This is a genomic window from uncultured Microbacterium sp. (genome assembly GCF_963528945.1).
Lineage (GTDB): Bacteria > Actinomycetota > Actinomycetes > Actinomycetales > Microbacteriaceae > Microbacterium.
The window spans coordinates 345,861-456,523 of the sequence record NZ_CAURWX010000001.1 but is presented as its reverse complement, the minus strand read 5'-3'; the positions used below and the strand labels follow the sequence as shown (position 1 = coordinate 456,523).

Annotated in this window: 108 protein-coding genes, 1 tRNA gene and 1 pseudogene (2 of these 110 cut by a window edge); 59 read left to right on the top strand and 51 right to left on the bottom strand. The window is 70.9% G+C overall.

What is annotated here, in order from left to right; genetic code table 11:
• Positions 1 to 621, top strand: the 3' portion of a protein-coding gene (locus tag RWS82_RS02035) for an SDR family oxidoreductase (protein ID WP_314646344.1). Its footprint begins 153 nt before the window's first position; 621 of the gene's 774 nt are visible here — the last part of the coding sequence; its start codon lies off the left edge, out of view; the stop codon is at positions 619 to 621.
• Between the two features lie 12 nt (positions 622 to 633).
• Here the strand turns inward: RWS82_RS02035 and RWS82_RS02030 are convergent, their stop codons facing one another.
• Entirely contained in the window at positions 634 to 2,676 is a 2,043-nt protein-coding gene (locus RWS82_RS02030) for an ABC transporter ATP-binding protein (RefSeq protein ID WP_400190066.1), read from the bottom strand.
• Positions 2,677 to 2,846: 170 nt separating this feature from the next.
• Between RWS82_RS02030 and RWS82_RS02025 the strand changes: the two genes are divergently transcribed.
• Complete coding sequence (locus RWS82_RS02025; RefSeq protein ID WP_314646340.1) at positions 2,847 to 4,322, top strand: MDR family MFS transporter; 1,476 nt, start codon at positions 2,847 to 2,849, stop codon at positions 4,320 to 4,322.
• A 32-nt stretch (positions 4,323 to 4,354) separates the two neighbouring features.
• Here RWS82_RS02025 and RWS82_RS02020 read toward each other — a convergent pair whose 3' ends face one another.
• A complete protein-coding gene (locus RWS82_RS02020) occupies positions 4,355 to 4,513 on the bottom strand; it encodes a hypothetical protein (RefSeq protein WP_314646339.1) in 159 nt (52 codons plus the stop codon).
• A gap of 161 nt (positions 4,514 to 4,674) precedes the next feature.
• Here RWS82_RS02020 and RWS82_RS02015 point away from each other — a divergent pair, with 161 nt between their 5' ends.
• A complete protein-coding gene (locus RWS82_RS02015; RefSeq protein WP_314646338.1) occupies positions 4,675 to 5,295 on the top strand; it encodes a carboxymuconolactone decarboxylase family protein in 621 nt (206 codons plus the stop codon).
• Between the two features lie 40 nt (positions 5,296 to 5,335).
• Entirely contained in the window at positions 5,336 to 5,938 is a 603-nt protein-coding gene (locus tag RWS82_RS02010; protein ID WP_314646335.1) for a 1-acyl-sn-glycerol-3-phosphate acyltransferase, read from the top strand.
• Here RWS82_RS02010 and RWS82_RS02005 read toward each other — a convergent pair.
• Entirely contained in the window at positions 5,917 to 6,117 is a 201-nt protein-coding gene (locus tag RWS82_RS02005; RefSeq protein WP_314646333.1) for a hypothetical protein, read from the bottom strand. The genes RWS82_RS02010 and RWS82_RS02005 overlap by 22 nt on opposite strands.
• A 67-nt stretch (positions 6,118 to 6,184) precedes the next feature.
• On the opposite strand from RWS82_RS02005, the gene RWS82_RS02000 reads away from it, so the two are divergent.
• On the top strand, positions 6,185 to 6,706 hold the full coding sequence (locus RWS82_RS02000; RefSeq protein WP_314646331.1) for a DUF6328 family protein: 522 nt from the start codon (positions 6,185 to 6,187) through the stop codon (positions 6,704 to 6,706).
• 57 nt (positions 6,707 to 6,763) lie between these two features.
• Here the strand turns inward: RWS82_RS02000 and RWS82_RS01995 are convergent, their stop codons facing one another.
• A complete protein-coding gene (locus RWS82_RS01995; protein WP_314646329.1) occupies positions 6,764 to 7,318 on the bottom strand; it encodes a DNA starvation/stationary phase protection protein in 555 nt (184 codons plus the stop codon).
• A 104-nt stretch (positions 7,319 to 7,422) separates the two neighbouring features.
• Between RWS82_RS01995 and RWS82_RS01990 the strand changes: the two genes are divergently transcribed.
• Both RWS82_RS01990 and RWS82_RS01985 read left to right on the top strand, forming a co-directional pair.
• Positions 7,423 to 7,911, top strand: a complete 489-nt coding sequence (locus tag RWS82_RS01990; protein ID WP_314646327.1) for a GNAT family N-acetyltransferase — start codon at positions 7,423 to 7,425, stop codon at positions 7,909 to 7,911.
• Positions 7,912 to 8,018: 107 nt separating this feature from the next.
• Positions 8,019 to 8,318, top strand: a complete 300-nt coding sequence (locus tag RWS82_RS01985) for a Fe-S cluster assembly protein HesB (RefSeq protein WP_314646325.1) — start codon at positions 8,019 to 8,021, stop codon at positions 8,316 to 8,318.
• A gap of 60 nt (positions 8,319 to 8,378) precedes the next feature.
• Here the strand turns inward: RWS82_RS01985 and RWS82_RS01980 are convergent, their stop codons facing one another.
• Positions 8,379 to 9,032, bottom strand: a complete 654-nt coding sequence (locus RWS82_RS01980; RefSeq protein ID WP_314646322.1) for an alpha/beta hydrolase — start codon at positions 9,030 to 9,032, stop codon at positions 8,379 to 8,381.
• Between the two features lie 153 nt (positions 9,033 to 9,185).
• On the opposite strand from RWS82_RS01980, the gene RWS82_RS01975 reads away from it, so the two are divergent.
• Both RWS82_RS01975 and RWS82_RS01970 read left to right on the top strand, forming a co-directional pair.
• Entirely contained in the window at positions 9,186 to 9,668 is a 483-nt protein-coding gene (locus RWS82_RS01975) for a hypothetical protein (RefSeq protein ID WP_314646319.1), read from the top strand.
• Positions 9,665 to 10,642, top strand: coding sequence for a cation transporter (locus RWS82_RS01970; protein ID WP_314646318.1), 978 nt, complete (start codon positions 9,665 to 9,667; stop codon positions 10,640 to 10,642). The genes RWS82_RS01975 and RWS82_RS01970 overlap by 4 nt, the downstream gene beginning before the upstream one ends.
• Before the next feature lie 66 nt (positions 10,643 to 10,708).
• Here RWS82_RS01970 and RWS82_RS01965 read toward each other — a convergent pair whose 3' ends face one another.
• The 3 genes from RWS82_RS01965 to RWS82_RS01955 form a co-directional block, all read right to left on the bottom strand.
• A complete protein-coding gene (locus tag RWS82_RS01965) occupies positions 10,709 to 11,278 on the bottom strand; it encodes a hypothetical protein (protein WP_314646316.1) in 570 nt (189 codons plus the stop codon).
• A gap of 197 nt (positions 11,279 to 11,475) precedes the next feature.
• The gene (locus RWS82_RS01960; RefSeq protein WP_314646314.1) at positions 11,476 to 11,817 is read right to left on the bottom strand and encodes a hypothetical protein; all 342 of its coding nucleotides are present in this window, start codon (positions 11,815 to 11,817) and stop codon (positions 11,476 to 11,478) included.
• A gap of 108 nt (positions 11,818 to 11,925) precedes the next feature.
• Positions 11,926 to 13,350, bottom strand: coding sequence for a hypothetical protein (locus RWS82_RS01955; protein ID WP_314646313.1), 1,425 nt, complete (start codon positions 13,348 to 13,350; stop codon positions 11,926 to 11,928).
• Between the two features lie 954 nt (positions 13,351 to 14,304).
• Here RWS82_RS01955 and RWS82_RS01950 point away from each other — a divergent pair.
• Entirely contained in the window at positions 14,305 to 14,814 is a 510-nt protein-coding gene (locus RWS82_RS01950) for a hypothetical protein (protein WP_314646310.1), read from the top strand.
• A gap of 55 nt (positions 14,815 to 14,869) precedes the next feature.
• Here the strand turns inward: RWS82_RS01950 and ychF are convergent, their stop codons facing one another.
• Positions 14,870 to 15,943: a redox-regulated ATPase YchF gene (gene ychF / locus RWS82_RS01945; protein WP_314646309.1), complete on the bottom strand. Its 1,074-nt coding sequence runs from the start codon at positions 15,941 to 15,943 to the stop codon at positions 14,870 to 14,872.
• A gap of 153 nt (positions 15,944 to 16,096) precedes the next feature.
• On the opposite strand from ychF, the gene RWS82_RS01940 reads away from it, so the two are divergent.
• The gene (locus RWS82_RS01940; protein WP_314646307.1) at positions 16,097 to 16,711 is read left to right on the top strand and encodes a 3'-5' exonuclease; all 615 of its coding nucleotides are present in this window, start codon (positions 16,097 to 16,099) and stop codon (positions 16,709 to 16,711) included.
• Positions 16,712 to 16,763: 52 nt separating this feature from the next.
• Positions 16,764 to 18,080: a DNA recombination protein RmuC gene (locus RWS82_RS01935; protein ID WP_314646306.1), complete on the top strand. Its 1,317-nt coding sequence runs from the start codon at positions 16,764 to 16,766 to the stop codon at positions 18,078 to 18,080.
• A 105-nt stretch (positions 18,081 to 18,185) separates the two neighbouring features.
• Here the strand turns inward: RWS82_RS01935 and RWS82_RS01930 are convergent, their stop codons facing one another.
• On the bottom strand, positions 18,186 to 18,479 hold the full coding sequence (locus RWS82_RS01930) for a hypothetical protein (RefSeq protein ID WP_314646304.1): 294 nt from the start codon (positions 18,477 to 18,479) through the stop codon (positions 18,186 to 18,188).
• A gap of 173 nt (positions 18,480 to 18,652) precedes the next feature.
• Entirely contained in the window at positions 18,653 to 19,639 is a 987-nt protein-coding gene (glpX, locus tag RWS82_RS01925; protein WP_314646301.1) for a class II fructose-bisphosphatase, read from the bottom strand.
• A gap of 187 nt (positions 19,640 to 19,826) precedes the next feature.
• Here glpX and fbaA point away from each other — a divergent pair, with 187 nt between their 5' ends.
• Positions 19,827 to 20,855, top strand: coding sequence for a class II fructose-bisphosphate aldolase (fbaA, locus tag RWS82_RS01920; protein ID WP_314646300.1), 1,029 nt, complete (start codon positions 19,827 to 19,829; stop codon positions 20,853 to 20,855).
• 72 nt (positions 20,856 to 20,927) lie between these two features.
• On the opposite strand, the gene RWS82_RS01915 is transcribed toward fbaA, so the two are convergent.
• The 3 genes and pseudogenes from RWS82_RS01915 to RWS82_RS01905 form a co-directional block, all read right to left on the bottom strand.
• Positions 20,928 to 21,017, bottom strand: coding sequence for a hypothetical protein (locus tag RWS82_RS01915; RefSeq protein ID WP_314648153.1), 90 nt, complete (start codon positions 21,015 to 21,017; stop codon positions 20,928 to 20,930).
• Between the two features lie 94 nt (positions 21,018 to 21,111).
• A pseudogene (locus RWS82_RS01910) lies at positions 21,112 to 21,495 on the bottom strand (DUF6264 family protein); the annotation flags it as partial.
• An 85-nt stretch (positions 21,496 to 21,580) separates the two neighbouring features.
• Positions 21,581 to 22,573, bottom strand: coding sequence for a 4-hydroxy-3-methylbut-2-enyl diphosphate reductase (locus tag RWS82_RS01905; RefSeq protein ID WP_314646299.1), 993 nt, complete (start codon positions 22,571 to 22,573; stop codon positions 21,581 to 21,583).
• A 156-nt stretch (positions 22,574 to 22,729) separates the two neighbouring features.
• Between RWS82_RS01905 and xseA the strand changes: the two genes are divergently transcribed.
• From xseA to RWS82_RS01880, 5 genes are all read left to right on the top strand, one after another.
• A complete protein-coding gene (xseA, locus tag RWS82_RS01900; protein ID WP_314646297.1) occupies positions 22,730 to 24,007 on the top strand; it encodes an exodeoxyribonuclease VII large subunit in 1,278 nt (425 codons plus the stop codon).
• 61 nt (positions 24,008 to 24,068) lie between these two features.
• Positions 24,069 to 24,299: an exodeoxyribonuclease VII small subunit gene (locus RWS82_RS01895; RefSeq protein ID WP_314646294.1), complete on the top strand. Its 231-nt coding sequence runs from the start codon at positions 24,069 to 24,071 to the stop codon at positions 24,297 to 24,299.
• A complete protein-coding gene (locus tag RWS82_RS01890) occupies positions 24,296 to 24,949 on the top strand; it encodes a DUF4245 family protein (RefSeq protein ID WP_314646292.1) in 654 nt (217 codons plus the stop codon). The genes RWS82_RS01895 and RWS82_RS01890 overlap by 4 nt, the downstream gene beginning before the upstream one ends.
• The gene (locus RWS82_RS01885) at positions 24,946 to 25,605 is read left to right on the top strand and encodes a carbonic anhydrase (RefSeq protein ID WP_314646289.1); all 660 of its coding nucleotides are present in this window, start codon (positions 24,946 to 24,948) and stop codon (positions 25,603 to 25,605) included. The genes RWS82_RS01890 and RWS82_RS01885 overlap by 4 nt, the downstream gene beginning before the upstream one ends.
• A complete protein-coding gene (locus RWS82_RS01880) occupies positions 25,602 to 26,996 on the top strand; it encodes a class II fumarate hydratase (RefSeq protein ID WP_314646286.1) in 1,395 nt (464 codons plus the stop codon). The genes RWS82_RS01885 and RWS82_RS01880 overlap by 4 nt, the downstream gene beginning before the upstream one ends.
• An 84-nt stretch (positions 26,997 to 27,080) precedes the next feature.
• On the opposite strand, the gene RWS82_RS01875 is transcribed toward RWS82_RS01880, so the two are convergent.
• Together RWS82_RS01875 and RWS82_RS01870 are read right to left on the bottom strand one after the other, a co-directional pair.
• Positions 27,081 to 28,445, bottom strand: coding sequence for a PhoH family protein (locus RWS82_RS01875; protein ID WP_400190051.1), 1,365 nt, complete (start codon positions 28,443 to 28,445; stop codon positions 27,081 to 27,083).
• Positions 28,446 to 28,638: 193 nt separating this feature from the next.
• Positions 28,639 to 29,418: an isoprenyl transferase gene (locus RWS82_RS01870; RefSeq protein ID WP_314646284.1), complete on the bottom strand. Its 780-nt coding sequence runs from the start codon at positions 29,416 to 29,418 to the stop codon at positions 28,639 to 28,641.
• A gap of 96 nt (positions 29,419 to 29,514) precedes the next feature.
• Here RWS82_RS01870 and RWS82_RS01865 point away from each other — a divergent pair, with 96 nt between their 5' ends.
• Entirely contained in the window at positions 29,515 to 30,249 is a 735-nt protein-coding gene (locus RWS82_RS01865; RefSeq protein WP_400190050.1) for a hemolysin III family protein, read from the top strand.
• 35 nt (positions 30,250 to 30,284) lie between these two features.
• Here the strand turns inward: RWS82_RS01865 and RWS82_RS01860 are convergent, their stop codons facing one another.
• Positions 30,285 to 30,569, bottom strand: coding sequence for a hypothetical protein (locus RWS82_RS01860; RefSeq protein ID WP_314646281.1), 285 nt, complete (start codon positions 30,567 to 30,569; stop codon positions 30,285 to 30,287).
• Between the two features lie 68 nt (positions 30,570 to 30,637).
• Between RWS82_RS01860 and RWS82_RS01855 the strand changes: the two genes are divergently transcribed.
• Together RWS82_RS01855 and greA are read left to right on the top strand one after the other, a co-directional pair.
• Complete coding sequence (locus RWS82_RS01855) at positions 30,638 to 31,024, top strand: DUF4307 domain-containing protein (RefSeq protein ID WP_314646278.1); 387 nt, start codon at positions 30,638 to 30,640, stop codon at positions 31,022 to 31,024.
• Positions 31,025 to 31,117: 93 nt separating this feature from the next.
• Positions 31,118 to 31,606 (top strand): transcription elongation factor GreA, encoded by a 489-nt coding sequence (greA, locus tag RWS82_RS01850; RefSeq protein ID WP_314646275.1) that lies wholly within the window; start codon positions 31,118 to 31,120, stop codon positions 31,604 to 31,606.
• Between the two features lie 63 nt (positions 31,607 to 31,669).
• Here the strand turns inward: greA and ilvA are convergent, their stop codons facing one another.
• Positions 31,670 to 32,899, bottom strand: coding sequence for a threonine ammonia-lyase (gene ilvA / locus RWS82_RS01845; protein WP_314646274.1), 1,230 nt, complete (start codon positions 32,897 to 32,899; stop codon positions 31,670 to 31,672).
• Positions 32,896 to 34,092 (bottom strand): AI-2E family transporter, encoded by a 1,197-nt coding sequence (locus RWS82_RS01840; protein WP_314646272.1) that lies wholly within the window; start codon positions 34,090 to 34,092, stop codon positions 32,896 to 32,898. The genes ilvA and RWS82_RS01840 overlap by 4 nt, the downstream gene beginning before the upstream one ends.
• 86 nt (positions 34,093 to 34,178) lie before the next feature.
• Between RWS82_RS01840 and RWS82_RS01835 the strand changes: the two genes are divergently transcribed.
• A complete protein-coding gene (locus RWS82_RS01835; protein ID WP_314646271.1) occupies positions 34,179 to 35,435 on the top strand; it encodes a DNA glycosylase AlkZ-like family protein in 1,257 nt (418 codons plus the stop codon).
• Between the two features lie 31 nt (positions 35,436 to 35,466).
• On the opposite strand, the gene RWS82_RS01830 is transcribed toward RWS82_RS01835, so the two are convergent.
• The 3 genes from RWS82_RS01830 to RWS82_RS01820 all read right to left on the bottom strand — a co-directional run bounded on the left by RWS82_RS01830 (position 35,467) and on the right by RWS82_RS01820 (position 38,676).
• Positions 35,467 to 36,033 carry a LemA family protein gene (locus RWS82_RS01830; RefSeq protein WP_314646269.1) on the bottom strand — a complete coding sequence of 189 codons (567 nt, stop codon included), beginning with the start codon at positions 36,031 to 36,033 and terminating at the stop codon, positions 35,467 to 35,469.
• 91 nt (positions 36,034 to 36,124) lie between these two features.
• Positions 36,125 to 37,438, bottom strand: coding sequence for a D-arabinono-1,4-lactone oxidase (locus tag RWS82_RS01825; RefSeq protein ID WP_314646266.1), 1,314 nt, complete (start codon positions 37,436 to 37,438; stop codon positions 36,125 to 36,127).
• Positions 37,435 to 38,676 carry an alanine racemase gene (locus RWS82_RS01820; protein ID WP_314646265.1) on the bottom strand — a complete coding sequence of 414 codons (1,242 nt, stop codon included), beginning with the start codon at positions 38,674 to 38,676 and terminating at the stop codon, positions 37,435 to 37,437. The genes RWS82_RS01825 and RWS82_RS01820 overlap by 4 nt, the downstream gene beginning before the upstream one ends.
• Positions 38,677 to 38,762: 86 nt before the next feature.
• Between RWS82_RS01820 and RWS82_RS01815 the strand changes: the two genes are divergently transcribed.
• A tRNA-Leu gene (locus RWS82_RS01815) sits at positions 38,763 to 38,835 on the top strand.
• A 42-nt stretch (positions 38,836 to 38,877) separates the two neighbouring features.
• On the opposite strand, the gene RWS82_RS01810 is transcribed toward RWS82_RS01815, so the two are convergent.
• The 9 genes from RWS82_RS01810 to RWS82_RS01770 form a co-directional block, all read right to left on the bottom strand.
• A complete protein-coding gene (locus tag RWS82_RS01810) occupies positions 38,878 to 39,684 on the bottom strand; it encodes a cation-transporting ATPase (RefSeq protein WP_314646263.1) in 807 nt (268 codons plus the stop codon).
• Between the two features lie 292 nt (positions 39,685 to 39,976).
• Positions 39,977 to 41,425 carry an FAD-dependent oxidoreductase gene (locus RWS82_RS01805; protein WP_314646260.1) on the bottom strand — a complete coding sequence of 483 codons (1,449 nt, stop codon included), beginning with the start codon at positions 41,423 to 41,425 and terminating at the stop codon, positions 39,977 to 39,979.
• A gap of 38 nt (positions 41,426 to 41,463) precedes the next feature.
• Complete coding sequence (locus RWS82_RS01800) at positions 41,464 to 42,714, bottom strand: S8 family serine peptidase (RefSeq protein WP_400190065.1); 1,251 nt, start codon at positions 42,712 to 42,714, stop codon at positions 41,464 to 41,466.
• A gap of 62 nt (positions 42,715 to 42,776) precedes the next feature.
• Positions 42,777 to 43,316 (bottom strand): DUF501 domain-containing protein, encoded by a 540-nt coding sequence (locus RWS82_RS01795; RefSeq protein WP_314646255.1) that lies wholly within the window; start codon positions 43,314 to 43,316, stop codon positions 42,777 to 42,779.
• Positions 43,317 to 43,364: 48 nt separating this feature from the next.
• On the bottom strand, positions 43,365 to 43,787 hold the full coding sequence (locus RWS82_RS01790) for a septum formation initiator family protein (protein WP_314646253.1): 423 nt from the start codon (positions 43,785 to 43,787) through the stop codon (positions 43,365 to 43,367).
• A 151-nt stretch (positions 43,788 to 43,938) separates the two neighbouring features.
• Complete coding sequence (gene eno, locus RWS82_RS01785; protein ID WP_314646252.1) at positions 43,939 to 45,219, bottom strand: phosphopyruvate hydratase; 1,281 nt, start codon at positions 45,217 to 45,219, stop codon at positions 43,939 to 43,941.
• Positions 45,220 to 45,340: 121 nt separating this feature from the next.
• Positions 45,341 to 46,000, bottom strand: coding sequence for an O-methyltransferase (locus RWS82_RS01780; RefSeq protein WP_314646250.1), 660 nt, complete (start codon positions 45,998 to 46,000; stop codon positions 45,341 to 45,343).
• 32 nt (positions 46,001 to 46,032) lie between these two features.
• Positions 46,033 to 47,088: a DUF1648 domain-containing protein gene (locus RWS82_RS01775; RefSeq protein ID WP_314646248.1), complete on the bottom strand. Its 1,056-nt coding sequence runs from the start codon at positions 47,086 to 47,088 to the stop codon at positions 46,033 to 46,035.
• Entirely contained in the window at positions 47,085 to 47,435 is a 351-nt protein-coding gene (locus RWS82_RS01770) for a GntR family transcriptional regulator (RefSeq protein ID WP_314646246.1), read from the bottom strand. The genes RWS82_RS01775 and RWS82_RS01770 overlap by 4 nt, the downstream gene beginning before the upstream one ends.
• A 110-nt stretch (positions 47,436 to 47,545) precedes the next feature.
• On the opposite strand from RWS82_RS01770, the gene RWS82_RS01765 reads away from it, so the two are divergent.
• Positions 47,546 to 48,793, top strand: a complete 1,248-nt coding sequence (locus tag RWS82_RS01765) for an APC family permease (protein WP_314646245.1) — start codon at positions 47,546 to 47,548, stop codon at positions 48,791 to 48,793.
• Here the strand turns inward: RWS82_RS01765 and RWS82_RS01760 are convergent.
• The 4 genes from RWS82_RS01760 to nhaA all read right to left on the bottom strand — a co-directional run bounded on the left by RWS82_RS01760 (position 48,739) and on the right by nhaA (position 52,901).
• Complete coding sequence (locus RWS82_RS01760) at positions 48,739 to 49,590, bottom strand: SGNH/GDSL hydrolase family protein (protein ID WP_314646243.1); 852 nt, start codon at positions 49,588 to 49,590, stop codon at positions 48,739 to 48,741. The two genes, RWS82_RS01765 and RWS82_RS01760, sit on opposite strands and share 55 nt — an antisense overlap.
• An 89-nt stretch (positions 49,591 to 49,679) precedes the next feature.
• Entirely contained in the window at positions 49,680 to 50,930 is a 1,251-nt protein-coding gene (locus tag RWS82_RS01755; protein WP_314648148.1) for an ATP phosphoribosyltransferase regulatory subunit, read from the bottom strand.
• Between the two features lie 67 nt (positions 50,931 to 50,997).
• Positions 50,998 to 51,588 carry a MazG family protein gene (locus RWS82_RS01750; protein ID WP_314648146.1) on the bottom strand — a complete coding sequence of 197 codons (591 nt, stop codon included), beginning with the start codon at positions 51,586 to 51,588 and terminating at the stop codon, positions 50,998 to 51,000.
• A gap of 98 nt (positions 51,589 to 51,686) precedes the next feature.
• Positions 51,687 to 52,901, bottom strand: coding sequence for a Na+/H+ antiporter NhaA (gene nhaA, locus RWS82_RS01745; protein ID WP_314646242.1), 1,215 nt, complete (start codon positions 52,899 to 52,901; stop codon positions 51,687 to 51,689).
• 88 nt (positions 52,902 to 52,989) lie between these two features.
• Between nhaA and RWS82_RS01740 the strand changes: the two genes are divergently transcribed.
• Positions 52,990 to 55,680: a phosphoenolpyruvate carboxylase gene (locus RWS82_RS01740; protein ID WP_314646241.1), complete on the top strand. Its 2,691-nt coding sequence runs from the start codon at positions 52,990 to 52,992 to the stop codon at positions 55,678 to 55,680.
• A 146-nt stretch (positions 55,681 to 55,826) separates the two neighbouring features.
• On the top strand, positions 55,827 to 57,197 hold the full coding sequence (gene gdhA, locus RWS82_RS01735; RefSeq protein ID WP_314646240.1) for an NADP-specific glutamate dehydrogenase: 1,371 nt from the start codon (positions 55,827 to 55,829) through the stop codon (positions 57,195 to 57,197).
• A gap of 96 nt (positions 57,198 to 57,293) precedes the next feature.
• On the opposite strand, the gene RWS82_RS01730 is transcribed toward gdhA, so the two are convergent.
• Both RWS82_RS01730 and mfd read right to left on the bottom strand, forming a co-directional pair.
• Positions 57,294 to 57,455 carry a hypothetical protein gene (locus tag RWS82_RS01730; protein ID WP_314646237.1) on the bottom strand — a complete coding sequence of 54 codons (162 nt, stop codon included), beginning with the start codon at positions 57,453 to 57,455 and terminating at the stop codon, positions 57,294 to 57,296.
• Positions 57,456 to 57,541: 86 nt separating this feature from the next.
• Positions 57,542 to 61,123: a transcription-repair coupling factor gene (mfd, locus tag RWS82_RS01725; protein ID WP_314646233.1), complete on the bottom strand. Its 3,582-nt coding sequence runs from the start codon at positions 61,121 to 61,123 to the stop codon at positions 57,542 to 57,544.
• Between the two features lie 137 nt (positions 61,124 to 61,260).
• Between mfd and RWS82_RS01720 the strand changes: the two genes are divergently transcribed.
• A complete protein-coding gene (locus RWS82_RS01720; RefSeq protein WP_314646230.1) occupies positions 61,261 to 61,824 on the top strand; it encodes a GNAT family N-acetyltransferase in 564 nt (187 codons plus the stop codon).
• 78 nt (positions 61,825 to 61,902) lie between these two features.
• Entirely contained in the window at positions 61,903 to 62,766 is an 864-nt protein-coding gene (locus tag RWS82_RS01715; protein ID WP_314646229.1) for a DNA-formamidopyrimidine glycosylase family protein, read from the top strand.
• Positions 62,767 to 62,770: 4 nt separating this feature from the next.
• Here RWS82_RS01715 and RWS82_RS01710 read toward each other — a convergent pair whose 3' ends face one another.
• The 3 genes from RWS82_RS01710 to RWS82_RS01700 are packed head-to-tail and all read right to left on the bottom strand — an operon-like array spanning position 62,771 to position 65,795.
• On the bottom strand, positions 62,771 to 63,859 hold the full coding sequence (locus RWS82_RS01710) for a LacI family DNA-binding transcriptional regulator (protein ID WP_314646228.1): 1,089 nt from the start codon (positions 63,857 to 63,859) through the stop codon (positions 62,771 to 62,773).
• 28 nt (positions 63,860 to 63,887) lie between these two features.
• On the bottom strand, positions 63,888 to 64,775 hold the full coding sequence (locus RWS82_RS01705) for a PfkB family carbohydrate kinase (protein WP_314646226.1): 888 nt from the start codon (positions 64,773 to 64,775) through the stop codon (positions 63,888 to 63,890).
• 18 nt (positions 64,776 to 64,793) lie between these two features.
• Complete coding sequence (locus tag RWS82_RS01700; RefSeq protein ID WP_314646225.1) at positions 64,794 to 65,795, bottom strand: SIS domain-containing protein; 1,002 nt, start codon at positions 65,793 to 65,795, stop codon at positions 64,794 to 64,796.
• Positions 65,796 to 66,058: 263 nt separating this feature from the next.
• On the opposite strand from RWS82_RS01700, the gene RWS82_RS01695 reads away from it, so the two are divergent.
• The 10 genes from RWS82_RS01695 to RWS82_RS01650 all read left to right on the top strand — a co-directional run bounded on the left by RWS82_RS01695 (position 66,059) and on the right by RWS82_RS01650 (position 75,660).
• Positions 66,059 to 67,381, top strand: coding sequence for an extracellular solute-binding protein (locus RWS82_RS01695; protein ID WP_314646224.1), 1,323 nt, complete (start codon positions 66,059 to 66,061; stop codon positions 67,379 to 67,381).
• On the top strand, positions 67,350 to 68,360 hold the full coding sequence (locus tag RWS82_RS01690; RefSeq protein WP_314646222.1) for a sugar ABC transporter permease: 1,011 nt from the start codon (positions 67,350 to 67,352) through the stop codon (positions 68,358 to 68,360). Before RWS82_RS01695 ends, RWS82_RS01690 begins: the two co-directional genes overlap by 32 nt.
• A complete protein-coding gene (locus RWS82_RS01685; protein WP_314646220.1) occupies positions 68,360 to 69,193 on the top strand; it encodes a carbohydrate ABC transporter permease in 834 nt (277 codons plus the stop codon). Before RWS82_RS01690 ends, RWS82_RS01685 begins: the two co-directional genes overlap by 1 nt.
• Positions 69,190 to 70,044 carry a TIM barrel protein gene (locus RWS82_RS01680; RefSeq protein WP_314646217.1) on the top strand — a complete coding sequence of 285 codons (855 nt, stop codon included), beginning with the start codon at positions 69,190 to 69,192 and terminating at the stop codon, positions 70,042 to 70,044. The genes RWS82_RS01685 and RWS82_RS01680 overlap by 4 nt, the downstream gene beginning before the upstream one ends.
• 233 nt (positions 70,045 to 70,277) lie before the next feature.
• Entirely contained in the window at positions 70,278 to 71,309 is a 1,032-nt protein-coding gene (gene ribD / locus RWS82_RS01675) for a bifunctional diaminohydroxyphosphoribosylaminopyrimidine deaminase/5-amino-6-(5-phosphoribosylamino)uracil reductase RibD (RefSeq protein ID WP_314646215.1), read from the top strand.
• On the top strand, positions 71,309 to 71,938 hold the full coding sequence (locus RWS82_RS01670) for a riboflavin synthase (protein WP_314646214.1): 630 nt from the start codon (positions 71,309 to 71,311) through the stop codon (positions 71,936 to 71,938). The genes ribD and RWS82_RS01670 overlap by 1 nt, the downstream gene beginning before the upstream one ends.
• The gene (gene ribA / locus RWS82_RS01665; RefSeq protein ID WP_314646211.1) at positions 71,935 to 73,200 is read left to right on the top strand and encodes a GTP cyclohydrolase II; all 1,266 of its coding nucleotides are present in this window, start codon (positions 71,935 to 71,937) and stop codon (positions 73,198 to 73,200) included. The genes RWS82_RS01670 and ribA overlap by 4 nt, the downstream gene beginning before the upstream one ends.
• The gene (ribH, locus tag RWS82_RS01660) at positions 73,197 to 73,670 is read left to right on the top strand and encodes a 6,7-dimethyl-8-ribityllumazine synthase (RefSeq protein WP_314646210.1); all 474 of its coding nucleotides are present in this window, start codon (positions 73,197 to 73,199) and stop codon (positions 73,668 to 73,670) included. The genes ribA and ribH overlap by 4 nt, the downstream gene beginning before the upstream one ends.
• A 54-nt stretch (positions 73,671 to 73,724) precedes the next feature.
• Positions 73,725 to 74,078: a Fe-S protein gene (locus RWS82_RS01655; protein WP_314646208.1), complete on the top strand. Its 354-nt coding sequence runs from the start codon at positions 73,725 to 73,727 to the stop codon at positions 74,076 to 74,078.
• A 121-nt stretch (positions 74,079 to 74,199) separates the two neighbouring features.
• Positions 74,200 to 75,660, top strand: coding sequence for an MFS transporter (locus RWS82_RS01650; RefSeq protein WP_314646205.1), 1,461 nt, complete (start codon positions 74,200 to 74,202; stop codon positions 75,658 to 75,660).
• A 111-nt stretch (positions 75,661 to 75,771) separates the two neighbouring features.
• On the opposite strand, the gene RWS82_RS01645 is transcribed toward RWS82_RS01650, so the two are convergent.
• Entirely contained in the window at positions 75,772 to 76,803 is a 1,032-nt protein-coding gene (locus RWS82_RS01645; RefSeq protein ID WP_314646202.1) for an LD-carboxypeptidase, read from the bottom strand.
• 91 nt (positions 76,804 to 76,894) lie between these two features.
• Between RWS82_RS01645 and RWS82_RS01640 the strand changes: the two genes are divergently transcribed.
• On the top strand, positions 76,895 to 77,101 hold the full coding sequence (locus tag RWS82_RS01640) for an AsnC family protein (RefSeq protein ID WP_314646200.1): 207 nt from the start codon (positions 76,895 to 76,897) through the stop codon (positions 77,099 to 77,101).
• Between the two features lie 67 nt (positions 77,102 to 77,168).
• The gene (locus RWS82_RS01635) at positions 77,169 to 79,070 is read left to right on the top strand and encodes an ABC transporter ATP-binding protein (RefSeq protein WP_314646199.1); all 1,902 of its coding nucleotides are present in this window, start codon (positions 77,169 to 77,171) and stop codon (positions 79,068 to 79,070) included.
• A gap of 171 nt (positions 79,071 to 79,241) precedes the next feature.
• Here the strand turns inward: RWS82_RS01635 and RWS82_RS01630 are convergent, their stop codons facing one another.
• Entirely contained in the window at positions 79,242 to 81,104 is a 1,863-nt protein-coding gene (locus RWS82_RS01630; protein WP_400190049.1) for a phosphoenolpyruvate carboxykinase (GTP), read from the bottom strand.
• A gap of 108 nt (positions 81,105 to 81,212) precedes the next feature.
• On the opposite strand from RWS82_RS01630, the gene RWS82_RS01625 reads away from it, so the two are divergent.
• Positions 81,213 to 82,655 (top strand): helix-turn-helix domain-containing protein, encoded by a 1,443-nt coding sequence (locus RWS82_RS01625; protein WP_314646197.1) that lies wholly within the window; start codon positions 81,213 to 81,215, stop codon positions 82,653 to 82,655.
• A gap of 37 nt (positions 82,656 to 82,692) precedes the next feature.
• Here the strand turns inward: RWS82_RS01625 and murQ are convergent, their stop codons facing one another.
• Positions 82,693 to 83,628, bottom strand: coding sequence for an N-acetylmuramic acid 6-phosphate etherase (gene murQ / locus RWS82_RS01620; RefSeq protein ID WP_314646196.1), 936 nt, complete (start codon positions 83,626 to 83,628; stop codon positions 82,693 to 82,695).
• Positions 83,618 to 84,532, bottom strand: coding sequence for a BadF/BadG/BcrA/BcrD ATPase family protein (locus RWS82_RS01615; protein WP_314646193.1), 915 nt, complete (start codon positions 84,530 to 84,532; stop codon positions 83,618 to 83,620). Before RWS82_RS01615 ends, murQ begins: the two co-directional genes overlap by 11 nt.
• A gap of 64 nt (positions 84,533 to 84,596) precedes the next feature.
• Here RWS82_RS01615 and RWS82_RS01610 point away from each other — a divergent pair, with 64 nt between their 5' ends.
• Positions 84,597 to 85,457: a MurR/RpiR family transcriptional regulator gene (locus tag RWS82_RS01610; RefSeq protein ID WP_314646191.1), complete on the top strand. Its 861-nt coding sequence runs from the start codon at positions 84,597 to 84,599 to the stop codon at positions 85,455 to 85,457.
• 32 nt (positions 85,458 to 85,489) lie between these two features.
• Entirely contained in the window at positions 85,490 to 86,140 is a 651-nt protein-coding gene (locus RWS82_RS01605) for an HAD-IA family hydrolase (RefSeq protein WP_314646189.1), read from the top strand.
• Between the two features lie 11 nt (positions 86,141 to 86,151).
• Here the strand turns inward: RWS82_RS01605 and RWS82_RS01600 are convergent, their stop codons facing one another.
• Together RWS82_RS01600 and RWS82_RS01595 are read right to left on the bottom strand one after the other, a co-directional pair.
• Entirely contained in the window at positions 86,152 to 86,766 is a 615-nt protein-coding gene (locus RWS82_RS01600) for a TetR/AcrR family transcriptional regulator (protein WP_314646187.1), read from the bottom strand.
• Positions 86,767 to 86,796: 30 nt separating this feature from the next.
• Positions 86,797 to 87,231: an Lrp/AsnC family transcriptional regulator gene (locus tag RWS82_RS01595; protein WP_314646185.1), complete on the bottom strand. Its 435-nt coding sequence runs from the start codon at positions 87,229 to 87,231 to the stop codon at positions 86,797 to 86,799.
• Positions 87,232 to 87,382: 151 nt separating this feature from the next.
• Between RWS82_RS01595 and RWS82_RS01590 the strand changes: the two genes are divergently transcribed.
• Genes RWS82_RS01590 through paaZ form a run of 7 tightly spaced genes read left to right on the top strand, consistent with a single transcriptional unit; the run spans position 87,383 to position 95,751 of the window.
• Complete coding sequence (locus RWS82_RS01590) at positions 87,383 to 88,498, top strand: thiamine pyrophosphate-dependent enzyme (RefSeq protein WP_314646183.1); 1,116 nt, start codon at positions 87,383 to 87,385, stop codon at positions 88,496 to 88,498.
• Positions 88,495 to 89,523 carry an alpha-ketoacid dehydrogenase subunit beta gene (locus RWS82_RS01585; RefSeq protein WP_314646182.1) on the top strand — a complete coding sequence of 343 codons (1,029 nt, stop codon included), beginning with the start codon at positions 88,495 to 88,497 and terminating at the stop codon, positions 89,521 to 89,523. The genes RWS82_RS01590 and RWS82_RS01585 overlap by 4 nt, the downstream gene beginning before the upstream one ends.
• Positions 89,520 to 90,893, top strand: a complete 1,374-nt coding sequence (locus RWS82_RS01580) for a dihydrolipoamide acetyltransferase family protein (protein ID WP_314646180.1) — start codon at positions 89,520 to 89,522, stop codon at positions 90,891 to 90,893. The genes RWS82_RS01585 and RWS82_RS01580 overlap by 4 nt, the downstream gene beginning before the upstream one ends.
• Before the next feature lies 1 nt (position 90,894).
• Positions 90,895 to 92,082 (top strand): acetyl-CoA C-acyltransferase, encoded by a 1,188-nt coding sequence (locus tag RWS82_RS01575; RefSeq protein ID WP_314646178.1) that lies wholly within the window; start codon positions 90,895 to 90,897, stop codon positions 92,080 to 92,082.
• Positions 92,079 to 92,819: an enoyl-CoA hydratase/isomerase family protein gene (locus RWS82_RS01570; protein ID WP_314646175.1), complete on the top strand. Its 741-nt coding sequence runs from the start codon at positions 92,079 to 92,081 to the stop codon at positions 92,817 to 92,819. Before RWS82_RS01575 ends, RWS82_RS01570 begins: the two co-directional genes overlap by 4 nt.
• On the top strand, positions 92,816 to 93,673 hold the full coding sequence (locus RWS82_RS01565) for a 3-hydroxyacyl-CoA dehydrogenase family protein (RefSeq protein WP_314646173.1): 858 nt from the start codon (positions 92,816 to 92,818) through the stop codon (positions 93,671 to 93,673). Before RWS82_RS01570 ends, RWS82_RS01565 begins: the two co-directional genes overlap by 4 nt.
• Entirely contained in the window at positions 93,670 to 95,751 is a 2,082-nt protein-coding gene (gene paaZ, locus RWS82_RS01560) for a phenylacetic acid degradation bifunctional protein PaaZ (protein WP_314646170.1), read from the top strand. Before RWS82_RS01565 ends, paaZ begins: the two co-directional genes overlap by 4 nt.
• A gap of 31 nt (positions 95,752 to 95,782) precedes the next feature.
• Here the strand turns inward: paaZ and RWS82_RS01555 are convergent, their stop codons facing one another.
• The 4 genes from RWS82_RS01555 to dhaK form a co-directional block, all read right to left on the bottom strand.
• Positions 95,783 to 97,063 carry a hypothetical protein gene (locus tag RWS82_RS01555; RefSeq protein WP_314646169.1) on the bottom strand — a complete coding sequence of 427 codons (1,281 nt, stop codon included), beginning with the start codon at positions 97,061 to 97,063 and terminating at the stop codon, positions 95,783 to 95,785.
• 136 nt (positions 97,064 to 97,199) lie between these two features.
• On the bottom strand, positions 97,200 to 99,830 hold the full coding sequence (ptsP, locus tag RWS82_RS01550) for a phosphoenolpyruvate--protein phosphotransferase (protein WP_314646168.1): 2,631 nt from the start codon (positions 99,828 to 99,830) through the stop codon (positions 97,200 to 97,202).
• Positions 99,830 to 100,474, bottom strand: a complete 645-nt coding sequence (gene dhaL / locus RWS82_RS01545) for a dihydroxyacetone kinase subunit DhaL (RefSeq protein WP_314646167.1) — start codon at positions 100,472 to 100,474, stop codon at positions 99,830 to 99,832. Before dhaL ends, ptsP begins: the two co-directional genes overlap by 1 nt.
• On the bottom strand, positions 100,474 to 101,466 hold the full coding sequence (gene dhaK / locus RWS82_RS01540) for a dihydroxyacetone kinase subunit DhaK (protein ID WP_314646165.1): 993 nt from the start codon (positions 101,464 to 101,466) through the stop codon (positions 100,474 to 100,476). Before dhaK ends, dhaL begins: the two co-directional genes overlap by 1 nt.
• 204 nt (positions 101,467 to 101,670) lie before the next feature.
• Here dhaK and paaA point away from each other — a divergent pair, with 204 nt between their 5' ends.
• The 7 genes from paaA (at position 101,671) to RWS82_RS01505 (ending at position 107,806) form a co-directional block, all read left to right on the top strand.
• Positions 101,671 to 102,642 carry a 1,2-phenylacetyl-CoA epoxidase subunit PaaA gene (gene paaA, locus RWS82_RS01535; protein ID WP_314646164.1) on the top strand — a complete coding sequence of 324 codons (972 nt, stop codon included), beginning with the start codon at positions 101,671 to 101,673 and terminating at the stop codon, positions 102,640 to 102,642.
• Complete coding sequence (paaB, locus tag RWS82_RS01530) at positions 102,642 to 102,947, top strand: 1,2-phenylacetyl-CoA epoxidase subunit PaaB (protein WP_314646162.1); 306 nt, start codon at positions 102,642 to 102,644, stop codon at positions 102,945 to 102,947. The genes paaA and paaB overlap by 1 nt, the downstream gene beginning before the upstream one ends.
• A complete protein-coding gene (paaC, locus tag RWS82_RS01525) occupies positions 102,947 to 103,777 on the top strand; it encodes a 1,2-phenylacetyl-CoA epoxidase subunit PaaC (protein WP_314646161.1) in 831 nt (276 codons plus the stop codon). Before paaB ends, paaC begins: the two co-directional genes overlap by 1 nt.
• The gene (gene paaD / locus RWS82_RS01520; RefSeq protein ID WP_314646159.1) at positions 103,771 to 104,265 is read left to right on the top strand and encodes a 1,2-phenylacetyl-CoA epoxidase subunit PaaD; all 495 of its coding nucleotides are present in this window, start codon (positions 103,771 to 103,773) and stop codon (positions 104,263 to 104,265) included. Before paaC ends, paaD begins: the two co-directional genes overlap by 7 nt.
• Positions 104,265 to 105,422 (top strand): 1,2-phenylacetyl-CoA epoxidase subunit PaaE, encoded by a 1,158-nt coding sequence (gene paaE / locus RWS82_RS01515; RefSeq protein ID WP_314646156.1) that lies wholly within the window; start codon positions 104,265 to 104,267, stop codon positions 105,420 to 105,422. The genes paaD and paaE overlap by 1 nt, the downstream gene beginning before the upstream one ends.
• 23 nt (positions 105,423 to 105,445) lie before the next feature.
• A complete protein-coding gene (locus RWS82_RS01510) occupies positions 105,446 to 106,216 on the top strand; it encodes an enoyl-CoA hydratase/isomerase family protein (RefSeq protein ID WP_314646154.1) in 771 nt (256 codons plus the stop codon).
• 66 nt (positions 106,217 to 106,282) lie between these two features.
• Complete coding sequence (locus RWS82_RS01505) at positions 106,283 to 107,806, top strand: ATP-dependent DNA ligase (RefSeq protein WP_314646153.1); 1,524 nt, start codon at positions 106,283 to 106,285, stop codon at positions 107,804 to 107,806.
• A gap of 58 nt (positions 107,807 to 107,864) precedes the next feature.
• Here the strand turns inward: RWS82_RS01505 and RWS82_RS01500 are convergent, their stop codons facing one another.
• Positions 107,865 to 108,374, bottom strand: coding sequence for a phosphoribosyltransferase (locus RWS82_RS01500; RefSeq protein ID WP_314646151.1), 510 nt, complete (start codon positions 108,372 to 108,374; stop codon positions 107,865 to 107,867).
• A gap of 154 nt (positions 108,375 to 108,528) precedes the next feature.
• Here RWS82_RS01500 and RWS82_RS01495 point away from each other — a divergent pair, with 154 nt between their 5' ends.
• On the top strand, positions 108,529 to 110,184 hold the full coding sequence (locus RWS82_RS01495; RefSeq protein WP_314646150.1) for a thiamine pyrophosphate-binding protein: 1,656 nt from the start codon (positions 108,529 to 108,531) through the stop codon (positions 110,182 to 110,184).
• Between the two features lie 26 nt (positions 110,185 to 110,210).
• A protein-coding gene (locus RWS82_RS01490; protein ID WP_314646147.1) for a PhzF family phenazine biosynthesis protein crosses the window boundary here: on the top strand, positions 110,211 to 110,663 show its 5' portion. 402 nt of this gene lie beyond the right edge of the window; 453 of the gene's 855 nt are visible here — the first part of the coding sequence; it begins with the start codon at positions 110,211 to 110,213; its stop codon lies off the right edge, out of view.

The window sequence follows — 110,663 nt, the reverse complement described above, 5'->3', positions numbered from 1 at the left end:
GCGACGGTCGATGAGATCCGATCCGCCGGCGGCAGCGCCGCCGGGGTCGTCGGCGACCTCGGCAGTCGCTCCGGCATCCACGCGGCGGCCGAGGCCGCTGCGGCACCGTTCGGCGAGCCCGACATCGTCGTGCACTCGGCCGGCATCAACATCCGCCCGCCGATGGCCGACATCAGCGAGGAGGACTGGGACGCCACCATGACCGTGAACGCCCTGGCGCCGTTCCTGCTCGGGCGCCGCTTCGCACCGGGCATGGCGGAGCGCGGCTACGGCCGGTTGATCCATATCAGCTCGCAGCAGGCGCACCGCGCCTTCGCCTCCAGCGGGGTCTACGGCGCGTCGAAGGGAGCCGTCGAGTCGCTCATGCGGTCCGAGGCGGAGGCGTGGGGAGGTACCGGCGTCACCAGCAACACGCTGGTGCCCGGCTTCGTGCTCACGCCCCTCAACGCCCGGCTGCAGAAGGACCCGGCGGTCGTCGCGGGGCTCGCGGCACGCACCATGATCGGCCGTAACGGCCTGCCGGAGGACTTCGCCGGCGCTGCCGTGTTCTTGGCGGGGCCCGGGTCGGCGTACGTCACGGGTCACTCGCTCTTCGTCGACGGAGGGCTCTCGGCGCACTGAGCGCGCGAACGGTCACCGAACGGGAAGCCCTCCCCCGTCCTCGGCGCGCGGGCTGGGGACCACACCGAGGGACGCCGTCAGCACCTCGACCGCATCCGTCGAGACGGCGTCGTCGGGTGAGCGGTCGGCGCGACGCTCGGGAAGCGCGGCGCCCACTCCGCCGGTGACGCGCTGCTCGACCACGGCCTCGGTCACGAGCACGCGAGACGCGGCGACCTGCTGCGCCGCGAGCTCGGCGTAGAGGCCTCCGCGATCGAGCAGCTCGGCGTGGGTGCCGGACTCGACGATCCGCCCCGCCTCGAGCACGTGGATGACATCGGCACCCATGACGGTCGAGAGCCGGTGCGCGATCGAGATGGTGGTGCGCCCCTTCGCCGCCTCGTCGAGCGCCTCCTGCACGACGCGCTCCGAGACGGTGTCGAGCGCCGAGGTCGCCTCATCGAGCAGCAGAACCGGCGGATCCTTGAGCAGCACGCGGGCGATCGCGATGCGCTGCTTCTCACCGCCCGAGAGGCGGTAACCGCGCTCGCCCACGACGGTGTCGTACCCCTTCTCGAACCCCGCGATGATGTGATGGATGTTCGCCGCGGTGCACGCCTGCACGAGCTCGGCCTCGGTGGCATCCGGCTTGGCGTAGAGCAGGTTCTCGCGGATCGTCGCGTGGAACAGGTATGTCTCCTGCGAGACGATGCCCACATCGTCGATGATCGACTCCTGCGTGAGCGTGCGCACGTCGGCGCCCGCGAAGAGCACGGCGCCGCCCGCGGCCTCGTAGAGGCGGGGAGCCAGGTAGAGCACCGTGGTCTTGCCCGCACCCGACGGCCCGACGAACGCCACGTGCGCGCCGGGTTCCGCGACGAACGACACTCCGTCGAGGGTGGGCCGGGCGTCGTCCGCGGCATCCGGATACCGGAAGACGACGTCGCGGAACTCCACCCGCCCGCGCGGCCCCGGTGCGGCGGCGACCCGGATGGCGTCGGGCGCGTCCTGGATCTCGGGCACCAGATCGAGGTACTCGAAGATGCGGGCGAAGAGCGCCGACGAGGTCTGCAGGTCGAGCGACACGCGCATCAGGCCCATGAGCGGCTGCAGCAACCGCGCCTGCACGGTCGTGAACGCGACGACCGTGCCCGCGGTGATCGCCCCGCTGCCTCCGGCGATGAGGTAGCCCGAGACGAGGTAGATCACCGCGGGGACGCTCGCCATGATCACCTGCACGACGGCGAAGAAGCCCTGTCCGCTCATCGCCCGGCGCACCTGCAGCACGACCTGGTTGCGGTTCTCGGCCTGGTAGCGCTGCGATTCGGTGCGCTGCCGGTTGAAGGCCTTCGAGAGCAGCATGCCCGAGACGCTCAACGTCTCCTGTGTGATCGAGGTCAGCTCCGAGAGCGACTCCTGCGTCTCGCCGGCGATACGTGCGCGCACCTGCCCGACCTTGCGCTGCACCACCACCAGGAAGGGCATGAGCACGACCGCGATGAGGGTGAGGCGCCAGTCGATGAGGATCATCGCGACGAGCGAGGCGACGACGGTGACGGTGTTGCCGAGGATGCTCGTCACCGTGTTGGTGAGCACGCCGGACACCCCGCCGACGTCGTTCTGCAGGCGCGATTGGATGACACCGGTCTTGGTGCGGGTGAAGAAACCCAGCTCCATCGCCTGCAGGTGTTCGAACAGGCGCACGCGCAGATCTCCGGTCACGCTGTTGCCGACGGTGGAGGTGAGCCACGTCTGCACCACGCCGAGCGCGGCCGAACCGAGGAAGAGCGCGATCATCGCCCCCACGAGCCACGCGAGCAGTCGAAGGTCGGGACCGCCGCCGTCGGTGGGAAACAGCGCGTCGTCGAACACCCGCTGCACGATCAGGGGAGGGATTACCGCGACGCCGGCGCCGACCACCACGAGGATGCCGGTGAGGAGGATGCGCCACCGGTAGGGCCGGAACAGCGCGATCACACGCCGCCCCAGGCCGTCGATGCGCGGCGCCTCGGCGTTCATGCGCTTCTGCGCCTCTTCATCGACCCCGCGGAAACCGCCGGGGTGCCGTCCGCCCATACTCATCCCGTCAGCGTATCCAGGCCCGGGGACACCGAGGGTCGGGAGCATCCGTCGGACCGATATCCCGCGACTCGGGAATGGAATGTCGGATGCTGTGGTTACGCTGAGTGGCCTGACTGGTCCTCGCGCACTCGCGCACTCTCCTCTTCTCGTGCCCTGGAGGCCGTATGTCCGCCGTCGACACCGGGTCGATCCCGACCCGCACCACCGCCGACGGAGCGATCGCCCGCTCCGACATGCGCGTCATCTGGCTGCTGCTGGTCGCCGCGTTCGTGGCGATCCTCAACGAGACCACCATGGGCATCGCCATCCCGCACCTCAACGAAGACCTGGGCATCCCGCCGGAGCTCGGGCAGTGGCTGACGAGCGCGTTCATGCTGACGATGGCGGTCGTCATCCCCACCACCGGGTTCATCCTGCAGCGCTTCACCACGCGTCAGGTGTTCATCGCGGCGATGATCTCGTTCTCGCTCGGTACCCTCGTCTCGCTCGTGGCCCCCGGTTTCGCGGTGCTGCTGGTCGGCCGCGTCATCCAGGCGGTCGGTACGGGCATCATGATGCCCCTGCTCATGACGACGATCATGAACGTCGTGCCCCCGCAGTCCCGCGGGCGCATGATGGGTCGCGTCGGCATGGTCATCTCGCTCGCCCCTGCGACCGGTCCCGTGCTGGCCGGCGCGGTGCTCGAGGTCGCCAACTGGCGCGCCCTCTTCGCGATCATCCTCCCGATCGCCCTCGTGGCCCTCGGCATGGGCGCGCGATGGATGACGAACCTCGGCGAGACCCGCCGCCTGCCCCTCGACGTGCTCTCCATCCCGCTCGCGGCGCTCGGCTTCGGCGGCGTCGTGTTCGGCATCAGCCAGCTGGGCGGCGAGGGTGCGGGCTCCGGTCCCGCCGCGGGCGCGACGGCTCTGGCCGTCGGCGTCGTCTCGCTCGCGCTCTTCGTCTGGCGTCAGCTGGTGCTGCAGCGCGCCGATGATGCACTCCTCGACCTGCGCGTCTTCCGTTCCACCAACTTCACCCTCTCGGTGATCATCATGTCGATCCTCGCGCTGTCGATGTTCGGCACCCTCACCCTCCTCCCCCAGTACCTGCAGAACGTCGTCGGCCTCGAGTCGTTCAGCGCAGGTCTGATCCTGCTCCCCGGCTCGATCATGATGGGTCTGCTCGGTCCGCTCATGGGGCGCATCTACGACGCGCGCGGTACTCGTCCGCTCCTCATCCCGGGCACGATCCTCGTGTCGGCGGCCCTGTTCTTCTACTCCACGGTGGGCGAGCAGACGCAGTGGTGGGTGCTCGTGATCGTGCAGGCCGTGATGTCGGTCGGCCTCGCGATGTCGTTCACGCCGCTGTTCTCCGCCTCGCTCGGCTCCCTGGAGCGACCTCTGTACTCGCACGGCTCGGCGGTGCTCAACACCATGCAGCAGGTGGCCGGCGCCGCGGGTGTCGCTGTGCTGCTCGTCACCTACTCCGCGATCCTGCACTCGGGCGAGGCCGAGGGGTTGTCGACCGCGGTCGCCGGTGCGCCGGGTGCGCGCATGGCGTTCCTCATCGCAGCGATCATCTCGCTCGCGGCCGTGGCACTGAGCGCGTTCGTGCGGAAGCCCGCCGAAGACGCAGCCGGTTTCCACGGGGGTCACTGACCCCGATCACCGGGCGAGCGGCGTCTGACGACCTACGGCTTCTTCGCGGCCGGCAGGCGGCAGACGCCGCCGCTGCAATACCCGGCGGTCTCGTCGTCGGCGTCTCCGCGAAGGAGGTCGAGGGTACCGGGCAACGGTCGGAGCCCGCGGGGCGCCTCCGGCTCACTGGCGTGTGCCTGCTGATCGGTCATCCCTCGATCGTACGCCTGTCCGACAGCACGGGCGTCGCTCCCGCAGAGCCATCCGCGCGGCACGGAAAGGGGTGTCGGCGCCCCTCCGGCGGGCGTAGCGTTCGCAGTGACGCCGGGCCACCTCCCTCGTCGCGCCCGACGCGTCGACCAAGGAGCGCACCATGATCATCACTCCCCCGGATGCGGCATCCGTCTCGGGTCGCGCCGCCGAGATGTACGCCGCCGACATCGCAGACGACGGCTTCGTCTTCGCGCACACGCAGGCGATGGCTGTGAACCCCGAGGCGTACGCCGCGTTCGAAGAGCTCGTGCACGCCGTGGTTCCCTCGATCGGCGTGCGGGTCTACGAGGCGGCGACCCTCGGAGCGGCGCGGGCGATCGGTTCGACGCACTGCCTGCTCGCGCACGCGCGACGCGCACTCCGCGCCGGAGTGGTCGACGAGGCGGGGATCGCCGCGTTCGCGGCGCACGACGACCGCGGATTCGGGGCGGCCGAGCAGGCGGTGATCCGGTTCGCCGAACGGCTGTCGACATCGCCGCGCTCGATGACGGATGCGGATTCGGAGGCCCTGCGAGCGCACGGCTTCTCCGACCGCCAGATCGTCGACATCGCCCTCGCGGCGGCGGCCCGCAACCTGTTCAGCCGCACGCTGCAGTCCCTCGCGGTTCCCGTCGACGCGACGCCGGGGCTGCCCCCGGGGATCGCCGCAGCGCTGATCCGCCTCGCGGGCGAGGCCGACGGCACGGACTCGGAGCACACCGAGCCCGGAGACGCCGTCTGACCGACAGCGGATCGACAGCCGCGCCCCCTACGGTGGAGGAATGCTGAAGAGATCGATCGCCCGGGTGTTCTGGGCCGTCAGCCGCTGGACCCTGGTGGGCCAGCGCGCCGTGCCGACCCGTCCGACGATCCTCATCGGTGCCCCGCACACCTCCAACTGGGACTTCGTCCTCATGCTCGGTATCGCGTGGAGGCTCGGCATCGACGTGCACTGGCTCGGGAAGAAGAGCCTGTTCCGCGGGTGGCGCGGTCCGGTGATGCGCGCGCTGGGCGGCGTGGCGGTCGACCGCGACGACCCGGGCAGGGTGGTCGCGGAGGTCGTCGGCCAGGTGCACTCCGGAAAAGTCTTCGGTCTCGTCATCACGCCGGACGGCACCCGCGGCGGCAACGATTACTGGAAGTCGGGCTTCTACCGCATCTCCCGCGAGACCGGCATGCCGCTGACCCTCGGGTTCGTCGATCGGACGACGATGACCACCGGACTCGGGCCGACGATCGAGACGACCGGCGACGTCCGCGCCGACATGGATCGCATCCGCTCGTTCTACGCCGACAAGGCGGGCGCCCGGCCCGAGCGACGCACCGAGCCGCGTCTGCGCGACGAGGACCCGGTGGTCGACGGTCAGTCGACCTCTTCGACCTGAGTCCGCGCGTATTCGAGGTCCTCGGTCGACAGCTCCTCCCGCATGCCGACGACCGCGCCGGTGATCTCGCGGATCTCCTCGCGCACGTCGTCACCGAGATGCGGCGCCTTCTCGAGCAGCTCGTGGCGCGCGTCGACGGACAGATGCGGCCACCAGTCGTGGATGGGAGGAAGGGTCATGAGAACGTCTCCTGGGGTCGGGGCGGGTCGGCTGGACAGGGGTGTCGGCGCGCATCAGACTGAGCGCATGAGTGTGGAGATGGCCGACGCGGGGCATGACGACCGCGCCGACGGACGCGACGAGACCCCGAACGAGCGGGCCGATCGCAACTGGGACGAGCTGCTCCAGGAGCTGCGCGTGATGCAGACCGGCACGCAGATCCTCACCGGCTTCCTTCTGGCGGTCGCCTTCCAACCGCGGTTCACCGACATGGATGAGCTGCAGCGCGACGTGTACGTCGTGCTGGTCGCTCTCGCCGCGGTGGCGACGATCCTGGCGCTGGCACCCGTAGGCATGCACCGGGCGTTCTTCGGCCGTCGACGCAAGCCCGATCTCGTGCGGATCGCGGCGCGCATCGTGCGCATCGACCTCGTCGTCATCGGCGCCCTGACGATCGGCGTCACGACGCTCATCGTCGACTTCACCGTCGACCGGACCGCCGGCCTGATCGCGCTCGTCGCGTCGCTGGTGATGGTGGTGGCGCTCTGGCTGGTGCTTCCGCACGTGACCCGCGGCGCAGCACGGCCGGGGTCGGTCCCGAAGGACTGACCCCGGCCGGGCAATCGCGCGTCGCTCCCCGTACGCGCGATCATGCGGGTGCTCCCTTCAGCTCCCCGCAGGCTCCCGGTTCTCGGCGCTCACCATCCAGGCGAACTGCTCGAGCCGCTCGATGACCGCGTGCAGCAGGTCTGCCGACGTCGGGTCCTCTTCGTCGACCGCGTCGTGCACATCGCGCAAGGTGCCGACTGTCGCCTCGAGCCGCTCGGTGATGAGGTCGATCGTGTCGGTCGTCGAGACCTCTCCCGAGGGGAATTCGGGCAGCGTGGTGCTGGCGGCGATGGTGTCGCTGCGGCCATCGGGCACGGCGTGCAGCGCGCGCATCCGCTCGGCGATGGTGTCGCTGAAGGTGCGTGCCTCGTCGATGATCTCGTCGAGCTGGCGGTGCGTGTCGCGGAAGTTGCGCCCCACGACGTTCCAGTGAGCCTGCTTGCCCTGCAGTGCCAGTTCGAGCAGGTCGACGAGAACGGCCTGCAGGTTGCCCGCGAGTTCGGGCGATGCCGTGAAGCCCTTCTCAGCGTTCTGGGGTCGGGTGGTCTTGGCGCCCGCCTTCGCGGTAGCGCCCTTCGATCCGGTGGTCTTCGACGTGGTCTTGGTAGCCATAGTGATGTCCTCCTGGCGACGACCGTAGCGACGCTCCGACCCGGGATTCGAGGGGGTTGACATGCCCACCCCCGACCCCCGAACGTGTGACCGGAAGGAGAACGATGACCCCCTCTGAAACCCCCGACCATCCCGCGATCGACATCGCCCCCCTCAGCGAGGACGACGCCGGCGAGGTGCTGACGATCCAGCGTGCGGCCTTCGTCTCAGAGGCGCAGATCTACGGCAGCGCCGACATGCCCCCGCTCACGCAGACGCTCGACGAGATGCGAGCAGAACTGCGGATGGGCGCGGGCCTCGGTGCCCGCGTCGACGGGCGTCTGGTCGGCGCGATCCGGTTCCGTGAGGACGGCGATCTGCTGCTCATCGGACGGATCGCGATCGCGCCGGACATGCAGGGCGAAGGCATCGGGCGCGCGCTGCTCGAGGCCGCCGAGCAGCGTTCATCGGCGACGACGGCGGAACTCTTCACCGGCAGCCTGAGCGAGGCGAACATCCGCCTGTACACCAGCTGCGGCTACGAGGAGAGCGAGCGTGTGCCCGATGGGGACGGCACCGCTCAGGTGTTCCTGAGAAAGCTGTTGGCCAGGTGAGAGGTTCCTCCGAGGCGGCGCGTCGGGGTTGCTCCCTGCGCGCCGCTTCGGAATCGTAGCCGGGACATGTCGCGACCGCGTCATGCCTCGAACGGAAGGAGAGTCTTGTGCTCACCCTCACCGACAACGCCTCCGCGATCGTCACGACCCTCGTGAGTCGCCAGAGCGAAACCCCGGATGCCGGTCTGCGCATCCACTCCACCGAGGCCCAGGGCCCGAGCGGAGAGGCACGTCTCGCCGTGCTCGTCACGAACGACCCCGAACCGCAGGACCAGGTCGTCGAGGTGTCCGGCACACGCCTGTTCCTCGATGAGACGGCCGCGGCCGCACTCGACGACAAGGTGCTCGACGCCGGCGTCGACGACGCCGGGGCGGTGTCCTTCGCCGTCTCGGCTCAGGTCGCCTGACGCGGATTTCCGGATGCCGCGGCCCGTCTCGGGTCGCGGCATCCGTGCGTTCAGGGGGGATCAGTCCCAGTCGAGGTAGTCCTCGATGGCCCACGACGTGGCACCCATGTGCGTGAACGGGAACAGGTAGCCTCCGCCCTCGACGCGCACGACGCTGACCCGGTCGGGCGCGGCTTCCTGCAGCTTCTCGCCGTTCTCGACGGGCGCGATGGGATCTTCGGTGCCCTGCACGACCAGCACCGGCAGGCCCTCCGCGAGCGGCGCGGGCGTCTCCCAGGCCGCCGCCTGAAGGGCGTCGACCTCGGCGTCGCGCGACGGGGCGGGCAGTGCGGCGAGCGCCTCGGCCGACGGACCGGTCTCGTCGACGCCGAGCAGCAGTACGCCGTTCACACGGTCGTGGTGGTCGAGCGCGACGACGCGCGCCACGGCGCCACCGAAGGCGTGACCTCCGACCCAGGCATCCGAGATCGAGAGATGGCTCATCACGTCGACGACGTCTTGGGCGAGGTCGTGCATCGTCACCGCCTGGTCCGACGGGCGGCGCGAGCCGATGCTCACCACCCGGAAGTCCTCCTCCGATACCGAGTGCGAGAGCAGCTCGAGGTAGGTGACGTTCAGACCGTGTCCGGCGATGAGGATGAGAGCGGGTCCGTCACCTTCCACGGTGTAGGGGATCGCGCGTCCGTCGGGCTCGAAGGTCTGAATGTCAGCCATGGTTCGGCAGTCTCCTTGAGGTGAGGTGGGCCTCACCCAGCGTACCCAACCGCGCGAGCGCCGACGGATCCCGGCCTCTCGCCTGGCTAGCCAGAACTCTATGCCGGGTCAATCTCCTTCCCCGGCCATGCGACGCGCGGCAGGATGACGATCATGAGCACGAGTCGAACGTTGCGCGCTGCGGCGGGTGCCGCGACCGTCGCAATTGCGATGACCCTCGCCGGCTGCGGCCTGTCGGTGCCGACCGACCCCGACGGCACGCTGGAATCCGTGCGCGGCGGTGAGTTGCGCGTCGGGGTGTCGCCGGACGGCGCGCTCGTCGAGCTGCATGGCGGCGAACCGTCCGGCAGCGTCATCGATCTCGTCGAAGGGTTCGCTGACGAGATCGATGCGTCACCCGAGTTCACCGTGGCGACCGAGGAGACGCTGGTGCGGATGCTGGAGGACGACGAGCTCGATCTGGTCGCCGGGGGCTTCACGTCCGACACGCCCTGGGTCGAGAAGGCCGGCGTCTCGCGGGGGTATTCGGGCGACGAGGGGGCGGAAGGACGGGACATCGTGATGCTCGTGCCCCTCGGTGAGAACGCGTTCCTCTCGACGCTCGAGCGGTACCTCGACGAGGAGGTGGGCCCATGAACGTCACCCATGAGTTCGGACGCACCGACCTTCCCGACGAGCAAGCGCGCGCCCTGCGCCGGGCCGTGAAGTGGGAGTGGTTCACGATCGCCTACACCAGCATTACCATCGCGGTGATTGCGCTCGTGGTGGGGAACTCGCAGGCGATGCGCACCGCCTGGATCGAGGACATGCTGTCGCTCATCCCCCAGATCGCCTTCCTCGTGGCACTGATCTTCGTGCGCCGTCGGCCGACGCGCACGCATCCGTACGGTCTGCATCGCGCCATGGGAATCGGGCACCTCGTCGCGGGCGTGGCCCTCGCCGCGGTCGGGCTGAACCTCGCCCGCGAGTCGATCGTCGGGCTCGTCACCGGCGAGCATCCGACGATCGGCACGGTGCAGCTGTTCGGTCAGACCGTCTGGCTCGGGTGGCTCATGATCGCCGTGATGGCCGTCGTGATCGTCGGACCGATCTTCTTCTACGGCCCGGCGAAGGCGAAGCTCGCCCCAGTGCTGCACAACAAGCTGCTGTACGCCGACGCCGACATGGCCAAGGCGGACTGGCAGACCACAGTGGCCTCGATTGTCGGCGTGCTCGGCGTGGGTCTGGGCGTGTGGTGGCTCGATGGCGCCGCCGCCCTGTTCATCTCGCTCGGCATCATCTGGGACGGGTTCACGAACACGAAGACCGCCGTCATCGACCTGATGGACCAGCGGGCGCGCACACACGACAGCCGCTCGCCCGATCCTCTGGCCCGGGAGATCGTCTCGTATCTGCGCAGCCGTCCCTGGGTGGCGGATGCGGCGGTCCGGGTGCGCGATCAGGGCCAGGTGTTCCACGTCGAAGCCTTCGTGGTGCCGCACCGCTCGAAGGTGGCGCTGGCACGCCTCAGCGAGGCATCGGAGGGCATTGCGGACCTGGATTGGAAGGTGCAGGACGTCGTCGTATCGCCGGTGGAGAAACTGCCGGACGAGGCCGACCCCGGGCGCTGACCGCGCGGCCCGCGCTCGCGTGCCGCGGCACCACCGCTCCGATATGGCGAGGGGTGCTGCGCGTCGTCAGCCGAGGACGAGGGCGGCGGCCGCAGCGAGCGCACCGACGACGATCACCGCCAGCGCCGGGCCGATGAGCACCTCCGCCGCACTCATCGAACCGGGAACGCGCCGACGCGCCTGAGCCGCGCTCAGCGCTTCCTCGATCTCGATGATCGGCACGCCGCGCGAGCGCAGCGCATCCACGACCTGATAGTCGGGCGTCGAGAACGCATCGATGACCCCAAATTTCCCTTGGAGCACGACGCGACGCACGAGGGGGCCGGAGACCCTGGAGGGAAGGATGAGCCCGGCGAGGATCACGACCTCGCGGACAGCGGCGACGTCGACGACCCGTCGACCGAAGGCGCGCCGGATCACGAGCTCGTCACCGCTGACGCGCGCCTTCACGAACCGCCGGAAGTACAGCAGCCCGGAGATGAGCAGCACTGCAGCCACCAACGTCAGCGCAACGGGGAGACCGCTCGACGGCGAGAAGCGGCCGGCAACATGCCAGGCGATGCCCGCCCAGACCGCGCAGACGACCATGGCGCCCAGCGTGCTGGCGAGGAAGACGCGAGCCGCGGTGATCGACATCGTGTCCCTTCGAGCTGCGACGGGATCGCCCGGGGCCGTCAGTTGTTGAAGCGGAACTCCACGACGTCCCGCCGCCGAACAACATCAATCTGTGTTTGAACTGACGTCGAACTGCTGCTGCTGTGTCGCCCTGTCATATCGACCAGCAGCGCTCACGAGCTGTCGCGGAGCGCTGAACGTCTGCCCCGCTTCGTCCGCTAAGCGCGACGACGGCGATCCACGTACAGTGTTCCACTCAATTCGCCCTCTGACAGCAGGGTCGAACTCAGAAGTACCGGGGCCTGATCACCTTCGACTTCGCTGGGCATGCCGGTTCCCGGAAACTCGTGGCTATCGGTGACGGTCTTCGACACTTCGTTCCATTCGGAACTAATCGAGTTATCGAGGGTCATGTCCGCATGCCCAGGACCCGATCCAACGAGCCATCGAAGTTCCACTCGAACTAGATCCCGATGCCCGACGTCTTCGAAGGTTTCCTTGCTCCACTGTTGCTCACGCGGCCCGCGAGTCCAGACCACTACCTGCTTTTTATCCGCCATGTCGGCGACTCTCGCATGAACCATCGCTTTGAGGTCGCGACCCGCCGCAACTTGGGAACTTGAATTTTAAGCATGCGAGCCCCTATCTGATCCGCTTACTACACCTGTTCACTGCCCATCAGGCCGCTGGCGGGGACGTGCATTCTGACCGTCAGCTACCACCACGTCTCCGCGCGCAATCCGTAGATCGACGGGGCGCACGCGATCCAGTAACTGAGCCATGAGCTGCTCGGACGCCTCTCGGTTCAAGTTCGACGCAACCCAAATTGCCGCTTCGCCTCCTAGTGCGATCTTCTTCGCCCTGGCGCCAGGGGGAAGGTCAGGCTCTGACGCGATCAATCCTGGAGTGAGAACTGTACCGACCCCGCGCGCCTGCGCGAGTAGTTGTGCCACCGCGCGAAGTGCACCAACCGCAGTGTAGGGCCCCGCCTCAAGCTCTGTCGGGCGCGCCTCTCCGAGCAGCAAGTATGTCCTGTACCGAGTCTTTCCTCGCAAACGGTCGTAGCGCCACTCGAGCTGCAGTGCTCGGTGTTTGCCATATCCGGTGTGCTGGGTCCTGTTGATGTAGTCCTGCCCGAAGTGCGCGAGAAGTTCGTCGTCCAAGCGCCGCACCCGAGTGACAGGCACACCTGACTGCATCAGGGCGCGCACCTGGTCGCTGTCGACATCTTCCAAGGCCGCTTCCAGTGCCTCGACGGTATCTATTCCGGTAGCTCGCACAAGTTCGATCCCGAAAGCAACTCCGTTATCATTCCCGTCAGCGTCATTCGGGAACCGCGACTCCATGAATTGCGAGAGCGTGGCTTCGTCCAGGGCGGTTGAAACGACCTCCCCCGACCCGGGGTCTGGTTCGCCGCGCGTCTCTATGTGAGTGCTTTCAATATCTACGGTCGGTCGCGCAAGAATTCGATCAATTGCTACGAACGTTTCATCGAGCGCTCGACGAGCATCCGACGCGGCCCCGAAGAGCTGATCTATTGTGCCTTGGTCCTGCTCGCTGATCGCGTTGTACTGGGCGCCCTTGTACCGCCTTGCGTGCTCGAATTCCGCCCACGCGTGTCCGGCGACTGTGCGGATTTGAATCTCGAGCCCTCCGAACGTCGTGAAGTACCGCTCGAGCTCACCACCAGAGACCACCCAATCAGAGTCGTACTCGTCTGTTTCCCCCGAAACGACGATGTGTAGGCAGTCGTATCCGCGCAGGTGCGGTGGCTTTTCCTCTCCGGGGTTCCGATCCTCCCCCGGGAGGACAGCGAATCGGGAACGGATCAGTTCTCTGGCTCTGTCCCGATCGGTGTTCGAGTAGGTGATGATACGGATCGCGACGATGTCCGTAATCTCCCCGATCGGGTTGGAGTATCGTTTTGCGCGTTGTTTTCTCTGAAACGAGGCTATTGATTTCGCCCTTGCGGACACGTCGTGCGGCTCGACGCCGGACTCGGCCAGCAAACGCAGAACGTAGCTCTCGACCTCACTGGCCGCACGCGGCAGCCAATCCCAGTTCGTGTAATCCACGCCGTCGATACTGCTCATACCGTCCCCCCGGCTCCCGGCGCCAGCAACTTAGCGGCGCTCTCACCGTATCGGACTTGCCCGGTCAATCGTTGCGCAGAGTGGGGCCACCTCGCCGCAAGAACGGGCGCCCGCTCGCTTGTCGGCACTACCGAACCTATGGCTCGCCCGCGCGACTTGAAAGTCGTCGCACTGGAGTGACGCGGAGTTGACGGCGTGGATGCAGCGACGGCGTCGGGTTAGCCTGCCTGACTCTGCGACGACAGCTCTCATTGTTGTAGCGGAACTCCACCGAGTCGGGTCGCGGATCGACGTCTCGGGATGCCGTTTCCCCTCCGCGACGTCGTAAACGGCTCGGAGCTCCGGCAGCCTCCGCGCGACGCGGAGATCATTGCGGTCCACTCCGAAAAAGTGCTCGATCCGTCACTTGGCACGAGGGTGGAGTTCGTGGTCACGCTCGACCTCGCCATCAGGGCAAGCGGACGTCACGCGCGCATGCTAGCGAACATCGGCAGCGTCAGTTGTCGAAGCGGAACTCCACGACGTCACGTTGCCGATGCGCATGATGAAACCACTGCCCAAAGCCGTGAATCAACGCGCAAGACAGCTTCGCCGTCGCTTGATCGTTCATCACGAATTCTCCGTTCCGCAGTCGGCGAAACCAGACGGCGACATGTGTGTTAGTGTTCCAACGCGCTGATGGTCCAACTGGCTAAGGCGGCAGCCTTCATCCGCCTTTCGGCTTCTTAGAGCTGCAGAAAGCAGTCAGCTACTCGCAGTCGCGAATACGCGCTAGTGACATCTCTCGCATGGATTACGGACTTGGTCGACGTTTACAGAAAAAGGCTGCAAGACATTCCCTCTGTAATGACTCCGGCTGAGTCAACCCGTATAAACCGAATGGACGGTCGCGCTAATAGGCTGGCCGAGGTTGCTAAGACCCTGCGTCTGCCTAGTAACGATCAAAATCTTTCGATGCTGCTGTTCGCCACCCGGTGGCGAAATTCTATCGTTCACTCCGATGCCGACCACAGAGTTGGCAGTCATGTGAAAGCGAGCCTGCTGGCACTCAGGCCCGAAATATCTGATGCTCATCGCGGCCTCGATATAGAGCGGGCAATCACATCCTTTCAGGACGGGAATGCGCCAACTTTCAAGGAGGTAGCCTCTTTCATCGCGGCCGCACAGCGACTGGTCGAGTCAATGGACATGAGAGCGATCGCAGCAATGGACCTGCAGGTGTATGCGGACCAACAACTCCGCGAACACTTCACTTCAGCTTTCGAGACAAACAGCCAGGTATTCTCGCAATTTTGGCCCGGGAATCCAAAGAAGACCAGACAGAGGCTCGAGACCTTACTGATCCAACTCGGTTTCACGAAGGAAAACGCTACCGCCCACCTGAATGGCGACTATCTAGATCTCGTGGCGGAGTACTCTGCGAGAGACGCTCGGGAACGCTTCCTAGACGTAGCCGACACATAACTTTCTCGCAGCACCCGCTACCGGCAGGAACAGCCGTGTCTACAAAGCGGCCTGCTCAGTTGTTGAAGCGGAACTCCACGACGTCGCCGTCCTGCATGACGTAGTCCTTGCCCTCGAGGCGCGCCTTGCCCTTCGCGCGGGCCTCGACCACCGAACCGGTGGCGACGAGGTCGTCGAACGACACGATCTCGGCCTTGATGAAGCCCTTCTCGAAGTCGGTGTGGATGACGCCGGCGGCCTGCGGCGCCTTGGCGCCCTTCGGGATGGTCCAGGCGCGCGCCTCCTTCGGCCCGGCCGTGAGGTAGGTCTGCAGGCCGAGGGTGTCGAAGCCGATGCGGGCGAGCTGGTCGAGGCCCGACTCGTCCTGACCGGTCGCGGCGAGCAGCTCGGCGGCATCCTCCGGATCGAGGTCGATGAGCTCCGACTCGATCTTCGCGTCGAGGAAGATCGCCTGTGCCGGCGCGACGAGAGCGGCGAGCTCGGCCTTGCGCGCGTCGTCGGTGAGCACAGCCTCGTCGACGTTGAAGACGAAGATGACGGGCTTCACGGTGAGAAGTCCCAGCTCGCGGATCGGCGAGAGGTCGAGGCCGCTCGTCGAGAGCAGTACACCGCGCTCGAGCGCATCCTTCGCGGCGTTCGCGGCTTCGAGCACCGACGGGTCGATCTTCTTGCCGCGCACTTCCTTCTCGTAGCGCGAGATCGCCTTCTCGACGGTCTGGAGGTCGGCGAGCATGAGCTCCGCGTTGATGGTCTCCATGTCGGATGCCGGGTTCACCGCACCCTCGACGTGCACGACGTCGTCATCGGCGAAGCCGCGGACGACCTGCGCGATCGCGTCGGCCTCGCGGATGTTCGCGAGGAACTGGTTGCCGAGCCCTTCTCCCTCACTGGCACCGCGGACGATACCGGCGATGTCGACGAACGACACGGTCGCCGGGAGGATGCGCTCGCTGCCGAAGATCTCGGCCAGCTTGTCGAGCCGCGCGTCGGGGAGGCTCACCACGCCGACGTTGGGCTCGATCGTCGCGAACGGGTAGTTCGCCGCGAGCACGTCGTTCTTGGTCAGAGCATTGAAGAGGGTGGACTTGCCGACGTTGGGCAGGCCGACGATGCCGATAGTGAGAGCCACGGGTGTCGAGTCTACCGGGCGGGGCCGTACCCCGTGCCCGCTGCGGCCGCAGCGCCGGGCGGCGGCCGCTGCTGGCACGGGAGTCGGCGGCGGATGCCGGTGCGCTCGGCGCGCCGCCCCACCCTCGGCGAGACCGCGGGCGAGAGTGGGGACGTGCCCCTGGACTTCACCGCGATCGATTTCGAGACCGCGAACTCCAGCCCCGCCTCCGCCTGCGCGGTGGGTCTGGTCCGCGTTCGCGACGGAGTGGTCGTGGCGACCGCGGGGTGGCTGATCCAGCCTCCGCCCGGCCATGACGAGTTCCAGGAGTGGAACGTGCGCATCCACGGCATCCGCCCCGAGCACGTGCGCACGGCGGCGCGCTGGGTCGACCAGTTCGAGCGCCTGTGCGCATTCGCGGGCGCCGACGTGCTCGTCGCACACAACGCCGGCTTCGACCTCAACGTGCTCCGAAAGGCCGCCGAGGCGACCGGCGGGCTCTGCCCGCCGTACCAGTCGCTGTGCAGCCTGCAGGTGGCCCGCAAGACCTACCAGCTCGACTCCTACCGGTTGCCGAAGGTGGCGGAGGCGGCGGGCTTCGAGGAGTTCGCGCATCACGACGCCCTCGCCGACGCCCGCGCCTGCGCGCAGATCGTGATCGATTCCGCCCGGCGGGCCGGCGCGTCTGATGTGCACACCCTCGCCGAGGTGCTCGGTCTGCGTCTCGGCGGACGCGTCGCCCCGGCGGCCGAGGTCGCTCCGGTCGTGCCCGAGTTGTCGGTGGCCTGATCCCTTCCGCGGGTCTCCCCCGAATGTCGGAGGCCCTGGCCATCATGGCTCCATGGATGCTCCGCTGATCGTTCTCCTCCTGCTCGCCGCACTGTGCGCGGGTGCGGCCGTCGGCTGGGCGCTGCGCGCAGGTCGCGGTGCTGCTGCGATCGCGCGAGCCGAAGCCGAACTCGCCGCGGCGCGGGACGACCGGGATCGCCAGTACGACCTCTATCGCGACGCCGTCGAGCACGCCCGCAACGAACAGCGGGCCGAGGCGCAGCGCGTGCAGCAGCAGAACGCGGTGCTGACAGCCCTCGCTCCCGTGCGCGAGAGCCTGCAGCAGATGCAGCAGAAGGTCTCGGCCATCGAGCAGGAGCGCCACGCGCAGTTCGGATCGCTGGCCGAACAGCTGCGTCGTGCTCAGGAGTCCGACGAGGCGCTGCGGGCGACCACCGAGTCCCTCGCCGGTGCGCTGCGGTCGACGGCCACCCGCGGGGTATGGGGCGAGACGCAGCTGCGGCGCGTCGTCGAGGCGGCCGGGCTGACCCGCCACGTCGACTTCGACCTGCAGACCTCGATCTCGTCCGACCGCGGCCAGGGGCGTCCCGACATGGTGATCCGCCTCGCCGGAGGGGCATCGATCGCCGTCGATGCGAAGGTCCCGCTCGACGCGTACCTCGAGGCATCGGCGCTGCCCGCGGGCGACGCGCACGAGGCGCAGCGCCGTGTACACATGCAGAAGCACGTCAAGGCGCTCCGCGCGCACATCGATGCGCTCGCCAAGAAGGCCTACTGGTCGGGACTCGACGCCAGCCCCGAGTTCGTCATCTGCTTCCTCCCGAGCGAGTCGCTCCTCGCTGCCGCGATCGACGAAGACCCGACACTGCTCGACTATGCGTTCGGTCGACGGGTGGCCCTCGCTTCCCCCGTCAACCTCTGGGCGGTACTCAAGACGGTCGCCTACACGTGGACGCAGCAGGAGGTGTCGACCGAAGCACGCTCCCTCCTCGCTCTCGGCAGCCAGCTGTACGACCGCCTCGGCACGTTGGCGGGGCACGCCGACGATCTGCGCCGCGCGCTGGAGCGCACCGTCGACAGTTACAACCGCTTCGCGGGTTCGCTCGAGAGCCGGGTGCTCGTCACGGCCCGTCAGTTCCCCGGCATCGACGCCTCGACGCTCGACGCGGCACCGCAGCGCATCACCGCTCCCTCACGCCGTTTCACCGCATCGGAGCTGGTCGACGGAACGCTCGACCCGGAAGCGGGAATCCGGGCGGAACTGGGCGACGTGCGCGTGCGGCTCCACGACGGCACACAGGCGTCTGCGGACGAGCGCGACCGTGAGGACGAGAACGATGCTCGACGTCGGAGCGTCGAGGAGGCGTGACCGTCGGCGACGCCCGATTGGGGCGACGCCGGGAATCAGACGACGCCGGATCGGGGCCCCGAACCTCGCGCGCCCCGAGGCGCCGAAGCGCCGAGGTATGAGGGGTCAGGCGACGCCAGGAACGCCGCTGAGCAGCAGGATGACGAGACCGCTGGTGGCGAGGAACGCCCCGATCATCCACCAGGGGCTCAGCTCGTGCCCCTCCGGACGCCGCTTGCGCAGCAGCACGTCGGCACGGCGAGCCGGATCGACCACGGGCTGCGTCGATACGATCGCCGGAGTCGACGCGGCGATGCTCGCCTCGGCATCGGCCGCACTCACCCGCAGGATGCGTCCGGTATTGGTGGTGACGATCTTCGTCGGTGCTGCTTTCGAGCTGCTCGTCTGCGACGCGGTCATGTGTTCGCCCTCCTCTGCCTGCGGTGCCCATCGGCTCCGTCATCGGCGACAAACCCAGTCACAAGTCTGACACGCTCCGGGAGGAAACGCAGGATCACCGCCTCCGAGCGGGTACCGGGACGGTAACGATCCGCGACCGCTCACACGGGCGGCAACGACTCAGCGCATACGGCTCACAGCCACTTCGAGACGAGGTGCTCCGACGCGATACGGCGCAGGGTGCCCGACGCGCCGCGCAGCACGACGCTCTCGGTGTAGACGTACCCGCGCTCCCGGCGCACGCCCGCGACCAGCTGCCCATCGGTGACACCCGTGGCGACGAAGATCGTGTTCTTGCCCTTCACGAGATCGTCGGCCTCGTACACCCGGTCCATGTCGAGACCCGCGTCGATACCGCGCTGGCGCTCGTCGTCATCACGCGGCCACAGGCGCCCCTGGATGTGTCCGCCGAGCGCCTTGATCGCGCAGGCCGTCACGATGCCCTCCGGGCTTCCGCCCACACCCACGCACATGTCGGTGCGCGCGTCGTGCCGGGCGGCGTTGATGCCGCCGGCGACGTCACCGTCGCTCATGAGGCGGGTTCCCGCACCGGCCTCACGGATCTCCTGAATGAGCTGCTCGTGCCGCGGACGGTTCAGCACCGAGACCACGATCTCGTCGACGGGCTTCTCGAGGGCGCCAGCGAGACGACGGATGTTCTCGCCGATCGGCAGACGGATGTCGACGACACCGACGCCCGCGGGGCCGGTGACGAGCTTGTCCATGTAGAACACGCTCGACGCGTCGAGCATGCTGCCCCGATCGGAGACGGCGATCACCGAGAGCGCGTTCTGGCGGCCGGCCGCGGTCAGCGACGTACCGTCGATCGGGTCGACTGCGATGTCGCACTCCGGACCCCGGCCCGTTCCGACGACCTCGCCGTTGAACAGCATCGGGGCGTTGTCCTTCTCGCCCTCGCCGATCACCACGCGCCCCTGAAAGTCGACCGTGCCGAGGAAGGCGCGCATCGCATCGACCGCGGCCCCGTCGGCCGCTTCCTTCGCTCCGCGACCGATGAACGGCACGGCGCGAATGGCGGCCGCCTCGGTGGCCCTCACCAGCTCCATCGCGAGGTTGCGGTCGGGACGCAGCGGGCTCAGATCAGCAGTCAGACTCACCATGAGGTCAGCCTATCCAGCGGCCGTGCGCAGATCGCGGTGTTTCCCCGCATCGAGGAGCGAAGGAATCGCGATTCTTAACTACGGGGAAGGACGCCCATCCTGCGAGCGCGGGCGCGCACCGGGCATCCGCCGCCGTGCCCGGCTAGAGTGACAGCTGTCCCAGGCTTCATCTACCGCAGGAGATCTCATGCCCGTCGCCACCCCGGACCAGTACGCCGAAATGCTCGACCGCGCGAAGGCGGGCGGCTTCGCTTACCCGGCCTTCAACGTCTCCAGCTCGCAGACCATCAACTCGGTGCTGCAGGGACTGACCGAGGCGGGCTCCGACGGCATCATCCAGGTCACCACGGGCGGCGCCGACTACTTCGCCGGCCACACGGTCAAGGGTCGCGCCACCGGCGCTCTCGCCTTCGCCCGCTACGCCACCGAGGTCGCCAAGAACTACCCGGTCACCGTGGCCCTGCACACCGACCACTGCCCGAAGGACGCCCTCGCCGGCTTCGTCGAGCCGCTGATCGCTGCCTCTGAAGAAGAGGTCAAGGCCGGCCGCAACCCGATCTTCCAGTCGCACATGTGGGATGGCTCCGCCGTGCCGCTCGCCGAGAACATCGAGATCGCGAAGGACCTGCTCCCCCGCATGAAGGCGATCAACGCGATCCTCGAGGTCGAGATCGGCGTCGTCGGCGGCGAGGAGGACGGTGTGCAGCACGAGGGCTCGAACGAGGCCCTCTACACGACCTTCGCCGACGTCGACCAGGCCGTGCAGGCTCTCGGCCTCGGCGAGCAGGGCCGCTACATCGCCGCCCTCACCTTCGGCAACGTGCACGGCGTCTACAAGCCCGGCGGCGTGAAGCTGCGCCCCGAACTGCTCGGCGAGATCCAGGCCGAGGTGCAGGCGAAGTACAACACCGCCGCGAAGCCGCTCGACCTCGTCTTCCACGGCGGCTCGGGATCGACCGACGACGAGATCGCGACGGCGGTCGCCAACGGCGTGATCAAGATGAACATCGACACCGACACCCAGTACGCGTACACGCGCGCGATCGCCGACTACATGTTCAAGAACTACGACGGCGTGCTCAAGGTCGACGGCGAGGTCGGCAACAAGAAGCAGTACGACCCGCGCGCCTGGGGCAAGGTCGCCGAGACGGCCATGGCCGCTCGTGTCGTCGAGGCCACGCGTCAGCTGGGCTCGTACGGCCAGTCGAAGAGCTGACCGCTCCGACGGATGCAAAAGGGCGCCTCCCTGGTGGGAGGCGCCCTTGTTCGTCTTCCGAGACGGAGCCGGTCAGGGGGCGGCGTCGAGGAATGACAGGAAGGCCGGGTCCCCCATCATCGGCACCGCGAGGCACATCGAGACGACCGCTCCGGTGACCAGAGCGCCGACGACGGGGATCCACCAGGCGATGCGGGCCCCGCCGCAGCCGACGTACGGCCAACATGGCGGTGAGCACCCAGCCGACGACGAGCACCACCGCGGCGATGGTGCCCCAGAGACGACCCTGCGCGTAGTTGGTGAACTCCCCCTCGATGCCGAGCACCGACATCGCCTGATTCATGACCGCGGTGAGATCGAGGTAGCCGATCGCGGTGATCACGACGTTCACGAGCCCGTAGGCGAGGAGCGCAATCGTCACCAGCCGATCGACAGGGTGCCGGCGCGTCGACGCTTCGTCGGCCGCTGCCCTCTCGCCGGAGGCGGGCTGCGCAGCCGCCGAGGCGATCATCGGACCTGCGGGGTGGGCGCCGGCGGCAGGATCGTCGATGACGACCTGATCGAGGGGCGGGAGTCCGGCAGCGCGTCGCTGCTCCTCGGGCGTGGCGAGTTCGCCGTAACGCGGGCGCTGATCGGTCATGCCGTCATGCTATCCGCCGCACCTCTGGGACATTCCCAGCGGGAGATGGGGTCGTCGCCTCCCCGCGAGACGGGGTCGTCGGCGCTCAGGCCCCGGAGGCGCGGCCGCCCAGGGCCCGCGCATCGCGCTGCCCCGCGGCATCCTGACGCAGTTCCTTCGGCAGCGAGAACATGAGGTCCTCCTCGGCCGTCTTCACCTCTTCGACATCGCGGTAGCCGGCGTCGCCGATGCGCTCGAGCACCTCGCGCACGAGCACCTCGGGCACCGAAGCGCCACTGGTCACACCGACCGTCTCGACGCCGTCGAGCCACTCCTGCTGGATCTCCTCGGCGTAGTCGACGCGGTACGCGGCCTTCGCGCCGTACTCCAGCGCGACCTCGACGAGACGCACGCTGTTCGACGAGTTCGCCGACCCGACCACGATCACGAGGTCCGCATCGCGGGCGACCTTCTTGATCGCCACCTGACGGTTCTGCGTCGCGTAGCAGATGTCGTCGGACGGCGGGTTGTGCAGCTCAGGGAAGCGCGTGCGCAGCCGGTTGACGGTCTCCATCGTCTCGTCGACCGAGAGGGTGGTCTGCGAGAGCCACACGACCTTGCTCGGGTCTTTCACGACGACCGTGTCGGCCTCGTCGGGCGAGTTCACGACGGTGACGTGCTCCGGCGCCTCACCGGCGGTGCCCTCGACCTCTTCGTGGCCCTCGTGCCCGATGAGCAGGATCTCAAAGTCGTCGCGGGCGAAGCGCACGGCCTCGCGGTGCACCTTGGTCACGAGGGGGCACGTCGCATCGATCGCGTGCAGCCCGCGGTCGGAGGCCGCGTTGACGACGGCGGGCGACACACCGTGGGCGCTGAAGACGACGTGTGCACCCTCGGGCACCTCGTCGACCTCCTCGACGAAGATCGCACCCTTGTCTTCGAGCTCGGTGACGACGTGGATGTTGTGCACGATCTGCTTGCGTACATACACGGGGGCGCCGTAGCGCTCGAGCGCCTTCTCGACGGCGACGACGGCGCGGTCCACCCCCGCGCAGTATCCGCGCGGCGCGGCGAGCAGCACGCGCTTGGGTCCGCCCACCGGGTTATCCTGAAGCCGCCCTGCCGCCGCGCGAGCTCGCGGGAGGCGGGGAACGGGGAGATGAACGGCAGTCGAGGTCACCCCTCGATTCTACCGGCGTCCACCCTGGGAAGGCCGGGAATGGGCTTCCGATCGACGACCAGGGAACGAGAACGCATGACGGTCTTCCAGGCCACGACGGCACCGGGCGAGACACCGCCGGCGGATGCCGTCGCCCCGCGCGATTCGACCGCGGATGCCCCGACCTCCGTCGCCCGTCTCAACGCCACCATCCGTGACTTCGTCGCGCGATGGAACACAGTATGGGTGGAGGGCGAGATCACGTCGTGGAACGTGCGCGCAGGCAACGTCTTCGCGCGCCTGAAGGATGTGCAGTCCGACGCGCAGATCTCGCTGCGCATCTGGTCGAGCGTCCGGGGTCGCATCCCCGCCGATCTCGGCGTGGGCGACCACGTCGTCGCGGCTGTCAAGGCCGACTACTTCGTCAAGTCCGGCGACTTCAGCTTCGCCGTCTCGACCATGAAGCACGTCGGGCTGGGCGACCAGCTCGAACGGCTCGAGAAGCTCCGCTCGCAGCTGCGGCGCGAGGGGCTGTTCGACGCCGCGCGCAAGAAGCGCCTGCCCTTCCTGCCCCATGTGATCGGACTGATCACGGGCGAGCGCTCGGATGCCGAGAAGGACGTGCACCGCAACGCCGAGCTGCGCTGGCCGCAGGTGCGGTTCCGCACCGAGTACGCGGCGGTGCAGGGCGACCGTTGTGTGCCCGAGACGCTCGCTGCCCTCGCACGCCTCGACGCTGACCCGGAGGTCGACGTCATCGTCATCGCCCGCGGCGGCGGCGACCCGCAGACGCTGCTCGGCTTCAGCGACGAACGCCTGGTGCGCGCTGTGGCGGCGGCATCCACCCCCGTGGTGAGCGCGATCGGCCACGAGAACGACCACCCCCTGCTCGACGACGTCGCCGACCTCCGTGCCTCGACACCCACCGACGCCGCCAAGCGCGTCGTGCCGGATGTGGGCGAACAGCGCGCCCTGATCGGCCAGCTGCGCTCCCGGGCGATGTCGCGCCTGACACAGCGGCTCTCGCACGACATCGCTCAGCTCGAGCAGCTCCGCTCCCGTCCAGTGCTGCGGTCACCCGACCACATCGTCGACGCCCGCACGCAGGAACTGTGGCTGCTGCAGTCGCGCGGCCGTGACACCCTCACCCGTCGACTGGACGACGCGCATCGCCGCACGGGCGAGCTCCGGGCGTCGCTGCGCGCCCTGTCCCCCGCTGCCACCCTCGCCCGCGGCTACGCGATCGCGCACCTCGACGGCGGGGTGATCCTCCGCGATGCGGCGGACGCCCCGGCCGGTACCGCGCTGACGATCACCGTCGACCGCGGCTCCGTCGCGGCCCGCTCCGACGGCGAGGTCTCGGAGGCCGACTGAGCCCTCCACACCGGCATCGCCGCCGCTCACTACCGAGGAGGGCACGACGTAGGATGGAGGAGTGAGCGCGCTGAACGATACCCCTGTCGAGACGCTGTCGTTCGAGGCCGCCCGCGATGAGCTCGTGACGGTCGTCGCCGAACTCGAGCAGGGTGCGCCCACCCTCGAGCAGTCGCTCGCCCTCTGGGAGCGCGGTGAGGCCCTGGCCGCCCGCTGCGAGGAGTGGCTCCTGGGTGCCAAGCGCCGCCTCGATGCCGCCCGCGCCGCCGCCGACTCCGGAGACGCCTCGTGAGCAAGGCACCGAAGCCGGCCCCGATCGTCGCTGAACTCGGACGACCCGAGACCCCGGCCGAGACCGCCGAGCGCAAGGCGGCGTCGAGCAAGGCGTACCGCTCCAGCCAGACCGTCCGTGGTCTCGTCGCGGCGTTGCTCGCGACCCTCGCGATCGTGGCGGTCATCGTCTTCGCGGTGCCGCGCGGCGAGCCGGCATCCGAGAAGTCCGTCGATCTGCCGGCCATCGCCGCCGACGTGGAATCGACCATGCAGAGCCCGGTGATCGTGCCCGATCTCGGCGACTTCTGGCGCGTGAACGCCGCCGCGCTCGAGAGCGGCGCACCGGTGGTGTGGGACATCACGCTGGCACCCGACGCGCAGGACGAGCGTGGATTCATCCGCGTCGCGCAGGCCTTCGATGCGGATGCCGGTTGGGCGCCCCAGCGCCTCGGCGGCAGTGCACCGACCGACACCACGACCATCGACGGCATCGAGTGGGACGTGTTCACGCCCGGATCGACCACCGCCGACCAGAACATCTCGTACGCGCTCGGCACCCAGGCCGGCGACGACTACGTGCTGCTGTACGGCTCGCGTTCGGCAGACTCGACCGCCGACCTCGCTGCTTCCCTCGTCCCCCAGATCCGCGAACTCTCGGAGGCCCCATGACGACCACGCTCACCCCCGCCGACGCCTGGAAGCAGATGCAGGACGGCAATCGCCGATTCGTCGCCGACGTGCCGCGCCACCCCAATCAGGACGTGGCCCGACGCAAAGACCTCGAGGCCGCCCAGAACCCCGTCGCGACGCTCTTCGGATGCTCGGACTCGCGTCTCGCCGCCGAGATCATCTTCGACCTCGGCCTCGGCGACCTCTTCGTGGTGCGCAACGCCGGCCAGGTCATCGGCGAGTCGATCGTCGCGAGCCTGGAGTACGCGGTGGCCGTGCTGAACGTGCCCCTCATCGTCGTGCTCGCCCACGACTCGTGCGGGGCCGTGCGCGCCGCGATCGACGGCACCGCCATCGACGCCGCCCCCGTCCCACCGCACATCTGGAAGCTGATCGCGCCGATCGTTCCCGCCGCCCGCAAGGTGCTCGCCGAGTCCGGCGGCACCACGGTCGCCGAGATCGACGCCGAACTGGTCGGGCGCGAGCACCTGCGCAACACCGTCGCCGACCTGCTGCAGTCGTCCGAGATCATCAGCAACGCCGTCGCCGAGGGCCGGCTCGGCATCGTCGGCGCCAACTACCGTCTGGCCGAGGGCACGGCCGTGCCCGTCATCACCGTGGGGATCGACCCCGAAACGCAGGAGGCATCGGAATGACCGACACCGAGTACCGCATCGAGCACGACACCATGGGCGAGGTGCGCGTGCCCGTGAACGCGCTCTACGGGGCGCAGACCCAGCGCGCCGTCGAGAACTTCCCGATCTCGGGCAAGGGGCTGGAGTCGACGCAGATCGCAGCCCTCGCGCGCATCAAGAAGGCCGCGGCGCTCGCGAACAAGGACCTCGGCACGCTCGACGGCGCCATTGCCGACGCCATCGCGCAGGCCGCCGACCAGGTCGCGTCCGGCGCGCACGACGGCGAGTTCCCGGTCGACACCTACCAGACCGGCTCCGGCACCTCGTCGAACATGAACATGAACGAGGTGCTCGCCACGCTCGCGACGCGCATCCTCGGCGCGAACGTGCACCCCAACGACCACGTCAACGCCTCGCAGTCGTCGAACGACGTCTTCCCCACCTCGGTGCACATCGCCGTCACGCAGGCGCTGATCGACACCCTCATCCCCGCGCTCGACCACCTCGCGGTCGCGCTCGAGGCCAAGGCGGAGCTGTGGAAGGACGCCGTCAAGTCGGGCCGCACGCACCTCATGGACGCCACGCCCGTCACCCTCGGCCAGGAGTTCGGCGGCTACGCCCGCCAGGTGCGCCTCGGCATCGAGCGCGTGCAGTCGGCCCTCCCCCGCGTCGCCGAGGTGCCGCTGGGCGGAACCGCCACCGGCACCGGCATCAACACCCCGCTCGGCTTCCCGCAGAAGGTCATCGCGCTCCTCGCGGCCGAGACCGAACTGCCGATCACCGAGGCGAAGGACCACTTCGAGGCCCAGGCCAACCGCGACGGTCTGGTCGAGGCATCCGGAGCGCTCCGCACGATCGCGGTCTCGCTCACGAAGATCAACAACGACCTGCGCTGGATGGGCTCCGGTCCCAACACCGGTCTCGGCGAGCTGCACATCCCCGACCTGCAGCCGGGTTCGTCGATCATGCCCGGCAAGGTCAACCCGGTCGTTCCCGAGGCCGTGCTCATGGTGTGCGCGCGCGTCATCGGCAACGACGCCACGGTCGCGTGGGCCGGAGCATCCGGTTCGTTCGAACTGAACGTCGCCATCCCGGTGATGGGTACCGCCCTGCTCGAGTCGATCCGCCTGCTCTCGAACGCGTCGCGCGTGCTCGCCGACAAGACCATCGACGGCCTGCAGGCGAACCTCGACCGCGCCGCCGCCTTCGCGGGGATGAGCCCCTCGATCGTCACGCCGCTGAACAAGCTGATCGGTTACGAGGCGGCCGCGAAGATCGCCAAGCACGCCGTCGCGAAGGGCATCACGGTGCGCGACGCGGTGATCGATCTCGGTTACGTCGAGCGCGGCGACCTGACGCTCGAGCAGCTCGACGAGAAGCTCGACCTGCTCTCGATGACGCACCCGGGCTGAGCCCCGCAGCGCTCGACTCCCGTCGCACTTTCTGTCGCCTGTCGCCGTTCTAAGCGACAGAAAGTGCGACGGGAGTGGGCGGGGCTAGCTGAGCTCGCCGCCCTCGAGCAGCTCGGTCACCAGTGCGGCGATCGCGGAGCGCTCGGAGCGCGTCAGGGTCACATGCCCGAACAGGCCATGGCCCTTGAGCGTCTCGATCACGCTGGCGATACCGTCGTGCCGCCCGACCCGCAGGTTGTCGCGCTGGCCGACGTCGTGCGTGAGCACCACGCGCGAGTTCTGCCCCATTCGGCTCAGCACCGTGAGCAGCACGTTGCGTTCGAGGGACTGCGCCTCGTCGACGATCACGAAGGCGTCGTGCAGCGAGCGGCCGCGGATGTGCGTCAGCGGGAGCACCTCCAGCAGGCCCCGCTCGACGACCTCCTCCATGACGTTGCCCGAGACCACGGAGCCGAGGGTGTCGAAGACCGCCTGCCCCCACGGGCCCATCTTCTCGCCCTGGTCGCCGGGCAGGTAGCCGAGCTCCTGACCGCCCACCGCGAACAGCGGGCGGAACACGATGATCTTCTTCTGCTGCTGCCGCTCGAGCACGGCCTCGAGACCCGCGCACAGCGCCAGGGCCGACTTGCCCGTGCCGGCGCGCCCGCCGAGCGACACGATGCCGACGTCCGGGTCGGTGAGCAGGTCGATCGCGATGCGCTGCTCCGCGGAACGACCGTGCAGGCCGAACACGTCGCGGTCGCCGCGCACCAGGCGGTACTCGCCGTCGCCGGTAACCCGACCCAGAGCCGATCCGCGCTCGGAGTGGATGATGAGGCCGGTGTTCACCGGAAGGCCGCGCGCCTCTTCGCTGATGCCGACCTCGCTCTCGTACAGGTCGCTCATGTCGTCGCCGGAGAGGTCGAGCACGGCGATGCCGTTCCACCCCGAGTCGACGGCCTGCTCTGCCAGGTACTCCTCGGCCCGCAGGCCCAGCGAGGCCGCCTTCACGCGCATGGGCAGGTCTTTCGAGACGATCGTCACGTCCTGCCCGTCCTGTGCGAGGTGCATGGCGACCGAGAGGATGCGGCTGTCGTTGTCGCTGAGACGGATGCCCGCCGGCAGCACCGACATGTCGGTGTTCGCCAGCTCGACGCGGAGGGTGCCGCCCTCCCCCACCTGCACGGGGAAGTCGAGGCGTCCGTGCTCGACGCGCAAGTCGTCGAGGTGCCGGAGGGCCTGGCGAGCGAAGTAGCCGATCTCCGGGTCGTGACGCTTGCCCTCGAGTTCGGTGATGACGACGACCGGGAGCACGACCGAGTGCTCCGCGAATCGGAAGAACGCCTGCGGATCGCTCAGCAGCACCGACGTGTCGAGCACGTAGGTGCGGAGATCCTGCGCGGGATCTGCTGAACTGGCCCGCCTCGTCGTCTGACGGGTGGACTGCTGGTGCGCTGTACGTGTGGTCACGACCCACTCCCGACCCGGGGAATCCCGGCTATGCGAACGAGTCGACCAGGGGGTCACGAGTCGTGTGCCTGTGGCCGACCCGACCGGGCGCCATGCCCGATGAGATGAAGGTACGACTGCCCGCCGACATCCGGCCCGTTCGACACGCCAGCGTTTCGTGACGAATCGGTGAACGCGGCGTTGCGCCGCCGTGTCAGCGACCGAAGCGGCGGTCGCGGTCGGCGTAGTCGCGCACCGCGCGGAGGAAGTCGACCTCGCGCAGGTCGGGCCCGAGGGCCTCGACGAAGTAGAACTCACTATGGGCGCTCTGCCACAGCAGGAAGTCGCTCAGACGCTGCTCGCCACTCGTGCGGATGACGAGATCCGGGTCGGGCTGCCCCCCGGTGTACAGGTGCTCGCCGATCATCTCGGGAGTGAGGTGGGCTGCGAGATCCTCCATGGTGCCGCCGGACGCCTCGTGCTTCACCAGGATGCTCCGCACGGCGTCGACGATCTCGTTGCGTCCGCCGTAGGCGACGGCGAGGTTGACGTGCAGACCCGTGTGGTCGCGGGTGCGCTCCTCGGCGTCGGCGAGCACGCGCGCGAGCTCCGGAGGGAGGAGGTCGGCACGGCCGACGTGCTTCACACGCCAGTTGCCCTCGCGGGAGAGCCCGTCGGCGAGGTCGGCGATGATCTCGATCAGGTCGGCGAGCTCGGCGGCATCCCGTTTGCGCAGGTTGTCGCTGGAGAGCAGGTAGAGCGAGACGACCCCCACTCCGAGTTCGTCGCACCACCCGAGGAACTCGCGCATCTTGACGGCGCCCGCCCGATGCCCGTGGGCGGCGGTGGCGAAACCGAGCTGGCGCGCCCAGCGACGGTTCCCGTCGATCATCATCGCGATGTGGTGCGGAACGGCCGCCGGGTCGAGACGGCGGCGCAGCCGGTTGCTGTAGAGCCGGTACAGCGGCCCCCGCCCCTGGTTCTCCCGTGACATCACCGTCCTACGCTACCCTCTTCGCCGCCGGAGCGAGAGGTGGGACGCCGGGCATATGTACGGCTCGTGGAATGCCGGCGCGCTTAGAGTGAGCAGGTGAGCACTCCCGACGACTCCGCCCCCGACCTGCCCCAGCTGCCGCTGCTCGAGGCCGCAGCCGTCGACGCCGCCGTCGAGGTCAAGCCGACCTGGCGCGGATGGATCCACGCCGGCACGTTCCCCGTCGCGATCGCGGCCGGGATCGTCCTGATCGCTCTCGCCCAGGGTGCACCCGCGAAGTGGGCCTCGGCCGTGTTCATGGTGAGCTCCCTGCTGCTGTTCGGCAACTCCGCGCTCTACCACCGCGTCGACTGGAGCCCGCGGGTGAAGGTCGTGCTCAAGCGCATCGACCACGCGAACATCCTGCTCCTCATCGCCGGCACGTACACCCCGATCGCCACGCTCGCCCTGCCTCCCGAGAAGGGTGTGCTCCTGCTCTGCCTGGTATGGGGCGGGGCCGTCCTCGGCATCCTCTTCCGGGTGTTCTGGATCCATGCCCCCCGCTGGCTCTACGTCGCCCTGTACCTTCTGCTGGGCTGGGCCGCGGTCATGTACCTCGGAGACCTGCTGCAGGCCAGCGTCGCGATGATGGTGCTGGTGGTCGTCGGCGGCCTGCTCTACACCGGTGGCGCGATCGTCTACGCGCTCAAGCGCCCCAACCCGTGGCCGGGCCACTTCGGATTCCACGAGATCTTCCACGTGTGCACGGTGCTGGCGTTCCTGTGCCACTGGGCGGCGTGTCTCATCATCGCGGTCGAGCCGCTGGCTCCGTCGCTCGGCATCCCCGGCTGACCCCGCACCGCCGGGGCCCGTCGCGACGCTCGGCGTCAGCGGGTACGGGGGTCGTCGTCGCCCTCTTCGGCGACCGGCAGGTCGGCATCGGTCTCGGTCGCCTCGTCGGCGGCCCGAGCGGCCTCTTCGGCGTCGAGCTCGTCGCGCACCTCTTCGCGGTAACGGACGCGGCGGATGCGGCGGTTCATGTCCCAGATCAGGAGGATCACGGCGATCAGCACCACCACGATCGCGGCGAATCCCACGAAGCCGGGGGTCACGGCCTCGGGGTCGACGGTCATCGAGGGGGTCGGCATCGGGGTCGCGGAGAGAGCGAACATGAATCGGCCTTTCGTACGCAGGTCGCATAACCTGGTATCACCAGCCTAACGATCGGAAGACCCGCACCGTGACGACCCCCGAGCAGCTCGCCGACCGCTACGGCCGCACCCGCACGCGGCGGACGCCCTGGATCATCGCCGCGGCCGTCGCATTCGTGCTCGTCGCCGCCTACGCGTGGGGAATCGTGGCGCAGTCGATGAACTCCGTCGACGCCGACGATCTGGGCTTCACGCTGGTCGACGAGCACAGCGTCGACGTGCGGTTCCAGCTCACCGGCGTGCAGGGCAAAGACGTCGTCTGCGTCGTGGAAGCCCTCGACGAGGAGTTCGGCGTCGTAGGCTGGAAGGTCGTCGAACTGCCGGCGGGCGAGGGGCACACGCAGGCGCACGCCACCCGGGTGCCGACCGTCGGCGAGGCCACGACAGGTTTGGTCAACAGCTGCTGGGTCGCCTAGACTCGACCCAGACAGACGACGCCCTGGCAGATGCCGGGGCGTCTTGGCATATCCCCGCCGAGTGCGGCCGATACCGAACGAAGGAGCTTCGTCATGTCCACGGATGCTCAGGTCCCCTTCCTCACGCAGGAGGCGTACGACCGGCTGGTCGCCGAGCTCGAGCACCTCTCCACGACGGGCCGCGACGAGATCGCGAAGCGCATCGAAGCCGCCCGCGAAGAGGGAGACCTCAAGGAGAACGGCGGCTACCACGCCGCGAAGGACGAGCAGGGCAAGCAGGAGGCGCGCATCCGCACGCTCGAGAACCTGCTGAAGACCGCGAAGGTCGGCGAGGCGCCCGCGAGCCGCGGCGTCGTCGAGCCCGGAACGGTCGTGACCGCGATCGTCGCCGGGGGCGAAGAGGTCTTCCTGCTCGGCAGCCGCGAGATCGCCGTCGGCAGCGACCTCGACGTCTACAGCGAGGCCAGCCCGCTCGGTACCGCGATCCTCGGGCTGAAGGTGGGCGAGAAGGCCGCCTACGAGGCTCCCAACGGTCGCTCGATCGCGGTCGAGATCGTCAAGGTCGAGACCTACACGGGCTGACATCGCCCGCATGCGACAGCGCCCCTCCACCGTTCGGCGGAGGGGCGCTGTCGCATGTACGGCTCAGTCGGCGACCACGATGGGGCTGAAGCCCTCACGGCGGAGCGTGTCGAGCGTGAGCGCGGAGTGCTCCGGACCGCGCGTCTCGACGCTGAGTTCGAGGATGACGTCGCTGATCTGCAGACCGTGCCCGTGGCGCGTGTGCATCGCCTCGATGACGTTCGCGCCCGCTTCGGCGATGAGTTCCGACACCCGGGCGAGCTGCCCGGGGCGATCGGGCAGCGGGATGCGCACCGTGAGGTAGCGTCCCGACGCGGCGAGGCCGTGCGAGACGACGCGCTGCAGGAGCAGGGGGTCGATGTTGCCGCCGGACAGCACGGCCATGGTGGTGCCCGTCGCCCGGATCTTGCCCGCCAGGATGGCCGCGACGCCTGCCGCGCCGGCCGGTTCGACGACGACCTTCGCCTGCTCGAGCAGGATCAGCATGGCGCGCGCCAGGTCGTCGTCCGACACCGTGACGACCTCGTCGACGAGGTCTTTGATGATGTCGAACGGGATCGCGCCGGGACGGGCCACCAGGATGCCGTCGGCGATGGTCGGCCGTGTCTCGATGTCGACCGGGCTCCCCGCGACGAGCGACGGCGGCACGGCGGCGGCGTTCTCGGCCTGCACCCCGACGATCCGCACGTCGCGGCCGCGCTCGGCGGCGCGGGCCTTGACGGCGGCGGCGACGCCGGCGATCAGCCCTCCCCCGCCGATGCTCAGCACGATGGTCTCGACGTCGGGGGCGTCGTCGAGCAGCTCGAGCCCGAGCGTGCCCTGGCCGATCACGACGTCGCGATGATCGAACGGCGGGATGAGCACCGCTCCCGTGCGCTCGGCGAACTCGGCGGCGAGACGCAGCGAGGTGGCGACCGTCTCGCCCTCCAGCACCACCTCGGCGCCGTACCCGCGGGTGGCGAGGAGCTTGGGCACCGGGACCCCGAGGGGCATGAAGATCGTGGCCGGGATGCCGAGCGACTGCGCGGCCAGTGCCACACCCTGGGCGTGGTTACCGGCGGAGGCGGCGACGACGCCCCGCGCTCGCTCGGAGGCGCTGAGCTTCGACAGCCGGTAGGCGGCGCCGCGGATTTTGAACGATCCGGTGCGCTGCAGGTTCTCCATCTTGAGCAGCACCGGTGCGCCGAGGATGTCGGAGAGCGCCCGGGAGGGCAGCGTCGGCGTGTGGGAGATCACCTCAGCCAGACTCTGAGCAGCGTGCTCGAACTCGGTCAGGCTGGGGACTGCGGTCATCGATTCCTCCGTCGGGGCTGTCGCGGTACGGTGCTCCAGATCAGGTCGGCGTCGGGGGGCGCGCCGGTGCGCCAGGAGCCCGAGCTGATGGTCACGGCCACGACGTTCACGAACGCCGCGAGCGGCACGGCGAACAGCGCGCCGGGGATGCCGCCGATCATCGATCCGCCGGCCACGACGAGCACGACCGCGAGCGGATGCACCTTGACCGCGGAGCCCATGAGGATCGGCTGCAGGACGTGGCCCTCGAGCTGCTGCACGCCGAGCACGACCGCCAGCATGGCCAGCGCGATCCACGGGCCGTTGTAGACCAGGGCGAGCAGCACGGCGATCGCGCCCGTGACGACGGCACCGACGATCGGCACGAACGAGCCGAGGAAGACCAGGACGGCGACGGGGAGCGCCAGCGGGACGCCGAGCAGGGCTGCACCCACGCCGATGCCCACAGCGTCGATCGCCGCGACGAGCAGCTGGGTGCGTGCGTAGTTCACGATCGTCGCCCAGCCGTTGCGGGCCGCGCCGTCGGCCGCCGGGCGGGCGGCCTTCGGGAAGAGGCGCAAGGTCCATCGCCAGATCCCCGCACCGTCGGCCAGGAGGCAGATGAGGATGAACAGCGACAGCACAGCTCCGGTGACGACGTGCGCCGCGGTGGTGCCGACCGCCAGGGCGCCGTTGAGGACGAGCTGCGCCTGTTCGTTGACGAGCGCGAAGCCCTGGTCGATGTAGCCCTGGATCTGCGCCTCGGAGAGGTGCAGCGGGCCGTCGAGGAGGAACTGGCGGAACTGCTCGACCGCCGCCCCGGTGCGCTCCTGAACGTCGGGGAGCTGCGCACGGATCTGCCAGACGACGAGCCAGAGCAGCGTGGTGACGATCGCGATGGTGCCCAGGATCGAGACGGCCACGGCGAGCCAGCGGGGCACGCGGTGGCGGATCATCCAGCCGAACGCGGGCCAGAGAAGTGCGGTGATGAGGATGCCGACGAGGAGCGGGATCACGAGCAGTTTGAGCTCGATCACGATCCAGATGAACCCCGCCACGACGGCGGCGATCAGCAGCAGACGCCAGGCGTAGCCTGCCGTCACGCGGAGCGGCAGCGGGATGCGGTCATCGGCCTCCGTGGACACCGTTCGGTCGGTGCTCACCGGGCGCGGACGGCGCAGATCTCTCCACCGCGGTCGCTGGTCGTCGCTCATCGCCCAAGTCTACGGCGCGCCCGTATGCCGCCACGCGCATCTTTCCGCGAGCGGTGATGTCGGCACCCCCCGCTACGCTGGCCCCCGTGACCGAGACGTACAGCGCCGCGCAGGCCCGCCGAATGGCCCTCGCCGCCCAGGGCTTCACGCGCGCACGACCCGCCGCCGTCGGGCCCCGCCACGTGCACCGGGTGATGGACCGCCTGGGCGTGTTGCAGATCGACTCGGTCAACGTCTTCGCGCGATCGCATTACATGCCGCTGTTCTCGCGTCTGGGGGCCTACGACCCCGCTCTGCTCGAGCGGATGTTCCATGCCCGCACGACGCACTACATCGAGTACCTCGCGCACGAAGCGACGTTCGTTCCGGTCGAGGACTGGCCCCTGTGGCGCTTCCGTATGGACGACTACCGACGGCGGTGGGAGAAGCCCGACTCGTGGGCCACGGCCAACCGGCGCACCCTCGACTGGGTGCGCGACGAGCTCGCCGCCCGCGGTCCGCTCCGCCCCGTCGATCTGCGCGACGACGCGCCCCGCGAGCGCGGCACGTGGTGGGACTGGGACGATGCGAAACTCGCGCTCGAGCACCTCTGGCGCACCGGCGATGTCGCGATCAGCGGACGCCGCGGCTTCGAGCGCATCTACGCTCTCGCCGAGCAGGTGATCCCTGCGGCACTGCACGACCGGGCGGTGCCGCGCCAGGACGCGATCCGGGAGCTGATCCGACGTGCGGCTCGCTCCTCCGGCATCGCCACGGCCTCCGACCTCGCCGACTACTACCGCATCCGTGATCGGCCGGCGATCACCGCGGCGCTCGCAGACCTGGTCGACGCCGGCGAGATCGTGCCCGCGCAGGTGCGCGGGTGGGAGCGCGGCGGTCGTCCGCTCGCCGCGTGGCGGCATCGCGACGCGGTCGTGCCGAGATCGGTGCGCACCGCAGCACTGCTGACGCCGTTCGACCCGGTGGTGTGGTTCCGCGACCGCGCGCTGCGGGCGTTCGACCTCGACTACCGCATCGAGATCTACGTGCCCGCGCACAAGCGCCGGTACGGCTACTACTCCCTGCCCGTGCTCGTCGCAGATCGCATCGCCGCGCGCATCGACCTGCGGGCAGACCGCGCCTCGTCGACCCTGCAGGTGCAGTCGGCGTGGTGGGAGCCGCAGGGGCGCCGCGACGACGCCGAGAGCATCGCGGTCGAGATCGTACGCGCGGCGACTTGGCAGGGCCTCGAGAACGTCTCGGTCTCCGGGTGGGGCGACGCTGCCGATGCCGTACGCGGTGCCCTGGGAGCCGGAGGGCGCACGGTGCTCCGGCACGTGCATCCCCGCGAGCGGTCGGACTGACGCGGGAGCGCCCGGCAGCCGAGCGGCTACGTCAGAACTGCACGCGGGGGGGCTCGGAGATCGCGCCGCTGTCGGCGACCTCGAAGAACTCGCGCTCGGTGAACCCGAGGCCCTTCGCGAAGAGGTTGTTCGGGAACACCTTGATCTTGGTGTTGAGCTCCCGCACGCCACCGTTGTAGAACCGGCGGGCGGCCTGGATCTTGTCTTCGGTGTCGACCAGCGCCTGCTGCACCTGCAGGAAGTTCGTCGAGGCCTGCAGTTGCGGATACGCCTCGGCGACCGCGAAGAGGCTGCGCAGCGCCTGCTGCAGGTGCCCCTCGGCGATCCCGGCCGCGCCGGGGCTGCCCGCCGAGAGCGTCTCCGCCCGCGCTCGGGTGACGTTCTCGAACACCGCCTTCTCGTGCGACGCGTATCCCTTGACCGTCTCGATGAGGTTCGGGATGAGGTCGGCCCGCCGCTTGAGCTGGACCGTGATGCCGCTCCATGCCTCATCGACGCGGACGTTCAACTGCACGAGGGAGTTGTAGGTCGCCCAGAGGTAGATCCCGACAAGCAGGATCACACCGACGATGATCAGTACCGGCACGAGCCATTCCATCAGAGGCCCACCCTTCCTCGTGTTTGTCTCATCCTATCCACCGCTCCTGCACGCAGACTGGGCGTGCGGGACGGCCGCGCCGCGGCCCTGTTCACGCGCCGAGCACGCGATCGAGGTACGCGTTGCGGAGCATCCGCGAGGGGTCGAGCCTCTCGCGCACCGCGAGGAAGTCGTCGAACCTCGGGTACGCGTCGCGCAGCTCCGCCGCACCCAGCGTGTGCAGCTTTCCCCAGTGCGGCCTCCCGCCGTGGGCCCGCATGATGCGCTCGACCGCCTCGAAGTACTCGGTCGGGTCGGCTCGCCAGTACCGATGCACGGCGATGTATCCCGTGTCGCGCCCGTACGCGGTCGAGAGCCAGCGGTCGTCGGCGGCCGTGAAGCGCACCTCGATCGGGAACTCGATGCGCCACCGACGACGTCGGATCAGGTCCTGCACCTCGCGGAACGCCGACACGACCTCGCCGGCCGGCAGCGCGTACTCCATCTCCCGGAAGCGCACGGTGCGCCGCTGCGTGAGCACTCGATGCGAGAGGTCGGTGTACGCGCGGTCACCCGTGAGCTTCACGGCGAGGCGGCTGAACGGCGGGGTCACCGCCGGCACGACACGCCCCGCCGCGCAGACCGCGCGGTAGATCCCGTTCGACAGGAGCGATTCGTCGACCCACCGGCCCACCGGCGGCAGCGGCGCACGCGGGGCGGACTCCGGGAGGCGCGTCTGCCTCTTGGTGAGGGCGACGTCGGTGTGCGGGAACCAGTAGAACTCGAAGTGGTCGCTGTCCGCCACCCGGACGTCGAGCGTGTCGAGCACATCGTCGAGCGGGAGCGGCTCGTCGACGGCATCGAGAACGAAGGCGGGAACGCACTGCAGTGTGACGTCCACCAGGATGCCGAGCGCGCCGAGGCCGAGGGCCACCGCGGGCAGCAGCTCGGCGTCGTGCTGTTCGTCGATCCGCAGCATGTCGCCCGATGAGGTCACCAGGGTCGCGCCCACCACCTGCGTCGCGAGGCCCCCGAAGCGGGCACCCGTGCCGTGGGTGCCGGTGGAGATCGCTCCCGCGATGGACTGCCGGTCGATGTCGCCGAGATTCTCCATCGCGAGGCCGTACGGCGCGAGCAGGGCGGGGATGCGATGCAGCCGGGTACCGGCGAGCAGCGTCACGCGCCCGCTGTCGGCGTCGGCGTCGACCACCCCCTGAAGGTCGTCGAGTTCGAGCAGCACGCCGGGGGCGATAGCGATGCCGGTGAAACTGTGCCCGGCGCCCACCGCCTTCAGGGGTAGTCCCTGCGCCGCGGCCGCCTGCACGGCGCGCTGCACACCCTCCCGCGTGCGGGGCCGCTCGACGCGCAGCGGACGCACGGACGCCGATCGTGCCCAGTTCTGCCAGGTTCCCCCGATACGCGTCACAGGAACGCCTTCCCCTCGCCGCGGTAGGTGGGCAGTTCGGCGACGACCTCATCGCCGGAGACGACGTGGTACCGGTCGATGCGTTCGGCGGGCTCTCCGCTCTTCGCATGCCGGAACCAGACGCGGTCGCCCACCCCCAGGCGCGCGGCACCGGGGCCCTGCAACGGCGTCTGCACCTCCCCCGCCGCTTCCCGCGAGAACGTGCGCAGCCCTTCCGGCCAGACCGGCCGGGGCTGACGCGACGCGACCGCGGGCCCGGACGCGATCCATCCGCCGCCCAGCACCGTCACGATGTCGGCAGCCGGGCGCCGCACCACGTCGAAGGCGAACGCGGCCGCCGGCGCGGGCCGGAACGACCGGTATCCGTCGAAGAGGTGTCCGCCGAGCAGTCCGCTGCCGGCGCTCGCTTCGGTCAGCGACTCGTCGGTGGCGGTGAACTCGAGCGACCCGGTGCCGCCGCCGTTGAGGAACTCGAGCGGTGCCACCGCCGTGGCCGCCGCTACGACGAGAGCACGCCGCTCCCGCAGCTCTTCGCGGGATCGCGCCTGCACCAGGCGGATGAGCGGAGCATCCGGGCCCGCGGCGTCCCCCTGCCCCGCGATCTGCGCGTCGTACATCTGAAGGCCGACGAGTCGGAAACCCGGCCGCGCGGCCACGTCGCGAGCGAGTGCGGCGACCTCGCCCGCCGTGAACAGCGCGGAGCGGCGCACGCCGATGTGCCCGAGGAGCGCCGAGCGCCACGAGGCGTCGACGTCGATCGCCACCCGGAGCTCGGGGCGCTGACCCGGACCGGCCACGCTGTCGATGAGGTCGAGGTGCGCGGGGTCGTCGACCATGAGCGTGATGCGTCGGGCCGCACGATCGTCGGCGACCAGGTCGGCGAGCGCCGCGCGATCGACGGTCGGGTAGCCGAGCACGATGTCATCGTGAGTCTCGGCGAGCCACAGCGCCTCTCGAAGGGTGAACGCCAGGATGCCCCGGAAACCGGGCAGCGCGAGCACCGCATCGAGCACTCCCCGCACGCGCACCGACTTCGACGCCACCCGGATGGGAAGGCCGCCCGCGCGTACCAGCAGATCGAGAGCGTTGTGCCGCAGGGCCTCGCGGTCGATGACCCCAACCGGAGCGGGCAGATCGCCCGTCGCGGCCGACAGCCGCGACCAGTACCGCGCGGGGTCATCCCATTCGGGGGCGACGGAGGCCGCACGCGGGCTCAGATCGGCTGTGAGGTCGAGCACTCCCCCACCCTACGGCGTCGGACACCCGGGGTCACGGGTGCCGACACCCGATCGCACGTGTCGGGCTCCATTAGGCTGGCCCGGCGGCCCCCGTAGCCCAATGGCAGAGGCAGGCGACTTAAAATCGCTTCAGTCTGGGTTCGAGTCCCAGCGGGGGCACTCCACCGCTCGCCTCCGCCGCATGGTCGGGCGCCGGGGCGATCAGCGCCCGAACAGGTCGCGGATGCCGTGCAGACCGAGGTCGCCCAGCTTCTCCCCCCATCCGCTCGCCGTTTCCCCGAGACCGCTCACCGCGTCACCCGCGGAACCCAGCACGCCCTCCGCGGATCCCGGGATGCCCTCGACGTCGATCCCACCCGCCAGCGCATCCAGGTCGATCCCCTCGGCCAGGGCCGTGAAGTCCACGCCCATGCCGGCCGCCTGCTCGAGAAGCGTGCCACCGACGGTGCTGAGCACGGCGCCGCCGGCCACGACCCCGAGCACGCCCAGGGCGGCTCCCCCGGCGAGCCCTGCCGCGCTCCCGCGCCCCGGGCGCACCCGCGAGAGCAGACCGCGCATCCGGCCCGGGGCGGCGGCCTCTGCGCGCCCGGCCGACCGCGCCAGGTGCGCGGGGGAGGCTGAGACGGGCCGCTCGTGCGGGGGCAGCTCGGCGCGCATCCGCTCCTCGACCTGGGTGCGCTGGGCGGGCGTCAGCCGCTCGAAGGCCTCTCGGTGGATCTGCTCCACCTGATGCGGATCCGCCGTGCGCAGGAGGTAGTCGTAGCGGGCGATCGCCGCACGGTCGGCGTCCACTCCGGATGCGCTCGATCCCGTCGACCCGCGTCGGTTAGCGTCGCCGGCGCGTGCGGCCGGCGGCGGCGCGTACGGGGCGTGCGGGCGCGCGCCGGGAGCGGGCGAGGGCGAGCGATGCTCGGCGGGCCGCGATCCGGCGGGGCGTCGATCGCGATCGGAGCCGTCGAGGTCGAGGGCCTGAGCGGCCATGCCGAGGAGGCGGGTGAGCTTTCCCATGGTGGTCGTTCCTTCGTGTCGTTCACGACGACCGGGATCCACCACGGGTGCGAGGGGGCCACAGTCGTCCGCGAATGCGGGCGCCAGGTCTCCTCCACCCTCACGGGCCGATGGGCCGGGACACCGGAGGTGTCCGTCATGACGACGCCATCGCAGACGGGAGTACTCCCCTTGCACGACCGACGCTATCGAGCGCATCTATGAATCGCCTGCGCGCGAACTCCCGCAGCCTCCCGGGCGGAGACGACGAACGCCCCCGATTCCGGAGAGTCGGGGGCGTTCGGGAAGCCGATTACTTCGCGGCGGCCGGCTCGGCGGCCTTCTCGGCGGTAGCGTCCGCCGGAGCATCCGCCTTCTTCGCCGGGGCGGACTTCGCCGGGTCCTTCGCGGCCGGGGCGGCGGCCGGCGATGCGTCGACGGTCGGACGGGGACGCGCCGCGAACTCCTCGAAGACGTACCGCGGGTTCTGCACCGTCTGCAGGTTGACCAGGTCGCGACCCAGCCACAGGTTGTTCCACCAGCCCCACAGCACGCGCCACTTGCGCTCCCACGTCGGCATCGCCAGACCGTGGTAGCCGCGGTGGGCGACCCACGCGATGAAGCCCTTGAGCGCGATCTTGCCCGACTGGAAGACGCCGTTGTAGAGGCCCAGGCCGGCAACGGCTCCGAGGTTCTTGTGGAAGTAGTCGCGCGGCTCCTCGCCGCGGAGGACGGCCACGAGGTTCTTCGCGAGCAGCTTCGCCTGACGCACGGCGTGCTGGGCGTTCGGCACGCAGTAGCCGCCGACGCCACCCCCCGACAGGTCGGGGACGGCAGAGACGTCGCCGGCTGCCCAGGCGCCCTCGACGATGTCCTCCGCCGTGCCGACGCGCAGGTCGGCGCGGGTCTGGATGCGACCGCGCTCCTCGACGGGCAGGTCGCCGCCGCGGACGACGGTCGGGTTCGCCATGACACCGGCGGTCCAGACGATCAGGTCGGTCGGGATGACCTCGCCGGTCGAGAGCTCGACGTTGCCGTCGATCGCTCCGGTGAGCTGCGTCTCGAGGTGCACGTTCGCACCGCGCTTGGCGAGATCCTTCAGCACCCACTCGCTCGTCGGCAGCGACACCTCGGGCATGATGCGGCCCATCGCCTCGATGAGGTGGAAGTGCGTGTCGTCGAACGTCAGCGTCGGGTACTTCGAGACCAGCGAGGAGGCGAGCGAGCGCAGCTCGGCGAACACCTCGATGCCCGCGAAGCCACCGCCGACCACGACGACGGTGAGGAGACGATCGCGGGCGGGGCCGGCGGGCAGCGTGGCCGCCTTGTCGAAGTTCGACATCAGGCGGTCACGAATGGCGACGGCCTCTTCGATGGTCTTGAGGCCGATGGCGTTGTCGGCGATGCCCGGGATCGGGAACGTGCGCGAGACGGCGCCGGCGGTGACGACGATCTGGTCGTACGCGAACTCGTACGCGTCGCCGGACGGCGGCGTGATCGTCGCGACCTTGCGCGCGTGGTCGATGTTCGTGACCTTCGCGGGGATGATGCTCGTGCGCTTCAGGTGGCGGCGGTGGGCGACCACCGAGTGGCGGGCCTCGATCGAGCCGGCGGCCACCTCCGGAAGGAAGGGCTGGTACGTCATGTAGGGCAGCGGGTCGACCATCGTGACCTCGGCCTCGCCCTTACGCAGGTGCTTCTCGAGCTTCCACGCGGTGTAGAAGCCTGCATAGCCTCCACCGACGATCAGAATCTTGGGCACAGTGCTGTTCTGAGGCACAGGGGGAAACTCCTCGGGAGTCAGGAATGTGGCGTACGTCGAACGCGCGCCGATCGGATGCGCCGGGCAGCTGCGGTGACGCCAAGCGCTACCAGGATACCAGGGACCGTGAGGGCGACGAGCGGCAGGGTACCGTAGCGCAGTGAATCGGCGCTGGGAAGCAGCGGGGAACCGGCCTCGGTCGGCGCGTCCGCGTCGGGAAGCGGGGGCACGTCCACCGGCGCGGCGGTCGGCTCCGGCTCGGGCTGACCCGGGTCGGCGCGGCGGTACAGGCGCACCCACTCCTCGAGGTCGCCCATCGGGTTCTCGGCCACCGGCAGCAGGTTCGCCGACACCGCGGCCTGCGCGTCGATGAGCCCGTAGCCGTACAGCGGATCCGGCGTGCGCTGCACCCCCGGCACCGGGATGGCCGTCTTGATGATGCGGTTGATGACGTCGTTCGCGGTGATGTCGGGGTGGGCCGAGCGGATGAGGGCGGCGATGCCGGCGACGATGGGGGCCGCCCCGCTCGTGCCGCTCCACGAGGCGAGCCTGCCGTCGGCCGAGACCCCGAGCAGCCCCTCGCTGGGCGCCGAGATGCCGATCGTGATGCCCTGGGTCGACGCCTCGACGCTCGCGGTGCCGGTCTGGTCGACGCCACCGACGGTCAGCACGCCGGGGATGGTCGCCGGGGCGCCGATGATGCTCGTTCCACTGCCCCGGTTTCCGGCAGCGACGACCACCACGACATCGTGCTCGAAGGCGTAGAGGAACGCGTCATCCCAGCTGGGGTCCCAGTCGAGGGTGTTCGTGGTGAACGAGAGGTTGATGACGTCAGCGCCGTGGTCGACCGCCCAGCGCATGGCCTCGGCGACCTGCTCGGTGAACGGCACCGCCGCGGCGGCTCCGAAGCCGACCGAGATCGAGAGCAGATCGGCCTCGGGGGCGACCCCGATCATGCCGGTGCCGTCGGCCGCGCCACGCCCCGCGGCGAGCGAGGCCACCCACGAGCCGTGGTTGCCGTCGACGGCGCCGAGCGGCGTGCGCCCGTCGGGAGATCCGGCTCCCGAGACGTCGGTTCCGCCCACGACGGCGTCGCCGAAGGTCTGCGGGACGTCGCCGATGCCGGTATCGATGATCGCGATGCGCACCCCCTCGCCGCGGGTGGTCTGCCAGGCCTCGCGCACGCGGGCGCCGTCGAGCCAGTACTCCGACGCGCGCACCGGGTCACTGGGGTCGTCGGGCACGGGTCCCGTGCTCGGATCGGGTGCCGGCGTCGCGGTCGCACCCATCAGCAGCACGGACACTGCGACCACCGCGATGGCGGCGGCGCTGCGCAGCGTCCGGCGGCGGGTCACGCCGACGGATCCGTCTCCGCGCGCAGGGCGGCACCGGGGTCGTCGCAACGGCACACGTCGGGCGACCACGTCGAGCGGGCGAGGGCCTCGTCGCCGATCGGGTTGACCCCGGGGCCGGCGGCGAGAGCGTGCCCGGCGAGCGCATGCAGGCACTTGACGCGCGTCGGCATGCCTCCGGCCGAGATGCCGTCGATCTCGTCGACCGCACCGAACTGCTCGCGATCGGCGAGGTACGCCTCGTGCGCCGCGCGGTAGGCGAGGGCGATGTCCTCGTCGGCGAGCATCGCCGCGAGTTCGGGCATGACGTGCGTCGCCTCGAGGGTGGACATCGCGGCGGTCGCGGCGGGATGCGTCAGGTAGTAGAACGTCGGGAACGGCGTGCCGTCCGGCAGGCGCGGAGTCGTGGAGATCACGGTCGGGTTGCCGCACGCGCACCGGGCGGCGATGCCGACGACGCCGCGGACGGGGCGTCCGAGCTGCGCGGAGACGACGGCGAGTTCAGCGTCGGTGGGGGCGGGGAACGGCGGGGTGGTCACCCGTCCAGCGTAACCGGAGGGCGCCGGGAGGATGCGTCGAGCGCGCGGTCAGGGAGCGACGGCGGCCGTGTCGCTGAGGCCGCTCGAGACCAGCGTGCGCAGCAGCTGCGGCATCCAGTCGGCCGCGCGCTCCTCGAGCGTGTCGCTGACCGGTTCCTGCTCGCGCGGCAGGGCGACGGGGTCGAGGTCGTCGTCGACGAGGTAGACGACCTCTCCGGGTTTGACGTAGTAGAGCCGCTCGCGGGCCTGCGTGGTGATGTACGCCGGATCCTGCCAGCGATCGCGCTCGCGTTCGAGCTCGTCGATGCGGTCCTCACCCACCTGGACGGACGCCTCGAGGGCGGCGATCTTCTGCCGCTGGTCGATGAACGTGCCGATCGTCGGCACCAGAACCCAGGCGCCGAGCACGACGAGCGACAGCATGATGACGGAGAACGCCGACAGGCGGATGCCGGAGGCCCACTCCCGCACGTCGACACGGGGCTGCGAGCGCGCGCCGCGCGGGGGGCGAGGCGGCCGGGTCGAGCGGGAGGCCGGGGGCGTCTTCGCGGTGCCCGCAGACGCCGAAGGAGGAGCCGGTCGTCGTACCACGGCTCCTCCTTCGTCGATGTCTCTGCGGGGCTCAGCCCTGGTAACGCGGGAACGCGGAGCGCCCGGCGAAGACCGCCGCGTCGCCCAGCTCCTCTTCGATGCGCAGAAGCTGATTGTACTTCGCGACGCGCTCGCTGCGCGCAGGCGCACCCGCCTTGATCTGGCCCGCGTTTGTGGCGACGACGAGGTCGGCGATCGTCGTGTCCTCGGTCTCGCCCGAGCGGTGCGACAGCATGGCGGTGTAACCCGAGCGCTGCGCGAGGCTGACCGCGTCGAACGTCTCGGTGAGCGTGCCGATCTGGTTCACCTTCACCAGCAGCGAGTTCGCGACACCGCGACGGATGCCGTCGGCGAGACGGGCAGGGTTCGTGACGAACAGGTCGTCGCCGACGAGCTGCACCTTCGAGCCGAGCGCCTCGGTGAGGTGCTTCCAGTTGTCCCAGTCGTCCTCGGCGAGGGCATCCTCGATCGTGACGATCGGGAAGTCGTTCACCAGGCCGACGTAGTACTCGGTGAGCGCCTCGGCGTCCCAGTCCTTGTTGTCGAGGCGGTAGACGCCGTCGGTGAAGAACTCGGTCGCGGCGACGTCGAGGCCGAGGGCGATGTCGCGGCCCGGGGTGAACCCGGCCTTCTCGATCGCCTTGACGAGGAAGTCGAGTCCCTCGCGGTTGCTGGGCAGGTCGGGGGCGAAGCCGCCCTCGTCGCCGAGGCCCGTGGCGTAGCCTGCGGCCTTCAGCTCGCTGCGCAGCACGTGGTAGGTCTCGACGCCCCAGCGCAGCGACTCGGAGTACGACTCGGCACCGATCGGCGCGAGGAAGAACTCCTGCATGTCGATGCCGTTGTCGGCGTGCTCACCGCCGTTGATGACGTTGAACAGCGGGACGGGCAGCACGTGCGCGTTGGGGCCGCCCAGGTAGCGGAAGAGTGGCAGGTCCGACGAGTCGGCGGCCGCCTTCGCGACCGCCAGGCTCACGCCGAGGATGGCGTTGGCGCCGACGCGCTTCTTGTTCTCGGTGCCGTCGACCTCGATGAGGATCTCGTCGACGATGCGCTGCTCGCTCGCCTCGACGCCCTCGAGCGCCGGACCGAGCTCGTCGATGACGGCCTCAACGGCCTTCAGCACGCCCTTGCCGCCGTAGCGGGCCTTGTCGCCGTCGCGGAGCTCGTACGCCTCGAACGCACCCGTGGACGCCCCGGACGGGACGGCCGCGCGCTGCACGATTCCGTCGTCGAGGAGGACCTCCACCTCGACGGTCGGGTTTCCGCGCGAGTCGAGAATCTCGCGTGCGCCTACAGCCTCGATCAGTGCCACTGATGTGCTCCTTGTTCAGGGGGAAAAGTGTGTGGAGCGTCGTCGATCCGTCGCCCAGTCTAGCCCGCCGCTCCCCCGCCGCCAGGGTCGGGGCGACGCCGCGACCCTGGCGGGTCCGACCTCAGACGACGAGGGCGACGGCGATCCCGTCCCACCCCTTCGCGCCGACCGTCTGCAGGGCGGTGGCATCGAAACGGGGGTCCTCGCCGAGCATCCGCAGACCTTCGCGAGTGCCGACGACCTTCGGATCGGTCGAGTCGTCTCGCACGATCTCTCCATCGCGACCGATGTTGTCGACGACGACGACCGTGCCGGGATGCCCGAGCCGCGCCGCCCAGTCGAGGTAGACGGTGTTCGACTCCTTGTCGGCGTCGATGAACACGAGGTCGAACCCGCCCACCAGCGTCGGCAGCACGTCGGCACCGCGTCCGATGCGGATCTCGACGCGCTCCCCCACGCCGGCGTCGTCGATGCTCGCGCGGGCCACGGCGGCGTTCTCCGCCTCGGCCTCGATGGTGACGACCCGCCCCTCCGGGCCGACCGCACGGGCGAGCCAGATGGTCGAGTAGCCGCCGAGCGTGCCGATCTCGAGCACCCGCCGCGCGCCGCTCAGGCGCACGAGAAGGTTCAGCAGCTTGCCTCCCACCGGGGCGACCTCGATCTCGGGCAGGCCGGCGCGACGCTGCGCGTCGAGAGCCCGCTCGAGATCGGGGTCGGATCCCACGAGCGTGTCGGCGAGGAAGGCGTCGGCGGCGGCCCAGGCGGCGGGTGTCGATTGCATGCGTTCAGCCAAGCCGCCCCCGCACGCGGCCGTCAAGAGGGTCGACGGCCCGCCTTCGACTGCTCCACCGCGATCGCGAGCACGGCCGCCGCGGTCTCGGCGTCATCGACGGTCACGGCGAAGCGTCGGCCACCGACCCGCGTCACCTCGAGCGCCTCGCCCGCGCGGAGCACGACACCCGACCGGCCGCCCGCGGCGTACCGCATCCCCCATCCGCCGAACTCCGCGAACGGGTCGACGTCGATGCGGCGCACCGAGGCGATGTCCGACGCGGGGACCTCGATGCGCGGCCATCCGGCGGTCGATCGCACCCGCAGCCCCCCGGGGCCGACGCGCACGCGGAAAGAGGTGGTGAGCAGCAGCGTGGCGAGCACGAGCACGACGCAGGCGACCATCGTCACGACGGCGACGACCGACACACCGCTCGCGGCCATGACCGCGGCGAGCGCGCCCACCAGTAGGGCGGATCCACCGAGCACGGCCAGTCCCGATCGGGCGATCGTCGCGCGGCCGATCCACACCACGCGTTCGGAGTCGGTACTCGGCAGCGGCGTCGCGTCAGCCCGGCGATCCTCCGCGCCGCGCGGCGCGCGCGGCTGCAGGAACCAGCCGACGACCGCGCCGACCACGAGGAGGGCGAGGCCGAGGATCGTGGCGCCGCCGATGCTGGGGGCGTCTGCGGCATCGCTCAGCCCTCGCTGCGAGCCGACCATCGCGAGCGTCGTGGAGACGATGAGTGCCGCGAGACCGAGGTTCGTCGCTCCCAGAGCACGAGACGTCGACGACCATTCCGCGGCCCTGCCGTTCTCCGGCGGGGCGGTGCGGCTGCTCGCCGGCAGACGGTGCGCGAACCACGCGAGCGCGGCGAAAGCGACGATCATCGCGGCGATGCCGGCGAGGATCGCGAGCGGCGTCCACCGCGGCCCGAAGCCGTCTGGCGTGTCTCCGCTCCAGTGGATGGCGGAGGGTTCGGGCAGCTCGGGCAGCCAGAGCGCGACGATCACCATGGCCACGGCGATCGCGGCGAGCGGGATCACAAGTCCGATCCAGATGAAGGCGGTGCGGGCTCGGCGGACGGCGGGGGTCATGGTGTCATCTCCTTGACGAGGGCGGCGAGGGTGGTGGGGGTGACGCCGAGGGCGTCGGCGCGGGCGACGAGTGCCCGGATGTCGTGCGCGAGGTCGCTGAGCGGACCGGCAGAGGCCGAGACGACCGCTCCGCGACCCCGCCGCAGATCGATCAGACCTTCGTCGCGCAGGCGCTGGTACGCGTGCAGCACCGTGTGCAGGTTGATGTCGAGGGTCTCGGCGACCTCTCTCGCCGATGGGAGCCGATCGCCGGGCGCGAGAGCGCCCGAGACGATGTCGGTGCGGACCGACGCGGCGACCTGTTCGAACAGCGGCGTACCGCTCGCCATGTCTATGCGGATGAGCATGGGACCTCCTTGTTGCATTAATTCTATGTCAAATAGAACAACTCGACCAAGTCGTGAGGGACGGCGGCTCGCGCTACCGAACGTTCACCCGCCGATGCGACGATGGGCGGATGCCGCTCGCCCGCCGTCTCCGACTCTCCGACGCCGTCTCCATCGGCCTCGGCTCGATGATCGGCGCGGGAGTGTTCTCGGTCTGGGGCCCCGCGCTCGACGTCGCCGGAAGCGGCCTGCTCGTCGCCCTCGCGATCGCCGCCCTCGTCGCCTACTGCAACGCCAGCGCGTCGGCGCAGCTGGCCGCCGTGCATCCCGTGGCCGGTGGTACCTATGCCTATGCCCGGGCGGAGATCGGGCCGTGGTGGGGTTTCGTGGCCGGCTGGGGCTTCGTGATCGGCAAGATCGCGAGCTGCGCGGCCATGGCGATGACGTTCGCCGCCTACGCCGCCCCCGACGGATGGACGACTCCCGTCGCGGTCACGGCCGTCGTCGCACTCGTCGCCGTCAACTGCTTCGGGGTCACCCGCACGGCGCTGGTCACCCGCGTCCTGGTGACGGTCTCGCTGCTGGGCCTCGCGGCCGTCGTGGCGGTCGGCCTCGGCGGAGCACCGTCGGTCTCACCCCCTCCCCTTTCCGACGCCACCGCCTACGGGGTGCTGCAGGGCGCCGGCCTGCTGTTCTTCGCCTTCGCCGGCTATGCGCGCATCGCCACGATGGGCGAGGAGGTCGTCGACCCGGCCCGCACGATCCCCCGCGCGATCGCGCTCGCTCTCGGCGGGGCGGTCGTGGTGTACGCCGCGGTCGCCGTCACCGTGCTCCTCGTGCGCGGAGCGGATGCCGTGGGCAGCTCTGCGCCGCTCGCCGATGTGGTGGTGGCGGTCGGGTGGGAACCGCTGGCGCCTCTCGTGCGGATCGCGGCCGCCACGGCATCCCTCGGCGCCCTGCTCGCCCTGCTCACCGGGATCGGCCGCACGACGCTGGCGATGGCGCGCGAACGCGACCTTCCGGGCTTCCTCGCTCGTGTCGACGAGCGGTGGCACGTGCCCCGCCGCGCCGAGCTCGTGATCGGAGCGGTCGTCATCGCGATCGTGCTGGTCGCCGACCTGCGGGACGCGATCGGATTCTCGTCGTTCGGGGTGCTCATCTACTACCTCATCGCGAACGCCGCGGCGTTCCGTCAGGCCGGGAGCGCCCGACGGTACCCGCGCGCCCTGCAGGTGATCGGCGCCCTCGGCTGCCTCGTCCTGGTGAACACCCTCCCGGTGGTCGCGTCACTCGTGGGCACGGGGGTCCTGCTCGTCGGTGTCGGCTACCGGCTGGTGCTGCTGCGATCGAGACGCGGTCGCTCCCCCGTCTCGGGCTGAGCGTCGGACCGCGCGCTCGCACCGGTGATGGCGGCGCAGACGGCCGGGAGCAGCGCCTCGGCGGTGCGACGGTATCCGAGAGCGCTGGGGTGGAACCGGTCGAGACTGAACATGCGGTCGGGCTCGTCGGAGAACATCGGGCCCACCGTGCGTCGGAGGTCGACGGGCACGGCACCCGCCCCGACCGCCGCGAGGCGCTGCGCATCGGCGAGGCGGCGCGACAGTCCGGAGACGATCCGCCGCAGCGGCTGCGGCACGGGCCGGAGTGCGCCGAGATCGGGGCAGGTGCCGACCACGACCTCCGCACCGCGCGAACGGAGAGCACGGATCGCGGAGTCGAGGTGCCGCACCGAGGTCGTCACCGGTAGGCGATGCGTGACGTCGTTACCACCCACGACAATCACCGCGACGTGGGGGCGGTACTCCGGGGGCAGGCGCCGCAGCTGCGCGTCGAGGTCCGGCGACTCCGATCCCACCACGGCGGCGGTGCGCAGACGCACGGGTCGCCCGGTGCGCAGCGCCGCGCCCTTCGCGATCCGCCCGCCCAGGGTCTCCTTGCGGCGAGCCGCCCCGAGCCCCGCGGCGAGCGAGTCACCGAGCAGCACGAGGTCGACCGGCTCTCCCGCCTGCGAGCGCCGCCAGACGCGGTCGGCGTCGATCGACTGCTCCCCCAGCGGCTTGCCGATGCGCTGCCGGGCGATCGCCGCCTGACGGGCGAGCAACGCCCGGAGCGCCCACACCGCGGCAGCCCCGGCCACCGGGATGCCGACGAGGAGCGAGATCCGCGAGCCACGCATGCCCCGATTCGAGCGCTCCGACGTGAACGCGACGTGAACGTGCACCGCCGAGGGCGGCACATCCACCCCTGAGCGGAGGAGGCCTCGGCTCAGGACAGCGGCTTGCGCTCCAGCTCGGAGGCGCCGGCGGACACCGTCGCGAACGAGGTGAACCCATCGGCGGCCGCCCGCTCGAGCAGCGCCTTCAGGTTCTTCGTGCGTCGTTCGAGCCGCACCCGCGCGCCGGCCGCGATGAGAGCGGTCTTGTGGGCGAGCAGCTCGACCACGGGAACATCGGCATCGTGCACGAGGACGACGGCCTCGGCGGCCACGTCGTCGCCCGCGGTCACCAGGTCGACCAGGCGCTCGAAACCGAGGGAGAAGCCGACCGCGGGCACCTGCTGGCCGAGGAAACGCCCGATCATGCCGTCGTACCGCCCTCCACCGCCCAGGGAATAGCCGACCGACGGGTGCGCGAGCTCGAAGATCGTGCCGGTGTAGTAGCCCATGCCGCGCACGAGGAACGGGTCGAACACAAGCGGGACCGCCTCGGTGCCGCGGCCCACCGCGACGGCCGCGCCGATGCCGACGAGGTGCGCGACGATGTCATCCGGTGCCCCCTCGGGCAGGGCCGAACGCACCTGCTCCTCTCCGAACGGCAGGACGTCGGCGGGCACCTCTCGACGGAGGAACGCCTCGAAGGCATCGACCGCGGTCGGGGTCGCCGACCGGTCGCGCAGCTCGGCGGCGACGCCGTCTGCGCCGATCTTGTCGAGCTTGTCGATCGTGATGAGAACGCCCGGTCGCTCGTCGTCGGAGAAACCGAAGCTGCCGAGCATCCAGTCCAGCACCCGGCGGTCGTTGATGCGTACGGTGGCGTCTCTCAGTCCGAGCGCATCGACGGCGTCGAGCGAGGCCACCAGCAGTTCGGCCTCGGCGCGCGACGAGTCGTCGCCCATGATGTCGATGTCGCACTGCACGAACTGGCGGTATCGCCCCTTCTGCGGCCGCTCGGCCCGCCAGACGGCGCCGATCTGAATCGCGCGGAAGACCGTCGGCAGCTGGGCGCGGTTGCTCGCGTAGAAGCGGGCCAGCGGCACGGTCAGGTCGTAGCGCAGCCCGAGGTCGGACAGCGCGGCGGGGTCGTCGGCGGCCTCGCGGATGGCGTCGGCGTCGAGTCCGCGGCGCAGCACGTTGTAGGCGAGCTTCTCGTTGTCGCCGCCGATCCCGGCGTGCAGACGCGCGTACTCCTCGAGCACCGGCGTCTCGATCTCGTCGAAGCCGTGCGCGCGATAGCGGTCGCGGATGACGGAGAGCACGCGCTCACGGCGGGCCTTGTCGGCGGGGAGGATGTCGCGCATGCCGCGCGGCGGGTTCACGGTAGCCACCCCTCCATCTTCCCAGGTCGGCCGCGTCGCTCCGCGCAGGTCACCCCTCGGCCGCGCGCACATCCGCCTCGAGCAGCCGGAGTCGCTCGCGGAGCGCGCGCTCCGCGTCCCATCCCTCCGCGCGGGCGCGGCCGACCAGGGCGAGCAGAGCGTCGCCGAGCTCCTCCTCGGTCGTCGGCCCGGTCGCGGTCGGGGTCGCCACCCCTGCGCCGGATGCCCGGCCGGCGACCTTCTGCGCGAGGGCGAGAGCGGGCATCCCCCGCGGGATGCCGTCGAGCACACTCGTGCGCGTGCGCTTCTCGGCCGCTTTCGCGGCGTTCCAGTGCACGAGCACCTCCTCCGGCGTGGCGGCGGTCTCGCCCGCGAAGACGTGCGGGTGCCGGCGCACCATCTTCTCCGTGAGGGTCGCCGCGACATCGTCGATGTCGAACGGATCGTCGGGGTCCTGCGCGGCGATCGCCGCGTGGAACAGCACCTGCCAGAGCAGATCGCCCAGCTCCTCGCGCAGGTCGGCTCGCCCTCCCGCCTCGACCGCGTCGATCACCTCGTGCGACTCCTCGATGAGGTAGGGCACGAGGTCGCGATGGGTGATGCGCTGCGACCACACGCAGCGCTCCCGCACCTGACGCATGGTCTCGGCGGCGGCGCGCAGCGGATCGACGAGCGTCTGCGGATCGACCTCGGGAGGCACGGGCGACGCCTGCGGCTCGACGTGCTCGGGAGGGATGCTCATGAGGACTCCTCGGAGGTCGAGGCACGGGGGGCGGGGTCGGTGCCCACGTCTGCCGCCCCCGCGCGCCGACGATACGCACGAGCGCGCGACGACACCACGACGCCGGCGACCACGAGCGAGACGAGCGACCCGACGAGCACGCCGAGGATGGCCTGATCGCGCAGGGCGGGAGTGTCGGTGAACGCGAGGTTGGCCAGCAGCAGCGAGACGGTGAACCCGATACCACCGAGGGCGCCGGCCGCCAGCAGGTCGGCGAAAGGCATCGCGGGATCGGTGCCCCGCGGTCGGATGCGCAGGGCGAGCCACCCGAAGAGGGAGATGCCGACGATCTTGCCCACCGGCAGCGCGACGACGATGCCCCAGAACGCGGGCGAGAGCGCTGTGGGCGAGACCGCGGGGATCACGACGAACGCGGCCACGAACGCGAACAGCGGCAGGATGCCCCCGTTGACCACCGGCTCGAGAGCATGTCGGGACCGCTCGGCGGGCGTCGGCGCCATCACGAGCCCCAGGACGACACCGGCGATCGTGGCATGGATGCCGGACAGCGCGACCAGCCCCCAGCACACCGCACCGACCACGACCATGGCGACCGCGATCGCAAGGTGGCCGCGGGCCCCCAGTCGCCGCGAGAGGAACCAGAAGAGGGCGACCGCGACGACGGCGCCAACCAGCATCCCCCACTGCAGATCGCCGGCGAAGAGCACGGCGATGAAGACGATGCCGATGATGTCGTCGAGGATCGCGAGAGCGAGGAGGAAGACGCGCACGGCCGACGGGAGTCCCCGTCCGAACATGGCGAGCACGCCGAGGGCGAAGGCGATGTCGGTGGCCGTCGGGATCGGCCACCCCGAGGCCGTCTCGCCTCGGCCGGCGATGAGCAGGTACACGACGATCGGCACGAGGACGCCGCCCGCCGCGGCGATCGCCGGCTGCACGGCCTTGCGGAACGAGTCGAGTTCGCCGTGCGTCAGCTCGTGACGCAGCTCGATCGCGACCACGAAGAAGAACACGGCGAGCAGACCGTCTGACACCCAATGCTCGACCGAGAGATCGAGCCCCGTGCCGGGGATCGCCAGGTGCACATCGAGGACAGCGGCGATCGCGTCGTGCGTCGGCAGGTTCGCCAGCAGCAGCCCCAGGCCCGCGGCCACGAGCAGCAGCACGGCCGGGAACTGCTGGCCGCGGAGGGGGTTCGTCGAGATGCGCATCGCTCTCATGGTAGGCGCGTGGTCGCTGCCGGGGTCGCATGCCGTCATGCGTTCGGAGCACCCCTTGCGAGCGGGATACTCTCGACGGGTGACTCCCGAAAGCGCCTTCATCGAGCCCACGAACACCGAAGCCATCCGCGTCATCGGACGCTTCGAGGCGGGGCAGGGCATACCCGACGCGATGCGCTCCGACGTGCGGATGCTCGGAGCGCTGCTGGGTCAGGTCCTGCGCGAGGCAGGCGGTGACGACCTGTTCGACGACGTCGAGCGCCTGCGTCTCGCGACGATCCAGGCCTACGAGGACGCCACCAGCGACGCCTTCGCCCGCGCCACCGCGATCGCCGAGTCGTTCACCATCGCCCGCGCCGACGAGGTCGCCCGCGCGTTCACCTGCTACTTCCACCTGGTGAACCTCGCCGAGGAGCACCAGCGCGTGCGGGTGCTGCGCGAACGCGCCGGTCAGCCCGGGCGCGAGGACGCTGCCGACACGGTCGCGAGCGCATACGCGCGTCTGCGCGGCGAGGTCGGCGACGACGAGGCTCTGCGCCGACTCCGAGGTCTGCGATTCCACCCGGTCTTCACCGCGCACCCCACTGAGGCACGCCGGCGTGCGGTCTCGTCGAGCATCCGCCGCCTCTCCGATCTGCTCACCCAGCACGACCTGGCGAGCGCCGAGGGCGCCGAGCAGCGGCGCGCCCGCCGCCGCATGCTCGAAGAGATCGACACCCTGTGGCGCACGGCTCCGCTGCGCGCCGAGAAGCCCTCGCCCACCGACGAGGTGCGCACGGTGATGGGAATCTTCGACGAGACCCTCTTCACCACCGTCCCGCACGTGTACCGCCGCATCGACGATGCCCTGCGCGGCGAGGAGTCGGGCGCGAGCGCCCCGGTGGTCCCCGCCTTCGTGCGCGTCGGCTCCTGGGTGGGCGGCGACCGCGACGGCAACCCGTTCGTCACCGCCGCCGTCACGCGCGAGGCCTCGCAGATCGCCGCCGACCACGTGCTCCGTGGTCTGGAGCGCGCCCTCGACCGCATCGGCCGCACGCTGACCCTCGACGCCGACAGCACCCCGCCGAGCGCCGAGGTGCGCGCCCTGTGGGAAGCGTTCGCGACGTCCGACCCGCACGCCGCCTCGGAACTGGCCACCCGCTCCCCCGACGAACCGCACCGCCGCGTGCTGCTGCTGCTCTCGCATCGCGTCGCCGCGACCCGACGGGGCGATGAGCAGGGCTACGCGCGCCCCGAGGACCTGCTCGCCGATCTGCGGGCCGTACAGGAGTCGTTGCTCGCCGCCGGCGCCCGTCGCCATGCCTTCGGCGGGGTGCAGCACCTCATCTGGCAGGTCGAGACGTACGGCTTCCACCTCACCGAGCTCGAGGTGCGCCAGCACTCGCAGGTGCACGCGAAGGCGCTCGCCGAACTCGAGGCCGGCGCCCCGCTGAGCGCGCAGACCGAAGAGGTGCTCGAGGTCTTCCGCGCCGTCGCCGACATCCAGCGCGACCGGGGGCTGCGCGCCGCCGGCCGTTACGTCGTGTCGTTCACGCAGTCCGCGACCGACCTCGCCAACGTGCACGCCCTCGCCCGGCACGCGCTCGGCGACGACGCGCCCGTGCTCGACGTCGTGCCGCTGTTCGAGACGTTCGCCGACCTGCAGGCCGCCCCGGGCATCCTCGCCGAGGTCGTGACGTTCCCCGAGTTCCGGGCCCGCATGGCCGAGACCGGCAACCGCCTCGAGGTCATGCTCGGCTACTCCGACTCGTCGAAGGACGTCGGCCCGGTCGCTGCGAACCTCGCGCTCTACGAAGCACAGGAGAAGATCGCCCTGTGGGCGAAGGATGCCGGCATCGAGCTGACGCTCTTCCACGGCCGCGGCGGCGCGCTGGGTCGTGGCGGCGGACCGGCGAACTCCGCGATCCTCGCACAGCCGCCGCACTCGGTCGACGGCCGCTTCAAGCTCACCGAGCAGGGCGAGGTCATCTTCGCCCGGTACGGCGAGCCCGCGATCGCGATGCGCCACATCGACCAGGTGGCGGCCGCGACCCTGCTCGCGTCGTCGCCCACGGTCGAGGAGCGCACGAGCAGCGCCGCCCGACGATACGCCGAGGTGGCCGCGGTCATGGACCGCGCATCGCGCGACCGCTTCTTCTCGCTCGTGAAGGCCGAGGGTTTCGCGCCGTGGTTCGCGACGGTCACCCCCATGGAGGAGATCGGCCTCCTCGCTCTCGGATCGCGCCCCGCGCGCCGCGGCCTGTCGGTCGAGTCGCTCGAGGATCTGCGGGCCATTCCGTGGGTGTTCGCCTGGACCCAGGCCCGCATCAACCTCGCCGGCTGGTTCGGTCTCGGCACCGCGCTCGACGCGGTCGGTGACGAGGCGCTGCTCATCGAGGCCTACCGCGAGTGGCCGCTGCTGCGCACGATGATCGACAACGTCGCCATGAGCCTCGCGAAGACCGACGAGCGCATCGCCCGCGAATACCTGGCGCTCGGAGACCGCGACGACCTCGCGGCACTCGTGCTCGACGAACTCGCCCTCACCCGCGAATGGGTGGTGCGCCTCACCGGCGGCGAGGGTCTGCTCGAGAACAAGCCCGTGCTGCAGCGCGCCGTGCAGCTGCGCAGCCCGTACGTCGACGCCCTCTCGCTGCTGCAGCTGCGGGCGCTCCGCGCGCTCCGCGCCGGCGATGCGCAGGCGACGGGATCGGGGGCCGATGCCGAACAGCAGCGCCTGCTGCTGCTGTCGGTCAGCGGCGTCGCCGCCGGCCTGCAGAACACCGGGTGACCGCGTCCGAACCCGGAGCCGGCGGGGTCCCTGCCCGGCCCGGCCGGCGCGAACCCGGCCGCTAGAGTGAGATCTTCCGCCTGATCCGGCGCAGCCTCACGCGACACGATCGCCGCACCACAATCCCCCACAGAGAGTTCTTCCGCGTGACCGCAACGTCCTCCGCATCCTTCCACCCCCTCGACGCCGCCGTGCAGCCGGTCTTCGACACCGTGCTCTCCCGCAGCCCGCACGAGCCCGAGTTCCACCAGGCCGTGCACGAGGTGCTCCACTCCATCGCGCCGGTGCTCGACGCCCACCCCGAGTACGTCGACGGCGGCATCCTCGAGCGGCTCGTCGAGCCCGAGCGTCAGATCCTCTTCCGTGTGCCGTGGATCGACGACGCGGGGAAGCTGCACGTCAACCGCGGCTACCGCATCCAGTTCTCGTCGGTGCTCGGCCCGTACAAGGGCGGCCTGCGTTTCCACCCGTCCGTGAACCTCTCGATCATCAAGTTCCTGGGCTTCGAGCAGATCTTCAAGAACGCCCTCACCGGCCAGGGCATCGGCGGCGGCAAGGGCGGATCGGACTTCGACCCGCACGGCCGCTCGAACGCCGAGGTGATGCGGTTCTGCCAGTCGTTCATGAACGAGCTGTACCGCCACCTCGGCGAGCACACCGACGTGCCCGCGGGTGACATCGGCGTGGGTGGCCGCGAGATCGGCTACCTGTTCGGTCAGTACCGCAAGGTCACCAACCGCCACGAGTCGGGCATGTTCACCGGCAAGGGCACCGGCTGGGGCGGCGCCGAGGTGCGCACCGAGGCCACCGGATACGGCGCGGTCTTCTTCGCGCAGGAGATGCTGGCGGTGAAGAGCGACTCGTTCGAGGGCAAGCGCGTCGGCATCTCGGGCTCGGGCAACGTCGCCATCTACGCGATCCAGAAGGCCACGCAGCTGGGCGCGCGGCCCGTGACGGCCTCCGACTCGTCGGGGTACGTCGTCGACGACGCGGGGATCGACGTCGGTCTGCTGCGCCAGATCAAGGAGGTCGAGCGCGGCCGCATCGTCGAGTACGCGAACCGGCGTCCGGGCGCGCGCTTCGTCGAGGGCGGCCGCGTGTGGGAGGTGCCGGTCGACATCGCCGTGCCCTCCGCGACGCAGAACGAGGTGACCCTCGCCGATGCGGAGGCGCTCATCGCGAACGGCGTTCGTGCCGTGTCGGAGGGCGCCAACATGCCCTGCGTGCCGGAGGCGGTCGAGGCCTTCCAGAAGGCGGGTGTGCTGTTCGCCCCCGGCAAGGCCGCGAACGCCGGCGGCGTCGCGACCTCGGCGCTCGAGATGAGCCAGAACGCGTCGCGCCAGCGGTGGACCTTCGGCGACAGCGAGAACAAGCTGCGCGAGATCATGGGCGACATTCACCGCGCGTCGTTCGACGCGGCGGAGCGCTACGGCGTCGCCGGAGACTACGTCGCGGGCGCGAACATCGCGGGCTTCGAGCGCGTCGCCGCGGCCATGCTGGCCCAGGGCGTCATCTGACCGCCGCGCTACCCGCAGACGCCACGAGGGGCGTCCTCCGACACTGGAGGACGCCCCTCGTCCGTCACCGAGTCCGCGTGCGCGGCTCCGGGAGTCTCAGTCCTTCGCCTGCGCCGTTCGGCGCAACCACCCGATCACCAGCGTCGCGAGGAACAGCACGATCCCCAGCACGGCGAGCCAGATGAGGCCCTTGACCACGAAGCCGAAGACGGCGAGGCCGGCCCAGACGATGAGCAGGATGATGAGGAGGATCCACATGTCCCTCAGCATCCCCCGTTTCCGTCCGACCCGCACCCGGGTTGACGGCATCCGATCCGCCCGCTATCGGGACGGGCGGATGCCGTTCACTCCGCGGCGACGGGAACAGGCTCCGGGAAGATCGCGGTGAACAGCTGCTCGACCCAGGCGAGCAGCTCGGCGTCGGGCAGCGGCTCCAACCCCACACCGACCGCGGCCGGAACGGTGGGCATGGGCACGACCAGCGCCTCTCCCCCGGCCACGAGCTTCGCCTTCGGGTAGAGCCGCTGCAGCCGCACCTTGATCGAGTCCTCGAGACGCGCGGGGGCGATCCGCAGGTTCGACCCCATGACCACGACATCGGCGAGACCCGCGCGGGCCGCGCGACGGCGCAGGCGCGCGATCGCGATCAGCCCCTCCACCTCTTCGGGCGGCGTGCCGTAACGGTCGGTCAGCTCGTCGATGACGAGATCGATCGCGTCGTCCTTCGCGGTCGCGACCGAGGCCGCCGACAGCTTCTGGTACGCCTCGAGGCGCAGCCGCTCGCTGTCGATGTAGTGCTCGGGGATGCGCGCATCGAGCGGCAGCTCGAGACGCAGCTCCTGGCCCCCGTCGACCTCTTCACCGCGGAACGTGGCGACGGCCTCGCCGATCATGCGCAGATACAGGTCGAAGCCCACGCCCGCGATGTGCCCGGCCTGCTCGCCGCCGAGCAGGTTGCCGGCGCCGCGCAGCTCGAGGTCTTTCAGAGCGACCTGCATTCCCGACCCGAGATCGTTGTTCACGGCGATGGTCTGCAGTCGGTCGGCAGCCGTCTCGCTGAGCGGCTTGAGGTCGTCGTAGAGGAAGTACGCGTAGGCGCGCTCGCGTCCGCGGCCCACCCGCCCGCGCAACTGGTGCAGCTGACTGAGACCGTACTTGTCGGCGCGATCGATGATGATCGTGTTGGCGTTCGAGATGTCGAGGCCTGTCTCGATGATCGTCGTCGACACGAGCACGTCGAACTTGCGCTCCCAGAAGTCGTCGACGACCTGCTCCAGCGCGTGCTCGCCCATCTGCCCGTGCGCGACCGCGATGCGGGCCTCGGGGACGAGCTCGGCCAGCTGCGCCGCGACCCGCTGGATCGACTGCACGCGGTTGTGCACGAAGAACACCTGGCCCTCGCGCAGAACTTCACGGCGGATGGCGGCGGCGATCTGCTTGTCGCTGCGCGGTCCGACGAACGAGAGGATTGGGTGCCGGTCCTCGGGCGGGGTCGCGAGGGTCGACATCTCGCGGATGCCCGTGACCGCCATCTCCAGCGTGCGCGGGATGGGCGTGGCGCTCATGGCGAGGATGTCGACGTTCGTCTTGAGCTTCTTCAGCGCATCCTTGTGCTCCACGCCGAAGCGCTGCTCCTCGTCGATGATGAGCAGACCCAGGTCTTTGAACATCACCTGGTCGGTGAGGATGCGGTGCGTGCCGATGACCATGTCGACGGTGCCGTCGAGAAGGCCCTGCAGCGTGAGCTTGGCCTCCTTGTCGCTCTGGAAGCGCGAGAGCGGCCGCACCTTCACCGGGAAGCCGGCGAAACGCTCGGTGAACGTCTCGAGGTGCTGTTTGACCAGCAGGGTCGTCGGCACGAGCATCGCGACCTGCTTGCCGTCTTGAATGGCCTTGAACGCGGCGCGCACGGCCACCTCGGTCTTACCGAAGCCCACGTCGCCCGACAGCAGCCGGTCCATCGGGATGGGCCGCTCCATGTCGGCCTTGATCTCGTCGATCGTCTGCAACTGGTCGGCGGTCTCGGCGAACGGGAACGCCTCCTCCAGCTCGCGCTGCCACGGGGTGTCGGGTCCGAACGCGTGGCCCTTCGCGCTCATCCGGGCCGAGTACAGCTTGACGAGCTCGACGGCGATGTCGCGCACGGCCTTGCGCGCCTTGCCCTTCGCCTGCGCCCAATCGCTGCCGCCCATCTTCGACAGCGTCGGCCCCTCGCCGCCGACGTACTTCGAGAGCAGGTCGAGCTGATCGGTGGGCACGAACAGCTTGTCGCCCGGGTACCCGCGCTTCGACGGCGCGTACTCGAGCACGAGGTAGTCGCGGGTCGACTTCGTGGCGTTGCGGCCGCCGGTCGACACCTCGCGCTTCGTCATCTCGACGAACCGGCCGATGCCGTGCGTGTTGTGCACGACGAAGTCGCCCGGCTTGAGCTGCAGCGGATCGACGACGTTCTTGCGTCGCGACGCGAGCTTCTTGACCACGCGCTGGTCGCCGCCGATCGTGCGGCCGTAGAACTCGTTGTCGGTGAGGACGGCGAGCTTCGCCTCGGCGATCTGGAATCCGGCCTCGACCGACCCCGTGACGAGCGTGGCGATGCCCGGCTCGGGGGCGTCGTTCAGCTCGGGGAGCACCCGCGCGGCGATGCCACGATCGGCGAGTACGTCTCGTGCTCGATCGACGAGGCCGGAGCCCGCCGCGAGCACGACGACGCGCCAGCCCTCCGACACCCGCTGTCCGACGAACGAGATGGCGCCGTCGACATTGCCGTGGAACGACGGGATGACGGCCGCGTCGAGGTTGGCGGCCTCGGCGTCGTCCTCTCCGAGGCCGGCGCCGAACGGGCTCAGCCGCCACCACACGCCGCCCCGGTCGCGCACGACCTCGCGCAGCCGCGCGATCGTCAGGAAGTCACCCGCACCGAGATCGATCGGGGCGGATGCCCCCGACGTCGCCGCGCTCCACGCGGCGTCGAGGAACTCTCGGTTGGTCTCGCCGAGGGTGATGGCGCGGGCGCTCGAGCGCTCGGGGTCGACGACGGCCGTGGCGCTGCCCGCCGGAAGGTACTCGGCGAGTGTCACGAGCGGTCCGGACACGGCCGGCAGCAGCGACTCCATGCCCTCGACGGGAATGCCCTCGGCCATCTTCTCGAGCATCCCGGCGATCGCGGGGAACTGGCCGATGAGCGCCCGCGCGCGGTCGCGCACCTCGTCGGTGAGCAGCAGCTCGCGGCTCGGCGGCAGGTCGACCGACGGGATGTCGCCGGGCAGCGAGCGCTGATCGGCGACCGAGAATGCGCGGATCTGATCGACCTCGTCGCCGAAGAACTCGACGCGGAACGGGTGGTCGGAGGTGGGCGGGAAGACGTCGAGGATGCCACCGCGCACGGCGAACTCGCCGCGGCGCGACACCATGTCTACGCGCGAGTAGGCGCGCTCGACGAGCAGGGCGGCGACGGTGTCGAGCTCGTGCCCCCGACCTCCGACGGTGAGCTCGAGCGGATCGATCTCGCCGAGATTGCCGGCGATCGGCTGCAGTGCGGCCCGCACCGAGGCGACGACGACCAGCGGATGCTCGCCCTCCCACTCGCGGATGCGGCGGAGGGTCTGCAGCCGGACGCCGACCGTGTCGGGGCTCGGGCTCAGCCGCTCGTGGGGCAGCGTCTCCCACGCGGGGAAGGTGAGCACCTCGGCGTCGGGGATGTAGGCGTGCAGCGCCTGACCGAGGCTCTCGGCGCGGCGCCCCGTGGGGACGACCGCGAGGAGGGCGCGCGGATGCCCGGCCGCGTGCCTCTTCTCGAGGAGGCCGGCGAGCGTCGGGGCATCGAGCCCGTCGACCATGCCCAGATCGGCGTCGGTGTGCGCCCAGCCCAGCGCATCGCGGTACAGAGACGCCTCTTCCAAGGCGCGCAGAATCCCCGGAACAGTCACGTGACCAGCCTACTTGTCCCCTCCGACACCGGCTTCGCACCCTTCGTCCGGTGCGGGATCGAAATGGCACGCCCGAGGCCCCTTTCCCGTGCGATTTCGATCCCGCAGCCGAGGGGCCCGGGCGATACGGTGGCGGGATGGATGCTGTGCGACTGGAGACCGAGCGGCTCGTGCTGGCGGCGCCCACCGACGACGACATCGACGCGGTCACGGCGGCGTGCCAGGACCCGGAGATCTCCCGGTGGACGACCGTGCCGAGCCCGTACACCCGCGACGACGCGGCGGCCTACGTGCGACAGACGGCCGAGCGGTGGGCCGACGGCTCGCACGCCACGTGGGTCGCACACGCGGGGGACGAGCTGGTCGGATCGATCGGGCTGCACCACATCACCGAGCATCCGGCGGGCGGACATGCCGAGCTGGGCTTCTGGGTGGCCGCTCCCGCACGCGGCCAGGGTTACGTCGTGGAGGCGGCGCGCGAGGTCATCCGATGGGCGTTCGCCGAGCGGGGGCTCGCTCGCCTCACGTGGCGTGCGGTGGTGGGCAACACGGCGTCGGCCCGGGCCGCCCGCGCGCTCGGGTTCCGCTACGAGGGGCTGATGCGCCAGGGGCTGACCAGCCCCCGCGGGCGGGACGACAGCTGGATGGCGGGGCTGCTCGCCACCGACGACCGCTCCCCCGTGGTCTGGCCCGACCTCTGACCCGACCCGGATCGTCGCGACGCCATGCCACCCCGATGCGCGGGTGACGGCGTCGGATGCGGGTGGCAGGATGTTCGCATGCCCGAGATGCCGGAGGTACAGGGGCTCGTCGACTTCCTCGGCGAGCGCGCCGTCGGACGCACGATCGTCCGAACGACCGTCGCGGCGATCGCCGCGCTGAAGACGTACGACCCGCCGAACACGGCGCTGCACGGCGCCGAGATCACGGCCGCGACGCGGCGGGGCAAGTTCGTCGTGCTCTCCTGTGGTGCCGAGCTGCACCTCGTGTTCCACCTGGCGAAGGCGGGCTGGCTGCGCTGGTACGAGACGCTCCCCGCCACGATCATCAAGCCGGGCAAGACCCCGATTGCCTTGCGGGTCGCGCTCGACGACGACAGCGGCTTCGACCTCACCGAGGCGGGGTCGAAGAAGTCGCTCGCCGCGTACGTGGTGCGCGACCCCGACGAGGTCCCCGGCATCGCCCGACTCGGTCCTGATCCGCTCGACGACGCCTTCACGCGCGAGACGTTCGGCGGCCTGCTCGCGGGCAAACGCACTCAGATCAAGGGCCTGCTGCGCGATCAGGCCGTCATCGCGGGCATCGGCAACGCCTATTCCGACGAGATCCTGCACGCCGCGCGCATGTCGCCGTACGCGATCGCCGCGACGCTCGATGACGACGAGGTGGACCGCCTCTTCGCCGCGACGCAGACCACTCTGCGCGAGGCCGTGGCCGCAGCATCCGGCAAACCGCCGGCCGATCTGAAAGACGCCAAGCGCCGCGGCATGCAGGTGCACGCCCGCCGTGGCGAGACGTGCCCCGTCTGCGGCGACACCGTGCGCAGCGTGTTCTTCGCCGACCGTTCGCTCGAGTACTGCGCCACCTGCCAGACCGGCGGCAAGGTGCTCGCCGACCGCCGGCTGTCCCGCCTGCTGAAGTAGCCGCTCAGCGCTCGCGGGGAGCGGCGACCGATGCGCGTTCGACGTACCGCGTGCGCAGCGTGTGCACCTGGGGGGCAGGCGACTCGCCGTCGATCGCCGCGAACAGCACCTCGGCGGCGCGTGTGCCGAGGGCGAGCGTCGGCTGCTCGATCATCGTCAGCGGGGGCTCCATCACCGCAGCCCAGGAGCTGTCATCGAAGCCGATCAGCGAGATGTCGTCTGCCACGCGCAGTCCCGCCGTGCGCAGAGCGCGCAGAGACCCGGTGACCGCATCGTTCTCGGTGCAGAACAGCGCGGTGGGCGGATGCGCGAGGCCCAGCATGCGGGTGACCTCGACCTCGGCGTTCTCCTCGGTCTTGCGCCCGACCATCACGAGGTCGGCGTCGAAGAGGAGCCCGGCGTCGTCGAGGGCGTCGAGGTATCCCTGCAGACGCTGCGCATCGGTCCACAGGTTGCGCGCCGCGACGTCGGTGAGCTCTCGGCGACGCTGTGGCCGCTCCTCCAGCGGAGGCCCCCACACGAACCCGATCCGGCGGTGCCCCGCGGCGACCAGCTTCGCCACCGCGTCGCGCGCGGCAGCGCGGTTGTCGATGACGACCGTGTCGAGCAGCAGTCCCGTGACCGCGCGGTCGACGAGCACGACGGGGATGCCGCGGTCGCGGGCCTGCTGGATGTGCGCCGCCGAGCCGACGTCGAGCGCGGCCGAGGCCACGACGATGCCGTCGACGCGCTTGTCGATGAGCACGTCGGTCGCCGCGACCTCCTCGGCGAGGTTCTCATGCGTGCTGAGCACGAGCGTCTCGAAGCCCCGGGCGCGGGACGCGTCGGAGATGCCGCGCACCACCCCGCCGAAGAACGGGTTGGCGATGTCGGCGACGATCACGCCCAGCGTCTGAGTGACCCCCGTCGACATGCTGCGGGCCAGGGCGTTGGCCCGATACCCGAGACGCTCGGCGGCGGCGAGCACCCGCTCGCGCAGTTCGGGGCTGACGTAGCCGTAGCCGCCGAGCGTGCGGGCCGCGGTCGAGCGGCCCACCCCGGCGGCCGCCGCGACCTCGGAGATGGTCGGGGGGACGGAGTGTTCGGATGCCATCGCCCTCGACCCTCTCCTCATCACGGATTCACCACATGTTAGCGGGGGCGACATCCCCCGCCGGGCGACCGCGCCCGAAAGCACCTTCGACGAAGCACTGCTCGCGGGCCGACGCGGCCCCCGCGTGCAACGCGGAGCGGAGCGCGGCTTCGGAGGCCGGGGCATCCCGCCGCCACCCCGACGCATGCAGCGCGACGAGGAACCCGGCGAGGAAGGCATCCCCGCATCCCATGGTGTCGACGAGGGCATCGTCGGCGACGCGCTCGGCCGGGGCCAGGCACCGCACGGTGCCGTCGGTGACGAGCGCCGACTCGGTGCCGCGGGTCGCGACAGCCAGCCCCGCGCCGCGCGCCACGGCGTCGTCGAGCAGGGCGAACGCGTCGGCATCCGCCATCCCCGAACACGAGAACAGCACGAGATCGGCGAAGGGCGCGACCCGGTCGAGGTAGGCGCCATCGCGGAACTCGTCCTCGCTCGACGCGTCGAAGCTCACCAGCACGCCGAGCGAACGCAGCCGCGAGAGCTCGTCCTCTGTGCGGGAGTAGACGCTGGTGTGCACGACGTCGAACGTCGCCGCGTAGGCGTCGCGTCCGTCGGACAGGTCGATCGGATGCTCGACGGTCACCCCTCCCCCGTTCCACCCGAGGAACACGCGGTCGCCCTCGATAACGCGGAGCGACGACACCCCCGACTCCCCGCCGCGCACGACGCAGCGGGGAGTCGGGATGCCGGCGTCTTCGATCGATGCGCGCAGGAACGCGCCGAGCTCGTCGTCGCCGAACACGCCGAGGTACTCGGCGTGCGCGCCGAGGCGATGGGCGTAGACGGCCACGTTCACCGCATTCCCGCCCGGATACTCGATCCGACGGTCGAGGAAGCGGTCGACGATGTTGTCGCCGAAGCCCAGCACACGCATCACGGGATCCTTCTCGTCTCAGTAGTCCATGACGCGGTAGTAGCGGCGCAGGTCGAGCGAGTGGTCACGCACGCGCTCGAGGTGCTTGCTCACCCGTCCCATCACCGTGTCGAGCACGATGGGCGCGATGAGCGCGCGGTTCTCGGCGCTGAAGCCCTCCAGCGCGTACTCGCGCGTGTCGAAGACCGACACGTCTTCGGAGATGCGCTCGGCGAAAGCCTGTGCACGGTCGGTGAGCGGGCGCGTGCGGTCCTCGCCCTGGAAGATGATCACCGCCGTGTCCTTCTCGAGCAGCTCGAGCGAGCCGTGGAAGAACTCGGCGCTGTGCACACGGGTCGTACGCAGCCACTGCATCTCCTCGAGGATGCACATCGAGTACAGGTATGTGAACGACCAGAGCGGTCCGGCGCCGATCAGGAAGTAGTAGTCGGTGTCCTTGTGCGCGTCGGCGAACGCCGCGGCCAGGGGCTCGGCCTGCTCGGCGGCGGCGACGAGCGCGTCGGGGAGGTGCACGAGCTCGTCGGCGAGGGAGGCGTAGCCGTCGAACTCGCCGCGCTTCTCCAGCAGCCGTCCGATCAGCAGCAGCAGCTGCATGTCGAACGGCCAGGTCTTCGGCTCGGAGGTCAGCGAGTGGTGAGCGCCGGTCGCGATGGGCGAGTCGGCGTGGCCGGTGAACGAGATCGTCGTGGCGCCGGCCGCGGTGACGTACTCCATCGCCCGGATCACGTCTTCCGTCGTGCCCGTCACCGAGGTGAACACGGCGGCGGTGCGCTCGCCCAGGAGGGCGTCGCCGGCGACGACGAGTTCGGCGGCGATCGCCGAGCGCACCGGGAGGGTGGAGCGTTCGCGCGCCATCAGCTCGTAGGGCCACATCTGGCTGTACGTGCCCCCGGCTCCGACCAGGAGCACGTTGTCGATCCCCTTCGCGAGCAGCTGATCGACCAGCTCCTCGATCTGCGGTCGCAACGCCACCGCGCTCGCGATCTGCGTGCGGAAGGCGTCCTCATCGAACTTGAGCATCATCGATCCTTTCGTGCGGGCGTCGTTGCACCCACGGAATGTGGTACCGGTATCAGGTAGGCGACATGCTGACACATCTCGGGAGGCCGGGTCAACCACCGCCAAATCGGGCCCCGGGACGAAGCGCGAAGATTTTCTGGGCAGCTACTGGTACCGGTACCAGCTTTTCGCTACACTCGCTCGACAAGGCACGCACCGACATTCCAACGGCGGATCGGTGTCCGCGGCACCGCGGACCGCACCGCCCTGCAGAGAGGCAGACCATGCGCACCACACGCCCCCTCCCGATCGCCGCCGCCGCGGTCGCAGCATCCGCCGTGCTGCTCGCGGGCTGCGCCGGAGGTTCCCCCGCCCCGGCGGCGGACATCACCGCCGACCCCGTCTACGAGGGCAAGCTGTCGATCCTCACGAAGTTCGGCGGAGAGCCGCTCCAGGCCTACTTCGAAGAGCTCGCCGCCGCCTACGAGGAAGAGCACCCCGACGTCGAGGTCGAGCTCATCCAGGAGACCGACCAGTCCGTGAAGGACAAGACCAAGACCCTCACCGCCTCGGGTGCCCTCCCCGACATCTACTTCACGTGGACTGGCGACTGGGCGCAGAACTTCATCGACGGCGGACTCGCGGCCGACCTGAGCGAGGTGATCGCGCCCGGCACCGAGTGGGGCGACCGCTTCGGCGAGGCCTCGCTCTCGGCGTTCCAGAGCGACGGTAAGTACTACGGCATCCCGCTCTACAACAACGGCAAGTTCATGGGCTACAGCAAGAGCGCCTTCGCGGCCGCGGGCATCGAGGTGCCCACCACCTTCGACGAACTCATCTCGTCGTGCGAGCCCCTCCGGGCCGCAGGGTACGAGCCCATCGCCTTCGGCAACAAGGACGGATGGCCGGCACTGCACTACCTGCAGCAGCTGTTCGCGTACAACGTGCCCGCCGACGTCCTGAAGGCCGACTTCGACCCCGAGACCGCCGAGTGGACCGACCCGGGATACGTCGAGTCGCTCGAACAGCTGCAGACCCTCGTGAACGACTGCACCGACACCGGCAACGGCACCAACGGCGTGCTCTACACCACGGCGCAGGAGGCCCTGGCCGGCGGCCGCGCGGCGATGTACTACCAGGAGGTGCTCGAGTTCGACACCGTGACCGTCGAGGGAGCGACGCTGACGACCGACGACTTCGGCATCTTCCCGCTGCCCGTGCCCGACGGCGCCGCCGGCGACCCCGACGCCATCGAAGGCGCCCCGGAGGGCTACCTGATCAACGCGCGCTCGCCCCAGGCGGCCCTCGCGGTCGACTTCATGAAGTTCGCCACCGAACCCGCGCACGCAGAGATGCTCTCGGCCCTCCCCTACGGGCAGCCCAGCGCGGTCGTCGGCGCGGTCACCGAGCAGACGTCGAGCCGTGCGGTGTTCGAGGGCATCACCCAGGTGAACGAGGCGTCGCAGCTCGTCGGCTGGCTCGACACCGTCACCGCGCCCGAGGTCGCCGACGCATGGCTCGCCGGAGGCGAGGCCGTCATCAGCGGCAGCACCAGCCCCGAGGAAGTGCTCGAGAGTGTCCGAGCAGCGAACGACTCCGCTCGCTGAGGCACCGTCGGGGGCGGGCCTGCGCCTGCCCCCGACGGTCACCGAGGCCATCATCGCGCCGGGACGCGGCCGCCGCCCGGCCGGCCGCGTCGTGCGCGGGCGCGCCGCGCGCCTCGCATCGCTTGCCTGGGTGGTGCCCGCCGTCGTCGTGCTCGGCGTGTTCGTCTACCTGCCGCTCGTGCAGAACCTCGCGTTCTCGACGCAGGAATGGGACATCTACTCTGGCACCTCCGAGTTCGTCGGCCTGGACAACTACGAGAAGCTCTTCGGCGACCCGGTGTTCTGGTCGGCGCTGGGGAACAACCTGCTCTACGCTGCCCTCTCGATCGTCTTCCAGGTGTGCGGCGCCCTCGTGCTCGCGGCCATGATCGAGAGTCTCCGCAGCACCCGCTGGCGGAAGGCGCTCCGCGCCATCTACTTCGTGCCGTCGGCGATCTCGCTCACGGTCGCGGGCCTGCTGTTCTACTTCATCTACGAGCCGAACCTCGGCATGCTCAACCATCTGCTGTCGGCGATCGGACTGGATGCCCTCGTGCAGCCGTGGCTCGGTCAGGAGTCGACGGCCATGGTTGCGATCATCGCGATGAGCCAATGGCAGGGCTTCGGCTACTCGACACTGCTGTTCGCCGTGGCCATCCAGCGCGTGCCCGGCGAGCTGTACGAGGCCGCAGCGCTCGACGGCATCGGCCCGGTCCGCCGGTTCTTCCACGTCACGGTGCCGCTCGTGCGCGAGATGACGGGGCTCATGATCATCGTCACCGTCTCCGGCGCCTTCCAGGTCTTCAACGAGGTCATGGTCATGACGAGCGGCGGCCCGAACAACTCGACCCAGGTGCTGTCGACGTGGCTGTACCGCAGCGGGTTCGTGCGCAACGACTTCGGGTACGCCGCCGCGATCGCCACCGTCATCTTCGTGGTGACGCTCGTGATCGCCGTCGCACAGCTCTGGTACACCCGACGCAAGAAGGTGGAGTTCTGATGAGTCGCACCGGGTTCCTCGCGGTCATCGGCCGCGTCTTCCTCTGGTCGTTCCTGCTTGCCCTCGTGGTGGTGGTCGCTTATCCGCTGCTGTGGATGGTCATGAACGGCTTCAAGACCAACGCCGAGCTGTTCGGCAACCCCTTCGCGCTGCCGCTGCAGCTCGACTGGGAGAACTACGCCGACGCCTGGAACCGCGGCGTCAGCGACTACCTCATGGCGAGCGTGCTGGTGACGGTCACGTCGACGATCGCGACGGTGTTCATCAGCGCCTGGGCGGCTTTCGGCCTCACCCGGGTACGGATGCCGTTCGGTCGCACGGCATCGTTCGTGATCCTCGGGGGGCTCATGCTCGCCCCGGCGGTCGCGCTGGTGCCGCTCGTGCGCATGTTCCAGGCGATGGGGCTGTACAACACGTTCTGGGCGCTGCTGATCCTCTACACGGCCTTCCGCATCCCGTTCACGACCTTCCTCATCCGCGCGTACATGGTCGATCTCCCGCGCGAGGTCGACGAGGCCGCCGAGATGGACGGCGCGAGCCGATGGACGACGTTCTGGCGCATCACCCTGCCCATGTGCAAGCCGATCATCATCTCCACCGTCATCCTGCACGTACTCTTCGCCTGGAATGAGTACCTCTTCGCGATGGTCTTCACCAGCGGCACCGGCGTGCAGACGCTGCCCGTCGGGCTCACCAGCCTGATGAGCAAGCACGGCACCGACTATCCGGTCGTGTTCGCCGGGATGGTGATGGCCGCGCTGCCTGTGATCGTGCTGTTCTTCGCCAGCCAGCGGTACTTCATCAAGGGCCTGTCGGAGGGGATCGGCAAGTGACGACGCCGCTGATCGACCGGGTGTGCGGGTCGAACTTCTCGTACCAGCACCATGCGCTCGACCGGTGCCTCGACGATATGGCCGAACTCGGGCGCACGAGCGTCGAGCTGTGGGGTGTCGCCCCGCACGCGCACGTGCCGCGGATGAGCGATGCGGATGCCCGGAGCATCCGCGTCGCGGCGGCGGCCCGGGGTCTCGACGTCGCGTGCTTCACCCCCGAGCAGGTGGCGTACCCCGTGAACATCGCGGCCGCCGACCACGACCTGCGTCGGCAGAGCATCGACATGTTCCGCCGGGCGGCCGAGGTGGCCGTCGAGCTCGGCGCGCCACTGCTGTTCCTCACCTCCGGACGGGGCCGGGAGGATGAACCGCGGGAGGCGGCCTGGCGACGGTCGGCGGATGCCCTCGGCGAGATCACCGCGTACGCCGCATCGCTCGGACTCGCCTCCGTGCTCGAGCCCCTGCAGCGGGTGGAGTCGAACCTGGTCACGCGTGCGGCCGACGCCGCTCGGATGCTCGACGAGGTGTCGGCGGCGAACCTCGGCGTCGCCCTCGACACGGTGGCCGCCGCCGCCGCGGGCGACACGATCGACGACTACTTCGCGCACCTCGGCGAGCGCGTGACGCACGTGCACCTCATCGACGGCTCCCCCACCGGGCATCTGGCGTGGGGCGACGGCGACCTGCCCCTGAGCGGGATCGTGGCCTCGCTCGACGCGCACGGGTACGCGGGCCTCGCCACCGTCGAGCTGTTCGGCGACGGGCACTACGCCCTCGATCCCCGCCCGCCGCTGGAACGCTCGCTGCGGGCGATCGCTGCGGCGAGCGCGCCCGCCCCCGACGCGGAATGAAATCCGGCCGGACGCGTTGACTACACTCAGAACATCAACGTGCTCCGGGGTCGGTGGGAATCCGAACCGGCGGTGACAGTCCGCGAGCGCCGAGGGAGACCTCGGTGCCGATCCGGTGGAATTCCGGGACCGACGGTGATGCGGGAGAGATCCCGCTAGTCCGGAAGGGAGGCAGCACGGTACGCGTCCGCGCGCGCCTTCCCGCACCCCGGAGCCTCACAGGAGGACGACGGATGCCAGTGAACGAGACCGAGCGGCGGGCGATGCGCCGCGCGCTCGACCTCGCCGGACGAGGACCCCGGGGCGTGAACCCGCAGGTGGGCGCCGTCATCCTCTCCCCTGCGGGCGAGGTGATCGCCGAGGGCTGGCACCACGGGGCCGGCACCCCGCACGCCGAGGTCGACGCCCTGTCGAAGCTCTCCCCCGACGCGGCGCGAGGCGCCACCGCCGTGGTCACCCTCGAACCCTGCAACCACACCGGCCGCACCGGCCCGTGCGCCGTGGCGCTCATCGAGGCCGGCGTCGCCCGCGTGGTCTACGCCCTCGACGACCCGGGCGCGGTGTCGGGTGGCGGCGCCGATCGCCTGCGCGCGGCCGGTGTCGAGGTCGAGGCCGGCGAGCAGGCCGCGGCCGCGCACGAGCTCATCGCGGGGTGGCTCACCGCCCAGCGCCTCGGTCGCCCGCACGTCACGGTGAAGTGGGCGCAGAGCCTCGACGGCCGCGCGGCGGCCGACGACGGGTCGAGCCAGTGGATCACCGGCCCCGATGCCCGCGCCGACGTGCACCGTCGCCGCGCTGAAAGCGACGCCATCGTCGTGGGCACCGGCACCGTGCTCGCCGACGACCCCGCCCTCACCGCCCGCAATGGCGAGGCGCTCCACCCTCGCCAGCCCGTGCCGGTGGTGATCGGGGCGACCGAGACCCCCGCGAACGCGGCGGTGCGACGGCATCCGCATCCTCCGTTGTTCTACGACACGCACGACCTCCCCGCGGTGCTCGCCGACCTGCACTCCCGCGGCATCCAGCGCGTGTTCGTCGAAGGCGGCCCCACGCTCGCGAGCGCGTTCATCGCGGCGAGCCTCGCCGACCGCGTGCTCGCCTACATCGCCCCCGTGCTGCTCGGCGGCCGCCGCCTCGCCCTCGGCGACATCGGCGTCGGCACCATCGCCGACGCCCGCCGCCTGACGGTCGACGAGTGGCTGCCGCTCGGCACCGACCTGCTCGCGATCGCACACCCCTCCGCCCCCACCGAAGGAGCCGACTGATGTTCACCGGAATCATCGAGGAGATCGGCGAGATCACCGCCATCGCGCCCGCGGGCGACGGGTGGCGTCTCACCGTGCGCGCGCCGAAGGCCGCCGCCGATGCCGCGCACGGCGAGTCGATCGCCGTATCGGGCGTGTGCCTCACCGTGGTGGGCTCCACCCCCGACACCTTCGACGCCGACGTGATGAAGCAGACGCTCGACGTCGCCGCGCTCGGCACCGCGACGGTGGGCACCCGCGTCAACATCGAGAAGGCGATGCCGGTCGGTGCACGGCTCGGCGGCCACATCGTGCAGGGCCACGTCGACGGCGTCGGCGAGGTGCGCGAGGTGCGCCCCGGCGCCCAGTGGAGCGTGCTGCGCATCTCCCTGCCCTCCGATCTCGCGCCCCTCGTCGTCGACAAGGGGTCGATCTCGGTCGACGGCACGTCGCTGACGGTGAGCGCGGTGAGCGACCCCGCAGACGCCGCCCCGTGGTTCGAGGTGTCGCTCATCCCCGAGACCCTCGCCGCCACGACCCTCGGCGCACGCGCGGTCGGCGACCGCGTGAACCTCGAGACCGACATTCTCGCCCGGCACGTCGAGCGCCTGCTCGCCTTCCGGGCCGCACCGGAAGGAGGCTCGCGATGAGCCTTTCCACGATCGCCGACGCCCTCGACGCCCTGCGCGCCGGCCGCCCCGTGCTCGTCGCCGACGACGAGAACCGCGAGAACGAGGGCGACGTCATCCTCTCAGCCGAGCTCGCCACGCCCGAATGGGTGGCGTGGACCGTGCGGTGGTCGTCCGGCTTCATCTGCGCGCCCATGCCCGCCGACCTCGCCGACGGCCTCAACCTCCCGCCGATGGTGGCGGCCAACGAAGACGCCCGCTCGACCGCGTACACCGTGAGCGTCGACGCCGCCGACGGAGTCACGACCGGCATCAGCGCGCACGACCGTGCACGCACCCTCAACGTGCTGGCCGACCCCTCGTCGACACCCACGAGCATCATCCGCCCGGGGCATGTGCTGCCGCTGCGCGCGGTCGACGGCGGAGTGCGCGAGCGCAACGGACACACCGAGGCCGCCGTCGACCTGATGCGCCTCGCCGGTCTGCAGCCCGTCGGCGCGATCGCCGAGGTCGTCGCCGAAGACGGCAGCATGATGCGCATGCCCGGCCTGCTCGAGCTGGGAGCGCGCGACGGGGTGCCCGTCATCACCATCGAACAGCTCATCGCCCACCTGAACGAGGTCGATCCGCGGGGCGAGGCCGGTCCGGTGCGCAACCGTCGCGTGAGCCTCCGCGCCGACGCCACGGTGCCCACATCTCACGGCACCTTCCGTTTCCTCGCGTACAAGGACCGCGTCTCGGGCACCGACCACATCGCGGTCGTCTCGGGAGAGCCCGGCGAGACCGCGTTGGTGCGCGTGCACTCCGAGTGCCTCACGGGCGAGGCCTTCGGGTCGCTCAAGTGCGAGTGCGGCCCGCAGCTCGACGCCGCGCTCGAGGCGATCGAGAAGGACGGCGGCATCGTCATCTACATGCGCGGGCACGAGGGTCGCGGCATCGGGCTCATCAACAAGCTGCGGGCCTACAGCCTGCAGGAGGAGGGCCTCGACACCGTCGACGCCAACCTCGCGCTGGGTCTGCCCGCCGACGCCCGCGAGTATGCGGCGGCGGCCGGCATCCTGTCGGATCTGGGCGTGTCGAAGGTGCGTCTGCTGACCAACAACATCGACAAGGTGAATCAGCTGCGTGCGCTCGGCCTCGACGTCGTCGAGCAGGTGCCGCTGATCGTCGGCGTCGGCCCCAACAACCACCAGTATCTCGAGACCAAGCGTGACCGCATGGGTCACATCATCGGCGAGGACGAGCTGAAAGCCGCCCTCGCAGAAGGAAAGGACGGCGCATGAGCGGCGCAGGAGCACCGAAGACCGGGAACATCGACGGCCGGGGTCTGGACGTCGTCATCGTCGCCGGAACCTGGCACGACACCATCACCGACGGCCTGATCGCCGGCGCCGTGCGTGTGCTCGATGAGGCGCACGCGTCGCACCGCCTGGTGCGCGTGCCCGGGTCGTTCGAGCTCGCCGTCGCCGCCCAGGCGGCCTTCGCGGGCGGAGCGGACGCCGTGGTCGCTCTCGGCGTGATCATCCGCGGGGGCACCCCGCACTTCGAGTACGTCTCGGCCGCGACGACCGACGGCCTCACCCGGGTGTCGCTCGACGCCGGCAAACCCGTCGGGTTCGGCGTGCTCACCCTCGACGACGAGCAGCAGGGCCTCGACCGCGCGGGGCTCGCGGGCTCGAAGGAGGACAAGGGAGCGGAGGCGGCGGATGCGGCGCTGCGCACGGCCCGCGTGATCGCCGACCTGCGCGGCTGAGGCGAGCCTTTCCTCACTGGCGACCGTGCCGCGCCGACTCGTAGCGTGAGGGTCATGGAGACCCTGCGCCACGTCGTCGTGTTCGTCCACCTGATCGGCTTCGCCGTGCTCTTCGGCGCGTGGGCCGTGCAGGCCTTCGGCGGGAAGCGCGAGTTCACGCGCCTGATGACGCTCGGCATGACGATCGCCGCGATCGCCGGGCTGGCGCTGGCCGCCCCGTGGGGCGTCTCGTACGAGCTGAACTACGTCAAGATCGGCGTGAAGCTCGTGATCCTGCTGGTGATCGGCGCACTGCTCGGCATCGGCGGGGCGCGCCAGAAGCGCGGAGCATCCGTTCCCGCCGTCATGTTCTGGCTCGTCGGGCTGCTCACCGCCGCGAACGCGGCGATCGCCGTCCTCTGGCGCTGACCGCCGGTCACGTCGGTTGCTCCGCGTCGACTCGCGGGTAATACGCGTCCAGGGAACTCTCAGGAAGGCGTAGACTCCCGCGGGTGCCCTGGTATACCAGGGCGGCTATCGAAGGAGCCCCATGAGTACCACCACAGCGCCGGCGAATCCGCGCTCGCGTGTCATCACCGCGAGCCTGGTCGGCACGACCATCGAGTTCTACGACTTCTACGCATACGCCACGGCGGCCGTGCTCGTGTTCCCGATCCTGTTCTTCCCGACGGGCAACGACACCACCTCGCTCCTCGCCTCGTTCGGCGTGTTCGGGGCGGCGATGGTCGCCCGCCCCATCGGCGCGATCGTCTTCGGCCACTTCGGCGACAAGTACGGCCGCAAGGCGACCCTCGTCGCGTCGCTGCTGACGATGGGCATCGCGACGTTCCTCATCGGCGTGCTGCCGACCTACCAGCAGATCAACTGGTGGGCCGCCCTGCTGCTGCTCGTGATGCGCCTCGCCCAGGGCTTCGCGCTCGGCGGCGAATGGTCGGGCGCCGCGCTCGTGGCGACCGAGAACGCCCCGAAGGGCAAGCGGGCCTGGTACGGCACCTTCCCGCAGCTCGGCGCTCCCCTCGGCTTCATCATCGCCAACTTCCTCTTCCTCAGCATCAACTGGCTGCTCCCCCACCCCGAGAACCCCGCCCAGCGCTCCGAGGCGTTCCTCGAGTGGGGCTGGCGCATCCCGTTCCTCTTCTCCGCCGTCATGGTCATCATCGGCCTGTGGGTGCGACTCAAGCTCGTCGAGTCCGACACCTTCAAGAAGGCCGAGAAGACCGGCGCGATCCGCAAGCTGCCGCTGGGCACCGTCTTCCGTCACCACTGGAAGCAGCTCATCCTCGGCACGTTCATCATGCTGGCCACGTACGTGCTGTTCTACCTGATGACGAACTTCACGCTCACCTACGGCACCAAGCCGGCGTCGCTCGAGACGGCGTCCGCCGCCGCTCAGGCCGCCGCGGAGGCCGCGGGCAAGGACTTCGACGCCTCGGCGTTCGCCGCCCAGTTCTACCCGGGCCTCGGCTTCGGCTACACCGACTTCGTGCTCATGCAGATCATCGGCGTCGTCTTCTTCGGCATCTTCACGCTGCTGTCGGGCCCGATCGCCGACGCCATCGGCCGCCGCAAGCTGCTGATGTGGGTGACCGGCCTCATCATCGTGTTCGGCCTGTCGTTCAACCTCTTCCTGCTGCCGACGCTCGACCCCAAGTTCAGCGGCGCACTGACGCAGGCCTTCCTCGTGTTCGGGTTCATGCTCATGGGTGCGACGTTCGGCCCGATGGGCGCACTGCTGCCTGAGCTGTTCCCGACGAACGTGCGCTACACGGGGTCGGCGATCTCGTACAACGTCTCGTCGATCCTGGGCGCGGCGGTCGCACCGCTCATCGCGGTGTGGCTGTGGCAGCTCGGCGGCGGTCAGCCGTGGCTGGTCGGTCTCTACCTCTCGGCGATGGGAGTGCTGACCTTCATCGCGTTGGCCCTCTCACCCGAGACGAAGGACCACGACTACGAGTCCGACCTCGGCGTGGCCGCGGCTCCCCAGCCCTGACCCGCCTCCCCCGCACAACAGTCGCTCCCGTCGCACTTTCTGTCGCTGCCTGCCCCGGCAGGCGACAGAAAGTGCGACGGGAGCGTTCGTGTGTGGGGGGGAAAGGGGGAATCAGTAGGCGGCGAGGACGCGGCGGGCGGGGGCGTCGAGAGTCATCGAGCCGCCGTACGGGACGATCCACTGCGGACGCGTGTGCCCGAACGGCGGACCCACGACCACGACCGCATCCGGGTTGTAACGGGCCACCTGCTCGATCACGACGTTGCGCTGCGCGTCGCGGAGGGCCTGCGCCTCAGACGGCGACGGATGCACTTCGAAATCACTCACCGGCGGCCGCGCGACCACGACGCCCGCCACGGCCGAGAGGATGCCGCGCTCGCCCAGGCCCCGCATCCAGCGCTTCACCCCACTCGCCGACGGCCGCTCCTCACTCGTCTCGATGAGCAGGATCGCGCCCTGCAGGTCGGCGACGGACGGCATCCGGTCGGCGAGCGCCAGCTGGTCGAGCACCTCCAGGCATCCGCCCCAGGTGCGGCCGGCGACGACCTTCTGCGGTCCGGCCCAGCTCCATGGACCGACCGGCGAACGATCACCGTACTCCGACAGGGCGCGCGGGTCGTCCCATCGGCGGCCGACGTCTTCCGACTCCCCCGGCTCGGTGATCTCGAGCGTCGCCCGGTCGAGCAGTGCGGCGCGCAGCGAGCGCAGGTGCACGTCGTCGACCGCCGGGCCCGGCCCGAGGTGCACGGCGGTCGATCCGCCGTAGTACCCGGGGATGCCGAGGCTCCACAGCCAGTTGAGGATGTTCGTGTTGTCGCTGTAGCCGAGGAACGGCTTGGGGTCGGCGAGCGCGAGGGCCGGGTCGAGGTGCGGCACCACGAGCACCTGGTCGTCGCCGCCGATGGTCGCCACGATGGCGCGGATGCCCGGATCCGCGAAGGCCGCGTTCACGTCGGCCGCACGATCCTCGGGCGAGGCGTCGAGGCGGCGCGTGGTCGGGAACTCCACGGGCACCAGTCCGATGAGGTCGGCGAGGCGCCGGAGCGCCTGCTCGTGCAGCGCGGGCGCGACGGCCGGGGCGGCGAACGCGGGCGAGAGCACGGCGACGCGGTCGCCGGGGCGGAGCGGAGGGGTCGACAGCATCCTCCCAGTCTGTCGCAGGAGCACGCGCGTCAATACGCATTGACTTCTCGACGCTTCGTCATCTAATGTTGACGATCGAGAGGAGAACGCCATGAGCATCCGCACCGCCATCGCCACCGACCCCGAGGGTGAGCCGATCGCCGAACTGCACCGACTGACCGGGCTGCGCCGCGAGCTCGCGCGGGCCGAAGAGGCGCAGGTGCGCCGCGCGCGCCTCGCCGGATACTCGTGGCAGGCGATCGCCGGCGCCCTCGGAGTCTCGAAGCAGGCCGCGCACCGGCGCTTCGGGCGCACCTGAACGATCTCCGACCCCCTCCGCACGAAGTACGGTCGTAGTACCCCTTTTCTCCAGAACGAGGTCTCTCATGTCTCGGACGGCGACCGAACGCCGACGCGGACGCGGCGCGCAGCACGACGGCCCGCGCGCCACCTTCCGCCAGCTGCTGCCCTTCCTCTTCGAGCACAAGCGCACCCTCGTGGTCGTCGCCGTGCTCAGCGTCTTCGGCGCCGCGACCTCGCTCGTGCAGCCGCTGCTGGTGGGCCAGGTCATCGAGGCGGTGCAGTCGGGCGGCACCCTGGGCATCCTGGTGTGGCTGCTGATCGGCTTCGTGATCGTGTCGTCGGTGATCTCCGGCTTCCAGCACTACCTCCTGCAGCGCACGGGAACGGCCGTGGTGCTCTCCAGTCGACGCAAGCTCATCGCGCGCATCCTGCACCTGCCGACCTCGGAGTTCGACGCGCGTCGCACCGGCGACCTCGTGTCGCGTGTGGGCACCGACACGACGCTGCTCTACGCCGTGCTCACCCAGGGCCTCGCCGATGCGGTCGGCAGCGCGGTGCTGTTCGTCGGCGCCCTCATCGCGATGCTCGTGATCGACCCGGTACTGCTCTTGCTGATCGCGGTCGTGATCGGTGTCTCGGTGGTGGTCGTGGTGGCCCTCAGCGGACGCATCCGCACGGCGTCGACCGCGCAGCAGCAGAAGGTCGGCGAGCTCGCCTCCGGCGTCGAGCGCGCCGTGGGTTCGATCCGCACGATCCGTGCGTCGGGTGCCGCAGAGCGCGAGACCGCCGCGGTGTCGCAGACCGCCGACGAGGCGTACGGCATCGGCGTGCGCATCGCGAAGATCTCGTCGCTCGTGGTGCCCGTCGCCGGAATCGCGCTGCAGCTGTCGTTGATCGTGGTGCTCGGAGTCGGCGGGTTCCGGGTGGCCGCAGGGGCGCTGTCGATCGCCTCGCTGATCGCCTTCATCATGTTCCTCTTCCTGCTCGTGATGCCGCTCGCGACGACCTTCGGAGCCATCACCTCGGTGAACCAGGCGCTCGGCGCGCTCGGCCGCATCCAGGAGGTGCTCGATCTGCCGACCGAGACCCAGGACGACGCCCGCATCGCCGCCGACCTCCCCCGCACCGTCGCCGACCCCGACGCCGCGGCGCTGGAGTTCCGCGACGTTCACTTCCGCTACCCCGACAACGTCGTGGCGGCACGCGAGGCGGCTGCGCGCGCGGCGCGCGAGCTGCTCAAGGACGCACACCTCGAACGGCCGGAGACAGCCGGAGGCGGCGCCGCGACGGACGGTCCGACCTCAGCCGAGGTGCTGCGCGGGGTGTCGTTCACCGTGCCGCACGGCGCGCGCGTCGCGCTCGTCGGCCCCAGCGGGGCGGGCAAGAGCACGATCCTCGCGCTCGTCGAGCGTTTCTACGACCCCACCGGCGGATCCATCCGCGTGAACGGCCACGACGCCCGCACCTACCCGCGCGACGACCTGCGCGCCCACTTCGGCTACGTCGAGCAGGATGCCCCGACCCTCGCCGGCACCCTCGCCGACAACCTGCGCCTCGCCTCGCCCTCGGCATCCGATGCGGACTGCGAGCGCGTACTGCGGGCGGTCAACCTGGGTGACGTGCTCGAACGCTCCCCTCTCGGACTGCAGGCGCCGGTGGGCGAAGACGGCGTGATGCTCTCGGGCGGCGAGCGTCAGCGACTCGCGATCGCCCGTGCCCTGCTCACCGATGCGCCCATCCTGCTGCTCGACGAGTCGACGTCGTCGCTCGACGGCGTCAACGAGCAGCGCATGCGCGAGGCGATCGATGCCGTGTCGACCGATCGCACGCTCATCGTGATCGCGCACCGCCTCTCGACCGTGGTCGACAGCGACCTGATCATCGTGCTGCAGGACGGCGAGGTCGTCGGCCAGGGCACGCACGCCGAGCTCGTCGAGTCGACGCCGCTGTATCGCGACCTCGCGCGTCACCAGCTGCTCGCCTGACACCGGCTTCGTCGACCGAGGGACCGCGACGGCGGGATGCCGGAGACCACTCAGCCATGGGTTCGTCTCCGACATCCCGCCGTCGCGGGTGGGGGCCCGCAGGCCCGAGACGACGACTCCCCCGAATCGACGTCTGGTCTGGTGCCGCGCGCGACCGCGCGGCACGCGTGCTCAGTGCCGCGCGAGCCGGTAGCGCAGCGAGGCGAGCTCGGTGCGCAGGGCCGCGGGCAGCCGCTCGCCGAAGGTGTCGTAGAACTCCTCCGTGAGATCGGCCTCGGTGGCCCAGGCCGCCGGGTCGACCGAGAACAGCTCGTCGAGGTCGGCCGGGGCGATGTCGAGGCCGTCGAGGTCGAGGTCGTCAACGCGCGGAAGGCGGCCGATGGGGCTGTCGACCGCGGGCACCTCGCCGGCCACCCGGCGGATGATCCAGTCGATGACGCGGGCGTTCTCGCCGAATCCGGGCCAGAGGAAACGTCCGTCGTCGCCCCGGCGGAACCAGTTGACCTGGAAGATGCGCGGGGCGCGATCGAAGCGCAGCCCGCGCCCGACCTTCAGCCAGTGCGCGAAGTAGTCGGCCATGTTGTAGCCGCAGAACGGCAGCATGGCGAACGGGTCGCGGCGCAGCTCGCCCACCGTGCCCTCGGCGGCCGCGGTGCGCTCGGACGAGATGTTCGAACCGAGGAACACGCCGTGGGTCCAGTCGGTCGCCTCGACGACGAGCGGGACGTTCGTGGCGCGGCGACCGCCGAACAGGATGACGTCGAGCGGTACCGCCTCCTCCCAGTCCTCGGCGATCTGCGGGCACTGCGCGGCCGACACGGTGAAGCGCGAGTTGGGGTGCGCCGCCGGACGACCGGAGTCGGGCGTCCACGCATTGCCCTCCCAGTCGATCAGCTCGGCGGGCGCCTCGCCGGTGAGGCCCTCCCACCACACGTCGCCGTCGGGACGCAGCGCGACATTCGTGAAGATCGTGTTGCCCCACAGCGTCTCGACGGCGGTGACGTTGGTCGACTCGCCCGTGCCGGGTGCGACGCCGAAGAACCCGGCCTCGGGGTTGATCGCCCATAGGCGTCCGTCGTCGCCGGGGCGGATCCAGGCGATGTCGTCGCCGAGCGTCTCGACGCGCCAGCCCGGGATGCTCGGACGCATCATCGCGAGGTTCGTCTTGCCGCACGCCGACGGGAACGCCGCCGCCACGTGGAAGGTGCGTCCCTGCGGATCGATGACGCGGATGAGCAGCATGTGCTCGGCGAGCCAGCCCTCGTCGCGGGCGATCACGGAGGCGATGCGCAGCGCGAAGCACTTCTTGGCGAGGATGGCGTTCCCGCCGTAGCCCGACCCGTACGAGAAGACCTCGAGCGTGTCGGGGAAGTGCACGATGTACTTCTCGTCGTTGCACGGCCACTCGACATCGGGCTGCCCCGGGGAGAGCGGCGCTCCGACCGAGTGCACCGTGCGCACCCAGTCGGCGCCCTCGGCGATGCGTCGCGTGACGGCGTCACCCACCCGGGTCATGATCCCGATCGACGCCACCGCGTACGCGCTATCGGTGATCTGCACGCCGATGTGCGAGAGCGGGCCGCCGACGGCGCCCATCGAGAACGGCACGACGTACATGGTGCGGCCGCGCATCGAGCCGGCGAAGACCTCGCTCATCTTCTCGCGCATCTCGGCGGGCGGCGCCCAGTTGTTCGTGGGGCCGGCGTCGTCTTCGCGCTCGGAGGCGATGAAGGTGCGCCCCTCCGTGCGCGCCACGTCGGCGGGGTGGGAGCGGGCGAGGTACGACCCCGGACGCCACTCGGGGTTGAGTCGGATGAGCTTGCCCTCGTCGACGAGACCGCGCAGCAGGCGATCGTTCTCGGCGCGCGAACCGTCGACCCAGTGCACCGCGTCGGGCTGGGTGAGACGAGCCACCTCGTCGACCCAGGCCACGAGCTCGGCCATCGCGGGGGTGTCGTACTGCGGTACGGCCCCGAACTCACGGACGGGGGCGACGGGGGCGGTGCGCGGGGTGAAGACGTCGGCGATGGCCATCTCTGCTCCTTGAATCGGGGGCGGTGAGACCATCCTCCGTGCGGATCAGCCCGAATTTCTCTCGAAATACGTCATAAGAATTGCGTTTCTTTCGGCTATCCTCAAGGAATGACGTCATCCGGCATCCATCTCGCCACTCTCGGGCACCGCATCCGTCATCGCCGCCAGGCGCAGGGGCTCACCCTCGACGAACTGGGCGCCCTGGTCGGGGTGGCCGGCTCCCAGCTCAGCCTCATCGAGAACGGCAAGCGGGAGCCGAAGTTGTCCCTGCTGCAGGCGATCGCCCAGGCGACGGGCACCGAGGTCACCGACCTCATCTCGGACGAACCGCCGAACCGCCGGGCCGCCCTCGAGATCGAGCTCGATCGCGCCCAGGCCAGCCCCGTCTTCCGCCAGCTCGGCATCCCGCCCGTGCGCGTGACCAAGGGGACGAGCGACGAGACGATCGAATCGATCCTCGGGCTGCATCGGGAACTGCAGCGTCGGGAGCGCGAGGCGATCGCGACGCCCGAGGAGGCGCGTCGCGCGAACACCGAGCTGCGCCTGCGCATGCGGGCGCAGAACAACTACCTGCCGGAGATCGAGAAGCTCGCCGAGAAGCAGTTGCGTGCGGCCGGCCACGTGCAGGGCGCACTCAGCCACCGCACGGTGAGCATCATGGCCGAGAAGCTCGGCTTCGAACTCATCTACGTCAACGACCTGCCGCACTCGACGCGCTCGGTCACCGACCTCGAGAACGGGCGCATCTACCTGCCGCCGGCTTCGATCCCCGGCGGTCACGGCCTGCGCTCGATGGCACTGCAGGCGATGGCGCATCGGCTGCTCGGCCACACGCCGCCCACCGACTACGCCGACTTCCTGCAGCAGCGGCTCGAGATCAACTACTTCGGCGCCTGCTGCCTCATGCCCGAGACGGCGTCGGTCGCCTTCCTGCAGCAGGCGAAGAAGGATCGCAACCTCGCCGTGGAGGACTTCCGCGACGCCTTCGGAGTGACGCACGAGGCCGCCGGCATGCGCATGACCAACCTGCTCACCCAGCACATGGGCATGCCCCTGCACTTCCTGCGGGTCGACTCCGACGGCGCGATCATGCGCGTGTACGAGAACGACGACCTGCCGCTGCCGATGGACGTGACCGGATCGGTCGAGGGTCAGCGGGTGTGCCGCAAGTTCCAGGCGCGTGCCGCCTTCGGTCAGCAGAACCGCACGGTGGAGCACCACCAGTACACCGACACCCCGTCGGGGACGTTCTGGTGCTCCACGCAGACCGGCTCGTCGGCCGACGGCGAGTTCTCGATCACCGTGGGTGTGCCCTTCGACGACGCGCGCTGGTGGCGCGGCCGCGAGACGACCGACCGCGCGGTGTCGACCTGCCCGGACGAATCGTGCTGCCGTCGCCCCTCCACCGAGCTCGCCGAGCGCTGGAACGGCAAGTCGTGGCCGAGCGCCCGCGTGCACACCTACATGTTCTCGCCGCTCCCCCGGGGCGCGTTCCCCGGGGTCGACGACAACGAGGTCTACGAGTTCCTCGGGCGGCACGCGGCCGAGTAGGCCCGCCGGGCCCTCGGCCGGCCGGGCCCGCCGGACCTCAGCTCAGCGCGGTGATGGCATCGCGCAGGATGCCGTCGTTCGACTTCAGCGCCGTCGCCGCTGCGGCCGCATCCGCGCCGGTGGCGAGCATCAGCACGGCGAGCTTGACCGAACCGTCGGCCGCGGCGAGCACGCGGCCCGCCTCGTCCGTTCCGACACCGGCCAGCTGCGAGACCGTGCGCACCGACCGGGCGTGCAGCTTCTCGTTCGTGGCGAGCAGATCGACCATGACGCCGCGGTACGTCTTCCCGAGCTTGATCATCGACAGCGTCGTGAGCATGTTGACGACGAGCTTCTGCGCGGTACCGGACTTCAGGCGGGTCGAGCCCGAGATGAACTCCGGCCCCGTGACGACCTCGATCGCGATGTCGACGGCACTGCCGATGGCGGAGCGCGGGTTCGACGCGATCGCCACCGTGAGCGCCCCGATGCTGCGCGCATAGGCGAGTCCGCCCAGCACGTACGGGGTGCGTCCGGAGGCGGAGATGCCGACGACCGTGTCGGACTCGTTGAGTCCGAGCTCGCCGAGGGAGGTCGGCGCCGCATCGGCGTCGTCTTCGGCGTTCTCGACGGCCGAGCGGATGGCCGTCTCGCCGCCTGCGATGATGCCGACCACGAGCGACGGGTCGGTGCCGAATGTCGGCGGGCACTCGCTGGCGTCGAGCACGCCGATGCGCCCTGCGGTGCCGGCACCGATGTAGATGAGGCGCCCGCCGCGGCGGAACCGCTCGGTGATGCCGTCGACGGCCGCGGCGATCGACGGCGCCTGGGCGGCGACGGCACCGGCGACGCGTGCGTCCTCGGCGTTCATGCGAGCCACCAGCTCGGGCGTGGACAGCAGATCGAGGTCGCCTCGTTCGGTGGTGGCCGCCTCGGTGTCGAGCTTCGACAGCTCCTCGATCAGGGTGGTCAGTCGGGTGTCGTCATTCGGCACGGTGCACGAACCTTTCGTGAGGGAGATCGCGACGGGATGCGAGCAGCAGGGCCCCGTCGATGGCGTCGCCGACGCGCGGACGCGTCCGGCGTCCGGCGGCGGAGAGCGCGTCGGTCAGCCGGGTGCGGAACCAGGCGTGGTCGGTGAGGCCGCCGTGGAGCACCACGTCGGGGGCGGATGCCGAGGCGGCGAGCGCCGTGGCCGTCAGAAGTCGCACGGCGTCGTCGGCGATCGCGACGGACGCCTCGTCGCCCTGCGCGGCGGCGTCGAGGGCGAGGGGGGCGAGGGTGGCGAGCCGACGCGCGAGGGCGTCGCCCTGCGAGAGCCAGGGGATGACGTCGGATGCCTCTCCCACCGGCGCCACGATGGCGTCGGTGAGCACGGTGGCCGGGCCGAGCCCGTCGGCGGCGCGCAGCACGGCGCGCAGCACCTCGCGACCCAGCCACGATCCGCTGCCGAGGTCTCCGAGCTCGGGCCCCCAGCCGTCGACGAGGCGCACGCCGTCGTCGTCGGTGCCGAGCGCGGCCGCGCCGGTGCCCGCGATGAGCAGCACTCCGGGGGCGCCATCGAGCGCCCCGGCGTGGGCGGTGACCACATCGGAGGCGACGACGGCGGGCATGCCGAGGCGACGCGCGAGGAGGTCGGCGAGCCGCTGAGCGGCGGCGGGGGCGGCCCACGCCCCCGCCGCGCCGACACCGATGCCCGTGACCCCCGCAGCCTCGGCGGGTGGCACCTCGGCGAGCACGTTCTCGATGGCGGAGAGCGCCGCGTCGACCCCGCCTGCGGCGGCGAGCCCCGGCGCGCCTGTACCCTCATGTGCAGGCTGCCGCGCGGGATCCGCGACGACGAGCCGGCACCGCGTCTTGCCGAGGTCGACGGCGAAGCGGCGCGGGGAGTCGGTCATAAAAATAGTCTACGACTATGCCCGGCTACATGAAAGAATTGTTCATCTTGAGAGAGGCCTCCGCATGAGCATCCAGACGACGATCGCCGCGTCGGTCGACACGCTGCCGCCGTCGCTCGCGCGCATCGCTCGCGCGGTCGCCGACACCCCCACCCAGGTCATCGACAGCACCATCACCGAGCTGGCCGCGTCATGCGAGACCTCGGTGGCCTCGGTGGTGCGGTTCTGCCGAGCGATCGGGGTGGCCGGATACGCCGAACTGCGGCGGGCCCTCGCCGCCGAACTCGGACGCGAGTCGGTGAACTTCGGCGCCCACAGCGGCTTCGGCGCCGAGATCGCCGCCGACGACTCCCTGCGCGACGCGGCCGGCAAGCTCGCCGCCCTCGAACGGCTCGCCATCGAGGAGACCGTGGAGCGCCTCGACTTCGACGCGCTCGCGGCCTCGGCCGAGGCGATCGAGACGGCCGGGCGCATCCTGCTCTTCGGCATCGGGGCGAGCCGCCTCGCCGCCTCCGATCTGGGGCACAAGCTCCTCCGCATCGGGCACAACGCGATCGCCCTCGACGACGCCCACGAGGCCGCCGCCGCCGCATCGCTCCGCGTCTCCCCCACCGTCGCGATCGGATTCTCGCACTCCGGCACCACCCCCGAAGCCGTGCACTTCCTCCGGGCGGCGCGCGAGAGCGGCGCGACCACGATCGGCATCACGGGAGCAGCCACCTCACCGCTCGCCCGCGCCGCCGACCATGCCCTCCTCACGCACGCGCGCGAGTCGCGGTTCCGTGCCGGAGCCATGGTGAGCCGCATCGCGCAGCTCGCCCTCGTCGACTGCCTCTTCATCGGCGCCGCCCAACTGCGCCGCGACGTCGCGGTCGACGCCCTCGAGCGCAGCGCCGCCGCCACGCGGGCGTTGCGCGGCGAGTGACGCCGCGGTCCGCCCGCGGATAGCCTGGACCGGTGACCCAGACCCTCAACGCCCGCGCCGTCCTGCTCGACATGGACGGCACCCTGGTCGACTCCACCGCCGTGGTCGAACGGCTGTGGCTCGCCTGGGCCGCCCCGCACGACCTCGATCGCGACACGGTGCTGCAGACGATCCACGGGCGCCAGGGCCACCAGAGCATGTCGATCCTGCTGCCCGAGCGCGACCACGACATCAACCTCCGCGAGAACGCCCAGATGCTGGCGAACGAGAGTGCCGACGTCGACGGCGTGGTCGAGATCCAGGGCGCGGCCGGCCTGCTCGCCGCCCTCGCGCCCCACCCGCATGCGATCGTGACGTCGGCCGACGTCACCCTCATGACGGCACGCATGAAGGCGGCCGGCCTCACGGTGCCCGCGCTCGCCATCACCGCCGAGAGCGTGTCGGCGTCGAAGCCCGACCCGGAGGGGTTCCTGCGCGCGGCATCGGAACTCGGAGTCGCACCCGGCGACTGCGTCGTCTTCGAGGACTCCGCCGCCGGCATCCAGGCCGCGAAGGCCGCCGGCATGCGCGTGGTCGGCGTCGGCCCGCACGCCCCCGCCCACCAGCCCGACGTCCACGTCGACGACCTGTCCGCCGTGACGGTCGCCGCCGGCGACGACGGTTTCACCCTGACGTTCGGCTGAGTCGGCGGGCGTCAGCGCAGCCGCAGGCCGTCGAGGGCGACCGTGAGCACGTCGCGCGCGAGCGCCTCCGCGTCCTCCGCGCCTCCCGGCCGGTACCACTCGACCACCGAGTTCACCATGCCGAACAGCAGACGCGTGGCGACCGACGCATCGACGTCTGCACGGACCGAGCCCTGCTCCTGCCCTTCCCGCACGAGGGCCGTCACGGCCTGGTCGAACGCGCGTCGACGGTCGAGCGCGCGCCGCTCGACCTCGCTGTTGCCGCGCACGCGCAGCAGCAGCGTCACCGCCGGCAGCTGGGCCACGAGCACCGCGACCGCGCCGCGCAGCACCGTCGCCAGTCGCTCGGCGGGCGGCGCGGTCTGCGCGCTCACCAGCACGCCCTCGAGACCGTCGAGCGCCTCGCCGACCGCCGTCTCGAGGATCTGCTCCTTCGACGAGAAGTGGTGGTAGATCGCGGCCTTCGAGAGTCCGAGACGGGCGGCGAGCGCCGCGACCGAGGTGGCGTCGTACCCCGCGTCGTTGAACACCGTCACCGCGGCGTCGAGCAGCGAGCGGCGGTCGTACCCCGGCCGTCCGCGCCGCGTCGCCTCGGCGACCCCGGCCCGATCGGATGCTGCGCCCATCGCCCCAGTCTGGCACGGGGCCGTCGCTCGCTACCGTTCGGCGTCTTCGAAGATGAGCGTCGTGCGGGTCGAGCGGATCGACGGGATGGCCTGGATGTCTTCGAGCACGATGCGCCGCAGATCGCGGGCGTCCCGCGCGCGGACGAGCAGGATGACGTCGAAGTCGCCGCCGACGAGCGCCATGTGCTCGACCTCGCGGATCGCTCGCAACCGCTCCTGCACCGCCTGCCAGCTCGCCTGCTCGATGGCCAGCATCACATAGGCGCTCGCATGATGCCCGAGCGCGGCAGGATCGGTGCGCACCGTGAACCCGGTGATCACCCCGGCATCGGTGAGGCGTCGGATGCGCGCATGCGCGCCCGCGCGCGAGATGTGCACGGCATCCGCGATCGCGGTCATCGACACCCGCGCGTCACGGCGCAGCTCGTCGAGGATGGCGTGGTCGATGTCGTCGAGCATCGTCATGGCACTCCTTCGTCCCGCCTCCGATCCTGACACTTCGGGCACCGCACGGGCAAGAAAGCATCAAACGTCCACCTTCCGGGTCGGATGCTTGGACGAGTGCATCCGCCGCGCGCACACTGTGTGCATCAGGTTCGGCGAGGAAGGCGACCAGATGCATGACATGCTCCCCCGCGACGAGGCGGTGCGGCTCATCGACCAGGACGGCGTCCTCACGCCGGACGGCGAGTACCCCCTGCCCGACGCACGCGCATTGCGCGAGGCGTACCGGCGTCTCGTGGCCGCCCGACGGTTCAACGACCAGGCCAGCGCGCTGGTGCGACAGGGGCGCCTGGCGGTGTACCCCTCGTCGCACGGGCAGGAGGCCTGCCAGGTCGTCGCGGCGATGGTGCTCGACGGCGGCGCCGACTGGCTGTTCCCGACCTACCGCGACGCCGTCGCGATCGTCGGCCGCGGGGTGCCGCCGGCCGAGACGCTCGTGCTGCTGCGCGGCGACTGGCACTCCGGTTACGACGTGCGCGCGCACCGGGTCGCGCCCCAGGCGACGCCACTCGCGACCCAGCTGCTGCACGCCGTCGGTCTCGCGTACGCCGCCCGCCGCCGCGGCGACGACACCGTGGTGCTCGCCCTCTGCGGCGACGGCGCGACCAGCGAGGGCGACTTCCACGAGGCGATGAACTTCGCGGCCGTGTTCCACCTGCCCGTGGTGTTCTTCGTGCAGAACAACGGTTTCGCGATCAGCGTGCCGCTCGCCCGGCAGACCGCCGCCCCCTCCCTCGCACATAAGGCGATCGGGTACGGGATGCCGGGGCAGCGCGTCGACGGCAACGACGCCGCGGCCGTGCTCTCGGTGCTCGGCGCCGCGGTCGCCCGCGCCCGCGCGGGCGATGGTCCGTCGCTCGTCGAGGCGCACACGTATCGCATGCAGGCGCACACGAACGCCGACGACGACACCCGCTATCGCGAGAGGGACGAGGTGCGGGCCTGGGCCGACCGCGATCCCCTGCGGCGCCTGCGCACGTACCTCGTCGCGACCGGCGAGCTCGACTCCGAGACCGAGACGCGCATCGCCGACGAGGCGGAGGCGATGGCCGCGGCTCTGCGCGACGCCATGAACGAGGATGCCCCGGTCGACCCCGACGACCTGTTCCCCCACGTGACCGCGCACTCCTCCCCGCAGCGCGAGGAGCAGCGGGCGCTGCTGCGCGACGAGCTCGCCCGCGCCGCAGCGACGACCGCCGCGCCCACCCCGGACGGAGTACCCAGATGACCATCGCCCCCGACGACGTGCGCCTCGACGAGCGGGCCGCACCGACCGAGACCCTGACCATGGCCGCGGCGCTGAACCGGGCCCTCGCCGACGCGATCGCCGACGACCCGGACGTCGTGGTGTTCGGTGAGGACGTGGGCGCCCTCGGCGGCGTGTTCCGCATCACCGACGGACTCACCGCCCGGTTCGGCGAGGACCGCTGCTTCGACACGCCCCTCGCCGAGTCGGGCATCGTCGGTACGGCCGTGGGGATGGCGATGAACGGCATGCGCCCCGTGGTCGAGATGCAGTTCGACGCCTTCGCCCTGCCCGCGTTCGAGCAGATCGTCAGCCACGTCGCGAAGATGGGCAACCGCACCCGGGGAGCGGTGCGCCTGCCGATCGTCATCCGCATTCCGTTCGGCGGCGGCATCGGCGGGGTGGAGCACCACTGCGACTCCTCGGAGGCGTACTACGCCCACACGCCCGGTCTCACCGTAGTGAGCCCGTCGACGCCGCAGGACGCGTACACCATGCTGCGTGCCGCGATCGCTTCGCCCGACCCCGTCGTGTTCCTCGAGCCCAAGAAGCTGTACTGGGCGAAGGGCGAGGTCGATACCTCGGCGCCCGGCGACCTGTCGTCGGCACGGGTCGTCCGCCCCGGCGACGATGTCACCCTGATCGCGTACGGCGCCGCGGTGAGCCTCGCCCTGGAGACGGCCGAGGCCGCAGCGGCCGAGGGGCGCAGCGTGGGAGTCGTCGACGTGCGCTCCCTGTCGCCCTTCGACGACGAGACCGTCATGGCCGCGGTCCGCGCGACCGGGCGGGCCGTGGTGATCGCCGAGGCCCCCGGCTACGCGAGCGTCGCCTCCGAGATCCAGTCGCGGGTGTTCGAGCGCTGCTTCGAGTACCTCGAGGCGCCCGTGCGCAAGGTGACGGGCTTCGACACCCCCTACGCCCCGCCCAAGCTCGAGCACTGGTACCTGCCCGACGTCGACCGCGTGCTCGACGCGATCGACACGCTGCACTGGGAGGACGAGTCATGAGCACTCTCACCGCGCGCGTCTTCGCGCTGCCCGATCTCGGCGAGGGGCTGACCGAGGCGGGGCTCGTGCAGTGGCTCGTCGCGGTCGGCGACCGGGTGGCGGTCGATCAGGCGATCGCCGAGGTGGAGACCGCGAAGAGCGTCGTGGAGCTCCCGTCGCCGTTCGCCGGTGTCGTCACCGCCCTGCACGGCGAGGCGGGCGACACCATCGCCGTCGGCGCTCCCGTACTCGAGGTGGCGGAGGAGGGTGCGGCGTTCGAGGAGCATCGCACCGAGGAGCGGGCCGGATCGGGCAACGTTCTCATCGGTTACGGCACGACCGAGCGCCCGCACGCCGGGCGCCGCCGTGCGCCGCGGGGCAGGGTCGTCGCCGAGTCGACCCGGTCGGCCACCCCCCTCGCATCGGATGCCCCGGCTCCCCCGGCTCCCGCGCCTCCCTCACCTTCCGCCGGTCGCACCGGTCCCGTCGCCGTGCGCTCCCCGCTCGTGCGCCGGCTCGCCCGCGATCTGGGCGTCGATGTGCGCCTTCTCGTTCCGACCGGGCCCGACGGAGCGGTGACCCGCGCCGATGTGCTCCGCGCCGCCGTCGATCAGGCGGTCGATGCTCCCGCCTCTCTCGCATCGCCGGAGCGCCCATCGTCCGACGCCGGATCCGCCGGTGAGCGGATCGACGGCCTCGTCGTCGCACGACGCGAACCCCTCTCCCCTCTGCGCAAGGCGGCGAGCGCGCGCCTGGGCCGCAGCCGCTCCGAGATCCCCGAGGCGACCGTCTGGGTCGACGTCGACGCGACTCGGCTGTGGGACCTGCGCGCCGAGATCGCGGCGAGCGGCGACCGCGCTCCGTCGCTCACCGCCCTGCTGGCGCGGTTCGTGCTGCTCGCACTGGAGGAGCATCCCGTGCTGGCCTCGCGACTGACCGCCGACGGCGCCGAGCTCGTGTCGTTCGAGGGCGTGAACCTCGGTGTCGCCGTCGATACCGACCGCGGCCTGATGGTGCCGGTGATCCCGCACGCCCACGCGCTCACCGTCGCCGGGCTCGACGCGGCGCTGCGGGACGTCGCCGACACGGCGCGCTCGGGGCGGGTGCCCGCGGAGCGGCTCGCGGGCTCGACCTTCACGTTCAACAACTACGGCGCGCTCGGGGTCGACGGGTCCGCGGCGATCATCAACCATCCCGATGTCGCGATCCTGGGCATCGGTCGACTCCTCGAGCGCCCCTGGGTCGTCGACGGGCAGCTCGTCGCGCGCCGCATCGCGCAGCTGTCGCTCGTGTTCGACCACCGCGTGTGCGACGGCGGCTACGCGGCGAGCTTCCTGCGCCGACTGGTCGGCCTCATCGAGCAGCCCCTGCGGGCGTACGGGCGGGTGTGAGATGACCGAGGTCTTCCTCGTCGGCGGCGTCCGCACCCCCATCGGTCGATACGGCGGAGCGCTCGCGGGCGTGCGCCCCGACGACCTCGCGGCCCTGGTCGTGCGCGCCGCCGTCGACCGCGCGCATGTTCCTCTCGACGCGGTCGAGGAGGTGATCCTCGGCGCCGCGAATCAGGCCGGCGAGGACAACCGCAACGTCGCCCGCATGGCCGCGCTGCTGGCGGGTCTGCCCGACGACGTGCCCGGCATCACCGTGAACCGGCTGTGCGCGTCGGGCATGTCGGCGATCGCCATGGCCGCGCAGGCGATCCGCGCCGGCGACGCGGATCTGATGGTCGCGGGCGGGGTCGAGTCGATGACGCGTGCCCCCTGGGTGCAGGCCAAGCCCGACCGCGCCTGGGGCAGACCCGGGGCGGCGTTCGACACCTCGATCGGGTGGCGCTTCACGAACCCCCGCCTCGCCGCGCGGGAGAACGCGACCCTGTCGATGCCCGAGACCGCCGAAGAGGTCGCCCGCCGAGACGGGATCACCCGGGAGGAGGCGGATGCGTTCGCCCTCCGCAGCCAGCAGCGGGCCGCGGCCGCCATCGACGGGGGGCGCTTCGCCGCCGAGATCGTGCCCGTGCCGACGGGGTCGGATGAGGTGCGGGTCGACGAGGGGCCGCGTCGCGACACGAGCGCGACGGCCCTCGCCGCCCTGCGACCGGTCGTGGCGGGCGGCGAGGTCGTGACCGCCGGGAATTCCAGCGCGCTGAACGACGGCGCATCCGCGGTGATCGTGGTGAGCGGAGAGGCGGTGCGCCGCTACGGTCTCACCCCTCGGGCCCGCATCGTCACCGCGACATCGGCGGCCCTCGCACCCGAGATCATGGGGTTGGGCCCCGTGCCCGCGACGCAGCGCGCGCTGCAGCGCACCGGTCTCGACGTCTCGGCGCTCGGGGCGGTCGAGCTGAACGAGGCCTTCGCCACGCAGTCGCTCGCCAGCATGCGACGACTCGGCCTCGACCCCGAGACGGTGAACCGCGACGGCGGAGCGATCGCGCTCGGGCATCCGCTCGGATCCAGCGGGTGCCGCATCGTCGTCACCCTGCTCGGGCGCATGGAGCGCGAGGGCGCCGGCCTGGGGCTCGCGACGATGTGCGTGGGCGTCGGACAGGGCACCGCGATGATCCTGGAGCGGGTGGCATGAGCGGGCCGCTCGTCGTCGACGTCCGCCCCGACCGGGTGGTCGCGACGCTGAACCGCCCCGAGAAGCGCAATGCGATCGACCTCGACACCGTCGAGGCGCTGCACGCGCTGTGCGCCGAGCTCGAAGCCGAGCCCCGAACGCTCATCCTCACCGGCGCGGGCGGTCACTTCGCCGCCGGGGCCGACATCGCGCAGCTCGCCGAGCGGCGCGCGGACGACGCCCGCCGCTCGATCAATCAGGCCGCGTTCACCCGGATCGCCGAGCTGCCCATGCCGGTCATCGCCGCCCTCGACGGATACACCCTCGGTGGCGGGGCCGAGCTCGCGTACGCCGCCGACATCCGCATCGCGACCGGCTCGCTGCGCATCGGCAATCCGGAGCCCGGCCTCGGCATCATCGCCGCCGCCGGGGCGACCTGGCGGCTGCCCGCGATCGTCGGGGCGGCCCGCGCCGCCGACCTGCTGCTCACCGGACGCACCCTCGGCGCCGAGGAGGCGCTCACCTGGGGGCTGATCTCGGCGGTGCATCCCGTCGAGCAGCTGCTGCCCGAGGCGCACGCCCTCGCCGACCGCATCGCCGCGAACGATGCGCGCGCGACCCGACACACGAAGACCGCGCTGCGGGCACCCCGCGACGCGCACCCCCGCATCGACGACGAGCTGCAGGCCGAGCTGTTCGAGAGCCCGGAGAAGGAGCGACGCATGGCCGCGTTCCTCGCGCGTCGGGGGCGGGCATGAGCGCCCCGTCCCGCGTGGGGGTGCTCGGCGGTGGGCGGATGGGGGCGGGCATCGCCCACGCCTTCCTGCTCGCGGGTTCGCACGTGACGGTCGTCGAGCGCGACGCGCAGAGCGCCGACGCCGCCGGGCGACGCATCGACGAGAGCATCCGCCGCTCGATCGAACGCGGCGCCGTGCCCGAGGGCGCCGACCCCGCCGCGCGCCTGACGCTCACCACCGACGTGGCGCTGTTCGCCGATGCCGACCTCGTGGTCGAGGCCGTACCCGAGGACCGCGCCCTCAAGGAGGAGGCGCTGGCGCGCGTCGAGGCGGAGATCGCGACGGATGCCGTGCTCGCCACGAACACCTCGTCGATCTCGGTCGACCAGCTCGCCGCCGTGCTCGAGCATCCCGCCCGGGTGCTGGGCCTGCACTTCTTCAACCCCGTGCCCGCCTCGTCGCTGGTGGAGGTGGTGCGCGGCACGCTGACGGCGGATGCCGTGGTCGACTGCGCCGGCGAATGGGTGACCGCCCTCGGCAAGACGCCGATCGTCGTCGCGGACTCCCCCGGGTTCGCCTCGTCGCGCCTCGGCGTCGCGCTCGGTCTGGAGGCGATCCGGATGCTCGAGGAGGGGGTGGCATCGGCCGCCGACATCGACGCCGCGATGACCCTGGGGTACCGGCATCCGGTCGGCCCGCTGCGCACCACCGACCTCGTCGGACTCGACGTGCGGCTCGGCATCGCCGAGGAGCTCGAGCGGGAGCTCGGCGAACGCTTCACCCCGCCCGACCTGCTGCGCCGCCTGGTGGCCGAGGGCCGCCTCGGCCGCAAGAGCGGTCGCGGCTTCTACGACTGGACCGAGGAGACGACATGACCGAGTACCTTCCGAGCTTCGTCGAGGGAGCATGGTGGACGCCCTCGGCGGGCACCCGGGGCACCGAGGTGCGCGACGCGTCGACGGGAGAGCTCGTCACGACCGTCTCGACGGACGGCCTCGACCTGGCGGGCGCGCTCGACCACGCGCGCACCGTCGGACAGGCACATCTCGCCGCGCTTACGTTCCACCAGCGCGCGGTGCTGCTCAAGCGCTTCGCGCTCGCCCTCACCGACCGCAAGGACGAGCTGTACGCGGTCTCGGCGCGCACCGGGGCGACCCGCGCCGATTCGTGGGTCGACATCGACGGCGGCATCGGCGTGCTCTTCTCGTACTCGGGCAAGGGCCGGCGGGAGCTGCCGAACAGCACCGTGCACGTCGACGGGCCGGTGGAGCCGCTGTCGAAGGACGGCTCGTTCCTCGGCCGCCACGTGTACACCACGCTCCCCGGCGTGGCGGTGCAGATCAACGCCTTCAACTTCCCCGTCTGGGGCGCACTCGAGAAGCTCGCCCCCGCCTTCCTCGCCGGCATGCCGACGCTCATCAAGCCCGCGACCCCGACGGGCTACCTCACCGAGGCGATGGTGCGCATCCTCGTCGAGTCGGACCTCGTTCCCGCCGGCGCCCTGCAACTGGTCAGCGGGAGTGTTCCCGGGCTGCTCGACGAGCTGCGCCTCGGCGACCTCGTGGGGTTCACCGGCAGCGCGTCGACCGCCGAGTCGCTGCGCCGTCACCCGGCGGTGCAGACCGGCGGTGTGCGGTTCACGGCCGAGACCGACTCGATCAACGCCTCGGTGCTCGGCACCGACGCCGGGCCCGGCACGCCCGAGTTCGACGCGTACGTGCGGCAGCTGGTCACCGAGATGACCTCGAAGGCCGGGCAGAAGTGCACGGCGATCCGCCGGGCGATCGTGCCCGCATCCGCCGCCGACGCCGTGGTCGACGCGGTCCGCGCCCGCCTCGACGCGAAGACGGTGCTCGGCGACCCGCGCGCCGAGGGCGTCACCATGGGGCCGCTCGCCTCGCTCGCCCAGCGCGACGAGGTGCTGCGGCAGGTGCGGGCACTGCAGGATGCGGGCGGACGCGTCGTCGTCGGATCGACGGAGCAGCCCGACGTGCTCCGCGCCGACGGCACGACCGGCCGCGCCGACGACGGCGCCTTCGTGCCGCCGCTCCTGCTGCGATTCGACGACCCCACCACCGAGGCCGTGCACACGGTCGAGGCGTTCGGTCCCGTCGCCTCGCTGCTCACCTACGGGTCGACGGCCGACGCCGCGGACCTCGTCTCCCGTGGCGGCGGGTCGCTCGTCACCAGCGTCGCGACCCACGACCCCGTGCAGGCCGTGGAGCTCGCGCGGCGGATCGCGCCGTACAACGGCCGGATGCTGGTGCTCGACCGTGACGACGCCCGCTCCTCGACCGGGCACGGGTCGCCGCTGCCGAACCTCGTGCACGGCGGGCCGGGGCGCGCCGGGGGCGGCGAGGAGCTCGGCGGCATCCGCGCCGTGCTGCACCACATGCAGCGCACGGCGGTGCAGGGTTCGCCCGAGATGCTGACGGCCCTGACGGGGGTGTGGCACGCCGGCGCCTCGGCCCGCAGCGACGGGCCGCACCCGTTCCGCAAGTCGCTCGCCGAGCTGCGGATCGGCGACCAGATCGCCTCCGAGACGCGAACCGTGACCCTCGACGACATCGAGACGTTCGCCCGGTTCACCGGCGACACGTTCTACGCGCACATGGACGAGGAGGCCGCGGCGGCGAACCCGTTCTTCCCGGGTCGGGTGGCGCACGGGTACCTGCTGGTGTCGTGGGCGGCCGGCCTGTTCGTCGACCCCGCCCCCGGCCCCGTGCTCGCCAACTACGGGTTGGAGGACCTGCGTTTCGTCACCCCCGTGTCGCCGGGCGACGAGATCCGCGTGACGCTGACGGCGAAGCGCATCACGCCGCGCGAGACCGACGAGTACGGCGAGGTGCGCTGGGACGCGGTGATCCGCAATCAGCGCGACGAGGTCGTCGCCACGTACGACGTGCTGACACTCGTCAGCAAGGCGCCGGTCGCCTCTCCCGTGCCGGCGTGACGCGCCCGGTCGCCTCCCGTCCCGCGGCGTCTCAGCCGAGGGTCAGGGGCTGCCGCAGCGTCGTGTCCTCGACCGTGATGCCGATGATCACGGCGGCCGGGTCGGCGGCGTCGCGATCGGCACGGAAGCGCAGGAGGCGACCGTCGCGCGTCGCGACGTCGTAGAAGTCCTCGCCCGAGGCCACGACATGGGTGGTCGTCCCGTCCGGGTAGGCGGCGCGGGCCTCATCGACGAGCGACCCGATGCGCACCTCCCCGGCGCTGGGCAGCACGGCACCGTCGTGCACGGTGCCGTCGTGGCTGTACTCGGCGCCGGCGATGACGGCCGCGACCGTCGCGCCGTCGGGTGAGGGCTGCACGAACAGCGTCGACACCCCGTCGTCGGCGACGGCCTTCCACGTGCCGCCCTCGAACTCCGGCTCGATGATGTCGGCCGCCGACACGGCGGCGAGCGCCTGCTTCATGTCGTCGCCGATGCGCACCGGGCCGATGCCTCCGGTCGTGATCCGCCACTCGCTCCACGGGGCGGCGGGATCGGCGGTCTGCTCCGGCTCCGGGGTCGCCGGAGGTTCGTCGGTGAGCTTCTCGATGAGCGCGGCGCGCGCCTCCACGGCGCGGTCCCGCAGCAGCGCGGCCGCGGCCGCGGCGTCGAATGTCGGCTCGCCCTCGAACGGCTGGAAGGCCGCGACCAGCACGTTGCCGACCTGCGCGAAGGCCACGAGCATCCGCACGTCGTACTGTTCGTCGCCCCCGTCGACGACACCGGCCAGCGCGCGGACGCCGTCGACCTCGTCGGCCGTCGCCGTCAGGAACGTCGTGGGGCCGTCGAACTCGAACTGCCCGCACTGGGCGGCGGCCGAGAGCAGCTGATCCATGCGGCCGGCGGCCTGATCCTCGGCGCCGAACTGCAGCACCTGCTGGGCTCCGCGCAGCGGCGGGAGCGGCGTCGACCACGTCGACGTGCGCGCGGTGACGCTCCACAGCGACTGCTCGACCATCGGCGCCCAGCAGATCGCGGGGACGGGGTCGGGTCCCCCGCCGTCCGAGATCTGCTCGAGCTCGGGGAGCAGGTCGCTGACATCGGATGCGCCGGGGAACGTCGCCGCGACCTCGTCGGCCGTGAGGGCGAAGGCGTCGAGCTCGTCGCCGACGAACAGGAGCGGCCCGGCGTACGGCTCGGGCGTCGGTGCAGCGGTCGTCGGAGCTGCGGTGGGAGACGGAGGGGGTGATGACGGCGGGGCGCAGCCCACGATCGTGAGCAGGGCAGCCAGGGTGACCGCGCTCGCGGCGACCGACGCACGACGGCGAGACATGGAATCCTCCGATCTGCGCGCGCGAACGATCCGCGCGCGACCCCCACCAGCGACTCTAGGACGCGGAATACTGCGAGACCGGATGATCGGCGCAGTCGCAATCGGAACGATACGGAGAAGCCGCGGCTGCGACGGCCTAGCCGCTCGCCGCCGCGCCTCCCCTCGCCGCCTCGCGCGCACGGTCGGCCGTCGGGGCGGCCAGCGCCACCCCCGCGCGGCGCCGGCATTCCTCCCCGTCGACCGCGGCCAGCGCCTGGGCCACCCGACCCAGCGACCGCGGCCCCATCGAGAGCGAGGTCGCGCCGAGGCCCACGAGCACCGGGGCGAGCGCCGCGTCGGCCGCCGCCTCGCCGCACACGCCGACCGGCCGCCCCGTCGCCCGGCCCGCTTCGCCGACGAGGCCGATCAGCCGCAGCACCGCGGGCTGCCAGGGGTCGGTCAGGTCGGCGAGGTCGCCGAGCATCCGGTCCGCGGCGAGGGTGTACTGGGCCAGATCGTTCGTGCCGAGGCTCACGAAGTCGACGACCTCGCACAGCTCGCGGGCCATGAGCGCGGCAGCGGGCGTCTCGATCATGATGCCCACCCGCTCGATGCCCGCGGCACGAGCCCGCGTCGCGAACAGCTCGGCCTCGTCGACCGTGGCCACCATCGGCGCCATGACCTCGAGGTGCGCCTGCTCGGCCGCGGCCGCGAGAGCGAGCGCCCGCAGCTGGTCGTCGAGCAGAGCGGGCGCACGACGGGCGATGCGCAGACCTCGCACACCCAACGCCGGGTTCTCCTCGCGCTCGGCGTTCGCGAACGGCAACGGCTTGTCGCTGCCCGCATCCAGCGTGCGGGCCACCACCCGACGTCCGGCGAAGGGGGCCAGCACGCCGCGATAGGCGATGACCTGCTCCTCGACCGACGGGGCCTCGCTGCGCCCGAGGAAGCAGAATTCCGTGCGGAACAGGCCGATGCCGTCGGCCCGCGCCTCGGCGCCGGCGAGCGCATCCGCCGCGCCCCCGACGTTCGCGAGCAGGGCGATCGACGTCCCGTCCGACAGCGCCCCGCCGCCGGTGTAGTCGACGGCGACGGCAGCCGAGCGGGCCGCCTCGATGTGCTCCGCCGCGGGGTCGACCTCGACCGTGCCGTGCTCACCGTCGACGAGCACCATCGTCCCCTCCGGGATGCGCTGAGCGCCCTCCACCGCCACGACCGCGGGCAGACCGAGCGACCGGGCGATGATGGCGGTGTGCGAGGTGGGGCCGCCCTGTTCGGTGACCAGCGCGGCGCAGCCCCCTCCGCTCAGCGACGCCGTGTCGGCGGGTGAGAGATCGACCGCGACGAGCACGAACGGCGCGGAGCGGTCGGGCACGCCGGGCATCTCGACGCCGGTGAGCTCGGCGACGAGCCGGTCGCGCACGTCGCGGATGTCGGCGACGCGCTCGGCCGTGCGTCCGCCGACCGCATCGAGGGCCTGCTCGTGGCCGCGCATCACGTCCCAGACGGCACGCGCGGCCGACCGCCCCTGCGTCTGCACGATGCTCGCCGCGTCGGCCCGAAGCTCGGGGTCGGATGCCAGGGCGCCCGTGGCCACGAGGATGCTGCGGGCCTCGCCCACCGCTCCCTCGGCACGCGCGCGCAGCCGCTCGGTCACGGCGACGACGGCGCGGTCGAGAGCCGCGACCTCCGCGGCTCGGTCGGCGGGAGCCACGGTGTCGGTGCCGTCCGGCTCGGCGACGGCCGGGGCGAGGCGCACGACGGGGCCGGCGGCCGCGCCCGGGCTCACCCCGCGTCCGCGCAGCACTGTGCCCGCCGGAAGAGGATCGCGGTCCGCGTCACCCGCGCTGCCCGGCACGTCTCCTGCGGCCGGATCCCCCACCCCGGATGCGGGTTGCTCGGCCGTGGTCACGGGAGCAGCGGAGCCATCGACGGCGGACCCCGCCCCCGACCGATCCGCGGACGGAGTATCCTCGACACCCTCGCCGAAGCCGTCGTCGAACAGCGCGGCGATGCGGTCGAGCGCCGCAACGGCATCCGTCCCTCGTGCGGTGAGCTCGACCTCGTCACCGTGCCGCGCGCCGAGGGCGAGCAGCCGGATGAGGCTCGACGCGGAGGACGTTGGCCCTTGCGGCAGACGCCGCAGGTCGACGGCTGCTCCCGCGGCGGCCTCGGCGATCAGCGCCGCGGGTCGCGCGTGCACGCCCTGCGGGTTGCGCACCCGCACCACACGTCTCTCCCCGGTCGACGACGCTCCGCCTGCCGCACCGGCACCCGCACCCGCACCCGCACCCGCACCCGCACCCGCACCCGCACCCACGCCGGCATCCGCGCGTCCCGCGCCACCGGTCTCCGCACCGGCTGCCCCTGCCGGTTCTAGCTGCCCCGACTTGGCGGCGAGCGCACGCGTCGCTTCGGCGGCCACGTCGTCGAGCCCGGCGCCGGCGGCGGCCGAGACGACGGCGGCGAGCAGTCCCTCGACGAACGGCGCGGGCACCAGGCGAACGGCGACGTCGCTCGCCCGCAGTTCGAGGGCGAGTTCGGCGCTCAGCACGGCCGACCCCAGATCCATGAGCACGAGCACGCCGTCGCAGTCCGCGGCGAGCTCATCGATCGCTGCGGCGACGGCGACCGCGTCGGTTCCGAGGATGGGGGTCCCGTCCGCCTCGGCACCGGCTCCGGCGGCGACCCGCACGGGCACCCGGTCCCCCGGCACCATCTGCCGAGCGAGCTCCAGCGCCGCCTCGCCCAGTCGTGCACTGTGCGAGACCGCGACGATGCCGATCATCAGCCCGCGGCGATCGCCGCGTCGAGGCTCTCGAACAGCAGCGCCGTCGAGGCAGCCCCCGGATCGAGGTGTCCGGCGCTGCGGTCCCCCAGATAGCTCGCCCGTCCTTTGCGCGCGACGAGCGGAAGAGTCGCGTCGCGTCCGGTGGCGGCGGCCACCGCGGCGTTCTTCGCCGCCTCTGCCAGGTCACCGCCGCCCGCCAGCGCCGCATCGAACGCGTCGACCGCGGGAGACATCGCGTCGAACAGCGTCTTGTCGCCCGGTTCGGCCTTGCCGCGGGCGACGATCCCCTCGAGCCCCGCGCGCAGCGCCGCCGCGAGGGCCGGAGCCTCGAGCTCCTGCACGGCTCCGGTCGCCATCCCCATCCGCAGGAAGAACGTGCCGTAGAGCGGGCCGCTGGCACCGCCCACCGAGCTCACGAGCGTCATCCCGACGGTCTTCAGCAGGTCGTCGGCCGCGGCGGGGGCGCTCGATCCGAGCTTCTCCGACACCGCCGACATGCCGCGCGCCATGTTGGCCCCATGGTCGGCGTCACCGATGGCGGAGTCGAGCTCGGTGAGCCATTCGCGCTTCTCGGCCACGGCGGCACCGAAGCGCGCGATCCAGTCGTGCAACCGGTTGGTGTCGACGGTCTCCGCGGCCATCAGGCGCCCCATCGCAGTCCGGGCGTCACGACCGGTGCATCCCACAGCCGCAGCAGTTCGTCGTCGGCTTTCAGCACGGTCAGCGAGCATCCGGCCATGTCGAGCGAGGTGATGTAGTTACCCACGAGGTTGCGGGCGATCTGCACGCCGGCTCGTTCGAGCAGCGCCGCGACCTCGCCGTACATGAGGTACAGCTCGATCAGCGGCGTGCCGCCCATGCCGTTGAGCATCACGATCGCCGGACCGGCGGCGTCGAGGTCGGCGAGGATCGGATCGACGAGCTGGCGCGCGATCTCCGATGCGGGCGCCAGCGGTTCGCGGTGACGCCCGGGTTCGCCGTGGATGCCGATGCCGATCTCCATCTGATCGTCGGGCAGCTCGAAGGTGGGCTTGCCCGCCGCGGGCACCGTGCAGCTGGTGAGCGCCATGCCCATCGACCGCCCCTGGCCGTTGATGCGCTGGGCGAGGGCGACGACCGCCGCCAGATCCTGCCCCTCCTCGGCGGCCGCGCCGACGAGCTTCTCCAGCAGCACGGTGAGCCCGACGCCGCGGCGGCCCGCGGTGTACAGCGAGTCCTGCACCGCCACGTCGTCGTCGACCACCACGGTGCCGACCTCGATGCCCTCCATCGCGGCGAGCTCCGCCGCCATCTCGAAGTTGAGCACGTCGCCGGTGTAGTTCTTCACGATGTGCAGCACACCGGCGCCGCGGTCGACCGCCTTGGTCGCGGCCTGCACGCGGTCGGGCGTCGGCGAGGTGAAGACCTCGCCCGCCACGGCGGCGTCGAGCATGCCCACTCCCACGTACCCGCCGTGCAGCGGCTCGTGGCCGGAGCCGCCGCCGGACACGACGGCGACCTTGCCCTGCGCCTTGGGTTCGGCCCGGGTGATGACGTGCGTCTCGAGGTCGACCGCCAGCTCGGGATGCGCCGCCGCGACGCCCTTGAGCGATTCGACGAGCACGTCCTCCGGGGCGTTGATCAGCTTCTTCATCCTGCGATCTCCTTCGATCTGTCACCAGGACCGGACGAACGCCGTCGGTCCCGACTGCTGCGAACATGGGAAAGCTCTTCGTCACTGTCGAATATGCTCGGGGCGCGTCGCGATGTCAACGTGCCCGTTGTTCTCCGCGACCCACCGTGACAGAATTACCTAACGATCGGTCAGTAAAGATGCTGGCCGGCGGGAGGCGAGCACATGACCGAGGCGACAGTCCTGACCATCGCAGACGACGGGCAGACCGACGAGCAGCGCCTGTTCGAGGAGCTCCTCGCGAACGAGCAGCGCATCGAACCCCGCGACTGGATGCCCGAGGCGTACCGCAAGACGCTCATCCGCCAGATCTCCCAGCACGCGCACTCCGAGATCATCGGCATGCAACCCGAGGGCAACTGGATCACGCGCGCCCCCAGCCTGCACCGCAAGGCGATCCTCATGGCCAAGGTGCAGGACGAGGCGGGGCACGGCCTCTACCTCTACTCCGCGGCGCAGACGCTCGGCATCACCCGCGACGAGATGACGCAGCAGCTCATCGACGGCAAGGCCAAGTACTCGTCGATCTTCAACTACCCGACCCCCACCTGGGCCGACATGGGAGCGATCGGGTGGCTCGTCGACGGCGCAGCGATCTGCAATCAGGTGCCCCTCTGCCGCGCCTCGTACGGCCCCTACGGCCGCGCGATGGTGCGCATCTGCAAAGAGGAGTCGTTCCACCAGCGGCAGGGGTTCGAGATCCTTCTCACCCTCATGCGCGGCACCGAGGAGCAGCGGGCCATGGCGCAAGATGCGGTGAACCGCTGGTACTGGCCGAGCCTGGCGATGTTCGGCCCGCCGGACGACCGCTCCCCGAACTCGGCGCAGTCGATGGCGTGGAAGATCAAGCGCTTCTCGAACGACGAGCTGCGGCAGCGGTTCGTGCAGATGCTGGTGCCGCAGGCCGAGATCCTCGGGGTGACCCTTCCCGACCCCGACCTGCGGCTCGACGAGGAGACCGGCCGCTACGAGATGGGCGAGATCGACTGGGAGGCGTTCTTCGAGGTGCTGCGCGGCAACGGCCCGTGCAACGCCGAGCGGATCGAACGTCGGCGCACCGCCCACGACGACGGCGCCTGGGTGCGCGAGGCCGCCGCCGAGTACGCGCGCAAGCAGGCCGAGCGGGCGGTGGCGTGATGGCGACCCCCGGGACGGATGCCCGCGAGACCTGGCCCCTCTGGGAGGTGTTCGTGCGCGCGAACCGCGGCCTCAGCCATGTGCACGTCGGCTCGCTGCATGCCCCCGACGCCGAGATGGCGATCCGCAACGCCCGCGATCTGTACACGCGCCGCGGCGAGGGCGTATCGATCTGGGTCGCGCCGGCGGCGGCGCTCACGACGAGCGACCCCGACGCGAAGGGGTCGTGGTTCGAGAGCCCCGCCGGCAAGAACTATCGGCACGCCGTGGCGTACACGGCGTCGGAGGGGGTGCCGCACCTGTGATGGACGACTCCCACGACCCCGTGCACGGGGCGGTCTCGGTCGCCGAGCTGCACCTCACCGACGAACTCACCGCCGCCGGTGCACCTCCGGCGTCGGCCGAGGCGGCCGAATACGCGCTGCGCCTCGGCGACGACGCGCTCATCCTCGCGCAGCAGCTCGGCGCCTGGATCTCGCGCGCCCCCGAACTCGAGGAGGACGTGGCGCTCGCGAACATCGCCCTCGACCTGCTCGGTCACGCCCGGTCGCTGCTGCATCATGCGGGCTCGTTCGACGGGCGCAGCGAAGACGACCTCGCCTACTTCCGCGACGAGCACGAGTTCCGCTGCGCGTGGATCGTCGAGCAGCCGAACGGCGACTTCGCGCAGACGATCGCCCGGCAGTTCGTGGTCGCGACATACATGGTCGAGCTGTACGAGGCGCTCCGCCGCAGCGACGACGCGACGCTCGCCGCGGTCGCCGAGAAGGCGCGCAAAGAGGTCGACTACCACCGCGACCACGCGGTGCAGTGGGTGCTGCGGTTGGCGGGCGGCACCGACGAGTCGCGGCGACGCCTGATCCGCGCCCTCGCCGACGTCTGGCCCTATATCGACGAGCTCTTCCGCGACGACGACCTGATCGACCGACTCGAGGGCACGGCCGTGCGGCCCTCCTCCCTCCGCGACGGCTTCGACGCGGTCGTCTCGGCGGTGTTCACCGAGACGTCCCTGACCGTGCCGGAGGTCTCCGCCTCGGCCGCCGGGGGTCGGCAGGGCTCGCACGCCGCGCCGCTCGGGCGCATCCTCGCCGAGATGCAGGTGCTCGCCCGACGGCATCCGGGGGCGACATGGTGACCGCGACGCAGACGACGGATGCCTGGCGGATCGCCGCCGCCGTCGCCGACCCCGAGGTACCGGTCCTGACCATCGAAGACCTCGGCGTGCTGCGAGCGGTGGAGGTCGCGGGCGGTGCCGTGCGGGTCGACATCACGCCCACGTACAGCGGATGCCCCGCGATGAGGACGATCCGCGACGACATCGTGCTCGCCCTCACCGCCGCCGGTTACGAGAGCGTGGAGGTGCGTCTCGTGCTCTCGCCCGCCTGGACCACCGACTGGATGACGGATGCCGGTCGGCAGAAGCTGCGCGCCTACGGCATCGCCCCGCCGACCGGCCGATCGAGCGTCGGCACCGGGCCGCTCCGCCTGAGCCTCAGCGTGCGCTGCCCGCAGTGCGGGTCGCTCGACACCCGTGAGGTGTCGCGCTTCGGCTCGACCTCGTGCAAGGCGCTGTTCGAATGCCGGTCCTGCCTCGAACCCTTCGATCACTTCAAGGTGCACTGATGGGGAGGGATGCCCTTTCGACGCGGGACGATGCCGCCCCGCGCGAGGAACCGGCGCCGCGCCGACGCGCCCGCTTCCATCCGCTCACGGTCGCCGAGGTGCGGCCGCTCACCGACGACGCCGTGGAGGTGTCGTTCGCGGTGCCCGACGACCTCGCCGCGGAGTTCTCCTACCTCCCCGGTCAGCACGTGGCGCTGCGCACCACGCTCGACGGCACGGAGGTGCGCCGCTCGTACTCGCTCTGCCGAGCGCCCGAGCACCGCGGGGACGGCACGGGCACCCGGCTCAGCATCGCGGTCAAGCGCGACGAGGGCGGGCTGTTCTCGACGTGGGCGCAGACGGGGCTCCGGCCGGGATCGACCATCGACGTGATGAGCCCCCAGGGGACCTTCACCTCGGCGCTCCCCGACATCGAGGGCCGTCACATCGTCGGCATCGCCGCGGGGTCGGGCATCACGCCGCTCATGGCGCTCGCCCAGTCGGTGCTCGCCCGCTCCGAGACCGCGCGGTTCACGCTGCTGTACACGAACCGGTCGTCGTCCGACGTGATGTTCCTCGACGATCTCGCCGATCTCAAGGACCGCCATCCCACCCGCCTGACCCTCCATCACGTGCTGTCCCGCGAACAGCGCACCGCTCCCCTGCTCTCCGGGCGCATCGACGAGACGAGGCTGCGAACCATCCTCGCCGCGCTCATCCCGCCCGCGCAGGTCGACGAGTGGTTCCTGTGCGGACCGCTCGCCCTCGTCGACCTGTGCCGTGAGGTTCTCGGCGATCTGGGCGTCGCACGCGAGCACATCCGCTTCGAGCTCTTCACGACCGGCGACGAGCCCGCGCGTGCGGCGCGCCCCGTCGAGGTGCGCGCCGGTGAGCGCACGGTGCGGGTCGAGGTGACCCTCGACGGCGTCTCCTCGACGGTGGAGAGTCCGGTCGATGCGCACGAGTCACTGCTCAACGCGGCCCTGCGCGTGCGGCCGGACGCCCCCTTCGCCTGCGCCGGAGGAGTGTGCGGCACCTGCCGCGCGCGGCTCGTGGAAGGCAGCGTGACGATGGCCGAGAACTACGCGCTCGAACCCGACGAGATCGAGCGCGGCTTCGTGCTCACCTGTCAATCCCATCCGACCAGCGACCGCGTGGTCGTCGACTACGACGTCTGAGCCGCCGGACGAAGGAGCATCCGATGATCGACCTCACCATCTCCGACGACGTCGCGACCGTCGTCCTCGACGCCCCGGCGAAGCTCAACGCCGTCGACGAGCAGGCCCTCCGCGACCTCGATGCGGCCTATGCCGATGCGGAGGCCGCGGGGGTCCGCGCCCTCGTACTGCGCGGGGAGGGGCGCGCGTTCTGCGCGGGCCGCGACATCGCGGGGGTCGATCCGCGCGACGATGACGTCATCGGGTTCCTCGCCGGGCTCGTCGCACCCGTGATGCGGCGCATGGCCCGGTTCCCCGCCCCCACGTTCGCCGTCGCACACGGCGCGTGCCTCGGCGTGGGTCTCGGACTGCTGATCGCCACCGACGTGGTGTACGTCGCCGAGTCGGCGAGGATCGGCTCGCCGTTCGCCGGCCTCGGCGCGGCGCTCGACTCGGGGGGACACGCGCTGTTCGTCGAACGCCTCGGTGCGCACCGCGCTCTCGATCTCGTCTACACCGGTCGCATGATGAGCGGAGTCGAGGCGGTCGCCGCGGGGCTGTTCTCCCGCGTGCTCGCCGACGACGACGTCGTACCGGCGACGTTCGACGCGGCGCGCGGAGCGGCCACGGGCGCCACGGCCGCATTCCGCGCGAGCAAGGAGATCGTCGCCCGCATCCGCGATCAGCGCCTCGCCCTCTGGGAGGCGATGGACCTCGAGACCGCGGCGCAGGCGGCACTGCGCGACACCGAGGACTACCGCGAGGGCTTCACCGCCTTCCAGGAGAAGCGACCGCCGCGGTTCACCGGCCGCTGAGCGGGCGTCGCCCGGGGCGTTGTCAACGCTCTGCGCGATGTCGGTGACCGGTGGCATCATCACCGCATGGACCTCTCCACGCTCGTCCACGCCGCCGAGGCGGTCGCCGCCACGTCGTCGCGCCTCACCAAGATCGATGTGCTCGCCGGGCTGCTGCGCTCGGCCGACGCCGACGAGGTCCCGGCGCTCGTCGGACTCCTGCTCGCCGCACCGCGGCAGGGCAGGGTCGGCGTCGGCTGGCGCGGGATCGCCTCGCTCGATGTGTCCCACGCCGCGGAGTCCTCCCTCACGATCACCGACGTCGACCACGCCCTCACCGACCTCGCCTCGGCCGCCGGCGCGGGGTCGAGCGGCGTGCGGGCCGAGGTGCTGCATGCCCTCGCGGCGCGCTCGACGCCCGCCGAGTGGGACTTCGTCACCCGGTCGATGCTCGGCGAGCTGCGCACGGGAGCGCTCGGGGGTGTGCTGCTCGACGCTGTCGCCCGGGCCGCCGACCGTGCGCCCGACGCCGTGCGCCGGGCGGCAATGCTGTCGGGGGACCTCGGAGAGACGGCCCGTGTCGCCCTCACCGGCAGCCCCGACGAGCTCGACGACGTCGGGCTGCAGGTCGGGCGCCCCGTCCTTCCGATGCTCGCCTCGACCGCGTCGACCCCGACCGAGGCGCTGGACGTCACCGGCGAGGCGTCGGTCGAGTTCAAGCTCGACGGCGCGCGCATCCAGGTGCACCGTCGGGGCGACGAGGTCGGCGTCTACACCCGCAGCCTGGCCGACATCACCCATCGCGTGCCCGAGATCGTCGAGATCGTGCGCGCGCTGCCGGCCGACGACCTCATCCTCGACGGCGAGACGCTCGCGCTCGACGAAGACGGCGGTCCGCGGCCGTTCCAGCAGACGATGTCGCGGTTCGGCGCCGATGCCGCACGAGAGCTGGCGCTGCGACCCTGGTTCTTCGACGTGCTGCACGTCGACGGGCGCGACCTCATCGACGAGCCGTTGCGCGCGCGCCTCGCCGAACTCGAACGCGTGGCGGGCGAATGGCGGATGCCCGGTGTCGTGACCGCCGACGCCGACGAGGCCGAGCGGCTCTCGCGGGAGGCGCTGGCCGCGGGGCACGAGGGGGTGCTCGTGAAGGCGATCGGCTCGCCCTACACCGCCGGCCGTCGCGGCAAGTCGTGGATCAAGGTGAAGCCCGTGCTCACCTTCGACCTCGTGGTGCTCGGCGCCGAATGGGGCTCGGGGCGCCGCAGCGGCCTGCTGTCGAATCTGCATCTCGGGGCGCGCGACCCCGAGGGCGAGTTCGGCGAACCCGGAGGGCTGGTGATGGTCGGCAAGACCTTCAAGGGGCTCACCGATCAACTGCTCCGTTGGCAGACCGACACCTTCCCCGGTGCCGAGACCCGGCGCACGCAGTCGACCGTGTTCGTGCGCCCCGAGTTCGTGGTCGAGATCGCGATCGACGGCGTGCAGCAGTCGCCGCGCTATCCCGGCGGGGTGGCGCTGCGGTTCGCCCGCGTGAAGGGCTACCGGCCCGACAAGGCTCCGGCCGAGGCCGACACGATCCAGACCCTCCGCGCGCTGCTGCGGGGGTGACGCCCCGGGGCGGGCAGGCGGCGTGCCGCTCCGGCAGCCCTCGTGTCAGCGCATCCGCTCAGGCCGAGGGCGCGAGCCCCAGGTCCTCTTCGCGCACGGTGCCCTGGAACGACCACGGGAAGTTGATCCAGAGGTCGGTGTCCTTCCAGGCAAAGTCGGGCTGGATGATCGTCGACGGCTTGGTGTAGATCGTGACCGATCGCACGTCGGCGCCCTTGTCCGTCAACAGCTGCACGGCGAGGGCGAGGGTGCGCCCCGAGTCGGCGACGTCGTCGACCAGCAGCACCCGCCGACCGTCGAGGTAGGCCATGTCGAGTTCGGGCGGGAGCACCTCGGGGGCGTCGAGCACGGTGCCGATGCCGGTGTAGAACTCGACGTTGATCGCCCCGCAGTTCTTCGCGCCCAGGCCGTATGCGATGGCGCCGGCCGGCAGCAGACCGCCGCGCGCGATCGCCACGACGACCTCGGGCTCGAAGCCGGAGTCGAGGATGTTCCGGGCCAGGTCGCGGGTGGCGGCACCGAAGCCGTCCCAGGTGAGCGTCTCGCGCTCGTTCGCTGCATCAGTCACCGCTCCATTGTGCGCCACAACGGGCGATAGACTGCATCCGTCCGGTCCTCCGACGATCGGTGCCTGAAAAAGGGGCACGAAGCACCGCGCGACGACGCGGGTGCGAGACACATACGGAACGCATCTCTCCGTCCCTGTCTCGAAAGGCTTCGCCATGCCCTCCGTGTCCGCGCACGTCGCTCTCACTCTCGCCCAGCACATCGATGCCGTCTTCGGGGTGATGGGCAACGGCAATGCGTACTTCCTCGATGCACTCGAGACGCAGACCGACGCCGTCTTCACAGCCGTGCGCCATGAGCAGGGGGCGGTGGTCGCCGCCGACGCGCACTATCGCTCCTCCGGTCGCATCGCCGCCGGCACATCGACGTACGGCGCCGGCTTCACGAACACGCTCACCGCTCTGGCCGAGGCGGTGCAGGCGCATGTGCCCCTCGTGCTGGTGGTCGGCGACGAACCGACGTCGGGTCCGCGCCCGTGGGACGTCGACCAGATCGCGCTCGCCTCGGCGGTCGGCGCGCGCACGTACACCGTGGGCCGTGCGGATGCCGCCGCCACCACCGTCATCGCGATCGAGCACGCCCTCACCTATCGGGTGCCCGTGGTGCTCGCCATCCCCTACGACGTGGCGTCGCTCGACGCGGGACCCGTGCCGTCGGCTCCGGAGCCGCAGGTGCCCGCGCCCCTCGCCCCGCGCGGCGAGTTCGCCGAGGGCATGCTCGATGAGATCGCCGCGGCGCTGCGCAACGCCGAGCGCCCGTTCCTGCTCGCGGGACGGGGCGCCTGGCTCGCCGGCGCGAGCGCCGCGCTCGGTGCGCTGGCGGAGGCGACCGGGGCTCTCACGGCGTCGACGGCGCTGGGGCGCGGGGTGTTCCCCGACGCGCGCTACGACCTGGGGGTGACCGGAGGGTTCGGCGCCGAGGGTGCGATGGAGGTGATCCGAGAGGCCGACGTCGCGGTCGTGTTCGGGGCGGGACTCAATCAGTTCACGATGCGCTTCGGGGCGCTGTTCGCTCCCGGAACACGGGTGTTCCAGGTCGACATCTCCCCCGCCGCCACCCACGCCCACGTCGGCGGTTTCGTGCGCGCCGACGCCCGCCTCGCCGCCGAGTCCCTCGTCGCACGCCTCGCCCCCGCATCCGCCCTCGAACGACGGCCGTGGCGGGAGGCCGTCGACGTCGCGGCGGCGCGCGCGTACGAGGCGGGCGACGAGCTCGCGGCCGACGGACGGCTCGATCCGCGATCCGCGGCGCGACGCATCGGCGAACTGCTGCCCGACGACCGCGTCGTCGTCTCCGACGGCGGGCACTTCATCGGCTGGGCGAACATGTACTGGCCGGTCGCCGCGCCCGATCGCATGATGATGATCGGCACCGCGTTCCAGTCGATCGGCCAGGGGTGGCCGAGCGTCGTGGGCGCAGCGCTCGCCAGGCGAGAGGCGACCATCGTGCTCACGTCGGGCGACGGCGGCGGTCTCATGGCGATCGCCGACCTCGAGTCCGCCGTGCGCGCCGCCGCCGGACGCGGCATGGCCGTGATCTGGAACGACGCCGCCTACGGCGCAGAGGTCAATCTCTACGGTCTCAAGGGACTCGCCGAGGGTCCGATGCGCATCCCCGAGGTGGACTTCGCGGCGTTCGGCGCCGCCGTCGGCGCGGAGGGAGTCGTGGTGCGCACTCTCGCCGACCTCGACCGTCTCGCCGCCTGGGCGCAGGAAGACGTCGACACTCGGCGGTTCCTGCTGCTCGATCTGCGCATCTCGGGCGACGTGATCGCGCCGTATCAGCAGGAGATCATCCGTGTGAACTCGTGACCGCAGCATTCGGTAGGCTCCGGCTCATGACGGATTCGCCCGAGATCCTGCGCTACAGCGCGTTCGCGGCGACCCCCGACGGCGGCAACCCCGCCGGCGTCGTGCTCGACGCGTCGGGTCTCGACGACGAACGGATGCTCGGGATCGCGGCCGAGGTCGGCTACTCCGAGACGGCCTTCGTGACAGCACGCTCCGTCGTCGACGGGGTGGCCCGCGCGCGGGTGCGGTACTTCTCGCCCGGTGCCGAGGTTCCGTTCTGCGGCCACGCGACCGTGGCGACCGCGGTCGCCCTGGCGGAGCGCGGTCGCGTGGGCGACGTGGTGTTCGAGACCCCGGCGGGCGAGGTCGCGCTGCGCTCCGCCCCCGACACCGACGGACGGATCACCGTCGCCTTCACCAGCATCGAACCGGAGGTGCGCGACCTCGATCCCGACGTGCGCGACCGGCTCCTCGCGCTGCTCGGGCTCGACACCTCCGAC

What these genes read in the sequence shown, in the direction of transcription:
- RWS82_RS02030 (WP_400190066.1), bottom strand. Translation starts at nt 2,676, where the DNA reads ATGGGCGGACGGCACCCCGGCGGTTTCCGCGGGGTCGATGAAGAGGCG.
- RWS82_RS02025 (WP_314646340.1), top strand. Translation starts at nt 2,847, where the DNA reads ATGTCCGCCGTCGACACCGGGTCGATCCCGACCCGCACCACCGCCGAC.
- RWS82_RS02020 (WP_314646339.1), bottom strand. Translation starts at nt 4,513, where the DNA reads ATGACCGATCAGCAGGCACACGCCAGTGAGCCGGAGGCGCCCCGCGGG.
- RWS82_RS02015 (WP_314646338.1), top strand. Translation starts at nt 4,675, where the DNA reads ATGATCATCACTCCCCCGGATGCGGCATCCGTCTCGGGTCGCGCCGCC.
- RWS82_RS02010 (WP_314646335.1), top strand. Translation starts at nt 5,336, where the DNA reads ATGCTGAAGAGATCGATCGCCCGGGTGTTCTGGGCCGTCAGCCGCTGG.
- RWS82_RS02005 (WP_314646333.1), bottom strand. Translation starts at nt 6,117, where the DNA reads ATGACCCTTCCTCCCATCCACGACTGGTGGCCGCATCTGTCCGTCGAC.
- RWS82_RS02000 (WP_314646331.1), top strand. Translation starts at nt 6,185, where the DNA reads ATGAGTGTGGAGATGGCCGACGCGGGGCATGACGACCGCGCCGACGGA.
- RWS82_RS01995 (WP_314646329.1), bottom strand. Translation starts at nt 7,318, where the DNA reads ATGGCTACCAAGACCACGTCGAAGACCACCGGATCGAAGGGCGCTACC.
- RWS82_RS01990 (WP_314646327.1), top strand. Translation starts at nt 7,423, where the DNA reads ATGACCCCCTCTGAAACCCCCGACCATCCCGCGATCGACATCGCCCCC.
- RWS82_RS01980 (WP_314646322.1), bottom strand. Translation starts at nt 9,032, where the DNA reads ATGGCTGACATTCAGACCTTCGAGCCCGACGGACGCGCGATCCCCTAC.
- RWS82_RS01975 (WP_314646319.1), top strand. Translation starts at nt 9,186, where the DNA reads ATGAGCACGAGTCGAACGTTGCGCGCTGCGGCGGGTGCCGCGACCGTC.
- RWS82_RS01970 (WP_314646318.1), top strand. Translation starts at nt 9,665, where the DNA reads ATGAACGTCACCCATGAGTTCGGACGCACCGACCTTCCCGACGAGCAA.
- RWS82_RS01965 (WP_314646316.1), bottom strand. Translation starts at nt 11,278, where the DNA reads ATGTCGATCACCGCGGCTCGCGTCTTCCTCGCCAGCACGCTGGGCGCC.
- RWS82_RS01960 (WP_314646314.1), bottom strand. Translation starts at nt 11,817, where the DNA reads ATGGCGGATAAAAAGCAGGTAGTGGTCTGGACTCGCGGGCCGCGTGAG.
- RWS82_RS01955 (WP_314646313.1), bottom strand. Translation starts at nt 13,350, where the DNA reads ATGAGCAGTATCGACGGCGTGGATTACACGAACTGGGATTGGCTGCCG.
- RWS82_RS01950 (WP_314646310.1), top strand. Translation starts at nt 14,305, where the DNA reads ATGCTGCTGTTCGCCACCCGGTGGCGAAATTCTATCGTTCACTCCGAT.
- RWS82_RS01935 (WP_314646306.1), top strand. Translation starts at nt 16,764, where the DNA reads ATGGATGCTCCGCTGATCGTTCTCCTCCTGCTCGCCGCACTGTGCGCG.
- RWS82_RS01930 (WP_314646304.1), bottom strand. Translation starts at nt 18,479, where the DNA reads ATGACCGCGTCGCAGACGAGCAGCTCGAAAGCAGCACCGACGAAGATC.
- glpX (WP_314646301.1), bottom strand. Translation starts at nt 19,639, where the DNA reads ATGGTGAGTCTGACTGCTGATCTGAGCCCGCTGCGTCCCGACCGCAAC.
- fbaA (WP_314646300.1), top strand. Translation starts at nt 19,827, where the DNA reads ATGCCCGTCGCCACCCCGGACCAGTACGCCGAAATGCTCGACCGCGCG.
- xseA (WP_314646297.1), top strand. Translation starts at nt 22,730, where the DNA reads ATGACGGTCTTCCAGGCCACGACGGCACCGGGCGAGACACCGCCGGCG.
- RWS82_RS01885 (WP_314646289.1), top strand. Translation starts at nt 24,946, where the DNA reads ATGACGACCACGCTCACCCCCGCCGACGCCTGGAAGCAGATGCAGGAC.
- RWS82_RS01880 (WP_314646286.1), top strand. Translation starts at nt 25,602, where the DNA reads ATGACCGACACCGAGTACCGCATCGAGCACGACACCATGGGCGAGGTG.
- RWS82_RS01870 (WP_314646284.1), bottom strand. Translation starts at nt 29,418, where the DNA reads ATGTCACGGGAGAACCAGGGGCGGGGGCCGCTGTACCGGCTCTACAGC.
- RWS82_RS01860 (WP_314646281.1), bottom strand. Translation starts at nt 30,569, where the DNA reads ATGTTCGCTCTCTCCGCGACCCCGATGCCGACCCCCTCGATGACCGTC.
- greA (WP_314646275.1), top strand. Translation starts at nt 31,118, where the DNA reads ATGTCCACGGATGCTCAGGTCCCCTTCCTCACGCAGGAGGCGTACGAC.
- ilvA (WP_314646274.1), bottom strand. Translation starts at nt 32,899, where the DNA reads ATGACCGCAGTCCCCAGCCTGACCGAGTTCGAGCACGCTGCTCAGAGT.
- RWS82_RS01840 (WP_314646272.1), bottom strand. Translation starts at nt 34,092, where the DNA reads ATGAGCGACGACCAGCGACCGCGGTGGAGAGATCTGCGCCGTCCGCGC.
- RWS82_RS01830 (WP_314646269.1), bottom strand. Translation starts at nt 36,033, where the DNA reads ATGGAATGGCTCGTGCCGGTACTGATCATCGTCGGTGTGATCCTGCTT.
- RWS82_RS01810 (WP_314646263.1), bottom strand. Translation starts at nt 39,684, where the DNA reads ATGGGAAAGCTCACCCGCCTCCTCGGCATGGCCGCTCAGGCCCTCGAC.
- RWS82_RS01800 (WP_400190065.1), bottom strand. Translation starts at nt 42,714, where the DNA reads ATGGGTGCGACCGCGACGCCGGCACCCGATCCGAGCACGGGACCCGTG.
- RWS82_RS01780 (WP_314646250.1), bottom strand. Translation starts at nt 46,000, where the DNA reads ATGCAATCGACACCCGCCGCCTGGGCCGCCGCCGACGCCTTCCTCGCC.
- RWS82_RS01775 (WP_314646248.1), bottom strand. Translation starts at nt 47,088, where the DNA reads ATGACCCCCGCCGTCCGCCGAGCCCGCACCGCCTTCATCTGGATCGGA.
- RWS82_RS01770 (WP_314646246.1), bottom strand. Translation starts at nt 47,435, where the DNA reads ATGCTCATCCGCATAGACATGGCGAGCGGTACGCCGCTGTTCGAACAG.
- RWS82_RS01765 (WP_314646245.1), top strand. Translation starts at nt 47,546, where the DNA reads ATGCCGCTCGCCCGCCGTCTCCGACTCTCCGACGCCGTCTCCATCGGC.
- RWS82_RS01760 (WP_314646243.1), bottom strand. Translation starts at nt 49,590, where the DNA reads ATGCGTGGCTCGCGGATCTCGCTCCTCGTCGGCATCCCGGTGGCCGGG.
- RWS82_RS01755 (WP_314648148.1), bottom strand. Translation starts at nt 50,930, where the DNA reads ATGCGCGACATCCTCCCCGCCGACAAGGCCCGCCGTGAGCGCGTGCTC.
- RWS82_RS01750 (WP_314648146.1), bottom strand. Translation starts at nt 51,588, where the DNA reads ATGCGTCAGGTGCGGGAGCGCTGCGTGTGGTCGCAGCGCATCACCCAT.
- nhaA (WP_314646242.1), bottom strand. Translation starts at nt 52,901, where the DNA reads ATGCGCATCTCGACGAACCCCCTCCGCGGCCAGCAGTTCCCGGCCGTG.
- RWS82_RS01730 (WP_314646237.1), bottom strand. Translation starts at nt 57,455, where the DNA reads ATGTGGATCCTCCTCATCATCCTGCTCATCGTCTGGGCCGGCCTCGCC.
- RWS82_RS01720 (WP_314646230.1), top strand. Translation starts at nt 61,261, where the DNA reads ATGGATGCTGTGCGACTGGAGACCGAGCGGCTCGTGCTGGCGGCGCCC.
- RWS82_RS01715 (WP_314646229.1), top strand. Translation starts at nt 61,903, where the DNA reads ATGCCCGAGATGCCGGAGGTACAGGGGCTCGTCGACTTCCTCGGCGAG.
- RWS82_RS01710 (WP_314646228.1), bottom strand. Translation starts at nt 63,859, where the DNA reads ATGGCATCCGAACACTCCGTCCCCCCGACCATCTCCGAGGTCGCGGCG.
- RWS82_RS01705 (WP_314646226.1), bottom strand. Translation starts at nt 64,775, where the DNA reads ATGCGTGTGCTGGGCTTCGGCGACAACATCGTCGACCGCTTCCTCGAC.
- RWS82_RS01700 (WP_314646225.1), bottom strand. Translation starts at nt 65,795, where the DNA reads ATGCTCAAGTTCGATGAGGACGCCTTCCGCACGCAGATCGCGAGCGCG.
- RWS82_RS01695 (WP_314646224.1), top strand. Translation starts at nt 66,059, where the DNA reads ATGCGCACCACACGCCCCCTCCCGATCGCCGCCGCCGCGGTCGCAGCA.
- RWS82_RS01685 (WP_314646220.1), top strand. Translation starts at nt 68,360, where the DNA reads ATGAGTCGCACCGGGTTCCTCGCGGTCATCGGCCGCGTCTTCCTCTGG.
- ribD (WP_314646215.1), top strand. Translation starts at nt 70,278, where the DNA reads ATGCCAGTGAACGAGACCGAGCGGCGGGCGATGCGCCGCGCGCTCGAC.
- RWS82_RS01670 (WP_314646214.1), top strand. Translation starts at nt 71,309, where the DNA reads ATGTTCACCGGAATCATCGAGGAGATCGGCGAGATCACCGCCATCGCG.
- ribA (WP_314646211.1), top strand. Translation starts at nt 71,935, where the DNA reads ATGAGCCTTTCCACGATCGCCGACGCCCTCGACGCCCTGCGCGCCGGC.
- ribH (WP_314646210.1), top strand. Translation starts at nt 73,197, where the DNA reads ATGAGCGGCGCAGGAGCACCGAAGACCGGGAACATCGACGGCCGGGGT.
- RWS82_RS01655 (WP_314646208.1), top strand. Translation starts at nt 73,725, where the DNA reads ATGGAGACCCTGCGCCACGTCGTCGTGTTCGTCCACCTGATCGGCTTC.
- RWS82_RS01650 (WP_314646205.1), top strand. Translation starts at nt 74,200, where the DNA reads ATGAGTACCACCACAGCGCCGGCGAATCCGCGCTCGCGTGTCATCACC.
- RWS82_RS01645 (WP_314646202.1), bottom strand. Translation starts at nt 76,803, where the DNA reads ATGCTGTCGACCCCTCCGCTCCGCCCCGGCGACCGCGTCGCCGTGCTC.
- RWS82_RS01640 (WP_314646200.1), top strand. Translation starts at nt 76,895, where the DNA reads ATGAGCATCCGCACCGCCATCGCCACCGACCCCGAGGGTGAGCCGATC.
- RWS82_RS01635 (WP_314646199.1), top strand. Translation starts at nt 77,169, where the DNA reads ATGTCTCGGACGGCGACCGAACGCCGACGCGGACGCGGCGCGCAGCAC.
- RWS82_RS01630 (WP_400190049.1), bottom strand. Translation starts at nt 81,104, where the DNA reads ATGGCCATCGCCGACGTCTTCACCCCGCGCACCGCCCCCGTCGCCCCC.
- RWS82_RS01625 (WP_314646197.1), top strand. Translation starts at nt 81,213, where the DNA reads ATGACGTCATCCGGCATCCATCTCGCCACTCTCGGGCACCGCATCCGT.
- RWS82_RS01615 (WP_314646193.1), bottom strand. Translation starts at nt 84,532, where the DNA reads ATGACCGACTCCCCGCGCCGCTTCGCCGTCGACCTCGGCAAGACGCGG.
- RWS82_RS01610 (WP_314646191.1), top strand. Translation starts at nt 84,597, where the DNA reads ATGAGCATCCAGACGACGATCGCCGCGTCGGTCGACACGCTGCCGCCG.
- RWS82_RS01600 (WP_314646187.1), bottom strand. Translation starts at nt 86,766, where the DNA reads ATGGGCGCAGCATCCGATCGGGCCGGGGTCGCCGAGGCGACGCGGCGC.
- RWS82_RS01595 (WP_314646185.1), bottom strand. Translation starts at nt 87,231, where the DNA reads ATGACGATGCTCGACGACATCGACCACGCCATCCTCGACGAGCTGCGC.
- RWS82_RS01590 (WP_314646183.1), top strand. Translation starts at nt 87,383, where the DNA reads ATGCATGACATGCTCCCCCGCGACGAGGCGGTGCGGCTCATCGACCAG.
- RWS82_RS01585 (WP_314646182.1), top strand. Translation starts at nt 88,495, where the DNA reads ATGACCATCGCCCCCGACGACGTGCGCCTCGACGAGCGGGCCGCACCG.
- RWS82_RS01580 (WP_314646180.1), top strand. Translation starts at nt 89,520, where the DNA reads ATGAGCACTCTCACCGCGCGCGTCTTCGCGCTGCCCGATCTCGGCGAG.
- RWS82_RS01575 (WP_314646178.1), top strand. Translation starts at nt 90,895, where the DNA reads ATGACCGAGGTCTTCCTCGTCGGCGGCGTCCGCACCCCCATCGGTCGA.
- RWS82_RS01570 (WP_314646175.1), top strand. Translation starts at nt 92,079, where the DNA reads ATGAGCGGGCCGCTCGTCGTCGACGTCCGCCCCGACCGGGTGGTCGCG.
- RWS82_RS01565 (WP_314646173.1), top strand. Translation starts at nt 92,816, where the DNA reads ATGAGCGCCCCGTCCCGCGTGGGGGTGCTCGGCGGTGGGCGGATGGGG.
- paaZ (WP_314646170.1), top strand. Translation starts at nt 93,670, where the DNA reads ATGACCGAGTACCTTCCGAGCTTCGTCGAGGGAGCATGGTGGACGCCC.
- RWS82_RS01555 (WP_314646169.1), bottom strand. Translation starts at nt 97,063, where the DNA reads ATGTCTCGCCGTCGTGCGTCGGTCGCCGCGAGCGCGGTCACCCTGGCT.
- ptsP (WP_314646168.1), bottom strand. Translation starts at nt 99,830, where the DNA reads ATGATCGGCATCGTCGCGGTCTCGCACAGTGCACGACTGGGCGAGGCG.
- dhaL (WP_314646167.1), bottom strand. Translation starts at nt 100,474, where the DNA reads ATGGCCGCGGAGACCGTCGACACCAACCGGTTGCACGACTGGATCGCG.
- dhaK (WP_314646165.1), bottom strand. Translation starts at nt 101,466, where the DNA reads ATGAAGAAGCTGATCAACGCCCCGGAGGACGTGCTCGTCGAATCGCTC.
- paaA (WP_314646164.1), top strand. Translation starts at nt 101,671, where the DNA reads ATGACCGAGGCGACAGTCCTGACCATCGCAGACGACGGGCAGACCGAC.
- paaB (WP_314646162.1), top strand. Translation starts at nt 102,642, where the DNA reads ATGGCGACCCCCGGGACGGATGCCCGCGAGACCTGGCCCCTCTGGGAG.
- paaC (WP_314646161.1), top strand. Translation starts at nt 102,947, where the DNA reads ATGGACGACTCCCACGACCCCGTGCACGGGGCGGTCTCGGTCGCCGAG.
- paaD (WP_314646159.1), top strand. Translation starts at nt 103,771, where the DNA reads ATGGTGACCGCGACGCAGACGACGGATGCCTGGCGGATCGCCGCCGCC.
- paaE (WP_314646156.1), top strand. Translation starts at nt 104,265, where the DNA reads ATGGGGAGGGATGCCCTTTCGACGCGGGACGATGCCGCCCCGCGCGAG.
- RWS82_RS01510 (WP_314646154.1), top strand. Translation starts at nt 105,446, where the DNA reads ATGATCGACCTCACCATCTCCGACGACGTCGCGACCGTCGTCCTCGAC.
- RWS82_RS01505 (WP_314646153.1), top strand. Translation starts at nt 106,283, where the DNA reads ATGGACCTCTCCACGCTCGTCCACGCCGCCGAGGCGGTCGCCGCCACG.
- RWS82_RS01495 (WP_314646150.1), top strand. Translation starts at nt 108,529, where the DNA reads ATGCCCTCCGTGTCCGCGCACGTCGCTCTCACTCTCGCCCAGCACATC.